The sequence below is a fragment of the Endozoicomonas sp. NE40 genome (assembly GCF_040549045.1).
Taxonomy (GTDB): Bacteria; Pseudomonadota; Gammaproteobacteria; order Pseudomonadales; family Endozoicomonadaceae; genus Endozoicomonas_A; species Endozoicomonas_A lisbonensis.
The window spans coordinates 3,215,514-3,305,000 of record NZ_JBEWTB010000002.1; the positions used below are offsets into that span (position 1 = coordinate 3,215,514).

General features: G+C 47.8%; 75 protein-coding genes (3 of these 75 only partly in view). 41 read left to right on the forward strand and 34 right to left on the reverse strand.

The window, feature by feature from the left end:
* Positions 1-13 (forward strand): IS1 family transposase gene (locus V5J35_RS15405; RefSeq protein ID WP_354007990.1); it begins 691 nt to the left of the window's first position. Within the gene, positions 1-13 belong to an annotated coding region that runs on past the window's edge; the region does not span the whole gene.
* Here V5J35_RS15405 and V5J35_RS15410 read toward each other — a convergent pair.
* Both V5J35_RS15410 and V5J35_RS15415 read right to left on the reverse strand, forming a co-directional pair.
* Positions 1-1,073 carry the 5' portion of a beta-ketoacyl synthase N-terminal-like domain-containing protein gene (locus V5J35_RS15410; RefSeq protein ID WP_354007991.1) on the reverse strand. The gene continues 19 nt to the left of window position 1, outside the view, so only the first 1,073 of its 1,092 coding nucleotides appear in the window; its start codon is at positions 1,071-1,073; the stop codon falls past the left edge of the window. The two genes, V5J35_RS15405 and V5J35_RS15410, sit on opposite strands and share 32 nt — an antisense overlap.
* Before the next feature lie 502 nt (positions 1,074-1,575).
* The gene (locus V5J35_RS15415) at positions 1,576-2,010 is read right to left on the reverse strand and encodes a hypothetical protein (protein WP_354016430.1); all 435 of its coding nucleotides are present in this window, start codon (positions 2,008-2,010) and stop codon (positions 1,576-1,578) included.
* A 49-nt stretch (positions 2,011-2,059) separates the two neighbouring features.
* Between V5J35_RS15415 and V5J35_RS15420 the strand changes: the two genes are divergently transcribed.
* On the forward strand, positions 2,060-3,385 hold the full coding sequence (locus V5J35_RS15420; protein ID WP_354007993.1) for a hypothetical protein: 1,326 nt from the start codon (positions 2,060-2,062) through the stop codon (positions 3,383-3,385).
* A gap of 198 nt (positions 3,386-3,583) precedes the next feature.
* A complete protein-coding gene (locus V5J35_RS15425) occupies positions 3,584-5,173 on the forward strand; it encodes a glycosyltransferase family protein (RefSeq protein WP_354007994.1) in 1,590 nt (529 codons plus the stop codon).
* A gap of 438 nt (positions 5,174-5,611) precedes the next feature.
* Here the strand turns inward: V5J35_RS15425 and parE are convergent, their stop codons facing one another.
* Positions 5,612-7,504 (reverse strand): DNA topoisomerase IV subunit B, encoded by a 1,893-nt coding sequence (parE, locus tag V5J35_RS15430; protein ID WP_354007995.1) that lies wholly within the window; start codon positions 7,502-7,504, stop codon positions 5,612-5,614.
* 250 nt (positions 7,505-7,754) lie between these two features.
* Between parE and V5J35_RS15435 the strand changes: the two genes are divergently transcribed.
* Positions 7,755-9,245: an AMP-binding protein gene (locus V5J35_RS15435; RefSeq protein WP_354007996.1), complete on the forward strand. Its 1,491-nt coding sequence runs from the start codon at positions 7,755-7,757 to the stop codon at positions 9,243-9,245.
* A gap of 46 nt (positions 9,246-9,291) precedes the next feature.
* Here V5J35_RS15435 and V5J35_RS15440 read toward each other — a convergent pair whose 3' ends face one another.
* The 4 genes from V5J35_RS15440 to focA all read right to left on the reverse strand — a co-directional run bounded on the left by V5J35_RS15440 (position 9,292) and on the right by focA (position 13,259).
* Entirely contained in the window at positions 9,292-10,734 is a 1,443-nt protein-coding gene (locus V5J35_RS15440; RefSeq protein ID WP_354016431.1) for an MFS transporter, read from the reverse strand.
* A 311-nt stretch (positions 10,735-11,045) separates the two neighbouring features.
* A complete protein-coding gene (locus V5J35_RS15445) occupies positions 11,046-11,663 on the reverse strand; it encodes a YqiA/YcfP family alpha/beta fold hydrolase (protein WP_354007998.1) in 618 nt (205 codons plus the stop codon).
* 14 nt (positions 11,664-11,677) lie between these two features.
* Positions 11,678-12,223, reverse strand: coding sequence for an LOG family protein (locus tag V5J35_RS15450; RefSeq protein ID WP_354007999.1), 546 nt, complete (start codon positions 12,221-12,223; stop codon positions 11,678-11,680).
* A gap of 184 nt (positions 12,224-12,407) precedes the next feature.
* Positions 12,408-13,259, reverse strand: a complete 852-nt coding sequence (focA, locus tag V5J35_RS15455) for a formate transporter FocA (RefSeq protein WP_354008000.1) — start codon at positions 13,257-13,259, stop codon at positions 12,408-12,410.
* Between the two features lie 378 nt (positions 13,260-13,637).
* On the opposite strand from focA, the gene V5J35_RS15460 reads away from it, so the two are divergent.
* The gene (locus V5J35_RS15460; protein WP_354008001.1) at positions 13,638-14,177 is read left to right on the forward strand and encodes a hypothetical protein; all 540 of its coding nucleotides are present in this window, start codon (positions 13,638-13,640) and stop codon (positions 14,175-14,177) included.
* A 123-nt stretch (positions 14,178-14,300) separates the two neighbouring features.
* On the opposite strand, the gene V5J35_RS15465 is transcribed toward V5J35_RS15460, so the two are convergent.
* The 4 genes from V5J35_RS15465 to V5J35_RS15480 form a co-directional block, all read right to left on the reverse strand.
* Positions 14,301-16,529: a hypothetical protein gene (locus V5J35_RS15465; protein WP_354008002.1), complete on the reverse strand. Its 2,229-nt coding sequence runs from the start codon at positions 16,527-16,529 to the stop codon at positions 14,301-14,303.
* Entirely contained in the window at positions 16,522-18,162 is a 1,641-nt protein-coding gene (locus V5J35_RS15470; protein ID WP_354008003.1) for a hypothetical protein, read from the reverse strand. Before V5J35_RS15470 ends, V5J35_RS15465 begins: the two co-directional genes overlap by 8 nt.
* A 31-nt stretch (positions 18,163-18,193) precedes the next feature.
* The gene (locus V5J35_RS15475) at positions 18,194-19,843 is read right to left on the reverse strand and encodes a hypothetical protein (RefSeq protein WP_354008004.1); all 1,650 of its coding nucleotides are present in this window, start codon (positions 19,841-19,843) and stop codon (positions 18,194-18,196) included.
* Between the two features lie 112 nt (positions 19,844-19,955).
* On the reverse strand, positions 19,956-21,593 hold the full coding sequence (locus V5J35_RS15480; protein ID WP_354008005.1) for a hypothetical protein: 1,638 nt from the start codon (positions 21,591-21,593) through the stop codon (positions 19,956-19,958).
* A 214-nt stretch (positions 21,594-21,807) separates the two neighbouring features.
* Between V5J35_RS15480 and V5J35_RS15485 the strand changes: the two genes are divergently transcribed.
* Positions 21,808-21,978: a hypothetical protein gene (locus tag V5J35_RS15485; protein ID WP_354008006.1), complete on the forward strand. Its 171-nt coding sequence runs from the start codon at positions 21,808-21,810 to the stop codon at positions 21,976-21,978.
* 129 nt (positions 21,979-22,107) lie between these two features.
* Here V5J35_RS15485 and V5J35_RS15490 read toward each other — a convergent pair whose 3' ends face one another.
* From V5J35_RS15490 to fusA, 3 genes are all read right to left on the reverse strand, one after another.
* The gene (locus tag V5J35_RS15490) at positions 22,108-23,547 is read right to left on the reverse strand and encodes a S41 family peptidase (protein ID WP_354008007.1); all 1,440 of its coding nucleotides are present in this window, start codon (positions 23,545-23,547) and stop codon (positions 22,108-22,110) included.
* Positions 23,548-23,695: 148 nt separating this feature from the next.
* Positions 23,696-24,856: a murein hydrolase activator EnvC family protein gene (locus tag V5J35_RS15495; RefSeq protein WP_354008008.1), complete on the reverse strand. Its 1,161-nt coding sequence runs from the start codon at positions 24,854-24,856 to the stop codon at positions 23,696-23,698.
* 183 nt (positions 24,857-25,039) lie between these two features.
* Entirely contained in the window at positions 25,040-27,076 is a 2,037-nt protein-coding gene (fusA, locus tag V5J35_RS15500) for an elongation factor G (RefSeq protein ID WP_354008009.1), read from the reverse strand.
* Between the two features lie 184 nt (positions 27,077-27,260).
* Here fusA and V5J35_RS15505 point away from each other — a divergent pair, with 184 nt between their 5' ends.
* Positions 27,261-28,238: a ribonuclease Z gene (locus V5J35_RS15505; protein ID WP_354016432.1), complete on the forward strand. Its 978-nt coding sequence runs from the start codon at positions 27,261-27,263 to the stop codon at positions 28,236-28,238.
* Between the two features lie 111 nt (positions 28,239-28,349).
* Complete coding sequence (locus tag V5J35_RS15510) at positions 28,350-29,498, forward strand: hypothetical protein (RefSeq protein ID WP_354008012.1); 1,149 nt, start codon at positions 28,350-28,352, stop codon at positions 29,496-29,498.
* Positions 29,499-29,524: 26 nt separating this feature from the next.
* On the opposite strand, the gene V5J35_RS15515 is transcribed toward V5J35_RS15510, so the two are convergent.
* Positions 29,525-30,814, reverse strand: coding sequence for a hypothetical protein (locus V5J35_RS15515; protein ID WP_354008013.1), 1,290 nt, complete (start codon positions 30,812-30,814; stop codon positions 29,525-29,527).
* Between the two features lie 167 nt (positions 30,815-30,981).
* On the opposite strand from V5J35_RS15515, the gene V5J35_RS15520 reads away from it, so the two are divergent.
* Positions 30,982-31,602: a BamJ family beta-barrel-assembly machinery protein gene (locus V5J35_RS15520; protein WP_354008014.1), complete on the forward strand. Its 621-nt coding sequence runs from the start codon at positions 30,982-30,984 to the stop codon at positions 31,600-31,602.
* 208 nt (positions 31,603-31,810) lie between these two features.
* Positions 31,811-32,377 carry a GNAT family N-acetyltransferase gene (locus V5J35_RS15525; RefSeq protein WP_354016433.1) on the forward strand — a complete coding sequence of 189 codons (567 nt, stop codon included), beginning with the start codon at positions 31,811-31,813 and terminating at the stop codon, positions 32,375-32,377.
* 118 nt (positions 32,378-32,495) lie between these two features.
* On the opposite strand, the gene V5J35_RS15530 is transcribed toward V5J35_RS15525, so the two are convergent.
* The 3 genes from V5J35_RS15530 to gpmM all read right to left on the reverse strand — a co-directional run bounded on the left by V5J35_RS15530 (position 32,496) and on the right by gpmM (position 36,042).
* Positions 32,496-33,056, reverse strand: coding sequence for a YfaZ family outer membrane protein (locus tag V5J35_RS15530; RefSeq protein ID WP_354008016.1), 561 nt, complete (start codon positions 33,054-33,056; stop codon positions 32,496-32,498).
* A 131-nt stretch (positions 33,057-33,187) separates the two neighbouring features.
* Complete coding sequence (locus V5J35_RS15535; RefSeq protein ID WP_354008017.1) at positions 33,188-34,378, reverse strand: RING finger protein; 1,191 nt, start codon at positions 34,376-34,378, stop codon at positions 33,188-33,190.
* Between the two features lie 134 nt (positions 34,379-34,512).
* The gene (gpmM, locus tag V5J35_RS15540) at positions 34,513-36,042 is read right to left on the reverse strand and encodes a 2,3-bisphosphoglycerate-independent phosphoglycerate mutase (RefSeq protein WP_354008018.1); all 1,530 of its coding nucleotides are present in this window, start codon (positions 36,040-36,042) and stop codon (positions 34,513-34,515) included.
* A 339-nt stretch (positions 36,043-36,381) separates the two neighbouring features.
* Between gpmM and V5J35_RS15545 the strand changes: the two genes are divergently transcribed.
* From V5J35_RS15545 to V5J35_RS15560, 4 genes are all read left to right on the forward strand, one after another.
* Positions 36,382-36,798 (forward strand): rhodanese-like domain-containing protein, encoded by a 417-nt coding sequence (locus tag V5J35_RS15545; protein ID WP_354008019.1) that lies wholly within the window; start codon positions 36,382-36,384, stop codon positions 36,796-36,798.
* Between the two features lie 24 nt (positions 36,799-36,822).
* Positions 36,823-37,074 carry a glutaredoxin 3 gene (grxC, locus tag V5J35_RS15550; RefSeq protein WP_354008020.1) on the forward strand — a complete coding sequence of 84 codons (252 nt, stop codon included), beginning with the start codon at positions 36,823-36,825 and terminating at the stop codon, positions 37,072-37,074.
* Between the two features lie 117 nt (positions 37,075-37,191).
* On the forward strand, positions 37,192-37,668 hold the full coding sequence (gene secB, locus V5J35_RS15555; protein WP_354008021.1) for a protein-export chaperone SecB: 477 nt from the start codon (positions 37,192-37,194) through the stop codon (positions 37,666-37,668).
* A 176-nt stretch (positions 37,669-37,844) separates the two neighbouring features.
* Complete coding sequence (locus V5J35_RS15560; protein WP_354008022.1) at positions 37,845-38,309, forward strand: tRNA (cytidine(34)-2'-O)-methyltransferase; 465 nt, start codon at positions 37,845-37,847, stop codon at positions 38,307-38,309.
* 160 nt (positions 38,310-38,469) lie between these two features.
* On the opposite strand, the gene V5J35_RS15565 is transcribed toward V5J35_RS15560, so the two are convergent.
* On the reverse strand, positions 38,470-39,990 hold the full coding sequence (locus V5J35_RS15565) for a hypothetical protein (protein ID WP_354008023.1): 1,521 nt from the start codon (positions 39,988-39,990) through the stop codon (positions 38,470-38,472).
* A gap of 130 nt (positions 39,991-40,120) precedes the next feature.
* Between V5J35_RS15565 and V5J35_RS15570 the strand changes: the two genes are divergently transcribed.
* Together V5J35_RS15570 and V5J35_RS15575 are read left to right on the forward strand one after the other, a co-directional pair.
* Positions 40,121-41,188, forward strand: coding sequence for an IS4 family transposase (locus V5J35_RS15570; RefSeq protein WP_354008024.1), 1,068 nt, complete (start codon positions 40,121-40,123; stop codon positions 41,186-41,188).
* A 412-nt stretch (positions 41,189-41,600) separates the two neighbouring features.
* Complete coding sequence (locus V5J35_RS15575; protein ID WP_354008025.1) at positions 41,601-42,887, forward strand: aromatic amino acid transport family protein; 1,287 nt, start codon at positions 41,601-41,603, stop codon at positions 42,885-42,887.
* Positions 42,888-42,984: 97 nt separating this feature from the next.
* Here V5J35_RS15575 and V5J35_RS15580 read toward each other — a convergent pair whose 3' ends face one another.
* Positions 42,985-43,380: a TrmO family methyltransferase domain-containing protein gene (locus V5J35_RS15580; protein WP_354008026.1), complete on the reverse strand. Its 396-nt coding sequence runs from the start codon at positions 43,378-43,380 to the stop codon at positions 42,985-42,987.
* A 329-nt stretch (positions 43,381-43,709) separates the two neighbouring features.
* Between V5J35_RS15580 and V5J35_RS15585 the strand changes: the two genes are divergently transcribed.
* Positions 43,710-44,546: a helix-turn-helix domain-containing protein gene (locus V5J35_RS15585; protein ID WP_354008027.1), complete on the forward strand. Its 837-nt coding sequence runs from the start codon at positions 43,710-43,712 to the stop codon at positions 44,544-44,546.
* 171 nt (positions 44,547-44,717) lie between these two features.
* Here the strand turns inward: V5J35_RS15585 and V5J35_RS15590 are convergent, their stop codons facing one another.
* Positions 44,718-46,457, reverse strand: coding sequence for an SgrR family transcriptional regulator (locus V5J35_RS15590; RefSeq protein WP_354008028.1), 1,740 nt, complete (start codon positions 46,455-46,457; stop codon positions 44,718-44,720).
* A 202-nt stretch (positions 46,458-46,659) separates the two neighbouring features.
* Between V5J35_RS15590 and V5J35_RS15595 the strand changes: the two genes are divergently transcribed.
* The 3 genes from V5J35_RS15595 (at position 46,660) to V5J35_RS15605 (ending at position 49,025) form a co-directional block, all read left to right on the forward strand.
* Positions 46,660-46,863, forward strand: a complete 204-nt coding sequence (locus V5J35_RS15595) for a hypothetical protein (protein ID WP_354008029.1) — start codon at positions 46,660-46,662, stop codon at positions 46,861-46,863.
* A gap of 35 nt (positions 46,864-46,898) precedes the next feature.
* Positions 46,899-47,288 carry a VOC family protein gene (locus V5J35_RS15600; RefSeq protein WP_354016434.1) on the forward strand — a complete coding sequence of 130 codons (390 nt, stop codon included), beginning with the start codon at positions 46,899-46,901 and terminating at the stop codon, positions 47,286-47,288.
* 105 nt (positions 47,289-47,393) lie between these two features.
* Positions 47,394-49,025, forward strand: coding sequence for a cation:proton antiporter (locus V5J35_RS15605; protein ID WP_354008031.1), 1,632 nt, complete (start codon positions 47,394-47,396; stop codon positions 49,023-49,025).
* Positions 49,026-49,127: 102 nt separating this feature from the next.
* On the opposite strand, the gene V5J35_RS15610 is transcribed toward V5J35_RS15605, so the two are convergent.
* On the reverse strand, positions 49,128-50,498 hold the full coding sequence (locus V5J35_RS15610; protein ID WP_354008032.1) for a KamA family radical SAM protein: 1,371 nt from the start codon (positions 50,496-50,498) through the stop codon (positions 49,128-49,130).
* Between the two features lie 303 nt (positions 50,499-50,801).
* Positions 50,802-51,263: a bactofilin family protein gene (locus V5J35_RS15615; protein WP_354008033.1), complete on the reverse strand. Its 462-nt coding sequence runs from the start codon at positions 51,261-51,263 to the stop codon at positions 50,802-50,804.
* Positions 51,264-51,498: 235 nt separating this feature from the next.
* On the opposite strand from V5J35_RS15615, the gene V5J35_RS15620 reads away from it, so the two are divergent.
* Positions 51,499-52,791, forward strand: coding sequence for a cation:proton antiporter (locus V5J35_RS15620; protein WP_354008034.1), 1,293 nt, complete (start codon positions 51,499-51,501; stop codon positions 52,789-52,791).
* A gap of 67 nt (positions 52,792-52,858) precedes the next feature.
* On the opposite strand, the gene uvrA is transcribed toward V5J35_RS15620, so the two are convergent.
* A complete protein-coding gene (uvrA, locus tag V5J35_RS15625; RefSeq protein ID WP_354008035.1) occupies positions 52,859-55,690 on the reverse strand; it encodes an excinuclease ABC subunit UvrA in 2,832 nt (943 codons plus the stop codon).
* A 98-nt stretch (positions 55,691-55,788) separates the two neighbouring features.
* Complete coding sequence (locus tag V5J35_RS15630) at positions 55,789-56,748, reverse strand: hypothetical protein (RefSeq protein WP_354008036.1); 960 nt, start codon at positions 56,746-56,748, stop codon at positions 55,789-55,791.
* Positions 56,749-56,944: 196 nt separating this feature from the next.
* Between V5J35_RS15630 and V5J35_RS15635 the strand changes: the two genes are divergently transcribed.
* On the forward strand, positions 56,945-58,297 hold the full coding sequence (locus V5J35_RS15635) for an MFS transporter (RefSeq protein ID WP_354008037.1): 1,353 nt from the start codon (positions 56,945-56,947) through the stop codon (positions 58,295-58,297).
* A gap of 141 nt (positions 58,298-58,438) precedes the next feature.
* Positions 58,439-59,041 carry a single-stranded DNA-binding protein gene (gene ssb / locus V5J35_RS15640; protein ID WP_354008038.1) on the forward strand — a complete coding sequence of 201 codons (603 nt, stop codon included), beginning with the start codon at positions 58,439-58,441 and terminating at the stop codon, positions 59,039-59,041.
* A 147-nt stretch (positions 59,042-59,188) separates the two neighbouring features.
* Here ssb and V5J35_RS15645 read toward each other — a convergent pair whose 3' ends face one another.
* Positions 59,189-60,373 carry a hypothetical protein gene (locus V5J35_RS15645; RefSeq protein ID WP_354008039.1) on the reverse strand — a complete coding sequence of 395 codons (1,185 nt, stop codon included), beginning with the start codon at positions 60,371-60,373 and terminating at the stop codon, positions 59,189-59,191.
* Positions 60,374-60,603: 230 nt separating this feature from the next.
* Between V5J35_RS15645 and V5J35_RS15650 the strand changes: the two genes are divergently transcribed.
* From V5J35_RS15650 to V5J35_RS15670, 5 genes are all read left to right on the forward strand, one after another.
* Positions 60,604-61,989 (forward strand): L-cystine transporter, encoded by a 1,386-nt coding sequence (locus V5J35_RS15650; protein WP_354008040.1) that lies wholly within the window; start codon positions 60,604-60,606, stop codon positions 61,987-61,989.
* A 66-nt stretch (positions 61,990-62,055) separates the two neighbouring features.
* Positions 62,056-62,466: an NAD(P)/FAD-dependent oxidoreductase gene (locus V5J35_RS15655; RefSeq protein ID WP_354008041.1), complete on the forward strand. Its 411-nt coding sequence runs from the start codon at positions 62,056-62,058 to the stop codon at positions 62,464-62,466.
* Positions 62,467-62,591: 125 nt separating this feature from the next.
* A complete protein-coding gene (locus tag V5J35_RS15660) occupies positions 62,592-63,491 on the forward strand; it encodes a LysR family transcriptional regulator (RefSeq protein ID WP_354008042.1) in 900 nt (299 codons plus the stop codon).
* A gap of 14 nt (positions 63,492-63,505) precedes the next feature.
* The gene (locus tag V5J35_RS15665; RefSeq protein ID WP_354008043.1) at positions 63,506-64,126 is read left to right on the forward strand and encodes a 5-formyltetrahydrofolate cyclo-ligase; all 621 of its coding nucleotides are present in this window, start codon (positions 63,506-63,508) and stop codon (positions 64,124-64,126) included.
* Between the two features lies 1 nt (position 64,127).
* Positions 64,128-64,652: a hypothetical protein gene (locus V5J35_RS15670; protein ID WP_354008044.1), complete on the forward strand. Its 525-nt coding sequence runs from the start codon at positions 64,128-64,130 to the stop codon at positions 64,650-64,652.
* A 615-nt stretch (positions 64,653-65,267) separates the two neighbouring features.
* Here the strand turns inward: V5J35_RS15670 and rep are convergent.
* The gene (rep, locus tag V5J35_RS15675) at positions 65,268-67,280 is read right to left on the reverse strand and encodes a DNA helicase Rep (RefSeq protein ID WP_354008045.1); all 2,013 of its coding nucleotides are present in this window, start codon (positions 67,278-67,280) and stop codon (positions 65,268-65,270) included.
* 81 nt (positions 67,281-67,361) lie between these two features.
* Positions 67,362-68,219: a hypothetical protein gene (locus V5J35_RS15680; protein WP_354008046.1), complete on the reverse strand. Its 858-nt coding sequence runs from the start codon at positions 68,217-68,219 to the stop codon at positions 67,362-67,364.
* 253 nt (positions 68,220-68,472) lie between these two features.
* Here V5J35_RS15680 and V5J35_RS15685 point away from each other — a divergent pair, with 253 nt between their 5' ends.
* The 5 genes from V5J35_RS15685 to V5J35_RS15705 all read left to right on the forward strand — a co-directional run bounded on the left by V5J35_RS15685 (position 68,473) and on the right by V5J35_RS15705 (position 73,030).
* Complete coding sequence (locus V5J35_RS15685; RefSeq protein ID WP_354008047.1) at positions 68,473-69,201, forward strand: redoxin domain-containing protein; 729 nt, start codon at positions 68,473-68,475, stop codon at positions 69,199-69,201.
* 113 nt (positions 69,202-69,314) lie between these two features.
* Positions 69,315-70,730, forward strand: a complete 1,416-nt coding sequence (gene nhaC, locus V5J35_RS15690; RefSeq protein WP_354008048.1) for a Na+/H+ antiporter NhaC — start codon at positions 69,315-69,317, stop codon at positions 70,728-70,730.
* 125 nt (positions 70,731-70,855) lie between these two features.
* Positions 70,856-71,506 carry a hypothetical protein gene (locus V5J35_RS15695; RefSeq protein ID WP_354008049.1) on the forward strand — a complete coding sequence of 217 codons (651 nt, stop codon included), beginning with the start codon at positions 70,856-70,858 and terminating at the stop codon, positions 71,504-71,506.
* Between the two features lie 317 nt (positions 71,507-71,823).
* Positions 71,824-72,174 carry a hypothetical protein gene (locus tag V5J35_RS15700; protein WP_354008050.1) on the forward strand — a complete coding sequence of 117 codons (351 nt, stop codon included), beginning with the start codon at positions 71,824-71,826 and terminating at the stop codon, positions 72,172-72,174.
* A gap of 175 nt (positions 72,175-72,349) precedes the next feature.
* The gene (locus V5J35_RS15705; RefSeq protein ID WP_354008051.1) at positions 72,350-73,030 is read left to right on the forward strand and encodes a hypothetical protein; all 681 of its coding nucleotides are present in this window, start codon (positions 72,350-72,352) and stop codon (positions 73,028-73,030) included.
* Positions 73,031-73,105: 75 nt separating this feature from the next.
* Here the strand turns inward: V5J35_RS15705 and glk are convergent, their stop codons facing one another.
* Positions 73,106-74,053, reverse strand: a complete 948-nt coding sequence (gene glk / locus V5J35_RS15710) for a glucokinase (RefSeq protein WP_354008052.1) — start codon at positions 74,051-74,053, stop codon at positions 73,106-73,108.
* A gap of 250 nt (positions 74,054-74,303) precedes the next feature.
* On the opposite strand from glk, the gene V5J35_RS15715 reads away from it, so the two are divergent.
* Both V5J35_RS15715 and V5J35_RS15720 read left to right on the forward strand, forming a co-directional pair.
* Complete coding sequence (locus V5J35_RS15715) at positions 74,304-75,557, forward strand: outer membrane protein transport protein (RefSeq protein ID WP_354008053.1); 1,254 nt, start codon at positions 74,304-74,306, stop codon at positions 75,555-75,557.
* Between the two features lie 144 nt (positions 75,558-75,701).
* Positions 75,702-76,931 (forward strand): dicarboxylate/amino acid:cation symporter, encoded by a 1,230-nt coding sequence (locus tag V5J35_RS15720; protein ID WP_354008054.1) that lies wholly within the window; start codon positions 75,702-75,704, stop codon positions 76,929-76,931.
* A 232-nt stretch (positions 76,932-77,163) separates the two neighbouring features.
* Here V5J35_RS15720 and syd read toward each other — a convergent pair whose 3' ends face one another.
* On the reverse strand, positions 77,164-77,724 hold the full coding sequence (gene syd / locus V5J35_RS15725; protein WP_354008055.1) for a SecY-interacting protein: 561 nt from the start codon (positions 77,722-77,724) through the stop codon (positions 77,164-77,166).
* A gap of 141 nt (positions 77,725-77,865) precedes the next feature.
* Between syd and V5J35_RS15730 the strand changes: the two genes are divergently transcribed.
* From V5J35_RS15730 to V5J35_RS15755, 6 genes are all read left to right on the forward strand, one after another.
* Positions 77,866-80,703 carry a hypothetical protein gene (locus V5J35_RS15730; protein WP_354008056.1) on the forward strand — a complete coding sequence of 946 codons (2,838 nt, stop codon included), beginning with the start codon at positions 77,866-77,868 and terminating at the stop codon, positions 80,701-80,703.
* 241 nt (positions 80,704-80,944) lie between these two features.
* Complete coding sequence (gene ahpC, locus V5J35_RS15735) at positions 80,945-81,514, forward strand: alkyl hydroperoxide reductase subunit C (protein WP_354008057.1); 570 nt, start codon at positions 80,945-80,947, stop codon at positions 81,512-81,514.
* Positions 81,515-81,594: 80 nt separating this feature from the next.
* Positions 81,595-83,193, forward strand: coding sequence for an alkyl hydroperoxide reductase subunit F (gene ahpF, locus V5J35_RS15740; RefSeq protein WP_354008058.1), 1,599 nt, complete (start codon positions 81,595-81,597; stop codon positions 83,191-83,193).
* Position 83,194: 1 nt separating this feature from the next.
* On the forward strand, positions 83,195-83,971 hold the full coding sequence (locus V5J35_RS15745) for a hypothetical protein (protein ID WP_354016435.1): 777 nt from the start codon (positions 83,195-83,197) through the stop codon (positions 83,969-83,971).
* A 245-nt stretch (positions 83,972-84,216) separates the two neighbouring features.
* Positions 84,217-84,900, forward strand: a complete 684-nt coding sequence (locus V5J35_RS15750; RefSeq protein WP_354008060.1) for a zinc metallopeptidase — start codon at positions 84,217-84,219, stop codon at positions 84,898-84,900.
* A 9-nt stretch (positions 84,901-84,909) separates the two neighbouring features.
* Positions 84,910-85,335 (forward strand): hypothetical protein, encoded by a 426-nt coding sequence (locus tag V5J35_RS15755; RefSeq protein ID WP_354008061.1) that lies wholly within the window; start codon positions 84,910-84,912, stop codon positions 85,333-85,335.
* Here the strand turns inward: V5J35_RS15755 and V5J35_RS15760 are convergent.
* The 4 genes from V5J35_RS15760 to V5J35_RS15775 all read right to left on the reverse strand — a co-directional run.
* A complete protein-coding gene (locus V5J35_RS15760; protein ID WP_354008062.1) occupies positions 85,315-85,584 on the reverse strand; it encodes a hypothetical protein in 270 nt (89 codons plus the stop codon). The two genes, V5J35_RS15755 and V5J35_RS15760, sit on opposite strands and share 21 nt — an antisense overlap.
* Positions 85,585-85,622: 38 nt before the next feature.
* Complete coding sequence (nrdG, locus tag V5J35_RS15765) at positions 85,623-86,114, reverse strand: anaerobic ribonucleoside-triphosphate reductase-activating protein (RefSeq protein ID WP_354008063.1); 492 nt, start codon at positions 86,112-86,114, stop codon at positions 85,623-85,625.
* An 82-nt stretch (positions 86,115-86,196) separates the two neighbouring features.
* Complete coding sequence (gene nrdD, locus V5J35_RS15770; protein ID WP_354008064.1) at positions 86,197-88,314, reverse strand: anaerobic ribonucleoside-triphosphate reductase; 2,118 nt, start codon at positions 88,312-88,314, stop codon at positions 86,197-86,199.
* 244 nt (positions 88,315-88,558) lie between these two features.
* Positions 88,559-89,487 carry the 3' portion of a hypothetical protein gene (locus tag V5J35_RS15775; protein ID WP_354008065.1) on the reverse strand. Its footprint extends 34 nt past the window's final position, so the window shows 929 of its 963 coding nt (coding positions 35-963); its start codon lies beyond the right edge, outside the window; the stop codon is at positions 88,559-88,561.

An 89,487-nucleotide genomic window follows, 5' to 3' on the forward strand; every position in this document is an offset into this window, starting at 1 on the left:
TCAACCTGTTTGAAACTCCACCCATTCATCATATTGATCGTCAGCCAGGATTCCATAGCGCCACCACCACCAAATGCCTGCCCTATATGTCCTTTGCTGCTGGCGACAGGCGTGCTGCTGCCGAACAGACTCCGAATAATGTCAACCTCCTGATAATCACTCTCGGCACCAGAAGCATTGGCGTTGATGTAGCCAATCTGGTTTGCTTTTAAACCCGCAGACTGAAGTGACATTTCTATCACCCTGCGCAAACGGTCAGGGTTTTGCTGAATCAGATGATGACCATCCATGTTGGTGGCAAAACCGGTAATTTCCGCCAGTATGGGAGCGTTTCTCGCCTGAGCGTGTTCCAGGTCTTCGAGTATAAAGGTTGCTCCACCTTCACCAACTACTATACCGCTGCGGTCTTTTGAAAAGGGGCGGGAGGCAGCTTCTGGCCTGTCGTGATCACGACTGGCTGCGTAGAAAGAATCAAAAACCGCGACCTGCATAGGAGACAGTTCTTCAGAACTGCCAGCGATCATGACCGGGTGAATGCCCTGCCTGATGGTCTCCCATGCATAGCCTATTGCCTGACCGGCAGACGCACAGGCTGTGCTGGTAGGAATCAGCCGCCCTTTCGCTCCGGTAAACTGACTGAGGTTGACGGCAGCCGTGTGTCCCATCAGCTTAATGTAACCTGTTGGAGAAATACCGCGAACGACTCTTTCTGACAAAACCCTGCCAAAGGGTACCAGTTGATCAGCAGAACCAAATGAAGAACCGTAAGCGATACCAACATTTTCCTGATCGTATTCAAGCAGGTTCAGTCCACTCATGGACAGCGCTTCTGAAGTGGTCTGGGCAGCTATTCTTGAAACCCGGCTCATTGCCCTGAGCTGTTTGCGGGGCAGGTTCTGGCCTATAGCCTCGGTAACAGGGGCGGCCAGCAGGCTGCTCAAACCCTGAATATCTTCCCATTCATCCATGTAGCGTATGCCACTGTTGCCTGCCCGAAGGTTGCTATGTGCTGTTTGCCAGGTGTTACCAATAGGGGTGGCGGCTGACATGCCTGTCACTACTACACGTTTCAAGAGCGAGATACCAAAGAAGAAGGAGAAATAGCGTATGTGATTGTCGGTGGTCACTGTTTGACTAAAAGGCAAATCACAGCAATGGCAAGAATAATGATCTTCGACTCATGCATCAAGCAATGTTAAAAGACAACTGGCAGTCGGTTCGGATGCTGCTAACCTGAAGACTCAACCCTCAAGGTCACCAGACTTCTTTGTGCTGACCGATTCAAATGCAGGGCCTTGAGGAGGTTGTTTTTCTTAAACAGTTGATGCAGCCGAGCGTTTATGACCGTGACACTGAGTAGACAGTGTGGTTTTTAATCCTTAACAGCGCTAGTCACTTCATTGTGGCTGACTGGCTCAGCTCACTAACGATCTGGAAAGAAGAGTAAAAGAAAAACGACAGAGTTAAACAAAGGCAATATTTTTCTATCAGTCTTATCGCTCCTGATGGGTAGATCATTTTGAACTATCGAAAACTTGCTACAGAACCTTCTCAGTCATTAGACAAACGAGGTCTTCAGCGTATGTTAGTCAAAAAACATTTTACAGCCGCCACGGCGCTTGTATGTGCATTATCTGGTGCTGTTTGTTCAAATTTTTCTGAAGCAGCTTCTGCTGACCCTTCAACGACATCGTCGTCTGCCGTGGGTACCTCTACGCCTCTTTTAACGACTACAACTGCAACAACTACAACCGCTCCAGCAGCTGCAGCTACTGCAACAACACCAGCAGCCACAACTACTCCGACAGTTCCAGCAGTCACAAGTACTCCGACAGTTCCAGCAGTCACAAGTACTCCGACAGTTCCAGCAGTCACAAGTACTCCGACAGTTCCAGCAGTCACAAGTACTCCGACAGTTCCAGCAGCCACAACTACTGCGACAGTTCCAGCAGCCACAACTACTGCGACAGTTCCAGCAGCCACAACTAATGCAACAACTCCAGCAGCCACAACGATTCCAGCACTCCACACTGTCGACAGTCCATCGTCTTCTGGCAATATGACATCGGCGGTAACGTCTACAGCAAGCCCGCCAACGGCTCCGCCAGTCCTTAGTTGCAACGCGATTGCATCGGCATATCCGAAGAAAAGTTCTCAGATAACGAGCGCCCTTGAACGGCTCGAAGCTGAAGGTCATGCCAGGAGGAATTGCGTTTTAATCGATCACAGTGACTACGCAGATGCAGGTGCAATTTTTGACCAGTTGGATGATGAAATAACGATCCTGTTGTCTAGTGCGACAAAGAATGGCGATATTCAGTTACTGACCCCAGTTACGTTGAAAAGCGGTCAGCATTTGATTGGGCTGGCCCCCCGGGGAAAATATGTACAGCTTAAAGCACCGAGATCATTTTCTGGCAGCCACATGGTGGAGGTGGGAGACAAGACGTTCAAGGGAGGGGAAACCGAACGAAAACCGTCTGTAATCAGAGGTATTCATTTTGCACCAGAATGGGATGGTAAAAGAAAGTCGGTGGATTCGATTATTTTTGCTCAATGTTATAACGGAGAGCTGATTGTTAAAGACAACCGTTTCACCCTTGATCGCAGAGCTGCTGTTTTTCTGGACTGTAAGCAGTCTAATGAAGGTGTTTCAGTTCCGGTATCTGTTGTGCTGAACTCGGATGAAATGGAAAAAAGAAGCTTGTTGCGTGGTGGCCCCGGACTGCTATTTGATAACAACAGAGTGGATGGATTAAATTCCAAACATGTTGATGCCTGGCTGTATCCCAATGAAGGTGTGTTTATCAAAATGCCTGAGGTGATAAACCTCCCTAAAAAATATCAACCGCGGATTAAGGATAATCAGTTCATAGGAATTATGAAGGATGCTATTGAATTGGAGTCTGGCAGTGATGCATCGATTTTAAACAACACCGTCAAGCCATCCAGTACAGGAGTCTTTGCGTGGGGAGGGATTTTGCTGATTGGCAGTTCTTCAAAACCGCTATATACAGTCGCCGATAATGTACTGGAAACCAAGTTCTGGGGTATCAAAATTAAAAGTAACTTCCGTTTGTCAATGGCAAAAAACCAGATCACATCCAACGAACCTTTCAAACAGGATAAAGAAAACAGCTTGGTAATTGTGTCTGAAGTGGATGATGGTGATAGCTGCGAGGCCTGCAATACATGGAAAACAAACTCTAACTCTTCCAATGTAGAATCCTGTAAAGGCCTTCATAATATTGACGGTATTATTCACTTTGAAAAAGCAACCTGTGGTAATGTAATCAACCCAGATGGCAACTCTGCCAGCAGGTTGGTACATGCGGCATTTTGGATAGTAATAACAATGTCGACATTAGCAATGAGCTCTATTTAGTAAAGTAGTATCAATATGGGGCATCATGAATTTCAAATGGAATGTTCTGGTGCCTCTTGCTTAATAAAAAAACTAATTATTAGTCTGTTATAAGGCAAATTAATATTAGCTAAAAGAATTACCACAAAAGAAATATATTAATGTGTTATCAAAAAAATAACTAAACGTTACCTGATTCAAACACTTAATGATACTGAAATGCCTATTAATTATTTGTACTCTTATTTAAGAAAGTCTGTATTAGTGGCTTTATTTTTGTGCTTTTCTTTTCAAGGGGTACAGGCTGCACCCGCCCGCGTTACTGAGACTCCCTGCACTGAATTTCAGGAGATTGAACCAAGGTTAGCTAACGACCCGTTTTTGGCAACGGTTGAGCACCCACTGGTTAAGATTGACGTTAACCGGCTGGATGACCCTGATTATGAAGCCCAGCTGATTTCTGACGCATGCAGAATGATTAAGCCGGAAGATGCGTTGGAGATGGTTAAGGGCAATATGGTGCTTTTTCCAAGAGGTGAAAAAGTACCTTTGCCCCACGCCCTGAATCTGGATATCATGAAAAAATCTGAAAAAGTACAGGCTTTGATTACAGGAGCTACTCCCTTTCGAGATCATCATCAACAGGTGTGCCTTAACCATCTGGCTTATGCTGTTGCTCGTGGGATTGACTATTATTATTTTTTTGCTACTTCTGATTTTGAGATAGTTAATGATAAATACCCTCATGCTATGAAGCTGCCTGCTATCATTTCAGCGCTGAAACATGTGGATGATGGTCGCTGGGTACTCTGGGTTGATGATGATATTGTCACCAGTGATTTTGTGCAGTACCACTATTATGCTGATATGCATCGCACACGTTATAGCCACTCCATTACTCCTTTGGCTGACAGAGCAATAGACAAAGCGATTGATCAAAGGAAAGAAGAAAACAGAAAAATTACCAGACAAAGTGATCCTTGCAGCCATCTCAAAGTAAAGCCAGAGCCGGTGATGATCGTTACAGAAGATTCTCAGCGGGCCAGAATGAATACAGGTATGATCTGGATCAGGAATAATAACCAGGCACAAGAGCTACTTCATCACTGGTGGAATGAAATTGAAGCGGATCAGCCAGACGAAATTAAAGAACCTACCTATTACTGTTACAAAACAGATAAAGTTTATGAAAGTCGTGAGGATTGCCTGGGGAATTGTACGATAAGCAAGGCAAGATCACAGCTTTTATGTGGCCCAATTAAAGGATGGGTTTCTGACATAAATTATCGATTTTATAGAGAAAGTAATTCATTATACGATCAGGATGTTTTGAAGAAACTGGATGAAGACACAAACAGAAAAAAGCGCCATTCAGTTATGGATCGGTTAATTATAATTCCACAGAGAACTAATTTTATTAAAGGAGTAGATAATGTCGAAGAAGGGTTGAATGCCTTTTACAGAACAACGGATCATGGTGGTGAAAATGCCAAAAACCCTATGATTGATAAGTGGGTACATTTTTCCGGCATGAGTTGGGAGGATAAGCTAGAAAAGCTGGGTATCTGGATGAATAATATTAAGAATTATCCGATGAAAAAACTAATGAATGGGACTGAAACATTTGTTTACTATGACCCTAAATATGTGATTGTTTATAATGTTCAGGAAAAAGAGCGTGTAGTCGTTCAACAATGTAAAGTGACTTATGATCCATTAGAAAGCCTTCCATCTCTGTATTTTCCCTTCTACATATTTTCTGTAGGTGCTGCTTTTTATGCTGGACTATACGTACGTTTAAAGCGCTAAGAGTCTATCTGGCTGAAGCGCTCTTAGCGAGGGTTGCAAAAACAGGGCTATGGCCCGCTACAGGACAACAGTAGTCTTTCAGGTATTGATCCGGATCAGAAAACTTATATTGCCTGCAGTATTGATGCTTTGAATGATATCGACGTAAAAGCATTCGAGAGCTGAACAGGTATTAGAGTAAGGAATTGTCCGAAAATAACTTCTGTTTCCCTCGTCATCTCCGCGTAGGCGGAGATCCACTGCTTGTTATGGATTCCCATCTTCATGGGAATGACGAGAATGAGGAGCTTATTTCGTGACAGTTCCAAAGCTATACGATTCTGGCGTTCATAGTTGTATAGCTTACTCGATCTCTTCTGGTTTAACGACCTGATATGCATCAGTTTGATAGTCGGAAAGTGTGATGGAAACACCAGCTTATGGTGTTTCCAACAACATCTAATTTATATCAACCAGGTCTCCTTTAGTCTCCAACCACTGTCGTCTTTCTCCTGATTTTTTCTTAGCCAGGAGCATGTCCATTTTTTGGGTTGTTTCGGCAATATCGTCATCCAGGGACAACTGAACCAGACGACGAGTGTCGGCAGACATGGTGGTTTCACGCAGTTGCAACGGGTTCATTTCGCCCAGACCCTTAAAGCGCTGAACGTTTACTTTACCTCGTTTCTTTTCAGCCTTGATCCGTTCGAGAACACCTTCTTTCTCATCCTCATCCAGTGCATAGAACACTTCTTTGGCAACGTCGATACGGTACAGCGGTGGCATGGCAACATAAATATGACCACGCTCTACCAGTGGACGGAAATGCTGAACAAACAGGGCGCACAGCAGGGTAGCAATGTGCAGACCATCGGAGTCCGCATCGGCAAGGATACAGATTTTGCCGTAGCGTAAGCCGTCCAGTTTGTCGGAGCCCGGATCGACACCCAGCGCTACAGAAATATCGTGTATTTCCTGAGAGCCCAGTACTTCACTGGAATCCACTTCCCAAGTGTTCAGAATTTTACCACGCAGGGGCAGTATCGCCTGATACTCCCGGTCACGTGCCTGTTTGGCGGAACCACCTGCTGAGTCACCCTCGACCAGAAACAGTTCAGTGTACTTTAAGTCCTGACTGGCACAATCCGCCAGTTTGCCGGGCAGGGCAGGGCCTTGGGTGACTTTTTTACGTGCCACTTTTTTGGACTTGCGCATGCGCTTCTGGGCATTGTTAATGCACAGTTCAGCCAGCTGTTCGCCTTCTGCGGTGTGCTGGTTCAGCCACAGGCTGAAAGCATCTTTGGCTACACCGGAAACAAAGGCGGCGCATTCGCGGGAAGAGAGGCGCTCTTTGGTCTGACCAGAGAACTGTGGGTCAGACAGTTTGGCAGACAATACAAAGGCACAGTTTTCCCAGATATCGTCAGGCCCCAGTTTTACACCACGGGGCAGCAGGTTACGGAATTCACAGAATTCGCGGATGGCATCCAGCAAACCGGTTCGTAAACCATTAACATGAGTACCTCCCAGAGGCGTTGGGATCAGGTTTACATAACTTTCGGTCAACAGGGTGCCACCTTCCGGCAACCACTGTACGGCCCAGTCAACGGCTTCCTTGTCACCTTTCAGTGAGCCGGTAAAAGGCTCAGAAGGCAGGGTTGGGTATTCGTGCGTGGTACCTCTCAGGTAGTCCTTCAAACCGTCTTCGTAATACCACTCGGTGGTGTCACCACTGTGATGATCGACAAACTCAACCCGCAGCCCCGGACACAATACGGCTTTGGCACGGAGCACGTGCATCAGCCGGGAAACAGAAAACTTTGGCGAGTCAAAGTACTGCGCGTCCGGCCAGAAACGAACGGTTGTACCCGTATTACGACGACCGCAGGTGTCGATGTCATGCAGGTCTTTATCTTTAAAACCGTCTTTGAAGGTGATCTGCGACACTTTGGCATCACGGCGAACAGTGACTTCCAGAACGGTGGAGAGTGCGTTGACGACAGAGACTCCCACGCCATGCAGGCCACCCGAGAACTGGTAGTTCTTGTTGGAGAATTTACCACCGGCGTGCAGGCGGGTCAGAATCAGTTCAATACCTGAAATACCGTGTTCAGGATGAATGTCTGTCGGCATACCCCGGCCGTCGTCGATGACTTCCAGAGAGTTGTCTTTGTGCAAAATGACTTTGATTTTGCTGGCAAAGCCAGCGAGAGCTTCATCGACACTGTTGTCGATAATCTCCTGGGCCAGATGGTTGGGTCGGGTTGTATCGGTGTACATGCCCGGACGTTTACGGACCGGGTCCAGACCACTGAGAACCTCAATGGCTTCTGCGGTGTATTCGTTACGCATGGAATCCTTATCAGATGGAAAGCATGGTCAAAAACGCTGTTAGCCCGATAGTGTATCTTAATTGGCCTTCAATCGTCAGTTCCATCTCCTTGCCACAGCTTTCTTTATAACGGTCAGCCGCCCGGTGTTGTTCTGATTTCTTTAATGAATTAAAAAACGGGTTCAAACAGCTGAAAACTGTAAACCCGCTCTTGTGTGACTATACTTTCGCCACTTATTGAACCACTTATCGAACAAGGTGACGGGTCTGATGCCGTTTCTGTCACAGCTTATTGGCCACCCTGCTGAGAGTGTTGCTGTCATCGATGAAACAGGCGAGCACACCTACGGAGAGTTACTCGAACAGGCCAGAGCCCTTTCTTCAGTATTGAAACAGGAGGTTGATGCAGATCATCCGTTTATTGCATTTCTGGCAGGACGTGATGCTGTGTCGGTGGTTTCATTACTGGCTATCTGGCTGGCAGAGGGCATTGCACTGCCTCTTGATCCCCTTATGCCGGTTCCTGAGTGGGAATGGCGTATTCGGGATGTTGACGCGAGGTATCTGGTTTACGCGCCCGACAGTGAAGGTGATGCCCACTACCTGATGCAGCGCTGTGGAATAAAAATTCTGAAAGCGACCGGACATGAGGCAGCCCCGTCCGGACTTATGGCACTGGATCAGCAGAAAGAAGCGGTTGTTATTTATACCAGTGGTACCAGTCGATATCCTAGAGGTGTCGTTCATACCTTTGGTTCTGTCGAAGCCCAGGTAAAAACATTGTGTCAGGCGTGGCAATGGTCTCCTGAAGACAGGCTGCTACATGTTCTGCCCATTGCCCATATCCATGGGCTGGTTTGTGGATTGTTATGTACGCTGGCAGCAGGAGCCAGTTGCTTGCTTATGCCTGCATTCAAAACTGAAAAGGTGTGGGAGCAACTGGCCAGCCGGAGGTTTACGCTGTTTACCGCCGTTCCTACCATTTACCGGTACATGCTGGATGCCTGGGACAAGTCTTCTGAAGCACAACAGCAGAGCTGGCAGGATGGAGCAAGAACGCTCCGGCTGGCGATTGTGGGATCATCTCCATTGCCTCCTTCCGTTCATAGTCAATGGTTGGAGTTGGCCGATAAACCGCTTTTGACAAGATATGGACTTACGGAAGCGGGCATGGTGTTGTCACAGCAGGAACATGGAGAGCGCCGGCCTGAGTGCCTTGGCAGCCCTTTACCGGGCGTCAGTGTTCGTCTGGTGGACGAAAGCGGCAATGAAGTCAACGATGTTGGTGAACTGGAAGTGCGAAGTCCGCAAATGTTCAAGGGTTATCATGGTAAAACTGACCTGAACCAGCAGGCGTTTAACGACGGCTGGTTTCGAACCGGTGATATGGCGATGCTGGACCATGGACAGTATCGCCTTTTGGGTAAACGCAGTATTGATATCATTAAAACCGGTGGTTACCGGGTCTCTGCCCTTGAAATTGAAGCCAAGCTGGACGCTCACCCTGGTATACGGGAGTGCGCCATTCTTGGAACACCCTGTGACCGGCTTGGTGAAGCGATCTGTGCCTGTGTTGTACCTGTATCAAGACATATTAACCTCAGGGAGATCCGGGAGTGGTTATGTACAGAAGTAGCGTCTTACAAGTTGCCTACCAAAATGACCCTGCTGGAACAGTTGCCCAGAACACCTCTTGGAAAGGTGGATAAGCAGGGCCTTAAGCGAGTACTGAGTTCTCCGACACAACAGTTCATTACCTGACCAATGTCTTCTGTGTCTCTCTCCGGCAGACGTTCCGGGGGAGTGCTTATGATGACTCTGTGTTTCCGGAACCGAATCGACGCAAAGACGTAGCTGACAACAATCTGCGAAATCCTTTCTTATTGTCAGAACTTTTGTCCGCTGTTATTGGAATCGTTGCTGGTTGTGCCTGTTGAGAGAACCGTTCATCGGGGTTGGGGTGCATGTTTTCCCACATCCACAGTAATAACAGGAGTATCAGTGCCAGGGCGCAGGCTGCGGCAAGCAGTTCAAAACAGGCATCCCAGCCATAATTGTCGAGCACTTTTCCCAGCAGCAGGTTGGCTGATGTAGCGCCAAAGATATAGCCGAAAAGGCCAATAAAACCGGCTGCGGTGGCTGCAAACGGGAGGGGTACCAGGTCAATTATATGCACATGCACCAGCATGACAGGGCCATAAACCAGAAACCCTGTAGCAATCATGGACAGCATGGCGTATGTCGTGTTACCCGCCGGGCATTGCCAGTAACACAGGATGGAAATCAGAACCATTGTCGTAAACAGTGCGTTGACGGGGGCTCGTTGTCCCCTGAAGTGTCTGTCGCTCAGATAACCACAGATCAGGGTACCGGGGATAGCAGCGTATTCGAACGCAAAAAATGCCCAGCTGGAGGTGTTGAAACTGAAGCCTTTGGATTCCTGCAGATAAACGGGAGCCCAGTCGATGACGCCGTAGCGAACGAAGTAAATGCAGGCGTTGACGACGGCAAGAATCCAGATCGGCGGAAGCTTCAGGCAATGCTGGCAGAAAAGCCGGAAGGATTGCCTGAAAGATGACCGGTGATGTTTGATTCCATGTTCTTCTGCCAGCTCTGGTGAGTGGGGTGGCAGCCCGCACTGTTCCGGGCTGTCCCTCAACATGAAATAGCAGCCAATGGCTATCACTATGGCAATGGAGGCCGGAAAGTAAAAAAGGCTTTGCCAGTCACAAAACAAGGCGAGAGCCAGTATCGAGAGAGGCCCCAGCAAACCACATCCGGCATTTTGCGACAGGCTCCATATACTCATGGCCGTTCCCCGTTCCTGACGCACAAACCAGTGAGCGATCAGTTTTGCGCTGCACGGCCAGCCAGCCCCCTGCAGGCAGCCATTCAGAGCCATCAGACATACCATGACCATCAGCGGAAATTGCAGGATAGGCATAAAGCCTATAAACAGTGAGATGCACCCCGACAGTATCAGGCACAGTGGCATGAGTTTACGGACATCCAGCCGGTCGGCAAAGGTACCCATAACAAAGTTGCTGATGCCATAGCTCAGCGACAGAGCGCACAGTGCCATTCCCAGTTCGGTTTTACTGTATCCCTGACTGATAAGGTCAGGCATGGCCAGAACAAAGTTTTTTCGTACCAGGTAATAAGCGGAGTAACCCAGGAATGCGCCACCAAGAACTTGCAGGCGTAATTTTGAGTATCGTTGGTGTTGTGTCCTTGAATATCCCTCAGGCACAACTGGGCTCTTGAAAAAAGACTTCATACTGCGTTGATATCCAGATGTGAGATAGAAAAAGACTGCTCGGTACCAGGGCCTTCAGACTTGTGATGCGGTGTTTAAGATCCCCTGACAGAGTGGCCGCGTTGGTCATTGCATTACAGGTGATGTTTCCGTGGCAGGTATATTTGAAATTAAACAACAGTGACCATCTATTGCGCGGTTCCCTGAGAAACCGAACCGGTTAAACTGGTAAACAATGTAGCACTGGTTTGGAATTTTGCCGGATTAATGTTGGCTGGAGGGAGAGGGTACCAGCGCCAGAAGACCTATAGCACTGGTTTTCCTGAAAGAAAGTCGAAGACGGTTGGCAGCATATCATCGTAATGCTCAAAGGAATGGTTGCCGCCTTTCTGGATAATCATCTGGGCATTGGCGTACTTTTCTATGGCTTTCCGATAATCAAGAGTTTCGTCCCCTTCCTGCACCATCAGCAAAATGTCCCGGGCGTTATCGAGCCATAAGGTCTCAAGGGATTGCAGGGTGTCGACGTGATCCGTGGTTAACTCCCATTCATCGCCGGTGTAAAAATTGGTTTGCCTGCCCAGATAATCACGGAACAGTTCGTAGGGACGAACAGCAGGGTTGATCAGAACCAGACGGGTGACAATTTCCGGGTGGAGATAGATCAGGCGCTGCATCAGCCAGGTACCATAATAGCCACCCAGAGAGCTGCCAATAATATAAACGGGCCGTATGCCATACTCGCGACTGATGCGGTCAGACATCAGGCGTCTTGCCTGCTCCGGGTGGCTGGGTAGATCGGGTACCCACAAATCCATATCCAGCTTGTTCTGATGGACATGGCGAATGGTCTGTTGCGCCTTGGTGGACCGGGATGAACTGTTTAATCCGTGTAAATAAATCAGCAGAGGCGTTTTTGTCATTGTCAGTCCCAGGGTTATTCCATCCGCGTTATCAGGGTGTCCAGCAGTAGGTCCGGTTTATCAGCAACCGACAGTATATCGGGCAGAGGCTGAGTGACATAGCCTTCAGAAATGGCATGATCCATAAAATCAAGCAGGTGATCATAATAACCACAGACGTTCAGCAGGCCGGAAGGTTTGTGGTGAAAACCGGTTTGCAGAAGCACAATGTACTCAAACAGTTCGTCCAGGGTACCTGTTCCGCCAGGCAGTGCAATGCAGCCGTCTGAAATATCACACAATGTCTGTTTTCGCTCACTCATGGTGTCAACAATGTGCATTTCGGTCAGCGAGTCGTGAGCTTTTTCCAGATCAACCATCAGTTTTGGAATCACGCCAATCACCCGACCACCCAGTGATAAGGCATGGTTGGCAATACATCCCATCAAACCAATGTTTCCTCCCCCATAAACCAGAGTCATATCACGCCTGACCATGGCTTCAACCAGGTCGAGTGCAGCGGCTTTATATTCCGGACGGTGGCCGGTATTGGCTCCACAGAAAATACTGATGCTGGTCATTCAATCTCCTGACTGTTCGTTGTCGGATGGTTAAAAACACGGAGAAAGATAAATAGTATCAGGAGAATCCGGAGTTTGCTTCCCGGAGAACAAAACCAGACTCTTTCTTATGGACAGAGTTATGGAAAAAAATGGCCGCAAAAAGCGGCCACTTCAGAACAACGATGTGTATTAACGATGGTGATCAGTCGCGCAGGTGTACAAACCAGTTGCTCAGGCCAACCATCACACCACCACCCAGGATGTTACCGATGGTGGCAGGAATCAGGTTCATGAAGATAATGTTGTGCAGGTTGATATTGCTGAAGTATTCAGCGGTGTAACCGGTGTTTGCCCAGAATTCTGGTGTTGCAACAGACTTGATAAAGTAGCCCATTGGCAGCAGGAACATGTTGGCAACCGAGTGTTCGAAACCGGCAGACAGGAAGCAGGCTACTGGCAGCATGCAGGCAAACATTTTACCCATGGCGTCGCGGGAACTCAGTGTCATCCAGTAGGTCAGACAGACGACCAGGTTACACAGTACACCCAACAGCAGCGCCTGTACGAAAGTATGACCCAGTTTACCATTGGCAATATACATGTAGTTAATGCCGATCTCGCCACCTGCGCCTTTAAACTGTCCAACAGCCATCAACATGGCGACCAGTAAGAAAGAACCAGCCATGTTACCGAGGTAAACCAGTGTCCAGTTTTTGGTGATCTGGCCAATCTTGATACGACCGGTCGCACGCCCCATCAGCAGCAGGGTATTACTGGTAAACAGCTCGGCACCGCACAGCACCACCATCATCAGACCCATACTGAACGACAGGCCGCCAACCAGCTTGACCATACCATAAGGCAGGTCGCCGGCACCGGTGGTGACAACCGTATAAAACATACCCGCCAGAGAGACAAAAATACCCGCCAGAATGGCCAGGACAAAAGTCACCTCAGGGTGCTTTTTGGTTTTACCAACGGCTACATCTTCAGCCAGACGTGCAATTTCAGACGGAGCGACAACTCCAAACTGTGGCGATTTACCGGTTTGCATAATGATATTCCATGGGGATTGAGGAATGGGTATGAGTCTGCGTGCTGGCAGTCCTGACTGGATGGTTGCGTCAACACACCGACATCAAAGGTGAAACTTTTCCATCAGGGTTTGTCAGATGTGTTGAAAAATTCCACAGAAAAAAGCGCAAAAAGTTTATCAATGGCTGCATTGCAGAGTCAGAAAGTGGATGTACGCCTTCTCTTGCGGTGTGTACGTATATAGTAGTTGATCTTGGACGGGTTTCAGGAGAGGATAAGTAGATGGCTTCCATCTTTCGTCAACACTGTCTTCAACTTGCGGAAAGCCTTCAGGAATAGCCGTTAAATTCCTGATTATCAGGACCTGTTCGTGTCATAAAGCCCAGGGGGAAGGGTGATGCACCGTAGTCCATTGATTATTTCTGCAATCTGTTTTCTGGTCACTTCTGCTCATGCAGCCGATACCGTATCGCCTGCTCAGGAAGAATCAGACAAAAAAGCACCAGCCAAGACCAGCACCTTTGATGTTCGTGCTTATCCGGATCATTTGTCTGAACTTAAAGTGGTTGAAAAGTATTCCAAAACACACTCTACAGGACTTGTGGTTGATTATTACCCATTTGAACAGAGTGGCTTCAGGGTATCAGCCGGTGCTTACGGCAGTGACCAGGGGAGTGTCACTGACTCCTATTCCGCAGTAGGCAATAAAACCTATCTGGGCGTTGGCTGGAAAAAGTTACTGGACGACGCTAACCGACTGGATGTCAGTGTTGAGGTGGGTGCGTTTTTTGGTGAAGAGAATCGGGTTGAATCTTCTCTGTCCGGAGGTTCCGGAGGAAATGATACCGGCAATCTGCCGGATAGCCTTGACGCTATGGAGTCTGCGGTAAAAACCGTTAAACCAGTGGTGAGTCTGGGTATTCATTATCGCTTTTAATCATGCGTCGCCTCTATTTGTTTTTTGGTCTGGTGTGTCTGTGTCCTGCACTATTGTGTTTAACGAGGTGTCCGGAGTCATCGGATCATTTCATAGTAACTGTCAATATGAGGCTTTATCCTATTACAATTCCCCATCATCTCCTTGGTACACCCTATCAAGGGCGATGTTGTCGTAACTGAAAGAGTGGCTGCGATGACATTTTTTGTAGCAAATAACGGCCATTGCAGTTGCTACAAAAAACAAAAATGCACTTCCTGCAGCTGCTACTCCTATGATTTCTTTCGTGCCGAAGGAGCTTTTATCATCTCTGCTTTGCTGTTTTTGAGTGAAATTTGCCGATGGGATTGTAAGAGACGATGTTGTTGAAACCGTCAGGTCACTTCTGGTTGATTGTGTAATGCGGGGCAAAGCGGTGGTTGTTCTTTTACGTTCTGTTTGCCAAACGGAAGATCTGGACTCTTTCACCAGACTCACTGTAGAAGTGGGTGTACTGCTTTTTTCAGCCCGGTTGCCGACAGAAACACTGCTCTTGATTGAGCGAACTGGCGTAACAGTCACAGAAGAACGGGAGTTGTCCGGTGTTTTCTGTAGTGATACAAAGTGAGAAGAAGCGGTTTCAGTAATACCAGCGGGCAGTGAAGACGTCGGACTGGTGATGATTCTGGCAGGTGTTCTATTCAACTGGCTGGTTGCTCTGGTTAAGAGTGTGGTTGTGTTTTTCAAAAGAGAAACAGTGGCATCGGACGAAAGTGTCGGCGTACTGCCTCCTGATACCAACTCCGTTATTACCTGGCTGAGGGTTGGGTAACTCTGCACAGTCGGTGTTGGTATCAATGTTTGTGTTGGTGCCGATGTTGGTGTCCAGTTGTACTGACAGGAAGTGCCATCTGCAAACCGGATTCTGCCCCGGGTATTGCCCTGGTCAAGATTTCCGCAGGCTGAAGCTCCTGGTAAATACTGGTTGTTGCTGTCCCCGGAAAGTTCCACAGGAAAAGCCTGTAGCCGGTCCAGTTCTACAGCCGCAAATGTGCCGAGAAGCTGGTTTGATTTCAGATGTAAAGACAGCTTGGCATTCAGTGACAGAGATACCCGATACCCTTTCAAATAATTATTATGCAGAACAAACGAAGCGTTCTCTGTCGTCAGTGCGGCCCTGTTCACATCGGTAATGCCTGTAAGAACAATACCGTAAAAGCTCTGGCCAGAGTTTGTCGCTTCCAACCGGTTATCCTTAATGGTTGAGTCGGCTGCAGACGCAATATTCAGGCTGACCGGAAGGTTGCCGTCCGTTAAAAAGTCATTATTCTGCAATAAAAGAGCGTGAACCTTCTGCGGAGTTGCCGATAAGTCCTGATAGTCAATACTCACCTTCAATGCAGGCGCCATTTTTTTTTCTATCCCGGGAGTTTGACAGGAATAAAATTGATTGTTGTGAATCCCGGCCAGTGTGTCGCCTGACAGACGCCCTGATGCTATCTCTTTTTCATCGACTTTGATGGCAATATCAACCACGGATTTTTCATACTGAAAAAACTGATTATTAAAGATATCGATAATACTGGTATCTGGGTTGACGGGCAGAGCCATAGGATTAAACTGCGCTTTAATTACCTCGAAATGGGTTTTTTGGACGTTGAATGTTTTTATCTGGTCAAAAGCATAAAGATTGGTCAACCCGGTAATAGTATTACCTGCTCCACTCAAAGTAATAAGACTATTTCTATTGGCCCTGGTAATACGCTTCTGAATATTCACGTAGTGATTACTGGCCAGTTGTGAATTGCTGCCATTCAGAGGGATAGCCACCAGACTCTGGCCCGGCTCCAAATGAATTGTTTTATCAATCCAGAATGTGTTTTGCCACACGCTCGGCAGAGCATCTCCTGTTGCCTCTTTTGCCTCCCAGTCACAGGGCTTCTGTGCATCAGTACGCTGCGGTCTGATGCCTTTGCCAAACAGTAAAAAAGCGGTGTTATATTTTTTTTCCCAGCTTCGGGCGTCATTAAATCTTTTTATTTCCTGGTCAAGATTGCCGTTCAGAGGAACGCTGACAACGCAACGATGGATGACTTCATTGGGCTTCTGTTTCGCCAGTGTTTCCAGAACTTCGACGGCTGCTGACTTCATGCGGGTCGTCAGACTGATGTCTCCCGTCTCGGGTTCCTGCTGGCCGCACAGTCGGTATAACGCATCATCAGGGGATTCGGTAGTGCTGGCTTTAGTCGTGCTGGCTTTAGTTGTTGCCCCTTCTGTTGGCAGAGGCGGCGCTGCGAGAGAAGAGCCGGATACAGCCCAGAAAACCGCCATTACAATGGCACAGGAGAAACTCAGATTGCCTGATTTATTCATGGGTAGACTGCTGTGTAGGAGTAGATGTGGTTTCGCTACGACTTTCGGGACAGAGGGTTCCATCGCTGAAAGCAATACTGCCTGATACAAACCTGTCTCCGACATTACCGCAGGGGAACCGGATGCCCTGCCGGTAACGGTTATTATTGTTCCCGGAAAGAGCCAGGGGATAAAGTTGCCAGAGCCCTCTTTGAATAGCGCTTTGTGTACCCAGAAGGTCATTGGAGTGTAGTTCCAGGTTCATGCTGCCGTTGAGTAACAGTGAGTTTCGAAATCCGGAAATAACGTTTCTTTCCAATCGAAAAGACTGACTGGGTTGCCCTTCGTCTTTCCCTCCGGTCAGTGAGATGCCGTGAAGGCCACCGTCGGCGGTCATCAGATTATTATTGTCAAGGGTGGCATTGGCTCTGGCAGAAAGCTTCAGGCTTATCGCTTTATTGTTATCCGCAATAAACAAATTATTGCGCAAATCCACTGTATGAATCCTGTCAGGTTTCTGTGCGTAATCCCGATAGGTAAAGTCGGCTGTCAAAGCAGGCTCCAGAAACCCTTTGTCTGCGCCGGAAAGGCAGGAATAAATATGATTGTCATCAATGCGTATCAGGGTTTTGTCTGCAATCCAGCCAGATATGATGGCTGCGATATTATTGTCCGTCTTTTTCAATGCAACGCTGATAGCCGGTTGCCTGATTTGCAGAAACTCATTACCTGAAATATCAATCATTGCAGACTGATTGAAGCTGTACAGTGATGAAGGTGCTATCTCAACCCGGATCAGCTGCGTATGAACCTCGCTGGCCTCTATCTCCCCTACCCGCTCTTTGCCACCAAAGCATTGTTCGTAAATCGTCGTTTTGTCATTCATGCCGTAGGCATTGGTCAGCCCTGAAACAAAAACCCCCCTGCCTTTAACCGTTATAAAGCTGTTTCTGACCGGCTTGTATCCTTTGTAGTACCAGTTATACCGGCCACCACAGATGATGGTTGCTGCTAGTTTGCGCCGCAGACTTACATAATAACCTTCAGCCAGTTCTGAGTTACTGATATCAATAGGGACACCAAACAGCCTTTGCCCCGGGTGGAGAATAATGGAGTTTTTAATGGTAAAACTGTCCCGCCATGAGGAGGGAACGGGTAATAAGGCAGGCTGTTCAGAGGCCGCAACCACCGGCTTAACATCCCGACAGGCCGAGGGGTGGGTGATATCTACAGGGGTTTTGACACCCTTTCCGAATAATAAAAAAGCAGTGTAGGTTTTGTGGTACAAAGATGCACTGTTGTTATAGCGGCTTATTTGTTCATCGACATTACCGCCTTCCGGGGTCAGAACAACACAACGATCTATCTGCTCTGTGGGATGTTTTTTTAAAAAACGTTGTAGTACCACGGCAGCGGCCTTCCTCATGGAGTAGTCAAAGTGCAAATCCCCGTGGGCTTCAACATGCTTACATAAACTCTGTAACTTCTCATGGGGCAGATCCAGCTCATCCTCACATTCAGGATTACCAGGTTGACGACTACCAGACTGGAGGCCATCGGGTAAAACAGTAGGTGCTGCCAGCAAAGGAGCAGAAGGCAGCCAAAAAAAAGCTACCAGCAACACATAGGTTTTGAAGCGGTTTAAGTGACTCATGCAAGACCTCTGTCCGCAACGGGTTTAGTGGTTATTTATCCGGGGAAAATGTTGTGACATCAGGAGCTGACGATGGCAGTTCTGGCGACGGTGGTTCTGATGTAGCAGCCGTATAGCTTTCCGGACAGGGCATATCATCGACAAACAGAAAACCTCCTTCTATCCGGCTGTTCTCAAGGGTTGCACAGGGTTTCGCACCCAGGTATGAATTCTGCCGGTTCCCGGAAAGCTGTACTGCAAAGTCCCGATGCTGTCCGATTCGCTTCAATGCGTGCTCTGTACCCAGCAGCTTGTTTGAATCAAGCTGTATCCGCATTATGCCGTCGAACGCAATGGCGGCTTCAAACCCTTCTACGGCATTACCATCAAACAAAAAGGTCGGCGCAGGTTTCGCCGTATCTTTCATCAATGTAATACCTGAGATCGCAATACCCGATGATCCTGCAGCGGTTTTGCCAGAAATAACACGATTGTCTCTGATGACTGATTCGGACCCCGGAGAGACATTCAGATTTACCGCTGTTTTGTGACGGGTACTAAACCGGTTGCCCTTTAGCTCAAGCGCGTGATTTGTTGTCGGATCAGGCGCGGCATCCCGGTAGCTAAGGTCGATATTGAGCGCAACTTCATTGCTCTTTTTACTGCCCCTGGTAAAACAGGAGTAAATATAATTATTACGGAGGCTGACAAAGGTTCCCCCATTAAGCCACCGAGAAAAAAGACCCTGGTCAAGCAATGAAATATTGACGGCACTATTTTCAAACTGAAAAAGCTCATTATTTGAAAGGCTGACCAGCTGCGAACCTCTGGTTGGATAAAGCGACATCAGATTAAGCTCAATGTTAATCAATTGGGTATAAAGCTCGTCCGCATAAACAGTCGTGCGATGAGTTCGCCAGCTACAACGCCGGCTGTAGCCTTTTCTGTCATAAACCCCGTCGATATTGGTCAGTCCGGAAACCCCCGAACCGGGCTGGCGAATGGTAATCAAAGGCCCCCTGTTCCTGATGGTTCTGCGCAGGTTGCTTCCATTACAGCCAACACTGGCCGTGGTTTGTCGCTTGAGATTGACACGGTAACCTTTTGCCAGTGTGGCACTGCCAATATTCAGGGGGATGCCAATCAGTTTCTGGCCGGCTTCCAGTTCAACAGGGGCGTTTACCAGAAAGCTGTCCTGCCATACTTGTGGCAATACTGATGGAGATTCCTGCTCCTTGCCGTTCTCACCCGCTACCTCAACCGCCGACGTGCCACAGACTTCTCCGTTATTTTCCTGATGCTTTCTTACCCCTCTTCCGGGTAGCAAAAATGCAGTGTAATTTTTTTCAGACCCAAGCTTGTTTTCGTTATATGTTTCGATCTCATTATCCAGCTCAGTACCGTCTGGTACTTTGATGACACAGCGGTCAATCCGGCTGAACGGATGTTCTTTCCTGAACCGGTCAAGACCATTAGCAACACTGGCAATAAGTGCGTCATCAAGAGAGGCGGCATCCCCATACTCTACGTTGTGGTTGCACAGTTTGCTTAACCGGGTAAAACCTGGCCCGGGGGTTGGAGTCGTAACGGGAAGAACGGCTACCGTTGTATTGTTTACTGGTGTCGGGGAAGCCGTCGTTGAGTTAGTCGGTGCCGCTGTGGTTGCTACAGAAAAAAAACATAAGAGGAATGCAAAAATCAAGTTTGTCGCAGGCCTGACATTTGTGGAATTCACAGGGAACCTCACCATTTAACTCAGAAAATGACTGGACTCATTCAACTCACAATAAATACAGAACCGGTGCTGATATCTGTCAGGGAGGGGGTGTAGCTGCGGAGTAATCCGATGGACAGGGTGTCCCGTCAACAAACAGAAAACCCCCTTTGATATTGGATAATTCAAGCCCCTCACAGGGTGACGCCACTTTCTTCAGATAACGATTTCCACGATCACCTGATAGTGTGACAGGGTCAGTCAGTTGTCCCGGAACTCTGGCAACAGCACTTTTATTCCCGTTCAACTGGTTGGAATTAAGCTCCAGCCTGAGCGCTCCATCCAATAACAATGCATCCTGAAAACCGGCCACATGGTTGTCTTTAAGACTGAAACCGGGCCTTGGCCGTGATGTATCTTTCAGGTGATTAGTGCCTGTGAGAATGACGCCTCTGGAATCACTGATGGATCGCCCCGAAGTGATAAAGCTGTTCTTTTTAATAATTGTCTCGGTATTCGGAGCCGCTAACAGCTTCACAGCAGTCCGCCCCTTCGTCATCAGTTGATTTTCGGCTAATGTCAGGGCATGAATCGTTTCCGGGTTCTGTGCATCATCCTGATAGTAGGTATTGATGTTCATGACTGGAGACATAAGCGAACCGCTTATCCGGGGGTGACATGAGTAGAGCCGGTTATTGCTTATCTGAACAAAGGTCATATTGTCCATCCGGTTTGAATGGATACTGTCACTTCCCTGTTTGAAGGCTATATCAATCGCTGGCTCTTTCACCTGAAAAAATTCGTTACCTGAAATAACGTAGAAGAGAGCATCTCCGGGGGTTACCAGTTTCGGGTCTATTTCTGCCTTTATCAGCCCACTATAGCCAAGGTAGGCATCAACCTCGCCTTCGTGGGACTTGCTAAAAATATACCCGCGCCTCCCTTTTCTGGTACAAGTACCTTTGAGAGTGGCTTTTTCATTCATATCGATAATGTTGGTAAAACCGGAAACCACAACACCCGGGTACAACAATCGGATAAGATAATCCCGGTCGACATCAAAGCCGGTAAAATCTGTACTGTATTTTTTGCACCGGATCTGCCCAGTGATAGTACGCTTGAGGTTTACGTAATAGCTCCCGGCCAGAGCTGAAGTATTAATATTAAGCGGCACTGCGATCAGCTTCTGCCCTGCTGCCAGAGGGATAGACTCCCTCACCTGGTAAGAATCCTCCCATCCATCCTGAATCGCAGAGAGCTGGCTCTGCGGGTTGCCGGCAAAACGATAGGCCCGCAAATGACAGGATTCAACCTTACCCTCACCGGATGTCCTGACACCTTTTCCAAGCAGCAAAAAAGCAGTGCCATAGACTTCACTCGGCAACTTTCCTTCATTAAAAGATAAGATTGCTTCATCCAGTGCGCTATTGTCAGGAATTTTAATAACACACTGGGAAATTTTTTCTTCCGGATGCTTTGTCCTGAAATTTTCTACTGCCGTGACCACAGACGATATTACGGTGTCGTCTAAATTTAAATCGCCATAATGAACAGTACCGTTACAGTAGCCGGATAGTTTATCCCTGAATGCTGAATGCCCACCTCCGGCAGTCGTTGTTGCTGTAGTGGTTGATGGGGGAGTCTGGGTTGTAGAGTTGAAAGGAGCTGCCAGACTGCCGTCAACAGTCAGCAATACCAGAAATATTGGGATCAAAGTGTACAAAGAAACAGGTAACATCTTCTCCGGGCATAAAGCTCCCAAAAAAGCCACCCCGGGGCTATCTTTTGACTCAGGTAAATAGACGAACCAAGGCAAATATTTTTTCAGTAGACGACCTGCGACCTGCTTCATCCGATACCTCACAAAGCGATAACACCACTGGCTGAAGAGTTATAGTCATATAGCCCTTTAGATGAAAACTAATTACGAATGATTATTATCAGTGTTTAGATTGGACTTTATAGTACAGCGCCAGTCTTCCGACAAGAAAAAAGTTGAAATTTATCAGCATGCTGACAGCACTAACCACCACCTTAAACAGTTTGCGTTGGTGTTGGTGAATGTTCGTTCACCGGGCGGTAATGTCGGTGCGATAGAGTTTATTGAGGAAAGTGGTGTCTAAAATTCTGCGGATGATTATCAAATGATTGTCATTGATAAGAGTGGTCAGTGGAGGATGGCAGTTGCCATCCTCCTTTAGCGCGGTCTTTATGGCGATAAAAACAGGCTGTTCATCAACAGCGGCTTAAGGCTATTTAGCATCAGCCTGCTGTGGCTGTTTGCTGGCTTTCTTCGCTGTCTCCTCTTTCTTCCAGGCACCAATATGCATACCTTTGAGAACATTCAGGGCCTGACTTAACTGGTAATCTTCTTCAGCCAGACTTTTCTCGGGCTTGGTTTCTTTTTTGTCGGTGGCTTTGGCTTTTTTGCCGTTGCCGTTGCTCAGGTGTCCCTGCAGATTAGCTTCCTTGTACTGTTCAACGGATTCAATCGGAGTGACTTTAGCACGGGGCAGAACAATATCTGGCTTGATGCCTTCCGCCTGAATAGACCGGCCACTTGGGGTGTAATACAACGCAGTGGTCAGCTTCAGTCCCCGTTCAGAATCAACGCTCAGTGGCAGTACGGTTTGAACGGAACCTTTTCCGAAGGTCTGTGTACCCAGCAATACCGCACGATGGTGATCCTGCAGTGCGCCCGCCACAATCTCGGAAGCAGAGGCTGAACCGCCGTTAATCAGAACCACCAGTGGAACACCGTTGGATGGGTCCACACTGGACGCATTAAACTTCAGGTCTGAGTTAGGAATACGGCCTTTGGTGTAGACAATCAGCCCTTCTTTAATAAAGCTGTCCACCACACCAACAGCGGCCTGCAGAACCCCGCCAGGGTTGTTACGCAGGTCCAGTACCAGACCTTTCAGCTTTTCATCTTTCTGGGCTTTTTTCAGCTTGCCCAGGTGAGCCAGCAGCTCTTTGTCTGAGTCGGACTGAAACTGGCTCAGGCGAATATAGCCGTAACCGTCTTCCAGAGTTTTGGAGCGAACACTCTGTACCTTGATAATGTCGCGTTTAACCGTAATTTCCAGCGGTTTAGGTTCGCCTTCACGGACAATGGTCAGTTTGATCGGTTCACCGGGTTTGCCGCGCATACGGTCGACCGAATCCATCAGGGTCATGCCTTTCACACTGGTGTCGTCCAGCTTGATGATCAGGTCGCCGGGCTGGATGCCTGCTTTCTGGGCGGGCGTGTCATCAATAGGGGAGATGACTTTAATGAAGCCATCTTCCATACCCACTTCAATACCCAGGCCACCGAACTGACCTGAGGTATTGATTTCCAGCTCCTTAAAGTCATCAGGCTTCAGATAGTCGGAGTGAGGATCAAGACCCGACAACATGCCTTTGATCGCGTTTTCGAGCAGCGTTTTATCATCCACTTCCTCGACATAGGCGGTCTTGATGCGTTGCATGACTTCGGTAAACGTTCGCAGCTCTTCCAGTGGCAAACGGCCTTTCTCACTGGCTGCTTTGGCATTCTCTGAAGAGGAACTGTCAGTAGACTTGCTGGCTTCTTTAACAGGTTGTTCTTTTTCACCAACAGGTGCCGTCAAGCCAATGGGTGAGTAACCGGTTGATAAGGCCAGAATACTGGCTAATAACAGCCGGTTAAAGCGAAAAGTCGTTGTCATGGATGCTCCTGCAAACTGTTATGAGAGTTCAAGTATAGGAGGCTGTAGTGAATACATGGCAAGGCCATCGCTCTGTACTCTTGCATCCCGAAAAGTAGGGTGTTCATTCTATAGTCTATCGGTTGTCTGTGGTGCATCTTCAACAGCACTAACGGGTCTGCAGCCATCGTGAAGGATTTTGAGGTTTGCCCTGGTGGCGTATTTCAAAGTAGAGCCCGGGTTCTTCCAGTCCGCCACTCTGTCCTGCCAGTGCCAGCGGTTCTCCGGCCAGAACGGTTTCGCCTTCGGCTTTCAACAGCCACTGGTTGTGGGCGTAAAGGGTCAGGTAGTCATCACCATGATCCAGAATAATCAGTTGACCAAAGCCTCTTAACCAGTTTGAGAAAATAACGGTGCCATCATGTACTGCGTTAACCCGTGTGCCGGAGTCAACGGAAATCAATACCCCTTCCCAGCTCATACCGGTACCCGGACGTTTTTGCTGGTAGCCATACCGGACTTCACCCTCTACCGGCCATTGCAGTTCACCCTGGTTGCTGGTGATCGGACGCTGCAAAGCGGCTTTGGCCGCCAGCTGTGACAGAATGGTTTCCAGCTGGTCCCGCTGCCGGTCAAGATCCTGCAGGCGTCGGTTACTGCTGCCCTGACGCTGACGAATCTGGCTGATCAGGCGCTGACGTTGTTCCTGTACTTTGTTGAGGTCATCACGTTGCTTTTGCAGACTGTTTCTTTGCCGGGTAAGGTTAGTGTTGACCTGCTGCTGCTCCCGGGTGTTGTCATCAATTTCCCGGAGCGTGTTCTCGAAAGCAGTAATCGCATCCAGCTGCGCCTGCTGCAGATGTTTTAAATACGTTAAATGACGTGAAATATCTTCCGGACTTTCCTGATTCAGCAACAGCTTAAGCCGGTTTTCCCGGCTGGCAAGGTAGGCTGAGTGTACACTGCTGGCGATGTGTTTTTTTTCTTTATTTTTTCTCGCCGCCAGTTCCTGCTGACGGCGCTGGAGCTTTTTTACCTGTTTACTCCCTTCCTCCAGCTGACTTTCAAGACTACGAATCGACTGGCGCAACTCACTCATTTCCTGTTCAGATCGTTGCAACTTTCGTTCTGTTGAAGATCGCTCCCGGTTGAGTTTGGAGAGCAGACCTTTCAGGTGCTCAATGTCGCTGTTAATCGTTTCCAGCTGGGCTTCTGTGGTCGCCTTGGTTGCTGCATCCTCTGCGGCGCTGGCAAAGCTGCCAGGGCTGCTCATGGACAACAGTCCAACCAGCGACAGCGCAAGCACTGGCGGCGTTGCTGTTGGTTTCATTATCAAACGTCACAGGTTGTGTATTTAGTACCTCAGTATGCCTTTAATTAAACCTGTAAAACAATGACAAACGGTCATGAGCGGAAAAAGCAGCTCACCCCGAAACGTGAAAGTGGCTACAGAGTTAAAAGAGAGCCTGCGTAAAAGCAGGCCCAAGAGGTTTGCCAGATCATTGAATGAATATTATGCCTGCCAGGCTTTCACCAATGCTTTCTGAATGGGTACCGGCACGCAGTCATAATGCGAGAATTGCATACTGTACTCACCATCACCGCCGGTCATGGATTTCAGCGTATTGCTGTAACCGGAAACATTGGCTAATGGTGCCTGAGCATGCACGGTGACTTTCATATCTTTGCCTGCATCCGTACCGGTGACCATGCCTCGTTCACTGGCAAGGTGTCCTGTGACATCGCCCATTGCCTGATTGGGAACCGTAATGTCCATTTCAACAAACGGTTCCAGCACAACCGGGTCGGCTTGCTGGATCGCATCCTGAAATGCTTTTTTACCCGCAGCAACAAAAGCAATTTCCTTGGAGTCGACACTGTGGTGTTTGCCGTCGTAGACCACAACACGAATATCCTGCATGGGATAACCGGCAATGGCACCGGACTGCATGACTTCACGAACACCCTTTTCGACGGCTGGAATGTACTGGGATGGAATAACGCCGCCCACTACTTCACTGGCAAACTCAAAACCATCGCCTCTGGGCAAAGGTTCGATGCGCAGGAATACTTCACCAAACTGACCGGAGCCGCCATTTTGTTTCTTGTGTCGATGATGCCCTTCGGCCTTGTTACGAATAGTTTCGCGGTATGGAATGCTGGGTACTGAAGTCGCGACTTCCAGACCATACACCTTAGCCATCTTTTCAATGGACAGTTGCAGGTGGGTTTCTCCCAGCCCTAACAGAACGGTTTCATTTTCCCGTTCCCGATGTTCAATGGTCAGGCTGGGGTCTTCTGCGACCAGACGATGCAGAACTTCTGAAAGCTTCTGCTCATCACCCCGGTGCGCCGGAGCGATGGCCAGACTGGCCATGGAGGGTGGGAATTGCAGGTCGCGCAGATGGTGATGGTCTTCATCGTGGGAGTCGTGCAAAACCCCGTTAAAATGCAGGCTGTCGATCTTGGCCACTGCGCAGATATCCCCGGGGCTGGCCTCGATGACTTCTGTCGTTTTACTGCCCTGAAGCTTTAACAGATGCGCGATGCGAACCGGTTTCCGGGCGTCGCCAAGGAAAAGCTGGTCACCGCTGCGAATTGTCCCCTGATGCACACGGAACACACCCATCCGCCCAATGTAAGGGTCCATGGACACCTTAAAAACATGGGCAATGGCGTGTAACTCCGGGTCTGGAACGACAGAGACAGGGGTTGCATTTTCTCCTTCTCCTTTTAAGAAAAGAGGTGGGTTGCCTTCAGAAGGCGTTGGCATCAGCTCACACAGAGTATGCAATAGCTGTTCAATACCTGCCCCGGTTTCTGCTGAAGTGAAGCATACGGGAATCAGGTGGTCTTCGCGCAGTGCCTGTTCAAAAGGATCGTGAAGCTGATCTGGCTGCAGGCTTTCTTCCTGTTCCAGATACAGTTCCATCAACGCTTCATCCACTTCTACGACCTGATCAATGAGCTGGTCGTGGGCTTCGTTAACGGAGCTGAAAGCGGTTGGAGTGTCGTATTCCGGTGCAAAATAACAGTCAACCATCCGGCTGCCGTCTTCTGATGGCAGGTTAATGGGCAGGCACTGGCTGCCCAGCTGATCCTGGATATCCATTAACAGGGATTCCAGTCCAATCTCAGGAAGGTCGCACTGGTTGATGATAATCAGGCCGCATTTTTTACGTTCATGCATCTGCTCAAATGCCCGGCGGGTCACCGGTTCGATACCGTGTCGGGCATTAATGACCAGTGCCACAGATTCAACCGCAGGCAGAATGCTCATGGCACGGCCAAAGAAGTCAGGATATCCGGGAGTGTCGAGAAGGTTTACGTGGGTGTTAAAGTGATCAAACTGAAGAATGCTGGTTTCGAGAGAGTGTCCGGCGGCTTTTTCCTGGTCAGTAAAGTCTGATACGGTGTTTCCCCTGCTGACATCGCCTTTCTGTTTGATGGCGCCGGAGGCATGCAGCAGGGTCTCCGCAAGTGCCGTTTTCCCGCTGCCAGCGTGACCCAACAGAGCTATGTTACGAATATGGTCGTTGAATGCGGCCATCTTGTCACCTCCCGGTCTCGATTAAGAATTGTTGTTCTTGCCTTTGAGTATATGTATGTGTGATGTCGTTTATTTTGTCCCTGATCAATGCTGGGTGTTTGAACGTGTTATGCTTTGATTATACGTATTGAAATTATGTATCGGATTTGTGTATTGAATGTGTGTGAAAGGGAGTGGCTGATCAATGAGACTGACCTTTTTAGGCACTTCTGCTGGCGTCCCCACCCTGGAACGAAATGTGACAGCACTGGCGCTGGCGCTGGATGAACAGAGAGAATGGTATCTGGTGGACTGCGGGGAAGGTACGCAGCACCGCTTGATGCGCAGTCGTTATACCCTCTCCGGTTTAAAAACGATCTTTATTACCCATGTTCACGGTGATCACATGTTTGGCCTGCCCGGACTGATCACAACAGCGAGTATGCAGGGGCGCAAAGACCCGCTGACCATTTGCGCCCCAGCCGGGGTTGAGAGTTTTGTGCGGCACGCCTTGCAATGTGCCGCTGTCACAGAGCTGCCCTTTACACTGACATTCAGGGCAACCGATGTGGAAAGTTTTGAATACCGTGATAACCACTTTTCAGTGACTTCCCACGAGCTGTCCCACCGGGTACCCAGCTTTGCGTATCGTTTTGCGGAATGCTGTCATCCGGGTGCATTGGATCAGGATCGGCTCAATGCCCTGGGTGTTCCCAGGGGGCCGCTATGGGGAAAATTGCAGAGCGGCCAGCCGGTGACTCTCGAAGATGGTCGGGTGATTGAGCCTGAGCAGGTTCGCCAGCCTCCCCCGCCTGCCAGAGTCGCTGTTATCGGTGGCGACAATGACCAGCCCGGCTTGCTTCATACGGCATTGCAGGGGGCGCAGTTAATGGTTCACGAAGCGACCTTTACGGAAGACGTTTTTTGTAAAGTCGGGCCGAAGTATATGCACAGTACGGCAAAAAGGGTGGCAGAAGCAGCAGAGCAGGCGCAGGTTGACCATGTCATTCTTACGCATTTCAGCGGTCGTTATCGTCGTTCTCCCAAACCGGGAGAATATGGGGTAGAAATGTTGCGGCAAGAAGCGAAGCATTACTTTCATGGGACAGTCAGTCTGGCTGAAGACTGGGGGTGTTGGCAGTTAGGTAGAGACGGAAGGCTGGAGCGGTTGAAAGATCATTGACTGGCACTGGCGACATGTCGTGACAGATTTGTTGAAGCAGAAACTTTACCTTTACGGTGGGATCAACTTAACTGCTTGCCACTTGTTCGACACAAGAAGATGTATATTGCTATGTCCCCATTCATAAAGTGGTTTATTGCTGCTGTCTTGACGACAGTTCTTTTTCCCTATTATCTGAGTGCAACTACTTTGGTTGAAGAACTGTACGAAAAGGCCAAGCCTAATAAAGTTTATATTATCGTTCAAAAAAACTTATTCCCTTATTTAGATAAAAAAATTTTTGAGAGGTGGACTAAACAACTGGAATCAGAGGGTTGGAGTCCAATTGTTCGAAAACCTGAATCTTACGAAATAAAATCTGCTAACAGATTAAAAGAATATTTGATCGAGCAGGGTGCTTACACTGTATTGTCATTGTTTCACAGGAAGCCAGGAGTCATTTTGGTAGGGTCATTTCCTCATACCTATGTTTCCCTGAATTCGGATACGGGGTATCTGAAATCCGATCTCTGGCTAATGGATGTCAGCGATAATTTACATCTTAAGGCCAAACGGTTTGGATATCAGTCAGAAATACTGGTGAAGCCAGATAAAGAGCTTGATGTTTTGGATATGTGGGTGAGCCGTATTGAATATAATAGAAGCGTATCAATTCAGGAGTTAAGCGTTTTTATCAATCAATACCTTGAGAGAAACACTGTTTGCCGAATCTCGGGTTTTAGCTCTGATGATTGTCAATTAAAGGTACAGGTTTCTGGCAATCAATTCTTGGACTTGAAGGCTCTGATTGGCACTTCAGACCATACTGGAAATTTTTCTGAGAGATTCTCACTTTCAAATGAACCAGCAGGTGAGGTTTTTCTCAATTTATTTGAGAAATCACAGAGAAACTGGAAACAGTGGCAGGACTATTTTTTTGCTGAGGGCTGGGAACATTGTTACAGCTTTTTGGAGGACATGTACCGAACTCATAACAGAACTCATTCCCGGATTGGTACCAGCGCAGCTCCCGCAGGCATTCCACCGGTAGACAAAATAATGCTATACCTGTTCAAGCTTCCTGTGTTGTTTATTACAGCATCTTCCAGTGCGATATATGGATGGAAGAACCCATCTTCGCGGAAATATTTAGGTGCTTTCTGGGCGTTGGGGCTGGCTGCGTCTTTAGTTCCTCAGTACGAATGCCCTAATCGTCAATACACACCAAAAAGACATTACCTGCCCGTGCTACTTGGCGACGGTACCCTGCGTCAATTTTGATTGATTGGGTAAGGTTTTTTACCCAATTAATTTGTCGCCAGTCTGGTAGTCAGGTGAACCAATGCATCGGCAGCGTGCTGTTTAGTGGTATCTTCAGGCACTCTCTTGAGCTGGAAGTTGTATATTGTCCCTTCAGTGGTCACGAAAGTGTTCAAAGCAGGAACGGTCTCATAAATGTCTTCGTGGGAACCAATCACATGAATATCAGTGATGCCTGAAGTTTCATCGTCACTCTGAAATTCGTGCAGCAGCTTATGCAAAAGCGGAAGCTGGTGGGTAATTTCCCTGACCAGTTGTTTTGCGCCATCATTGATCAGAGCCTTGTCCACAACATGCAACCAGTTGGCTTGTTGCTTGTTTTTATACAAACTCAGGGTATTGTCCCCAAGTTCATTATTCCGTTTGAGTCCCTGATAACGCCCGGTAATTTCTTCATCGGTCATATTTGGGAATAAAGGCTTCATATCCTGTCTGAATTCCTCAGCTTCTGCCCGTTCCCGTTCTTTACGGCTGCATTCATGACCAAAGCAGGGGGCTGGCGTTTTCGAAACAGCTCTTTTGGAGTAGAAACGGTTACCCACTATAAAGCCAAGCCCAAAAGAGCTGCCTGAAGGCAGGCTTTTGTTTTTTCTCTGGTACTGATCATTCGTGTACGGGTATTTATGGACTGACTCCCATTTGCTAACAGGTTCAAAAGAGGAAGGTTGAGTCAGTAAGAGAATATCGTAAGTGGCCTTGAACAGGGTCAGGTGTGGTTTGTGATCAATTTCGCTGGCAAGCTGCAGCACGAAGTCCTGATCACCACAGCCATAAATAGAGTCTGCAGCAATGGATAGCCCATTGTCCGCAAAGACGCTGACAATGTTGGTTTTCGCTTTCTCTTCACGTTCACGGGTTTTTTGAGGAGGAAACAGAAGTGGGTGAGTGCCGTGAATAGTTTCATAACCTGCTACCGCCATCACCATTGAAAACTCTGAGTCTGGTGCCTTGAGTGCCGTTTCTTTTTTTAACGTGGATTGTACAGCCATCATTCTCTCGGTCAGCTTTTCTGCCATTCCGGGAAACTCCAGCTCGGGATGACCTTTTTTAGTGACTGCAATATTACCCGCATAGCTTTTGAACGCCTGATCTTTAGAAAACTCAACGGCTACAGAAGCGAGGGTCTTGTGGCGGCCATCTTCTATGACTTTTACCAGCACCATAGAAGCACTGGCGTTTTCGCTATAAAGCAGATATTCGTATTTCTGGCCAGCTATGGTCAGGGGACTGGCCAGTAGCAGAAATATGTACGAAAGTACTATTTTTTTGAACATCATAGGGCAACCCGGCTTCAGAGCGACAAAGAGTAAAAAATAGTCCATTCGCACATAACTGCCGGAAAAGTTTTGATAACCCGGTCAGTATTCATCACCAGACACTATCTGTGGCAGTCGTGCTACAATTGCCAGCTTTTGTGACAATCTCACTTCGAAGTGGAAATTTAATGTCTGAATACACAAGCGTTGAAGCTCGCGTAAGCTACGGTATTGGCCGCCAGATGGGTGACCAGCTGTCCAGCAACCCAATTGAAGGCCTGTCCATTGATGCCGTTCTGGCTGGTCTGGCTGATTCCCTGAATGGTGCGCCAAGCGTTGTAGAGCATTCTGCCCTGCAGGAAGCGTTCAACGAAATGCACAAGCGCATTCAGGCGAAAGAAGCTGAACAGGCTAAAGAGCTGTCTGCTGAAGGTGAGAAGTTCCTGGCTGAAAACGCCATGCGTGATGAAGTCACCGTAACCGATTCCGGCCTGCAGTACGAAGTGCTGGTTGCTGGTGATGCGAATGCTGAAAAGCCTGGCCCGACATCTACGGTTAAAACTCACTACCACGGCATGCTGCTGGACGGTACTGTGTTTGACAGCTCTGTTGATCGTGGAGAGCCAATCGAGTTCCCGGTTAATGGTGTGATTGCTGGCTGGACCGAAGCTCTGCAGCTGATGACCGTAGGTTCCAAGTGGAAGCTGTTTATTCCTTACAACCTGGCTTACGGTGCTCAGGGTGCGGGTGGTGCTATTGGCCCATACGCGACTCTGGTCTTTGAAGTAGAGCTGCTGGCCGTTTCCTGATCAGGAATCCGTTGCCGATAAAAAAAAGCCATTGTGTTGTGAAACACAATGGCTTTTTTTGTTTGCCCAGCGAAGCGGGCAAACCCGTCAGGCTGAAAGAAGCCTGAACCGCTCAGACTGAGGGGGAAGGTAATGAAAAATAGCGGTTCACTGGTCTCCTACTGGTTTAAGCTGTGATCTGACAACTAAAATCCGAGATGTAAAAACCATGCCATTTGATCATATTAAGTTTCCGGAGGATTCCAGGTTTAGTCATATTCCATCACGTAAGTTTTTTATATTAAAAAGAAATATTGATGGGAATTACCTGACTTTGACTCTTCACAAAAGAGCCTTTGGTACATACCAGCCGGAAGCCGGGAGTGTAAAAATAACCAGTAATTTTAAGAGTCTCTCAAGTTTAAGTTCGGAAGGCGAAAGACATTATGCAGTTAAAGATATATGGGTGTTGGACGCTTATCGAAATATTTCAATAGGTGTTTTGTTGATGTATCTTGCAGTCAGTGAGGTTTGGCTAAATGGTGGTGCGTACCTCTATTTAATGTTTCCTATATTCAAGGCTCAGGGGTTTTATATTCAGTTTGGCTTTCACCCAGCCCCGGAAGAGGCATCGGAAAGGCATTTGCTATACGAAGAATGGGATACCAAGGTTCCACTTGAAAAAAAACTAAAAGAAAGTCGGAGTTATCTGTTTTGGAGAGGCTCTGTCTGTATTGCGTCAGAACTCCTTATGAAAAAGCTAAATGGCGTTTTCATTTTTAAGCATATGAATTGAGACTGACTCTCCCCGCCCGTCGCTTCGCTTCGCTTTGGGAAAGGTCCGTACGCACGGTTCTGTAGGAAAGACGGGGTAATAGCCCCGCCCTTACCTAATTGCAGGTGCCGAAAATGGATCAGAACTTAAAGTTGATTCCAAGATAACCACCGTCGTGCAGGGTGCGGCTACCACGATTAGACATTTTGGTCTGAACGTTGCGATAGCCCAGAGACAACTCAGCATTTGGCATCGGTGCAAATACAAAGCGGGAGTCAAACTGCTTCATGTTTTTTGTTCGGTTAAAGCTCAGGATGCTGGGCGCATAGTAGTACTCAGCTTCAATACGCATGCTCTGGGTGAAATTAACCCCCAGTGAACCCCCGGGTGCAAAACCCCAACCAATATGAGAGTCGCCACGATGGTCAACGGCAAAGGCTTTCATGCCTACAGAGTAACGAAAACCGCCTGACTGATTCATGACTTTAAAGCCACCGTTAACCATGCCGCCTTTGTTTTCATGGTAAAGGCCGGAAAAGCTGGTGGCTGTTGTATAACTGAGCATCTGGTCAATACCAAAGCCGACGCTGTGTTCGCTCAGGCTCAGGTTAAAACCGGTTGCCATAGCGGTACTGCTCATCATCAGGCCGCAGAGTGCCATAGCTGCCCTGTTGGCTGCGTTACTGCTAACTGTTTTCATTCTGTTCCTTGGTGTTGTGTTTTCACTGCAGAACAGTATAAAAAGGCAGGTTGGTTGTTATTATTCGGTAAATCCGTAGTGAGGGCTGATTTTACAAGCCCTATAGATAGAGAATCAGTGATCAAAACGAGTCAGTTCCGGCACATGGGACATGCACTATTGATCTGTTTGGTATGCAATGCCCAGCAGTTAGCACAGAACCAGTGCCTGCCACATTTAGCGACCTCTATCCATATTGACAAGTGATTCAGACAGATAGGACATTCTCCGGTAAAAACGTATTGAGAAGTGATTGCCAGTGCCTGCTGCGACAGGTAATGCTCAGCCTGTCTGAAAAGGACCATGGATACATAGGCTATCCAGCCGGTTTCTGTTTTAGCTGACCTGACCATGGCTTCTTCAATCAGTGAGTCATTACTGTTATTAAACTTTTTTGTTAATACGTCCACGAATCTGGAGTGTTTCAGGCAAATAGCAAACGTATTGTCACCGTTCACATCGTTCACTTCCAGTCGCCGGGCTGCCATCTCTGTACCGGCAGAATAGTGTTTCCCAGTGATAAATGAAGGTTCATGACCCGGTTCATTAATAGATGTTGTCATATTTGAAAAAATCTGGCGTATCACTTCCTCAGAAAAAATGCTTAGCAGCAGGGTGTTGCCTTTTACGTCTTCTGTTCCGGACAGGCAGTCAGGTTCGAGAAACTGAATGCCCGATAATGACTCATTAAATACTAAATTGACCGTACTATGGTGTATCGTGCGGTGTTTCTGGTATTTGACAATGGCATGGTATTGGTCATCAACATTTATGATGGCAAGTTGTAACAAGGTTATACCGGATTGTTTTGACAGGCTGTGATAGGCGTGTTGCTCTGACAATAAATCCGGATTGACTTCAAAAAAAAGTAAACCATCACTATTATGCCACTTTAAATTGCCAGTGTATTTGCCGTCGTTCCAGCCATTGTATAAATCGTACAGCAGCAAGATGACGAAAGACTTTGCAATGATTAATTCCATTGCAGCGGATTTCATTGAATGAATATTAAGATGAAGTCTGTGGAGGCTATATTCCCTGATCACAACGGTCAGTAGAGGCAGGGATTTTAAATAGTAAGGTTGACGGTAGTAGTAATCAGACACCGAATAGAGAGCATCTTGCAAACTTTTTGTAATAGAAAGAAAAACCTCAGGTACATTTGAATAGTAACGACTACTTTCATCCTTAAATGCCTGATCATCTGCCCTAGAGATTAACGCAACGATTAACAGGAAAAATGAAACCAGAAACAGTCGTGCTTTGTTGTTTATTAATAACACTGAAAGGTGCCCCTCGTAGCATCTGCTTTTTTTCAGATGCTGAGGCAATATAGCATGTCTCAACTTATGGGTTTTACTGAGCGTGTTAAACAGGGGAATCAAAACAATTCCCCTGTCGTGTGCAGCCTGACGCCTTAAGCCAGCAGAGACTTACCAGTCATCTCTTCAGGCTGAGGGATTTCCATCAGATCCAGCAGGGTAGGTGCCAGGTCAGAAAGAATACCGTTGTTCAGCTTGATGTCTTTGGAACCGAAGTAGATCAGAGGCACTTCTTCACAGGTGTGAGCGGTGTGGATACCGCCGGTTTTAGGATCAACCATCTGCTCAGCGTTGCCGTGGTCGGCAGTGATCAGGCACTGACCGTCGACTTCTTTCAGGGCTTCCATGACTTTGCCAACGGACTCATCAACCGCTTCAACCGCTTTAACGGCTGCTTCATAAACGCCGGTATGGCCGACCATGTCGCAGTTAGCAAAGTTGCAGACAATCAGGTCGTGCTTGCCGCTCTTGATTTCAGCCACCAGTTTTTCAGTGACTTCCGGCGCTGACATTTCTGGCTGCAGGTCGTAGGTTGCTACCTTTGGAGAGTCAACCAGAACGCGGGTTTCGCCTTCGTATGGGTTTTCACGACCACCAGAGAAGAAGAACGTCACGTGAGCGTACTTTTCAGTTTCAGCGATACGCAGCTGGGTTTTGCCCAGTTTTTCCATGTATTCGCCCAGAGTGTTAGGCAGAGAAGACGGTGGGTACGCACAGATGGTGTCGATATCGGCAGCGTACTGGGTCAGCATCACGAAACCAGCCATTTCAGGCGCTTTCTCACGCTGGAAACCTTCGAAGCCGCTTTCAACAAACGCTCGGGTGATTTCACGGGCGCGGTCTGCACGGAAATTCATGAACATCAGGGCATCGCCATCGTTCACAGTGGCAGCGGTTTCACCGATAACAGTGGCTTTAACAAATTCGTCGTTTTCATCACGCTCGTAAGCCGCTTTCAGTCCTTCAACGGCATCTTTAGCGGTGATCTCAGCTTTGCCCAGGGTCATCAGGTCGTAAGCTTCCTGAACACGTTCCCAGCGGTTGTCACGGTCCATGGCGTAGTAACGGCCGATCAGGGAGGCGACACGACCAATGCCTTTGTCTTTCAGCAGGGCATCGGTTTTTGCCAGGGAATTTTCAGCGCTGCGGGGTGGAGTGTCACGGCCATCGAGGAAGGCGTGAACGTAAACTTCTTTAGCACCACGTTTTTCAGCCAGTTCGATCATGGCATTGATGTGGTCTTCGTGGCTGTGTACGCCGCCCGGAGACATCAGGCCCATGATATGAACGGCCTTGCCACCCGCTACTGCCTTGTCGATGGTGCTGACAAACGCTTCGTTTTCGAAGAAGTCACCGTCCATGATGGACTTGGTGATGCGGGTAAAGTCCTGGTAAACCACCCGACCAGCACCCAGGTTCATGTGACCGACTTCCGAGTTACCCATCTGGCCTTCTGGCAGACCAACATCCATACCGGAACCGGAGATCAGGCTGTTTGGGAATTCAGCCATCAGCTGATCCATTACCGGCGTTTTAGCAGCATGGATTGCATTGAATTCGGTCGCTTCACGATGGCCGTAGCCATCAAGAATGATCAGGGCTGTGGTTTTACGCTTGTCAGTCATCAGTTCTGAACCTTGGCAGATGAAGTAATGCGACGCATTCTACCTGCTTTTATGGTGGATTCCAGTGTGCAGTGCCTATTCCTATGATAGCTGTTACTTACGGTGCAGTGGCAGTATTAATGCGAGTGTCATGGTTTGATGAAGTTTGGTTGAGGCTTGTTTTGAACCGCCTCTTTTTTATGAGCTTTGCAACAATAATTATCATTACTGAACAGTCCGGGAGGCCGGTATGACTAAAAAACATGGAAAAATCTCAGGGGTAATTTATGTATGTATCCACAAAAATCCACCGTAGCGTTATACTCCCGCCTTTTCCGATTCAGAAAGACTGGTTAATTCATGGCTCAGCTACTCGAATTTATAGGCAATCACCCACTGCTGGTGGGTTCTCTGGTGGCACTGATTACGGCGCTGGTGTTCACTGAAATGCGCAAGGGTGGTCAAAACATCAGTTCTCAGCAACTGACTCAGCTGGTCAACCAGCAGGGTGCAATTGTCGTGGACGTTCGTGAAAAGGCCGACTACAACAAAGGTCACATTGTTGATTCTGTCAGCATGCCGTTCGCCAAGGTTAAAGAGCGTGTGGCAGAACTGAACAAGCACAAAGACAAGCCGATAGTCATTATTGATGCTCAGGGGCAGCACGCTGGCATGGTCGGCAAACAGTTCAAGGAAGCCGGTCTGCAACAGGTTCTGCGCCTGCGTGGTGGTCTGAGCACATGGACTGCCGATGGCTTGCCGCTGGTCAAAAAATAATAGTGCTATTTGAGGTATAAAGGCATGAAGCCTGTCACCATTTATATTTCAGCAACCTGCCCGTTTTGCCACAGAGCAATGCGCCTGCTGGACAGTAAGGGGGTTAACTACCAGACTGTCAGCGTTGATGGCCGCCCTGACGTTCGTCAGGAAATGACTCAGAAAGCCGGACGACACACGGTTCCCCAAGTCTGGATCGGAGACACCCATGTGGGTGGTTGCGACGATCTGTTTGCACTGGAATCCGCTGATAAACTAAATGATTTGCTTGCCTGAGGCTTGAATTATTTTATGCCGTCCCCATTGATGGTGGGTAAGCGATTTTTAACGACTGTTTGCCAGCACTCATAATCAGGCTGCGCAGGCATTCCAACTTATAGTAAGGAATTTATAATGGCTGAGAACCAGCAAGAGCAGCAGCCTCAGTTTGCACTGCAGCGTATCTACGTTAAGGACCTGTCCTTTGAATCCCCAAAATCTCCTGAGATGTTTCAGGCTCAGTGGCAGCCAGAAGTTAAGCTGGACCTGAACACCAGCAACCGTCAGCTGCAGGAAGACATGTTTGAAGTGGTTCTGTCCCTGACCATCACCGTTGAAAACGGTCCGGAAGGCAACCGTGAAACCGCATTCCTGGCTGAAGTTCAGCAGGCGGGCGTATTCCTGGTGAAAGGTCTGGCGGCTGACGAACTGCACCGTACTCTGGGTGCGTTCTGCCCGAACATCCTGTTCCCTTACGCTCGTGAAGCTATCGACAACATGGTTCTGCGTGGCAGCTTCCCTCCGCTGATGCTGGCACCTGTAAACTTCGACGCTCTGTACCTGCAGGCGCGCGAGCAGGCTGAACAGAAAGAAACCGCTACGGTTAACTGATTCTGTTCAGTCCGGCAGGTTTACACAGACCTGCTGTACAGATGCTGAATGCAAAAAGAACGGCTGACTTTCGGGTTAGCCGTTTTTTTTACCGTGAAATTTTTCATCTGTTCAGGGCTGCTTATAGCGGCGTTATCATTTAAGCTTCCCTCTTCAGTCAGTGACACACTATCCACATGTTCCATATAGCACTCTTTGAACCCCGAATAGCCCAGAATACCGGCAATATCATCCGGCTGGTGTCGAATAATGGTTGCCAGCTGCATCTGATTGAACCACTGGGGTTCGATCTTGAAGAGAAAAAGCTCAGGCGTGCCGGACTGGATTATCGTGATATGGAACGCATTACCCTTCATAAGGACTTTGATGCATTTGCTGAAGCGATGGGCGAGCGCCGTATACTGGCGATCACCACAAAAGGAAAGCGACACTACCATCAGGTTGACTACCAGCCCGGTGACGTATTGCTGTTTGGTGCAGAAACCCACGGCCTGACCGATGATGTAAGAGCCCGATTGCAGCAGGAAAACATGCTGCGTATTCCCATGTGTCCGGAAAACCGCAGTTTAAACCTTTCCAATTCAGTGGCGATTGTCAGTTATGAAGCCTGGCGGCAGCAGGGGTTTGATGGTGGTTTGTGAATGCCTGAGTTGCTGACATTTCCATTGATGGTATGAGGAGTCAATGGTGGAGGCATACCCACCCGGAATAAAAGTTCAGGAATACCAGAGAATAGATTTGATTCATGACTGGCTCTGGCTGGAGGCATGAATGCATGCCTCCATGATCCTGTAGGTAGTATTATTCTGCTGTAAGGGACTGTTGACTTAGCGATTCAGCATTATTAAATCTTTTTGGTCCTGACATGCCTGTTATCCTGTTTATTTTCCTTTGCATATAAACATACATTCCACCCACCCCCATCATTAAACCTGTAGTCCATCCTCCAAAGAATGACCCAGCAACTGCGCCATTTGAATGACCACCACCAGAGCTACTTGCATCTGACTGGGGCTGGGTACTTGGAGTCGCTTTACAAATAGAGAACCATTCATTAGTGTGAGTGGCTTTATCTGGTAAAAACTGATCATAAGGTTTTGGAACATCGGTGTGCCAGCTGTCTTTTGGGCATCCTACTGCTGTGCTGTAAACAAACGAAGGACATCGTGAGTAAGCTAATGCCTGATGGTGATTAAATTGCAAGGTGAAAAAATCCTTACCAATGATTTTAGCGTTATCCAGTAGAATTATGCCATGAGATCGAACAGCATTATCCTCATATAAGTATCCATTTTCAATGTCATCAATATTATTACAAATACTGTCTTTAAAGGTTAATTGTGCATTGCCACTTGCAACGTAAACAACATCTAATTCATGGACTTCATCGTGAGGGTGGCTGGTAGACAGTGGAGTTGTTATGGAAGCTGTGGTGGGGTAAGTGACAGTAGAATTAAGGGACGTAGGTGTTGGCTGTAAACCCTTGTAGTTAATAGTAAACGTATTGTTCATCAAGATATTGTGAAAAGTATGGACATTTTTTTTACATCCAACAGATATGGCTGCCATATCAAAGCCATCCATATCAAATTCGGTTGAGTAAATACCAATGTCTGTAGAGCCATTGCCAAAACCGCAGTCTATATCAAGTAATTCATGATGTGCATTGGGAGATCTTAAAATACTATTTTTGAAGTAAACACCCTTTGCTGCGTTAATTCGAATTAATCCTGAATGTTCCTTATTTGTTGATCGACTTCTACCGTATATAGTTTCTACATCAATAAAATCCATGTAGAAAACGGCGGTTCTGTTATCAAATGTAAATAATGGATAAGCATTGCTGTCCGGATTTGCTTGATGCACTCTTAATTTTACAGGCTCATCTGAATCTTTATATGTGTTAAGACCTACCATGCTGAAAGAATTATTCAAGCTTATCGTGCCGTTTATATTATATTTATCACCTTCTAATAAAAGAATCATACCATTTGTATTGGATTTATGCTCATTTATGATATCGTTTAAGGTAGCTCTGGCACCTTCTGGTCCATCAGGCTTCTCAGAGAATATCCAAAATAATTTAGGTCGTTTGCCAGGCATAGATGAAATAGCCTGTACAATTGCTTGCCGGTCTTCAACGCGCAGTTCTTTCTTAATAATATCACGGACATTTTTATCAAGATAATCTAGTACGTCTGTACTTTTATCTGTTGCATTTTTTCCATCACCTTCAGGGGGATTGGGGCTTGCATGGATGTCTCCAATCATTCCAGCAAGAATACACGTTGCAAAAGAAGCAGCAAAAAATTTTGTTCTCATGTGGACGTCTCCAAAATTTATAAAACAAAAGATTTATTGCTGACTACGGGACATTTTTTGAGGAGAGTGCTGGCAAGGTCAGCAGCATGAGCTAAGAGAGTAGTTCTCACACAAACTTTCTTTGATGCCAATGAACCCTGTCACAGCACTCCAGAACAAGCTTAGTGTTCATCTCGATTGGAACAAGGCTCGTTGTGAATTTATTGCTCAATTTATCCTTGGTCTGATCAAACTCAGAACCAGCTCTCTATACAGACTCCGTGTCGCCTTTGTCAGAGAGGCCTCCCCCGACTCAAGCTACAAACGGATTCAACGTTTTTTCAGAAGCTACTCACTGGACTACTCCGCTATTGCTCGCTTGATTGTCACGTTAGTGCCTCTTGAGCCTAAGTGGACTCTCTGTCTCGACAGAACCAACTGGAAACTCGGAAGTCAGGACATTAACCATCTGGTTCTGGCTGTTTGTTGTCAGGGTGTTGCCATTCCTTTGTTCTGGAGCAACCTTGATAAAGCTGGTTGCTCCGAGTCGAATCAGAGAATTGCCCTCATGAAACGCTTTTTGGCAACTTTTCCGGATCAGCCAGTTGCCTGCCTGTCTGCAGACCGGGAGTTTCATGGACATGGCTGGCTAAGCTGGCTCATGGAGCAAGGAATACTGTTCAGAGTACGCATCAAGAAGAATACACAAGTGGCGAAGCCCGGAAGCTCTGCCATCTCCGTGCGGTTGCAGTTTCGTTCACTGAAGGCTGGCACTTGGGACGCAATTTCGAAGCCTTGCAAAATCTGGGGCTTGAAGCTTTATGTTGCAGGGAGTTTGTCCCATAAAGGCTACTGCTTTGTTGTCAGCCAGGATAAGCCTGATACGATTATTCCCGACTACCATTGCCGCTGGGAAATCGAGTCTCTGTTCAGTTGCCTTAAAACCAGAGGGTTTGACATGGAAGCTTGCAGGCTGACCGCACCAGAGAGGACGGACAAGCTGACGGCTTTGCTGGCTTTGGCATTCTGCTGGAGCTACACCGAAGGGTTGAAGAGGCAAGCAATTTCTCCATCAAGAATTGCGAAAACGCGCTTTGGTGCATCATGGCCAGCAGAAAGCATTTTCCATCAAGGCTTGGAGTACCTGCAGGAACTACTTCTGAATCCTGATAAATTGAAACGTGGATTTAAACAGGCTTTGAACTTTTTTGTCCCGTAGTCAGGATTTATTGTTAAAAAAGGTGCATCGTATATTTTTAATATGGCGTACAAGCAAGAGTAAAAAATCAAAAAAACTGACTCAGTGCTCAAATATGTTAATTGCAGTGACGATATTTTTATAGCTGATTATTTTAAAATGGTGGAGTTTTTTTAAAAAAAGACTTACATAGATTTATCTCTCTAAAGTGAAAGCTATATATATTTATTTTGATGCCCCCTGCTTATATGTTGATTTTTGCCCTGATCGCCATCAGGAACGTTATTAAATAAATATGGTTGAGGTGATTAGTTAATGGAATCCGGCATAGATCTTATTGGCAGACATTGGCTTTACCATTTTTTCAATAACCATTCATTCATCAGGACTGTCTATACTGTTCCGATATTTGTCGATAAGTGCTGGGAGGCCTATGTCTGATCAAAGTCTTGAATCGTCCATTGGCGAGCCGGATGTCCACCTGCGCTGGACAGCAAAAGATACTGGCTGGATGTTCAGCCATATTGGCACTGGCATTGGCGCCGGTCTGCTGTACCTTCCCATTAATGCAGGCATTGGTGGCTTCTGGCCCCTGTTGCTGATGGCTCTGATCAGTGGGCCAATGGTGTATTTCACTCATCGCACCCTGACCCGGTTCTGTCTGGCTTCCAGACATCCCGGCAATGACTTTTCAGCTCATGTTGAAGACACTTTTGGTTCATCCGTCTCGAAATGGCTGATGCTGGTTTGTTTCTTGTCGATGTTCCCGGTTTTGCTGCTCTATACCATCGGTATCAGCAATGTGACGGTCAGTTTTCTGGTCAACCAGCTGGACTGGGCTGAACCCTCACGCTCCCTGATTGTGTTTCTTCTGGTGGTTGCCATGGTGGGAGCCTTTCTGGGGACTGAGCAGAGACTGTTGAGCCTGTTCCGGCGTATGGTATTTCCATTGACCATTGTGCTGCTTGGTATTGCGGTTTATCTCATTCCACAATGGCAAATGGATTATCTGATGCAGCCGGTTTCTCTGCAAAAAGGAGCAGAAACCTTCCTGCTGACACTACCGGTGCTGGTGTTCTCTTTTTATCACGCCCCGGTGTGTTCTACTTTTGCCCGGTCTTACCGACAGGAAAATCCAGACCTTCATGCCTGTATTCGCAAGACCGACAGCATTCATATGCGCAGTGCATCGATACTCCTGGTCATTACCATGTTCTTTGTTTTTTCCTGTGTAATGGCATTGACGCCAGAACAGCTGGCACAGGCGAAGGCTGAAAATCTTCCAACCCTTTCTGTTCTGGCTAACCAGCCGGGTAATCGTTTCTTTTCAACGATCACACCACTGATTGCCTTTGTTGCGATTATGACCTCGTTCTTCGGCTTTTTTCTGGGTGTGATAGAGCTTATGAATGGCTTGTTAAGCCAGGGGTTCCGGTCTTTCCGTCCCGGCAAGGTGGTATCGGCAGGTCATGTTCACAGGGTCAGTCTGTTTATCATTGCCTTAAGCTGCTGGGTGGCTGGCGTGGGGAACTGGAGCGTTCTGGGTATCATGGAAGCTGTTGTTGCTCCGATGATGGCCATTATTATCTTCTTCCTGCCTATAGCGGGCCTGTACCGGGTTAAGCAGCTTCAGCGGTATCGAAAGCCCTTCTGGGACCTGTTTGCTCTCGGGGTTGGTACTCTGGTCGTTATTGGTTTTGTTATTTCACAGCTGCTTTAGCTCATGGTGAATCGTACGGCCTGAGTCACCGGAAAGAGACTCAGGTTACTGGTTCTATCAGCTACATTTCTTTCCGGTGACAGTCTGGTTCGCTCTACTATCCGTTTATTGAAGGCTTAATATCAACAATCTGAGTGCCATTCAGGCAGTCCAGTCCCCTGACCATAATCTTGCCCTCTGCAATAACCACAATGGTCAGCTTTGCCAGACCAATCGGGTTTGGTCGATGAGGCGAGCGCAATGCAAAGGTTCCCGGCAGCTTTTCGCCATCATGACGGAAATGCGGCTTTTCCTGCATAACGGTTCTGTCGGAATCGTGAAGCCAGTAAAGAATGTCGATACTCTCTCCCGGTTTCAAACCTCTGATGCCTGCCTTATATTGATCGTCAAGATGCAGCTCACACAAAGGGCCTGAAGTGTTATCAATATTGTTTGGGCATTCTGCCAGAGTGTTGTATGGGGTAGTAATTGTGCCAATACTAACGATATTCATTTTCTTTACCAGACAAAGAGTTGCTAACAGGAGTATTAAAAGGTTTGCTGCCAGTCAGACGTATACCAGTGTTTTGCATTCGACATGATGCTTTCCTGCCAGTTTTGTGATGGTATAGAAGCTGGTTCCTGGAGCAGTCGAGTTACATTGTCTGATAAAGACCTGCGCTGCGGAACAGGACAATATTCCCCAGGTGTTGCACTATCTTCCGATTCTGCTTCCGGCCATGGGAACAAACAGTCATAGACAGAAAGCAAAAAATATCGTTTGCAATCCCAGTTAAATTACCTTCCACTCTGAACGATTTTATTGGTCAAAGATGTACGCACATGCTTGAGGTAAAAAAGCTGCCGACTGGAACCCTTCTTGATATAGAGAATGTGAAAAAAACGGACGGGATAGAGTCCATTGAGCCGCACCGGCATCAGTATTTTGAAATCTTCTGGGTAATATCAGGGGAAGGAAGCCACAGCATAGATTTTATGAATTATCCGCTTTGTAGCGGATTGATCTATTTCATCACTCCGGGTCAGGTGCATCATGTTCATGACTTGCCTGATGGCCTGTATGCGATCTCCTTTTGCTCAAGTCTGATCAGTTCCGATTTTCGTAGCCAGAAAATACTGGAGCAAATTTTTTTCAACAACCGTTCCTATCATCCGTCTATCTCCGTCGACAGCCGTGGCAAACAGGCTCTGAAAAAGTTACTGGAAATTTTGAGTACAGAGTTGGGCAGCCCGGACTGTGATAATGAGCTGATCAATATGTTGTTCACAGGCTTTTTACGCTACCTGATGCGCTATCAGCCGGTAAGGGATGATATTCCAAAAGCCAACGACGAAAGAATGACCTTCCTTTTGTCATTAATAGACAGTCACTACACAGATAGGAGGAATGCGGATTTTTATGCCGACAAACTGTCGTTAGGCAGTAAGCGGGTGAACGAACTAAGCCAGAAATATTTCAGCAAAACGGTTACTCAGCTCATTCATGAAAAAATCCTGGTCGAAGCCAGACGACAGTTAGCTTTTACTACCAGGACGGTAAAAGCTATCTCCTATGATCTTGGTTATCAGGATGTAGCCTATTTCAGTCGTTTTTATAAGAAAGCCACTGGCGAATCACCCCAGGACTTCAGGCACAACTGGTTCAGGAGTTCTGGGTAAGCGACTATTGTTTAACGGGTGATGAGCCAGATGCGTTGATCTCGCATATTTCATAACCGCACTTCAGTGGTAGTCTGTACATCGGAGAGTTCATCTCAAGAATGTGGTATCAACCTGTTTGAAACGCCACCATTTTCTTCACTCTTCATTCATCTTCTGATTTTTCGGGCTTCAATGCTGCTGTTTTGTCATCCACACTTCCCGAATGTCGGGCCAGCCCCATTCCGTCATGGTGACATCCTGCAAAATATCCTGAAAATGGAGGCTCTGCCACTGATGGTAAAAAGGCATCAGCCAGCACTCGGAAATCATGGTAACTGCCAGATATTCCAGTTTTTTCAGGTAGTCGCTTAATGGTGTCGTCTGTCGTATAGCCAGTAACTGCTGTTTCAGCCAGTTATGGGCGTCTGTACTGATCATACTGTTGAGCAGCGGATCGGATAAAAACCATCGAAAGGCTGACGACGGTCGGTTGTCGTCCAGATTGGTGCTGCAAATAACCAGACTCTCTTTCAGGCTCGACACTTTATCCTTACATTGCAACGTCGCCAGAGAATAAGTGCGTATGGAACACTGGATGCCGGACTGATCTAGCAGCTGCTTGACAGAGGTTGCTGTTTTTCTGACGTCGTACTGGTCATAAACGGCAATGTCCAGCCGTTCAGGAAGAGGAACTTTTGTCGGTTGTGGTTTTCTGACTGGCCCCCAGAATGGCAGCAGGTTGAGCGCGATCTGTATACCAGTGCTGGTTTCAGGTGTTGCCAGCTGCAGAAGCTGTTCGGGGTGCAGGCAGGCGGTTAACCAGCGGCGCTGCTCCAGGCTTAATGGTTGGGGACTGTTCTGATTGAATAAAAGGTAGATACAGCCGTACTCCAGCTGTCTTTGTTCAGCACTGCCAGACACTGAATCAGTCTGATGGCTTTCCAGTGAGTACTGGCAGCGGGTAAAAGCAGTGCCGGTCAGCTCCATCAGCTCCCTGCCTTCATGAGGAACATTCCAGATAGTGACCTCATCGGGCAGCGCCCGGCAATGGTAGTAATCAGAAAAGGCTGCCAGCTGCAGCCGCTGATTGTGTTCGGTGACCTGAAAAGCCCCGCTTCCAGTGACCTGGCGCAGTGACGATTGTTGTATCTGTTCCGGTGGCTGAATGGCATATCGGGTATCGGCCAGCAGGCCGTGGAAACCAAAGTCTGGTGTATTCAGGGTAAATTCAAGACACAGGCTCTGTTTGGCGACTACGCTGTGGAGGTGTGCAAGTTCGGCCTGATAAAGAGGCAGAGCCTGAAGGTTTTCGAACAGACTGACCAGACAGTGAGCGTCAATTTTGTCGCCATTGTGAAAACTGAGGTTGGGCCTGAGATAAAACGTCCAGACACTGGCTGATTCGTTATGTTGCCAATGGTGCGCCAGCCCCGGAGAAATCGTGCCTTCCGGAGAACAGTACACCAGGTTGGCAAACACTTGTCGTAGAAAAAAGCGTTCGCTGTTGCGCTGTGGCAGATGTGGCAGAAGAGGGCCAAAGGCTCTGGGGTACGTCAGCTGCAGGTGTAACTGACCGGAACGGTTGCTGGCACCGGAGGTTTCCCTTAGCAGCTTACCGAAGACACTGTGATCATTATCCAGAAACTCCAGAGCCTGATTGTAATGGCTCTGTTCAATCAGTTTGTGGGCAACCCGTTGTTGCAGTTCGTCCACTGTGTAGTTCAGATGGAGTAACGAGCGTTGGTTGCGCCCAGCATTTGGTTGCCAGTAGAGCCACTGAAGTGTCTGCATTTCTCTGAGCAGGTTTCTTGCATGGCGTTTACTGGTGATGAAACAGCTGGCGACTTCGTCCAGACTGACCCGGCAATCCTGACCAGTCCCCAGCTTTGCCAGCCTTCGGTAGTATTGAAAGCGCTTTAATTCGACCAAAACAGGAACTCCTTAATCCATGTTTTTCCCTGTTTTTGCCTTTTTTGGGTCTTTCAGGGAAGTGTGAGTGGATTTTAGCGGAAATGAGGAAAAGTAAAACAAAGAATGAGCTGTTTTTTGCTTCCTTATATAGTCTGATAATGGCCACATCTTGAAGCAAAAGCCTGAATCAATAGCTGGAGCAATAGCGAGGAGCTGACAGATGTTGAAAACACTTAACTCTATCAAAAAGCGTTTTCCTGACCTTGGTGGTCAACCATTAGTGCATTTCTATCAGCAGGCTCTGGTCAATACCCGTTCAACTGTGCTGCAGGAACTGCTTAAGCAGTTGTTTGAAGTCAATCAGTGGGAATTGCCGGAACCGTTCCAGGAGAAAAAAGTCAGGGAAACCCTTGATGATGTTTAACGCTTTTATGGAAAAGCTATGTTTGTGGGAACACTATGAAAATTGAACATGTTGCCGTCTGGTCGCAGGATATAGAGCGTCTTAAAACCTTTTATGAACGGTATTTTTCAGCCCGTTCCAATGAAAAATACCATAACGCGAAGAAAGGATTTTCTTCTTACTTCCTCAGTTTTGATACCGGAGCTCGCCTGGAAATCATGGAAATGAAGGCGGTCCCGGGTTCGAAGGATGATCCGTACCAGCAGTTTACCGGTCTGATCCATCTGGCAATGTCTGTAGGGTCTGAAGCGGAGGTTGACCGTTTGACAGCAAAGCTGGCTGAAGAGGGCTACGAGGTACTGGACGGGCCAAGACGAACCGGTGATGGTTATTACGAGAGTGTGGTGTTTGACCCGGATAAGAACAGAATTGAGATAACGGCTTAATGGGTTGCGTCAGGTCAACCCCTTCCCCAGCGGTTTCCCTTATCTTGTGGGCATCATAACAACACTTTAGAACGAACCAGAGGTTTGCAGGGGAAGAAGTCACCAATGTTCGACAGCGTGTTCCTTCAGATTGGCCTTATTGTCGGGTTAGCGTCGCTGGGAGGCGTTCTGGCCCTTTATTTGAAACAACCATTGATCGTTGCATTTATTGTACTTGGGGTTGTGCTGGGACCTTCGGGTATTTCTCTGGTGGAAGCCAGCAGTGAAATCGAGCTGTTTGCCCGGCTGGGCATTTCGCTGTTGCTGTTTGTGGTCGGATTGAAACTGGATATCAAGGTTATCCGGACGGTAGGGCCAGTGGCGCTGGCGTCTGGCCTTGGGCAGGTCTTTTTTACTTCGGCGATCGGTTTCCTTATTGCCATTGCTCTGGGCATGCCAGTGGTTTCTGCGGTGTATGTTGCACTGGCCCTGACCTTTTCCAGCACCATTATTATTGTCAAAATCCTGTCCGACAAACGCGAAGTCAATACACTCCATGGACGCATTGCGGTCGGCTTTCTGATTGTTCAGGATATCGTGGTCGTGCTGGTGATGATCGGCCTGATGGCGGTGGGTCAGGCAACTGGCGAGATCAGTCTGGGGCAGGAAGCCGTCAATATTCTGCTGAAAGGCATTTTGATGCTGGTGGCTGTCGCGTTACTGATGCGATTTGTTCTGCCCGGTTCCCTGAAACATATTGCCCGTTCTTCTGAACTGCTGGTTCTTTTTTCTATTGGCTGGGCTGTGCTGGGCGCCTCTGTGGGGCATGCCCTTGGTTTCAGTAAAGAGGTCGGGGCGTTTCTGGCGGGTATCTCCATTGCCTCTACACCTTACCGGGAACAGATTGCCGCCCGGCTGGTGAGCCTGCGGGACTTCCTGCTGCTGTTTTTCTTTATTGAACTGGGTAGTGGCCTGGATATGAGCCTTTTATCCACCCAGGTACCTGCAGCGTTGCTGTTTTCAGCCTTTGTTTTGCTGGGCAACCCTTTGATTGTAATGACCATCATGGGCTTTATGGGCTATCGCAAACGAACCGGTTTTCTTGCGGGTTTGACGGTGGCACAGATTTCAGAGTTTTCCCTGATTCTTGCAGCACTGGGGTTAAGCCTTGGGCATATTTCTGAAAGTACCGTGGGGCTGATTACCCTGGTGGGTTTGATCACCATCAGCGTTTCAACTTACATGATGCTGTACTCACAACCGCTGTTTGAGCGACTGTCGCCGTATTTATCCCGGTTTGAGAAAACAGTCGCTAACCGGGAAACTGGCCACGATGAAGACGACGAACCTGTCGATATGATCATGATCGGCATAGGGCGTTTCGGGGCGGTGCTGGCAGAGAACCTTCAACAACAGGGCAAAAGGGTGCTGGCGATCGACTATGACCCGCGTACGGTCGAACAGTTCGCTCAGGCAGGCTTTTCCATGCATTACGGCGATATAGAAGACCCTGAGCTGATTGCCGGAACGTCACTGGATTCTGTCCAGTGTATTATCAGCACCATCAGGGATCGCTCCCTGAACAAGGCTCTGCTGGAGAACCTTAATGCCCTGGGGTATCAGGGGCGGACAGTTATCTGTGTGGACAGTACCGAAGATGTGCAACGCTTCCGGGATTACGGATCGGACTATGTATTAAGCCCTTATGCAGATTCTGCCCATCAGGCGGCTGATAAAATAATGGCACTTGAGGCCTGATTAAAAGTAGTCTTGTGGCTCCATAGGTATTTCGGAACTGGTTTATACAAGTCGGGTTATCAATTATTTTTAAATTGATAACCCTTAACTTCTACGACTTAATTAAGCGCCGCGAGCCTTACACATTGCTTTGTACTCATCTTCGAAGAAGAATTTCTCTTCACCGAAGGCTGGCTTCAGATCGTCCAGCCAGGTCGCTTCTTCGTCGTATTTAGCAAAGAACGGACGGTAGCACCAGTCCGGATTACGACCCTGCAGGAAGCGCAGAACGAACACTTTCTCGCCGTTAACTTCAGTGATGCCAGTGATCTCTACTTTACCAGGGCCCGCGCTCATGGATGGCCCACGAACAGTACGACCCAGGCCAGACATGCGGATGATGGCTGCCTGATAGATTTCGTACGCTTTGTACAGCGGGATTTCGAAGTAGTGCTTGGCACCGGTGTCACGGGCTACAAAGAAGTAGTAAGGAACGATGCCCATGGACAGCTGAGTCTGCCAGTTCTTCACCCATACATCCGGGTTGTCGTTGATGTGGCGGGTCAGGGGAGCCTGAGCGCGAATGTTGACGCCAGTGGCACGGATGCGTTTAACGGCTTCTTTACATACGTCAGTTTTCAGCTCCGCGTAGTGGTCGAAGTGGGCCATAAACGCCAGGTGCTTGCCGCCGTCTACCATTTTCTTGAACAGTTCCAGCAACTCTTGTGCATCGTCGTCAGCGGTAAAGCGGTATGGCCAGAAGGTCAGGGTCTTGGAGCCGATACGGATATTTTTGATGTGATCGAATTCTGGCTGCAGCAGAGGCTCCAGATATTCTTTTACCAGCTTGGTCTTCATAACCAGCGGATCACCACCGGTGAAGAGCAGGTCGGTAACTTCTTTGTGCTCTTTCAGGTAAGCGTGCATGGTGGACGCTTCGGTCGCTGCCATTTTCAGGTCGCTGTCACCAATGAACTGCGCCCAGCGGAAACAGAAAGTACAGTAGCTGTGGCAGGTCTGACCCTGGCTTGGGAAGTACAGCGCGGTTTCACGGTATTTGTGCTGCATGCCCTGAACCGGCTTGCCGTCAACCATAGGGGCATTCATTGCCAGCTGACCGGCAGGATGCGGGTTCATGCTCAGCTGAATTTCGTGGGCTGCTTTTTTGATGGTCTCGCGGCTTGCTTCTGCAGCGTGCAGCTCTGCCATCAGATCAAAATCGCCTGCTTTCAGCATTTCCTTTTGCGGGAACATCAGGCGGAAAACCGGATCGTTAGGGATATCGTTCCAGTCGATCAGTTCGTTCACAACATATTCGTTTACGCGGAAGGGCATAACACTTGCCACAACCTTGATCTCGAACTGCATGGCTTCAGGCAGCTGACGGAACTGCTCGATCATGTCAATGTTACGTTCGGTGTAAACGGTATACGGACGTGCTGCGTCGGTGTTGGAAGACGCAATTAACTGTTCAGCCTGAGTATAAGCGTTCAAATCAGCTCCTCTGTTTTTGTGTGAGGTATGAAGGGTGGCTGGATTTTTCCATAGTTGGAGCAAAACTGATATGCGATAAATCCATTATTGTAACTGGGGTTTTATTCGTATGAGGACGTATGTTTGAAGGTGTTAATTAGTGGATGTGTATAGTGTTTGTAGCGAATTCCGAGAGGGAGATTCTACTGGTCAGAGCCATCAGCCTGTTGAGAGCCATCAGCCTATTGAGAGTCAACTTTTTGGATGGGGCTCTCAGTGAATCATCAGAGACGATTCTGAAAGAGAGCATCACCCGTTGTGAAATCAGGCAGTTTTCAGCTGCTTGACTTTCTCTTTGCCGATTTTTTTAGTGTCTTCTTTTTCTGCCTCATCGCCTTTAGGCAGCAGTTCACCGGTTTTGTGCATGCGCTCCATGCGGCCGTTAATGGCTGCACCGGCCACCATTTCCATCACGTCGTAATAAATGTTGCCATTGATTTCGGCGTTGCGGGACAGTTCCAGACGATCGGACGCATAAACATCGCCGTTTACCAGACCGTCGATACGAACATCCGTTGCACGAATATTGCCGGTTACAGAGCTACCCTTTACCAGCTGCAACATGCCGCTGTCGGAGGTGATATTGCCCTTGATGGTCCCTTCAACATGAACATTGCCGCGAAAGCGAATATCACCTTCTATTTCTGTGCCACCGGAAATCAGGGTTGTGATATCGCTGTGATCATTGCCAGATGCTTTGGATTCGGAACTGTTTTTGCCCCACATGGACGAAGAAACCTATGTAGTTAATGTCAGTAAAACTACGCAAAAAGACGCAGAGGGATTGATACCATTCCGATTTCTAACGCAGGTTGAAAATCGGCAATGGCATCAGGCTGGCATTTTCAACGATCGTGGGCTTGACTGCAATTAGTAACAGCCTGAAGTCGTGTACTTTGACGAGACTCAGGCTGCTTAAGGGCAGAGCAGTCTGCTTTCTCCTTTTTTGCGAGGTTCTCGTATGCAGGAAACCAGTTTAGCTGATCCGGTTCTGATGCTGGCCGGTTTATTACTACTTGCTACCAGTTCGGCGATTCTTCTAAAGCGGATTAGATTTCCTTATACCATTGGCCTGGTCATTATCGGAATGATTCTTGCCAGCCTGGCACAATACTCCAATCAACTTGAACTGTTGCACCGGGTAGAGCTGTCTCACGACCTTATTATGTATGTGTTATTGCCAGTACTGATTTTTGGCGCTGCCCTGCACATTAAAATTCCGCATATGTTCCGGGAGATGAAAACGGTTATGACACTGGCAGTCCCCGGCGTGGTTCTGTCAATGCTGATTATAGGGTACCTGCTGAATGTCCTGACCCCCCTGACTCTGGCTGGAGCCATGTTGTTCGGGGCATTAATTTCAGCCACTGACCCGGTAGCGGTAATCGCGTTGTTCAAAGAGGTCGGGGCTCCTGACCGTATGTTAATGCTGATGGATGTGGAGAGCCTGTTTAATGATGCGACAGCCATTGTCGTCTTTGGCATTGTTCTTTCTGTCGTTCAGTCTGGCTCAGGCTTCACCGGCTGGATGCTGTTGGAAGGGATAGGGTCATTTATAGAAGTGTTTTTTGGTGGCATTCTGGTGGGCGGTGTCCTTGGCCTGAGTATGTGCTGGTTATTGAAGCTGGGTCGTGGCAGTCCTTTTGTACAGATTGCAAATTCAACGATTCTCGCTTACGGAAGCTTTATTATTGCGGATCATATCTTTGGCTTTTCCGGAGTGATGTCAACAATTGCAGCGGGGCTTGTGATTCGTTCTTCTATCGGTGAACTGCTTTCTAACCAGGTTCGGCAGTTAATTGAACCGTACTGGGACTTTATTGTCTTTATTGCCAACAGCCTGGTTTTTCTGCTGCTGGGATTCAAGGAAAGCCTGCTGATCAAGAGTCCTGAGCGGTTGCTGGATGCCTTCCCCTGGCTGCTTATCGCGATAGTGGTTGTATTACTCGCCCGTTTTTTGGTGGTCTACCTGTTGCTTCCTGCCTCTGATGTTTTTTTAAGAGGCAGGGAAGTCGATATGAAAGTGAAGGCTATTATATTCTGGGGCGGCCTCAGGGGTGTGGTACCCGTGGCCCTGATGGTGTCTATTCCTTCTGATATGGAATACCAGAACCTGATTATTGATATGACATTAGCGGTGATTCTGTTCTCTCTGCTGGTTCAGGGAACGACGGTTAACTGGTTGATGTGCAGGCTGAGAGTGAATCAGAAGTATCATATAGTCAGGGCTGCCATGAAAAAACTCGGCGGCTGAATATTACGAATTTCTTTGAATGACGAATAAAGTGAGGCTGAAAAACAGCCTCACGGTTTTTGCCTGCCTATTTTTGCAGGCAGAGCATGGGTTTAAGGAAACGGCCTGTATGGGACATATCCATATCTGCAACGGTTTCGGGCGTGCCTGTGGCAATGATTTCACCACCGCCATCGCCGCCTTCCGGCCCAAGATCCACAATCCAGTCTGCGGTTTTAATGACATCCAGATTGTGTTCTATCACGACAACCGTATTGCCGTGATCCCGCAGGCGGTGCAGAACATTAAGCAGCTGTTGTATATCGTGGAAGTGCAGGCCGGTCGTTGGTTCGTCCAGAATATACATGGTTTTGCCAGTATCCCGCTTGGACAGTTCTTTGGCCAGCTTGACCCGCTGGGCTTCACCGCCAGAAAGAGTTGTCGCATTCTGTCCCAGATGAATATACGACAGACCAACGTCCATCAGTGTCTGTAGTTTGCGGTTGATAGCGGGAATGGCTTCGAAAAATTCAAGCGCTTCTTCCACGGTCATATCCAGCACTTCATCAATGCCTTTACCCTTGTATTTAACGTCAAGGGTTTCACGGTTGTAACGCTTACCTTTGCAGACATCACAGGGAACGTAGATATCTGGCAGAAAATGCATCTCTACCTTGATCACACCATCACCCTGACAGGCTTCACAGCGTCCGCCTTTGACGTTGAAGCTGAAACGGCCAGGCTTATACCCCCGGGAGCGGGCTTCCTGAGTACCGGCAAACAGTTCACGAATAGCGGTGAAGATGCCTGTATAGGTGGCGGGGTTGGAGCGTGGTGTGCGGCCAATCGGGCTCTGGTCAATATCAATGCATTTGTCAAAATGACTCATGCCGGTGATTTTTTTGTACGACGCCGAGCTGAGGGTTGTCGCTTTATTCAGTTCAGTCGCACAAATCGGGTAAAGAGTGCTGTTGATCAGGGTTGATTTACCGGAGCCGGAAACACCGGTGACACAGATCATTAATCCGACAGGAATTTCCAGAGTGACGTTTTTGAGGTTGTTGCCGGAACAGCCGGAGAGTTTCAGCGTTTTCTTCTTGTCCCTTGGTGTTCGGTTTTCCGGAATCGCTATGGCTTTAGCCCCTGACAGGTACTGACCAGTCAAAGACTGTTCATTATCCATGACTTGTTGGGGAGAACCCTGGGCGATAATTTCTCCCCCGTGAATGCCCGCCCCCGGACCAATATCAATCACATGGTCTGCCATACGAATAGCATCTTCATCATGCTCTACGACAATGACCGTATTGCCAAGGTTACGCAGGCGGGTCAGGGTGCTAAGTAAGCGCTCATTATCTCGCTGATGCAGTCCAATGCTGGGTTCGTCAAGAATATACATAACACCTACCAGTCCGGCACCAATCTGGCTGGCAAGGCGGATACGCTGGGCTTCACCACCCGACAGGGTATCGGCGCTGCGATCCAGGGTCAGGTAGTTCAAACCAACGTTGACCAGAAAGCTTAAGCGCTCACAAATTTCCTTCAGGATTTTTTCAGCAATTTCCCCCCGGTTGCCCGGCAGTTTCAATTCATTGAAATACGTCAGTGCTCGTTCAACAGGCAGCTTAACCAGTTCTGGCAGAGTTTCTTCCTGCACAAAGACATTGCGGGATTCCAGACGCAGGCGCGACCCTTTACAGCCCGGACAGCTCTGGGTACTCAGGTATTTTGACAGCTCATCCCGCACAGCCTGTGACTCAGTATCCCGGAAGCGTCGTTCAAAGTTCGGAATAATGCCTTCAAAGCGATGACGTTTTTTATAGATATCGCCACGATCATTCACGTAACTGAAATCAATCTGGTCTTCACCGGAGCCGTACAGGATGGTTTCCTGCTGTTTGGCGGTCAGGTCATCAAAGGCCGTATCAATATTAAATCCGTAATGTTTTGCCAGAGACTTCAGCATGTGGAAGTAATAAACACTGCGTCTGTCCCAGCCCCGGATCGCACCTTCTGCCAGTGTTAACTCGGGGTGCTGGACAATACGATCCTGGTCGAAGAACTGTTTAACGCCCAGGCCATCACAGGTAGGGCAGGCCCCCGCCGGGTTGTTAAAGGAGAACATGCGGGGTTCCAGCTCATTGATGCTGTAACCACACTCCGGACAGGCAAAACGGGCGGAATAAACGACGTCGTCCTGCTCACCGTCCATATAGCTCACCGACACCAGTCCATCGGTCAGCTCCAGCGCGGTTTCAATGGACTCAGCCAGACGCAGTTGCAGATCGTCGCGTACCTTGAAACGGTCAACCACCACTTCAATGGTGTGCTTCTTTTTCTTGTCCAGAGCCGGAGGGTTATCCAGATCGGTGACAATGCCATTGATACGGGCGCGGATAAAACCCTGAGTTTTCAGCTCATTGAATACATGCAGGTGCTCACCTTTTCGATCCCTGACCACCGGAGCCAGAAGCATCAGCTTAGTACCTTCCGGTATCGCAAGAATCTGGTCGACCATCTGGCTGACCGTCTGGGCTTCCAGAGGCTGGTGGTGTTTTGGGCAGCGAGGAATACCGGTGCGGGCGAAGAGAAGGCGCAGGTAGTCGTATATTTCGGTAATGGTACCCACTGTTGAGCGTGGATTGTGACTGGTGGACTTTTGTTCGATGGAAATGGCCGGTGACAGACCTTCTATATGGTCGACATCCGGCTTTTCCATCATTGACAGAAACTGGCGGGCATAGGCTGACAGGGATTCAACGTAACGGCGCTGGCCTTCAGCGTACAGGGTATCAAACGCCAGTGAAGACTTGCCTGAGCCGGACAGACCCGTTATCACGATCAGGCTGTCTCTTGGCATTTCCAGATCAATGTTCTTCAGGTTATGCGTTCTTGCGCCCTGTACCGTAATTTTGTCCACTGCCTGCTCCTCTGCGTGGGCATTAAACCAACAGAGGAGTATAAAACAAACATTGCGTTAAACAGTATTGAATTTTATCGAGTCAGGTCTGTCGATATTTATAGAGGTTGCGACGGATCGATGTATTTGGTTTTAGCGAACTTCAGAGATTGATAACCGTTTGGCCAGGGGGCATCAATGACCCAGTAATACCCCCAGTTTCCTGATAGTTTGGAATACTGGGTAACAATGAAAAATTCATGGCTGGTTTTATGAAGGTGTGAAATGCCAGGAACGGGAAAATCGTAATAGTACTGGTGATCAGCACTTTCCAGAGGGTGTTGCATTTTCGACAGTTCCGGAGCGTGATGGCAGATATGCAGTTCTTTCTTCTCCCCTGAAGGCAGATTGTTCAGTTCCGGGAATGACGGCGATAATCGTTGCCAGTTTTGTTCACTTCTGGTTATGGCGGAATTTACACTGGAAGGGCTGCCATCCTGTTTAACGTAAGAAACCGGAGTGGCGACAAGAGCCAGCTTTTTTGTGTTGACGTTGTAAACCAGCTTGGGCAGTAAAAGAGTATCGAGTTGGTCTGCTTTTACTCCCAGCGCCTGATGAGGGAAGGTCATTGTATGGTCATTGAACCATTTCCGGCACTGTCTGTTAAGGTCATTCAGGTCAATCGACGTGCCTTTGGTTTTTATAATTGGTGAGCAGACGGCACGTTCTACAAATTGCATAACGGTTCGCTCATGACGTGTCGGACTAATGTACTGACCGCGGATAATCTTAGGAGTGAGTACTACTTCAGAGCCACCGTGTTTATGACTGTTGGTGGTATCAACCTCATAGGTGATTTTCGGGAGCAGGGTCATGCTCTCTTCAAAGCTATTGCCATAACCGGGGCTGTATTGTACCAGGAGGTATATTCCTGCAATTGCAAAGGTAAGTACTGCAGGAATAATAAGGTTTTTATTGGCCTGTGCCTGTTGAGTGGGAGTCACTGTGACCAGACAGAGCAGAATAATGAGCAGGCTTTTTCTGAACTGAAAAAAAGGCGCTGTTTTTGGGTACGTCATAAATACTTATTCCCTTCTGTTTTGATATTAACCAAGGAGAAAAGTAGTTGAGGCAGAGGGAAGTGTTGGAAAAAATTGCTCTACAGGAGTAGTGAATGTACCTGCATGGCATCGATTATTTTGCTATTTGTGAACTTGTTTCCGGTATTTCCTGATAAACTTGGCGTTACTGGAAAATAGTTATAAGAAGTCAGTAATGTCTGGTCAGGAAATCAAAGCATCTCTCTCTTTGTCTCTGGTATTTATGTTCCGCATGTTCGGACTGTTTATGGTACTGCCTGTGATGGCGCTGTATGCCGATCAGCTCGAAGGTGCGACGCCCTTGCTGGTGGGGCTGGCGATTGGGGCTTATGGCTTCAGTCAGGCATTATTGCAGATACCGTTTGGCTGGCTGTCGGACCGGGTGGGACGTAAAAAAGTCATTATTGCCGGTTTGTTACTGTTTGTGGCGGGGAGCCTGGTGGCTGCTTATGCCGAGTCGATTCAGGGGGTGATTCTGGGGCGGGTTCTGCAGGGTTGTGGCGCCATCGCCGGGGCGGTCACTGCGCTGCTGGCAGACCTGACCCGAGAACAGTACCGTACCCGTTCCATGGCGATTTTTGGCATGGGAATCGGTTTGTCCTTTTGTCTCGCCATGATGCTGGGGCCTGCTATTGCTGCGAGCTGGGGGTTGTCAGGTTTGTTTCTCAGTAATGTCTGGCTGGCCGGTGCAGGCATTTTGATTGTGTTGCTGATCGTACCTTCAGCGGCGACACGACGGCAGGATCTGAATTCATTCGTCAGTAAAAAAAGCGTCTGGCAAGTTCTGCATAACGTTGAATTGCTGCGTTTGATGTTTGGTATTTTTACCCTGCATTTCATCGTCATGGGGCTATTTGTGTTTCTGCCCCGTGAACTCGAAAGCACCATGAACATCCCCCGTGCATCACATGGCTGGGTGTATCTGGTGGGGTTGCTGGGTTCTTTTCTGGTGATTATTCCCTTCATTATCTACAGCGAAAAGCAACGGCGGTTAAAGCAGTGTTTTGTAGCGGCGGTTACGCTGCTGTTAGTGTCGATGGTGTTTATGGCGCAGGCAGGGGAACATCGCTGGTTGCTGATTTCCGGATTACTGGTATTCTTCGCCGGTTTTAATTTTCTGGAAGCATCCCTGCCTTCACTGGCCAGCAAGTTGTCACCCGCAGGCACCCGTGGTACGACCATGGGGCTGTACTCAACCTGCCAGTTTGCCGGGGCAGCCCTTGGTGGGGTTCTGTCGGGTCTGGGTTATGAGTATCTGGGACTGAACGGGGTGTTGATGGTCTGTGCAATTCCCACTGCACTCTGGTGGCTATTGTCTGTTACCATGAAGCATCCCCCCTACGTCAGCAGTATGGTGATGGCACTGAATCCTGCCAATGGTCAGGATGCCGGTTCAATGAGCCGGACGCTTGCTGTTATCCCCGGGGTTGAAGAAGTCACGGTTCTGGGCAGGGAACGAACTGCCTATTTAAAAGTGAACCGCAGGACACTCGATATGTCAGCGCTGCGACAGTATGGAGAGTGTTGACAAAAACCGGCACCTGCTGACACATTGATGAAACCGCCATGAGTAAATGTTGTCTACTGATACAGCCATGAGCGGCTTTTGGTAGGTTGCTTTCGATAGAAAGCACAATGTTTACCGGATATATAATATTGGAGAATTTAGATGGCACGTGGTGTTAACAAGGTCATTCTGATCGGTAATCTGGGCGGCGATCCGGATGTCCGGTTTACCCCTAATGGCAGTGCGGTAGCCAATCTTAACGTGGCTACCAGCGAATCCTGGACGGACAAAAATACCGGTCAGCGTCAGGATCGCACCGAATGGCACCGTGTTGTGGTGTTCGGCAAGCTGGCTGAGATTTGTCAACAGTATCTGCGCAAGGGTTCCAAGGTTTACCTCGAAGGTAAATTGCAAACCCGTAAATGGCAGGACCAGCAGGGTCAGGATCGTTACACCACAGAAGTGGTGGTAGACGGTTTCAGTGGGCAGATGCAAATGCTGGACGGCCGTCAGGACGGCGGCATGGGTGCTGCACCAAACCAGATGGGTGGTGGCTACCAGCAGCCTCAGGCGGCTCCTCAGCAACAGGCACCACAGCAGCGTCCACCGCAGCAGCAATATGCGGCTCCGCAGCAACAGGCTCAGCCACAGGCGCAGCAGCGTCCGACTCCAGCGCCTCAGCAGGCAGCACCACAACAGCAGGCAGCTCCTCAGCCAGCGGCTGCAGCTGGGTTTGATGATTTTGACGATGATATTCCGTTCTAGACCAAGACAAATTTAAAAATGTAGAAAACTTGATAGAAAAGCCGCTTTATAGCGGCTTTTCTAGTCGGCTATGCCCCATGAAGTTCTTCGCAGAGCTATTGCATCAATCCCAAACGCCAGAGTAGCGCAGCATACTCAGCTGATAGTTCAAAACCCCGCTGAGCCTGAAGGATTAAAATGAGCTCGAATCAAGTCATTCAGATCACTGTTCAGGAGCGAGCCCCCGTTTTGCTGAGAGGCGGCGGCAGGCAGCCGGGAGCGAAAGTCCTCATGGACAAACTGGAAGTGATAATCCCCCTCGTGAATGTCAGCATGTGACACAATAAGGTAGTTCGACGCTTGCCGCCAGGGACGAACAATCAGGCAGATATAAAAATTCGGGCCTGAATCCGAACCCCGGGTTGAAATGATGTGAACCCTGTAGGCTGCTTGTTCTCCCGGCACCCTTTCGAGCGTTATTTCCACTGGCGTTGGTTGCTCGTAAAAGCCGGATACAACAATGCGTTCCTGCCAGGTTAACACTGAACGCGACTGTGACCCTGAACCACGAATAACTTTCAACGGAATGCTCTGCTTATATTCAGCGTTGATCTTATTGAGCGAGCAACAGCGAGGCGAGCATGGACAGCCACCATGGGGGGGCTTATACCAGGCTTTAGTAGTGGCAGGACCTGACTCCAGTTCACGAATATGACTCATCAGCCACTGTTGCGCTTCAGGTTCTCCGAGTGAAAGCCTGAGAACCACTGTTTCCGGTAGAATCTCGACAGCATCAGAACTGCCTGCCGGAGTATGAGCCAGATTGATTAATTCAAATTCATCTCGTAATCGGTTATGGAAATGGTTAAAGCAAGAAATCGACCGACGTCCCCATATGTCATACCATGGGCCCGAACGTTCTTTACTTGAACGTTTACTTGAACTAAAGCACCAAAGATCAAAAATGAGCTCTCCCAAATCCCTTGCCGCCATGTGTCTGTAGGTATACCGAATTAAACTCTCAGCATTTGAAAAGTTAAAAAAAGTGCACGCCATGTTTTCCCTATGGTGGTATGCCTCCTGACCATCATGCCAGTAGGCGCTTCTGTTGATACGGACTTCAGTGTTCCGTATGAACACAAATTGTTTCTTTGTGTCTTCAAAAAATGGAAGAGTGGCCTCGAAGTGTTCCTTGTAGCTTCCACTGGCAAGGATTACCTCGTTATGCGTGTCGTTATGCGTGCGAAGGGTCCATTGATAAAGCGCGTCAGGAAGCCCTGCACAGGTACTGGTCGCCAATGAACCAACAAAAAGAGTGATTAGAATAAGCCTGACGAATGGTAGAAACGACATGTCAGCAGTCATCTTTTTTTGATAGTGCGCTTCAGAGTAGTCAAAAAGTGACGGTTAGCCTCTAAAATGCTCGTCATGCCGTTTTATTCGAGTCACTTCGTACCTCCGTAAGCCACTGGCTCCAGCTGGCATCACCAATGAATCAGTCGCTCCCCGGACGAGCCTTAACTATCTTGTGAAAGTTGCCACGACTGCGTGTGTTCATCTGTTTTGATCTTCAGGAGTACTCCATGAATCTGTATGTAATGCTTAACCTCGGCATAATGTTAGTGATGATTTATTGTCTGTACCGCCTGCAAAGCCAGCATATGAAGTTTACTCGTCGTGTCTTTATAGCACTGGGACTGGGTGCGGCGTATGGCCTGATATTGCACCTTATTTACGGCCCGGGTTCGCAGACGGTAATGTCGTCTGTCGAGTACATTGATATTATTGGCCGTGGTTATGTCCAGCTGTTGCGAATGATCGTGACTCCTCTGGTGATGGTGTCGATCATTACCGCTATTCTGAAGCTCAAAGGCGCCCAGTCACTGGGTAAAATCAGCAGTATAAACCTTGGGGTTCTGCTGTTAACAGTGGCCATTGCCGGTTTGATTGGGGTTGCCGTTTCACTATTATTTGGCCTGTCAGCAGAAGGGTTGACAGCGGGTACCCGAGAACTGGCCCGTGCTGAAGTGCTGACTCATCGCCTGGGTACTACAGAACAACTGTCCGTTGCTTCCCTGTTGATTGATATGATTCCCGCTAACCCGTTTCAGGATATGGCCGGTCTGCGCCCGACCTCTATTATCTCTGTGGTTATTTTCTCAGCCTTTATTGGACTGGCAGGCCTTGGTATTCATAAGACAAAACCGAAACAGGGTGAACGATTCGACAAAGCGATGGCTGTCGTACACTCCATTGTGATGCATGTGGTGACGGTCGTACTGCAACTGGCGCCTTATGGCATTCTGGCATTGATGACAAAGGTGTTAGCGACCAGCAATTTTGAAGACATTCTGAATCTGGTCAATTTTGTCCTGGCTTCTTACATCGCTATTCTGTTGATGTTTGTGGTGCATTTACTGCTGGTGGGCCTGATGGGTGGAAACCCTCTGACCTTTTTGAAGAAAGTGATTCCTGTCCTGACCTTTGCGTTTACTTCACGCAGTAGTGCAGGCAGTATTCCACTCACCATTCAGACCCAGACTCAAAGCCTGGGAGTGCCGGAAGGCATTGCCAATTTTGCAGCATCCTTTGGTGCCACCATTGGTCAGAACGGTTGTGCGGGCATTTACCCCGCCATGCTGGCGGTGATGATTGCACCGACAGTTGGGATCAATCCGATGGACATCACCTTTATCTTTACTCTCATTGCTACCATTGTCGTCGGTTCATTCGGCGTTGCGGGTGTCGGTGGCGGAGCCACTTTTGCGGCACTGATTGTACTGTCTTCCCTTAACCTGCCGGTGGCCCTGGCGGGTTTGCTGATTTCTATCGAGCCACTGATTGATATGGGGCGCACTGCACTGAATGTGAATGGTGCTATTACTTCAGGATTTGTCACCAGTCGTTTATTGGGTGACGCGGATATGGACATCTATAACTCATCTCAGGAGCTGGAAAGGGTATCCTGATACGAATATCGTCATTATTGGAGCAGAAGCGGCTGGCATGCGACCACGGCTAACAAACTGGGGCGGATGCTGGGTGAAAACCTGATGGGTGCGGAGAAAACATTTTGGGGAACCCTTGGGTCTGCGGCGGTTAAGGTGCTGGATATTGAAGCAGGTCGTACCGGTATTTCCGAGGCAGACGCTAAAGCGGCCGGTATGGATTACAAGACCGTTGTTATTAACGACAAAAGCCATACCAACTATTATCCGGATCAGTCAGATATCCGTGTCAAACTGATCTATGAGCGTGGGAGTAAAAAAATTCTGGGTGGGCAACTGGTTGGCAGGCGTGGTGCTGTACTGCGTGTCGACACACTGGCGGCAGCTGTTTATTCCGGAATGACCACCGAAGAACTGGGCATGCTGGATCTCTGTTATGCTCCGCCGTTTGCCCGCACCTGGGATGCGCTGAATGTGGCGGGGAATGTTGCTAAATAGCGATCCCGGTCAGTCATTGACAGTTATCAATAGCTGACTGGATTCAGGTTGCTGGCAATAGCCTGAAGCAGGCAGAATACGCTTGTGTCATACAAGTCACCTGCTGAATAACAATCTGAATAACAATGTCTAAAGTTACACTGGAACAGTGGCGTATGCTTCACGCTGTTGTTGAAAATGGAGGTTTTGCCCAGGCTTCCAGCGCCCTGCATAAAAGTCAGTCGACGATCAGCTATGCCGTCAATAAGCTACAGGATCAGCTGGGTGTGCGGATTCTTGAAGTGCGTGGGCGCAAGGCAGAACTGACAGAGGCGGGCCGGGTCATGCTGCGCCGTTCTCAGGTTTTACTGAAGGAATCTGATGCCCTGGAAAAAATTGCAGGCAGTCTGTCTATGGGATGGGAAGGCGAGCTGACGCTGGCGGTTGAGGTGTTATTTCCCTATACGATCCTGATGGATATTCTGGAAGATTTTTCGCAGGTATCACGCAGCACCCGTCTGGAGTTGGTGGAATCGGTGTTGTCAGGAACCACTGAACGGGTGGTTTCTGGTCAGGCTGATCTGGTGATTACCGGCGTGCTGCCTTCCGGCTTTCTGGGTGAGAAACTGCTTTCTATAAGGTTTTTGCCTGTTGCCCGTTTTGATCATTCCCTGCTTCAATCTGGCAGAACCATTACTGAAAAGGACTTAAAACAACAGCGACAGATTGTTGTTCGCGATTCCGGAATTAAACGCAGTAGCAGTGCTGGCTGGCTGGGTACTGAAGAACGCTGGACTGTTAGTAATATGACGACAGTGGTTCGGTTACTGGAGCAGGGGCTGGGTTTTGCCTGGCTGCCCGAACACTATATTGAAGCTCAGCTGGAAGCTGGAACCATTAAAGTATTGCCAATGGATTCAAAAGGATTAAGGGTAGTGCCTCTGTATATGGTATTTCCTGATGATGACAACACCGGTCCTGCCACTCAGGCGCTGGCAGAAATTGTCAGAAAACATTGTCGTCAATTTGATAGGTCGTCAATTTGAGGAAGAGGTTAATCATGGATCGTAAGGCACTGAGATCAGCGTTAAGAGATCGTCGTCGAGCGTTATCGGAGCTTCAGCAGGAACAGGCAGCGGCTGGCGTGCTGCAACAGTTAAAACAGTTACCTGAATTCAGCAGAAGCCGGAAGCTTGCTGTGTATCTTGCCAATGACGGCGAAATCAGTCCTGAATGCATTGTTCGACATGCCTGGGCTGAAGGCAAAAGCTGTTATCTGCCAGTACTGAATAATAACGATAAGACGAAAATGCATTTTCAGCGATATACCCCGGAGACGGTTCTTTTGCCTAATCGTTTTAATATTCCGGAACCCGTACTGGATTTGTCGTTGTGTATTCCGGCCACTGAACTGGATCTGGTATTGATGCCTCTTACCGGTTTTGATGAGTCTGGTGGGCGCCTGGGAATGGGCGGAGGCTTTTACGACCGAACCTTTGCCTTTGTCAAAACGGCCGACAAGCCGGTTTTAGTCGGGCTGGCTCATGAATGTCAGAAAGTCGAGTCGATTCCAGTGGCAGAATGGGATGTATTGATGTCATGGGTGGTCACAGGGGACAAAGCCTATAAGACGTCGAAGAAGTTGCCGGACGATAAGCGGGGAGCAACGCGGAGATTTTAAAGTGTCAGTAATACATGGCAGCTTGTTTGATGGCATCGTCCAGTTTCATGATCCTGATAATCAGGCAAATACTGCTGTAATTGTCATCGACGAAAATGATGACCCGTGTATCTCTGAAACATTTAGAAATTGTGTAGCCAGACAGAAAAGCCAGCAGGATGTGCTACGTTTCTGTAATGATTTAGGGTGCCTGATCATTGTTGTATATGCACATAGAGTGCTCAGAGCCAGACATATCTTTAGCATTATTGGAAGACCTGATTTTTCATGTGTAAAAGAGTCTGATGGCGTGCTTGCTTTAGGCACTACCCCACCTCTGATGGGCTATCTGGAACGCAATAAAATAACCAGCCTTGTATTAATGGGGTCGTATACTCGCTTCTGTGTTAAAGAGTCATTGATAGGCGGTTGGGAAGAGGATCAGTACTATGCAGGTTTACTGAACAGAAAAATGACGGTGCTTTCGTCTCCGGCATTGTTAGGTCCCTACTTGCCTGAAGCCTATGTGTTGAAGCCTATGTGTTGAAGCCAAAATTCAGATCATCAGCGACTTCGTTTGAACTCTTAAAGCCTTTCGCTAACCGAAGTTTGAACTGGCCTGTCTTTACTTTGCATCCAGGAATGAGGTTCTATACAACAATCAGATAATATCCACTCTGTTGCCATCCCTGCACATAAGCATGCCGTTCCCTGGCAGCCTTGCATATCAATGCCTAAATCAGTGAAGCAGTTGCAGCGGTGGTCGCTACAGCCAGAACAAACACTGTCAGCAATACAGAGATAGGGTCGCGGGTTTTTCTTACCATTATTGTTCTCTCCGGTTTTTGTCAGGCAACTCCTATGTGAATAGTGAATGTAGCCCGATAGTCAGCAAAGGATAGTCAGCAACGATCAGCGGCAGGCAAAATATGATTTTGTCCGTGCTTTTTTGTTGCTTTACATTAAATTTTCAGTGAATTTGTCATAAAACAGAAACCTCTGCAAGTAAGCACCCTGTGTCGTGCAAAACTAATTGACTTAATTGTGAGTTCAGTCAATTTTTAAAGCATAATCCTGAAAAGAAAATGGGCAGATATTCACAAAGGTCTCTGTTTTATCAGGTTTTCTCGCAGACACCATTAGTCTGCGAGGATCGCTCATATCAGTTGCTAAGACTTTGACGAAGTGCCGCAAGGGCATTGTTGCCGGTCAGTTTTTTCTGTTCTTCAGTGGCTTTTTCACCAAACCCTGAATAAGTCAGGTCTTCCTGGGGCAGTTCATCAAGGAAGCGGCTGGGGGTTGTATCAATGACCTCGCCGAACTGCTTGCGCTGCCCTGCCAGGGTCATGGTCAGTGATTTTCTGGCGCGGGTAATGCCAACGTAAGTCAGACGACGTTCTTCCTCGATATTGTCTTCTTCAATACTGGTTCGGTGTGGCAGCAGGTCTTCTTCCATGCCCATCATAAAGACATGGGGGTATTCAAGACCTTTGGAGGCGTGCAGGGTGAGCAGTTGCACACGGTCTGCGTCGTCTTCTTCTTCCTGGCGCTCCATCATATCCCGAAGAATCAGGCGACTGATGGCGTCTTCCAGGGTAGCGTCTTCATCACCCCGCTCAAGAGATTGCTGCAAAGAGTCGATCAGGAACCAGACATTGGCCATACGCTTCTCGGCACCGGTCGGGGTCGCTGTTGTCTGCATCAGCCAGTTTTCATAGCCACAGTCATCGATCATTTCCCGAACGGCTTTAAGTGGATCTTCCTCTGTCTGTGACAGTCTCGAAATAGTATCCATCCACTCAGTGAAGTCCCTGAGTTTTTTCACATACTTGGGTGAAAGCGCTTCCTGCAAACCCATTTCCTGACAGGCCGCGTACATGCTTAACTGGTGTTCACTGGCATAATTACCCAGTTTTTCCAGCGTTGATGGGCCAATCTCACGGCGGGGAACATTGACGATGCGCAGGAAGGCGTTGTCATCGTCCTGATTCACCAGAAGGCGCAGGTAAGCCATGATGTCCTTGACTTCTGCCCGGGAGAAAAACGACGTGCCGCCATTAATATGGTAAGGAATCTGGTGCTGTTGCAGTTTCATTTCCAGCAGGCGGGACTGAAAGTTACCCCGGTACAGCACCGCATAGTCACGATAGTGGGTATCGTGCCTGAGCTTCTGGGTAAGGATCTCTGTGGCAATGCGTTCGCACTCGGCATCGTCACTTTTACAGCGGATCACCCGGATAATGTCGCCCATACCGAGTTCACTCCACAGGGTTTTGTCAAACACGTGTGGGTTGTTGGCTATCAGGGTGTTGGCGGCTTTAAGAATACGGCTGGTGGACCGGTAATTCTGTTCCAGCTTGATGACTCTCAGGCTTGGGTAGTCATCTTTCAAGAGCGCCAGATTTTCCGGACGGGCGCCCCGCCAGGCGTAGATTGACTGGTCATCGTCGCCTACTACGGTGAGCTTGCCACGAGTGCCAACCAGCTTGCTGATCAGTTCATACTGGGCTCCGTTGGTATCCTGATATTCGTCCACCAGAACGTAGTGTACTTTGTTCTGCCAGCGCTCAAGAATCTCCGGATGATGTCGGAACAGCATAACGGGCTGCAGAATCAGGTCATCGAAATCAACGGCGTTGTAGGCTTTGAGGGTTCGGTTGTAGTGTTCATAAACCCGCGCTGCCAGTTGTTCATGGGGCTGCCGGGCGGTTTGCATCGCTTCTGCTGGCAGTACCAGATCGTTTTTCCAGTTGGAAATCGTGTGCTGCACACTGTCGACACTGTCTTCATCGGCACCCATTTCCCGCTGCATCAGTTCGCCAATCAGTGCGTGGGCATCCTGGGCATCAAAAATGGAAAAGCCGGGTTTGTACCCCAGCGCCCTGTATTCACGACGAATCAGGTTCAGTCCCAGGTTGTGGAAGGTTGAAACAGTCAGGCCGTGTGATTTGCGTCCCTGAACCAGTTTTCCAACACGCTCTTTCATCTCCCGTGCCGCCTTGTTGGTAAAGGTGACGGCGATAATATTACGGGCATTGAGGCCACAGGTCTGGATCAGGTAGGCAATTTTGGTGGTAATAACACTGGTTTTACCACTGCCTGCGCCTGCCAGAACCAGTAAGGGGGTATCAATGTATTTGACGGCTTCGGCTTGTCGGTCGTTAAGTTTATGCACTGGCGGAACAATTAATGTGGGTGAAATGATCGATTATACCAGTTATATCGCAGGTAGATGGCATTCAGAACACCCCTGATATTAATTCAGAAGCAGCATGAAGTTTTTTCTTAACCTTGTTACTTTTTCCTTGTTACTCGCAATCCAGCCCAAAGCTTTTCCAAAATCACCCAGATCGTTTAGCCAGCAAGATAACTGGCCTGATCTGTCGGGGTTGATCAGCGCCTTTAATTTATCTGAATTGTTGATACTCATGCTATAAGCAACCTGGAGCAGCCTGGCATCATCCAGATGGGCAATCAGGGTTTTCCAGTCCGGTGCGACGATCATGGTTCCATCTAAATTGGCATCTTCCCTGTCGTCGTCGCCATGAAAGTGGAAAGCACTGCCGTCGACTAATTTACCAAGCATTACGCAAAAAAAGTGTCCGTAAGTACGTCCATCAGGCAGTTCGTAGACATCGGCTGTAGGCAGGGAGTAGCCAATAAGCTTTTTGATTTCACGGCAGTCTGTTGAGTAGAGCTTTCCATCCTGAATAGTGCCAATAACATCATTACCTGCGTAACCTCTGGCGAACTCATGATAGGCATCGTGACGGTAGCGAATTGAGCGTTCAGGAATGGATGGCGAAAGTAAATTATCCGGTTCTAAAATCATTTCATAACATTCCCGTTCGATTTCCCGGAAACGGTATTCATCAGGAACTGTGGTTGGAAATGGCAGCGACCTGGAGATTAAGGCAGAGGGGTTCCATTCAGGCTCATCAGCATGACTGTAGTAATCAGTGCCGTATGAGGGCTGTGGGCTGACCGGAATAGCTTTTTCAGGTTCCTGAGTTGTCACTTTTCTATGGCCAAATGATGAATCCTGACTCTCAGTATCTGACTCTTGATGATCGCCTTCCAGGGTGGGAGGCGTTGCGAAGTGACGGTCAATCATAATAATTACGCTTCCGTATAACAGCTGGGAAAGCCCCACAATCTCATGGTTTTCGAGGACGACTGGTGATTTTTGCTCCTTCTCTTAAGACAATAGCCCTGCTGTCTGGTTCCTTTCTATGGCTACTTTTATAACTAATTTTTTATCGCTTCTTGTTATATGCCTTCTCCTGACGGGGCTGGTGTACGTGACTTTACCTCCATCAATCTGATTTTCTGCTAAAACTGATTCGTACTTTGTACCCGAGGTTGTTATGAAAATCAGAGCGTTTACTGCTATTTCTGGTGCGTTGGTTTCTCTGTCCCTGGCTGCGCCTTCTGCAGAAGCCTTTCCCATTCCCGGCAGCTATGCCCCTTTGTTTGAAGCTCCTGCGGTGGTGCCGCAAAAGGGTAACCCTGCTGGCAAGCTGGTGGAAAAGTTCAGCCTCTCCAGCTTAATTGGCAAGAGTCGGATTATGTTGCTGACCTATCCGAAAAACTGCACCTTTATCTGCCCCACTGAACTGATTGCCCTGAAAAACCGTATTGATGACTTTCACGAGCTAGGTTACGAGGTGCTGGTGCTGTCTACGGATGAAGCCTACCTGGATAAAGATAAAGAGGCTTCACATCAGGCGTGGCGCATGAAGTCGGACAAGCCGGCGGCAGGTGACAGGAATACGCCGATTGGTATTGGCGACGCGGACTTCATCATGGTGTCTGATGCCGATCATAAGATTATTCGAAACTATGGTGTCGAAGGCGAGGACGGACTGGCACTGCGGGCTACATTCTTTATCGACAAACAGGGTAAGGTTCAGATTTCAGAAGTGCAGATGAACAGCATAGGGCGGGATGTCGACGAGCTTTACCGGAAAGCGGCGGCACTGAAATTTGTAGAAGAAAACGAAGGAATGCTGGTGCCACAGGGCTGGCAACCCGGTGATGCAGGTATGGAACGCAGTCACAAAGGCGTTCGGAAACAGATTAAGAAGCAAAATTAACGCCCCTGTCCGGGCTGTTGAGTGACATTCAATAGCCCTTGCCTTCCTGCTTTGTTAATCTTGCAGGCCATAGAAAAATCAATAACTTAACCAAACCCAAGGAGGGTGGGAAGTTGGCTGTACACTCCAGACAACCGGGATTTCTTCATGCGTTGCTGACCTTTGGTCTTATTGTTATTACGATTGGCATTGGTCTTTTTATATTACAGACCAGCCTGCACAGTCTTATGCTGTTGTGCCTGCTAATCGCAGGCGTGAGCGCCCGGGGGTTGGGCGCAGATTATCACACCATAAAAAATGCCATGAATGATGGTATCCACAGTGCATTATCTGCCATTTATATTTTCATTCTGATCGGTGTCATTATTGCTGCCTTTATTGAGAGCGGCACGCTGGCTACCCTGCTTTATTACGGTATTCGTCTGATTGAGCCTGCCATCTTTCTACCGGCAGGGCTGTTGTTTTGCACTATCATGTCTCTGGCGACTGGTACCAGCTGGGGAACTGTTGGCACGGCAGGTGTAGTGTTGATGAGCATTGGTGAGTCCATGGGCTTTCCGGTTGCGGTTGTGGCAGGCATGGTCATTTCCGGTGCCAGTTTTGGTGATAAGATGTCGCCGGTTTCAGACACCACGAACCTCTCAGCTATGACATCCAGAACCGATCTGTATGCTCATATAAAAAGCATGAGTTATACGAGTGGACCTGTCTATTTAATCGTGCTGGCACTGTTTACGTTTTATGGGTTGAACTACAGCGACAGTGTATTGCCTGCTGAACACCTGAACTCTTTATCCGACGGTCTGCGTTCAACGTTCAATATCAGCCTGTGGGCCTTATTGCCATTGTTAGCCATGCTGGTACTTAGTACACGTCGAGTGTCTGCTGAACTGGCCATGGCTGCATCTGCCCTGGTGGCGGTTCTGCTGGCCCTGGTTCTGCAGGGGCAGGAATTTGGCGTGGTTCTTAACAGTTTGTTCTATGGCGGCAGTATCCGTTCCGAAGTGGCGGAGCTGGATTCACTGCTGGGGCGCGGTGGTATCTCATCCATGATGTGGACGCTGTCGCTATCCCTGATGGCGCTGGCATTAGGCGGTATTCTGGATCGATTTGGTTTTCTCAGGGTATTGATTGTCGGCATTCTGTCCAGGGTAAAGCGGGCTGCCACACTGGTAGCAACTACCATTATCACCAGCCTGTTTGGCAACATGGGGATGGGTGAAGCGTACATGACGATTATTCTGGGTGGGCAGCTGTTTGGCGATGCTTACGATGAGAAAGGTTTAGACCGTTGTGTGATGAGTCGCTCACTGGAAGAGGGCGCAACGCTGACGACCGCATTAATTCCCTGGACGACAGGTGGAGCCTTCTTTGCCTCAACACTGGGTGTATCGGTTCTGGAGTATGCGCCCTGGGCATTGCTTAACTGGATGAACCCTTTGTTTTCCATTGCACTGGCTTACAGTGGTTTTGCGCTGTTTCGAACCGGGAAGGTAGCAGTGGCAGGGTCTGAGGGCAGGCTGGTATAGAGCACCTTGTCCCTTAACTGATATCCGGTAGGGTGTGGCTTTTCTTGAGCTATATTCCGGGAGCCTGCCGGACTTAAGTTCGACAGACTCACCGGAGTTCAGAAGGCAAGCTGGTAACGTGACTAATGATAGATTTAGCCTTCCTCAGACTGCGCCCATTTGATGCGGTGCGGACAACAGGCTTCATTGTGGAGGTCAGCGATGAAGAGCACTTCCAGTCAGGCAGGTGCCATGTTACCGGTATGCCATTCTTTAACAATCACCGTATTGTGATGCTTAATGTACGCTTAACGGATGAAGGCAAGGACTGGTACTGTGGATACGAAAAAAATGATGCAAACTCGCTATTCGTTCCTTTTGGACAGCCTGACGGTACACTTATTCTGACTTACCCTTTGAACGGTTGCGCTCTTGAGGTAAGGCGTGAGGAAGAGGGGAACCGCATTTACCATGACGATAATGGTAGGTGTATGCCATCATCTGTATCTGGAACAAAAGTATTACGGCTGGCTGCCTGTCATTATATGGACTGGCACAACAGGCATCTTGCACGTATGGAACGGATAGCCTACAGAACAGTAGTGGCCAGCGGGCCTGGTGGTTTCGATTTTCAACACACAATCATCTGCGTTAAAGAAGGGCATTATTGGAAAGTTTATAACAATGCTGTCAGTTATTTTTATGAATCAGACCCCTGGACATTAGACAAAATGAACCAGGAATATTGTCAGGCAAAAGACTATATACAGTATGAGTTAGGATATTTTCCTGATTGATCTGTTTATTGAGTGTTAGCTTTCAGTACCAACTAAAAAAGTATAATAATAACGGAGGAATGATGGTTAAAAATACTCTAATTATCCGTTTGGTGATTATTTCATATGGTTGAGTACTTAACAGTTACAAGTAGACAAAAGCCGGATTTTTCAGCTATGACAGCAGGTAAAGCTACATTTGGATTATTGGGTGCAGCTGCAATGATTTTCGAGGGTAACTCAATCATTCAAAAAATGATGCTTCTGATCCAGCAACGTTTATAGCCAGTGAGTTAATTAGAAAATTAAGTGGAAAATATAATCTAAAAGTTATTGGTTTGGGAAAAGTAATAACTGATTCTTCAGATGTTAATACAGTGTCATCCTTATATAATAATTCAGATTATATTCTTGATATACAGAAAGTAAACTGGAGTTTCGTTTATTTTCCAACTGACTGGAATAATTATCGAGTAATATATACTTCAAAGCTTAGATTAATAGATTCAAGAAGAAGTAAGGTTATTGCTGAAGGTTTTTGCTCTAGAATTCCTGTAGAAAGTGACTCTGCCCCAAGTTATGATGAATTGCTTAAGAATAAGGCAGAAGGGCTTAAAAAAGAGCTTGAGTTAGCAGCCAGATATTGTATACAAGAATTTAAGACTAATGTCTTTGAAATAGAAAACTAACAAATGGTTCCAGTTCGTTCCGGGCTTTGTCCCACAATCCGACCACCTTTGGTGGTGGCTGAACCAGGCGTTATGTGCAAACACTACAAATAAATTGCTCATTATGTGAAATTAATAATACACAAGAATATGGAATGGCTACATTACTTTGTTTAGATAATAAGCGACTTAGAAAATGAAAACATTTTTTGCGATTATTTTTACATTGTACTCAAATTTAGCCTTAGCGATGGTTTTTATAGTCAGCTTTGAAAATGGGGACTTGGTTATCCAGGGAGCTAATGCCCACTCATCAACAAAAAGCATCACTATTACAGCGAGCCAGCTAGGTGTAGATAATATTCAAGATTGCTTTTATAACGAAAGCGGTTGGTTAGCCGTCATTACAAACGAAGGACTGTTTGAGATTAGAGATATTCATACGGATCATGGTGGTATAGAAGTAACCCTATATAATCAAAACAATAATCCCATTCTTTCATGGAATGAAAACTCAATTGATATAATTAGCTGTCAAGAAGGATTTAGTGATGGCGAGTCTGTCTTGGCTGTACAGAGCTGTATAAGCCACCTTTCTTTATCTGACCCCCTTAATAAAGCTAGGCTGACAGCAGCTTTAGAGAATAGATGTAGCGGTAGTGTCAAGTTAAGTACAGTATTATTCAATACAGAAAAACATTATGATATAGGTAACTTGAGTTTCAGGACGCAGGAAAAATTAAAAGAACTGTTTTCCTATTTTGATAAAAAATCTTTGATCGCTTTTTTAAATTTTATTTACCCAGGTAGAATAATTTCTGAACATGGAATTAAATTACTGCAGTCATGGTATGAAGAGTGGTTCAAAACAAAATAATCTTATCTGTGACTGGCATGCTGAAGCATGCGTTACATCAGGCTGGGTCGGTTACCGACCCAGCGGATAAAGCGATTAAACCAGAGGGTTATGCAGAGCAGCGCTGGCACCGATCAGTCCGGGGTTGTCAGCCACCACCAGATACGTTGGTATCTGTTGCAGGTAATCCACCATTTTAACGTTGGTTTCAAACGCTTCCCGGAATTTTGATTCAGCAAAGAACTCCGGGAAACGGGGAATAATGCCACCGGCGATATAAACGCCACCACGAGCCCCCAGTGTCAGGGCTGCATTGCTGGCAGCCCGACCGAGCAGTTCGCAGAAATGTTCAAGGGTCTGTTCTGCTACCTTTTCGCCTGCCAGTGCCTGTTGAGTGATTTCAAAATCTTTGAGGCGGGTGTTTTCGCCTGCCAGCGCACTGTGAGCACGGAACAGGTTCTCCAGGCCAGAGCCGCAGAGGATAGATTCCCAGTAAATAAAGTCTGATGTTTTGCGCAATTCTTTAAGAACCGCAATATCCAGATCACTCACCGCAGACAGGGCTGCATGCCCCCCTTCTCCCGGCAGCGGCAGCCAGTGTTCACCGACTTCTTTCAGTCCTGCTACTCCCAGGCCGGTGCCTGGCCCGATAATCAGGCGGGTAGCATGTTCCAGGCTTTCGCCCCGACCTACCTTGATCAGTTCACTGTCTTTAAGGGCAGGCAATGCAAGCGCCTGTGCCGTGAAATCGTTAATAACCTTGAATGACTCAAGCCCCAGTTTGTCCTGCATGGACTTGCAGTTAAACGCCCAGTGGTTGTTGGTCATGCTGATGTCTTCACTGATCGGACAGGCCATTGCCAGACAGGCTTCGTCTACCGTTGTATTTTGTGCATCAAGGTAGGCATTAAAGGCGGCATCAAGATTTTCATAATCGTCACAGGCCAGAACCTGTACACTTTTTGAATCCAGCACATCGTTATGGCTGAGGGCAAACCGTGCATTAGTGCCGCCAATATCTGCGACCAGGGCAGAGTTTTTCATAATTACTTCACTTATCGAGATAAGAAATTAGTGGTGATAAATGCGAAGGGCAAGTTTATGTGAAATTCCGAATGAATTGCAGTTGCTATTTGGAAAATCGGCTAAAAAGAATGGAATAGTCGTATATTTTGTGGAGATTGTACTTATAATGGCTGTGCTTCGGGAGCTGGATCTTTTGCTCCCGGCGACACCTGACTGAAACACAGACAGGTCAGGTACAAATAATAATTCTAAGAGACAGGAAGCAGTTATGAATAATAAATGTCTACTTAAGAAAACCCTGCTTGCGACCACTATTGCCTTAGCTTCACAACACGCAGCGGCTGCTGGTTTTCAGCTGGTTGAACATTCTGCCACCGGTCTGGGGCGTGCCTTTGCGGGGGAAGGAGCGATTGCCGATAACGCCGCAGTAGGGGCAAGAAACCCTGCGGCTATGGCGATGTTTGATACGGCTGCCTTTTCAGCGGGTCTCTCCTATATAAATCCTGATGTGGATGCAGAAGTAACCAGCTCTGCTGCTATAAATCCGGGTGATAGCGGTAAGGCTAAGGATATCGCCCCGGATGCGTGGGTTCCGAACATTCATTACATACACCCTGTTAATGACAGGTTCGCAGTGGGAACATCTGTTTTCTCTAACTTTGGGTTGTCTACAGAGTACCCAAAAAATGTTGGCTCTCTGGGAGGGGGAAATACAGAGCTGATGACCGTTAACTGGGCAATAAATGGCTCTTATCGTATTAATGAGCAGTTCAGTGTGGGTGCTGGTGTGAATGTTCTATATGCTGATGCTGAGATGAATCGATACCTTCCCCCAAGCTTTGGGGGGAATCGTGCCGTGAAAATGGAAGGCGATGGTTATGGCTATGGCTGGAACCTGGGAGCGCTCTGGGAAATAAATCCTGATCACAGGCTGGCACTGACATACCGTTCCAGTATTGAAACAACCCTCAAAGGAAAAGGTGATTTTTTAGCCCACGGCCAGACCAACCTGTCGGCTGAACTGGATATTGAATTTCCTGACCTGTGGGAGCTGTCTGGTTATCATAAAGTCGCTCCGCAATGGGCGTTGTCTTACAGTGTTCTGCGTACCGGCTGGAGCAGTTTCAAAGAGCTGAAGGCGACCAGTTCACAGTGCCTTGATAACACTTGTTTCCAGAAAACTGAAAACTGGAAAGACGCCTGGCGCTACTCTGTGGGTGTTACCCATTATCTGAATAATCAGTGGACACTGCGTGCCGGGGTTGCACTGGATAAGAGCCCGGTACCCAGCGAGCATCGAACCCTCAGTATCCCTGACAGCGACCGGTACTGGTATTCCATTGGCGCGACCTATGCGATTCAGAACAATATGACGGTCGATGCCGGGTTTGCCTATCTGAATGGCAGTAAGAAGAAAGGGCGAGAAGTGGAAACGGTTCGAGGTGTTGGCGATGTCACATACGATTTTGAAGCCGGTGGTGATGCCTATATCTTTGCTGTTCAATACAGCTACTGGTTCTAAACTCAGCCGTTAGCCCATTCACTTTTGTAAAGCGCCCTTCGGGGCGTTTTTTTGTGCGCTGTTCCAGAGGATAAGCAGGAAGGTCCCGACGGTTGTCGCTAAGCTTCAGCTACGTCGATATTGTCTGTTCTGGAGCCGGATACAATGGATAATCACCTTGCCTCTCATATTCTAATTGCGCTGATCATCGGCCTTGTTTTTGGCGGTGTTGTGCAGGCGTTTGCAGCTCCGGACGGCTTCCTGCAGACAGTAGTGATTACAAACACCTTTGGAACCGGTGGCACCCTGTTTGTTGCCATGATCAAGCTAGTGGTGATGCCGCTGATCTTCATTTCTATTGTCAATGCGGTCTGCACACTGGAAGACATCGGTCAGTTTGGTCGTCTGGGGGTATTAACCTTTGGGCTTTATCTGGTGAATACCATTATTGCAATTGTGGCTGCACTCTTTGTCGCTACCCTGTGGCAGCCCGGATTGGGAGCAGATCTGGGGCTGGCTGATCCTTCAGTCAGATTGAGCCTTGAAGAGCCGCCCTCGTTGCTGGCTATGGTCGTTAATATTGTTCCTGTGAATCCTTTTCAGGCGTTTGCAGAAGGAAAGATTCTACAAATTCTGTTTATGGCCCTGATTACAGGTGCCGCCATCAAAAAGCTGGATAAGTCGGACTCCCTCAAAGCCAGTAAAGCGTTTGCTGTCGCTAATAATGTGATGATGAAGCTGGTTAGCATGGTCATGTCCCTGGCCCCCTGGGGAGTCTTTTTCCTGACCGCTAAACTGGCTGCTACCCTGGATATGAAAAGCATTCTGAGCGTGATGTCTTATGTGGGAACCATTCTGCTGGTGATTGTGGTCTGGCTGTTTGTATTTTATCCGCTGGTGGTTTTTGTCACTACCCGCCGCAATCCACTGGATTTTATCCGCAAAACCCGTGAACAGATGATATTTGCCCTGTCTACTGCCAGCTCTAATGCCACGATTCCGGTGACTCTGCGCACACTGACTGACAAACTTAACGTCTCCAGTCGTATTGCCGGATTCTCTGTGCCGCTGGGTGCCACCATGAATATGTCGGGTGCGGCTATCTATATGGTGGTGGCTTCCATCTTTGTTGCTGATGCTTACGGGCTGACCCTGAACAGGGTTGAACTGATTGACCTGGGGTTTACTACTCTACTGCTGGCTATTGCTACGGGTGGAATTCCCGGAGGAGCGATTGTGACCATTGGTGTACTGCTGCACACTTTGGGGCTGCCTCTGGAAGCAATGGGTATCATTATTGCTGTTGACCGGATTCTGGATCCCGCCTGTACTGTGGTCAATGTCACAGGAGACACGGTGGTCTGCACTATTGTTTCTCACGGAAGCACGCTATGAAGGAGGCAGTACCTCAAGCGTGCTTGTGCGACGTTAATTCAATATCAGTCCATTGAGTTCGCAGATTACCGGGTTGATCAGAATTCTTCGTGTAAATGTTTGAACTCTGACAGCTTGCACTCAGAATTTTCAGCGCAGCCAATGATCGTTTGCAGGGTTTTGTTCTGGTCTGGATAAGACCCACTCATATGACAGGGCTATGAACCCTGCCATAGCCCTGTCATGTTGACGATCAGACAACCGGTTCCAGACTGGTGATAAATTCAGTCATTGAGCCGGCTATCTTCCGGTGAGGCTTTTTGCCCACCTTTTCAGCCCAGATTTCACCAGTGCTGTTGACCATCGACAGAATGACATCATCAATATCCGTCACAGCAAAAAACACCGTTTCCTGCTGCCTGAGTTTGCGCTTCATCCAGATATGCCCCAGCATATTTTCCTGCAGACGTTCAAAGTCTTTCTGGCTCCAGGGAAACAGCAGCTCCAGCTTCCCGTCTGAAGCTTCTGCCGCAAGGTTGGCACAGAAGAAACTGCCAAAGTACGTTTTGATATCCGGGTGAAGTTCCAGTTCAAGAGCCTGTTCAATATTGGCAAAGTCTAATGGGGGGGCGCAGGGAACCGGATGCCAATGCACTGTTTCGCCATTACTGGCTCCGCCCTGCTCACAGGGGGAAGGCCAGTCGCTGTCGTACTCCACAGTGGGTGGTTGATGATGTTGCTGCTGGTACGATTGAAAATATCGATGATGAAACTGCTGTAAAACATTGATCAGGTTGGATTGGCTCGCGTTCATTGGCACTGAGAACCTTTAAATAAAAATAGCAATAAAAACGGAACAGGTGAGGAAACCTTGACGACATTGGTCTGTAGTGTCCAGCTGTTTTTATGTGTATTTGCTAAGCTTAACTGCCGCTATCAAGCCATTTTTCAATGAGTGAATTATGCAATACCTAAAGATGTCAGTTGGAATTTTTTTTTAATATTCCTGCTTTCCCTGACCAGATCAGCAGTTTCTGACAATACTGTCTGCGACAGGTTGTCTGGTAACGATCAGCAAACCTGTCTGGATTTCATCAAAAAATATCCGGGAGACTACCAGACAGAGGATCTGGAAAAGGATAGCGAAATTTACCTTTACAATAAGAGCAATACTATTTTCTTTCTTGATGAAGACAGTGTTTTACCCTATCCAATCACCATTGTCAGTTCTGATCGTATCGCTCTGTTTGGCGTAAAAAAAAGTGATAATACAAAACCACAGCTAACTATCTCAGAACAGCAGGAAGGTATACCAGAATCAATAAAGGCAAAAGGCATTAAAGCCATTTATAAGTACTATTTAACTCATCCAAGTTATTACAGACGGGAGATAATTGGTAGCATTGATCAGTGTGACAGCTGCTTAATCTCGGGTTTTTCTGTCAACAGGAATGTTCAAAGTAATAATGAAAAAATAAAGAAGATATTTTCTATAAAAGGTAGCCGTTCGGTCGTACATTTGAATGATATAGAGGCAGCAGGAAATACTCACAATGAATCTGGATATTTTTTGGCTAAAGATATTCGTTTATTAACGATATCAAACTTTACAGCTAGTAGTATTGATAGTAATAACTTAATTAAGCCTGCTATCGAAATAGAAAATACGCCTGAGATCAAACTCAAAAATATTACAATAGACGAAGTTGATGTTATGGGTTTTACAAAGCCGACCAGACCTAAGAAAATAATAAGTATTATTAATCCTGTTAGTTTTACAGTATCAAATACAGGCATTACATCCAGTTCTTATGGACAATTAACAAATCCTGTTTTTATAGGGCTTTCGATTTCATTTACTAATCCTGAGAAATATAAAACCACCCTGGTTAATGGTGTGATTGACCAATTTGAATTTAGTGGTTTTGGGTTAATCACCAACAGGGCGGAGGCCATACGTTTTGATGGTACGCCCGGCTACTGGGCAGGGCTGGTAACGGAAGCTTATAGGCAGGTTAAAGGTTCAGTGACAGTCAAAGACTTAACGGTAGAGGACGGCAGTATAAAAGCCAATAAAATCAACCTTCCAAACCTTCTGATAAAAGGGCTGGAAGAGCAGTCTGCTTCAGTCAGCACCTTTAACAACGTAACGTCTACCCTCCCTGCATTGCTGATACCAACCCTGTCTGGGCAGTACTCATCTGTTAATCACAGCCATTCTCACTCATCACCTTCCATAGCCCTGGCACCGACAAGACAGGTCAGTCTAACCCAAGCGGTAACACCCACACCTGTTGACAGGGGGGCAGAAAACAGAAAAGTTTGTAATCGTCTTGCCAGGATGGACAGGCGGTTATGCCGTAAGTTTCTTGAAAAAAATCCCGGTGAATTTGACGTTCAGTCGTTAGCAGGGAACACATCAATTTCTATTGTTAATCAGAGTAATAAACTATTTCTTATCAGCGGCACTCAGCTCTTACCTCACCCGATTACGATCGCAAATAGTGAAAATATTGCTATTTTCGGTGTTAACGACTCTGAGGGAAAGCAGCCCATATTGAGACCAGGTAAAAAATATAAGACGGCTTCTTATATAAAGGAAGATGTTATAGGAACTGTTTTTGACTGCATTAATTGTATTATCTCCGGCTTCAGCTTTAAAACATGGATTTCATCAAAAAGTAAAAATACAGACAGACTGTTTAATGTTTCAGGTAAAAATACAATTATTCATTTTAATAATTTGAATGTAAATAGAGAGTATGTTCCCAGGTATTTCGATATTAATAGCGTTAGTTCTGTTAAAATAACTAACATGGCTGTCAAGTATCGGGATTCTAAAAGTAATCAGATTGCCAGTCCGGCTATTAATGTGGTAAATGCTGGTAGTTTAGACATTAATAATGTTTCCATTGTTAACTTTGACCCTTATTTGACTGAAGATGCCGAAGGGCTGATCACTCTGGTCAACCCTGTCAGATTTAAAATCAGAAATACAACGTTTAAAGGATCTCGTTTCAGCGATGATAAGGGTTACGGCTCAATAATGACTCCCATCTATGTGAAATTTAATGATTTCAATAAATATAAACATACGCGTGTAGATGGACACTTTAATAATCTCTCGATGACCCGTGTTGACGGCTGGCCCTCTCACTGGGCTGGCATTACGCTGGACGGCAGACCTGAAAGCCTTGCAAGCCTTTTAGCTGGGCAGTATAAGAACATATCGGGAACGGTCAGCATAAGAAATACATCACTGCCAAACTCTGGTGGCAAAGTGAAAAAAAAGTTTCTGCCAAGTCTGTGGGTTGATGATGGTACCTCTCTGCCTCCTGCCACAATTCCCACTCTTAAAAGCTTCTCCTCCGCAGCAACGATTGAAACAGCCGCAACACCTCAAACAGACACAACACCTGTAAAGCAAACACAGGCTTTATCAACGTACAGTCAAACAATACCCCTGTCCCTGACGACATCATTGATAAGCCAACCGCTGCCAACAACTTCCCGTGCTTCTCAAACAGGTATTTCCTTTAAAGACGGTAAGATTAAACCTTCCGGGTTGATCCCTGCTGTTTCAGTTCAACCGTCATCGCCACTCGTTGGAAGAGTTGACACGCCCCGTTTGTCGTCAAACCGTGGTGATGGGCTATCCACAGCTGCAATAACAGGTATCAGCGTAGGTGCTACAGTCTTTTCAATATTTGTGGTTGTGGGAATCGCTATTTGCTATTACCAAAAGCACAGAGTTCACGGGGGGGAAGCCAGTATCGAGATGATGCCACAGTAGCTTCTTCTCTCAGATCGAATGACTACAGCCCGACACCTCTCAGGGGGATCGGGTTTCTCATGACTCAGCAGGTGCATCGGTAGCACATCTCAGGCATGAATAGAAAAAAACTATCACACCGATTCTACCAATCAATTGTACGTTTTTTCCTGCGCTTCTTAGTATTAAACCCATCAACGGGACGCAACAACAAAGCTTCGCTCCCGAACGATAAACACTGAGAAGATAAAGGTACGGAACCATGACTCAATCCCTGATCAACACCAAAATCAAGCCATTCAACGCGACTGCTTTTCACAATGGCGAGTTTGTCGACGTAACCGAAGAAAGCCTGCTGGGCAAGTGGTCAGTTGTGTTCTTCTACCCTGCAGATTTCACCTTTGTCTGCCCAACCGAACTGGGTGATGTTGCAGACCACTATGCGAAGCTGCAGGAGCTGGGCGTAGAAGTTTACTCTGTGTCTACCGACACGCATTTCACCCACAAAGCGTGGCATGACAGCTCTGAAACTATCAACAAGATCAAGTTCCCAATGGTGGGCGACCCAACCGGCACCATTACCCGCAACTTCGGTGTGATGATTGAAGAAGAAGGCCTGGCACTGCGCGGTACCTTCATCATTAATCCGGAAGGTGAAATCAAGGCGATTGAAACCAATGACCTGGGTATTGGCCGCTCTGCTAAAGATCTGCTTCGTCGTGTACAGGCCGCCCAGTATGTAGCGACTCACGACGGTGAAGTTTGCCCGGCCGCATGGCAGCCAGGTGAAGAAACTCTGGCGCCTTCCCTGGATCTGGTTGGCAAGATCTAAATAATAAGTTTGTTGTACATCAGGGGGAATGTGGAGAAGTACATTGCCCCTGATGATTTATTAAAAGGATTAGAATCATCATGTTAGATGCAAACATTAAAGCTCAATTGAACACTTACCTGCAGAATCTCAAGAGACCCGTTGAGCTGGTTGCGTCTCTGGCAGGTGATGAAAAATCCAGAGAAATGTCCGGATTGATTGACGATATCGTGGAGCAATCCAGTCTGGTAACACGAGTGGAAGGCAATAGCAGCCGCAAGCCGTCTATGTTGATTCGCTCATCAGACTCTTCAGACTCTTCAGGTAAGAGAAGCAGCAGCCAGATTGAGTTTGCAGGTTTGCCCATGGGGCATGAGTTCACTTCTCTGGTGCTGGCTTTGCTGCACAGTGGTGGACATGACACAAAATTATCAGACGAAGTGATTAAGCAGATTCGTTCACTGCCCGGTGAATATCACTTCGAAACCTATGTATCCCTCAGCTGTCAGAATTGCCCGGATGTAGTTCAGGCGCTGAACAAAATGGCAGCTATTAATCCAAATATTACCCATGTCATGATTGACGGGGCGTTGTATCAGGAAGAAGTCGACAGCCGCAAGGTAATGGCAGTGCCTTCTGTTTTCCTGAACGGTGAATCCTTTGCCCAGGGACGTATTTCCCTTGAAGAAATCCTGAACAAAATCGACACCAGTGCCGGTAAACGACAGGCAGAAGCTATTAACGAAAAAGAAGCCTTTGATTTGCTGGTTGTTGGTGGTGGCCCGGCGGGAGCGTCTGCGGCTATTTACGCAGCCCGTAAAGGCATCCGTACTGGTGTGGTGGCTGACCGGTTTGGTGGACAGGTGCTTGATACCGTTGGTATCGAAAACTTTATCTCTGTTAAAGCGACGGAAGGCCCTAAGCTGGTGGGTAGCCTGGAAGAACACGTTCGTGATTACGATGTGGACATCATTACCAACCAGAAAGCCAGCAAGGTTATTGCGGCAGAACAGGTTGGCGATCTGATCGAAGTGGAACTGGAAAGCGGTGCAAAACTGAAAAGCCGTTCTCTGGTTCTCGCAACCGGTGCGCGCTGGAGAGAGATGAATGTGCCGGGTGAACAAGAATACCGGGGGGCTGGTGTCGCCTACTGCCCACACTGTGATGGTCCGCTGTTCAAAGGCAAAAAAGTCGCCGTTATCGGTGGCGGTAACTCTGGCATAGAGGCGGCGATTGATCTGGCAGGCATTGTTGAACACGTGACCGTTCTGGAATTTGACAGCAAGCTGCGGGCGGATGATGTATTGCAGAGAAAAGCTCAGTCAATGGACAACATTGATATCATTACCGAAGCACTGACTACTAAAGTGCTGGGCGACGGTGAACGGGTAACGGGTCTGAATTACACGGATCGCAGTACTGGTGAAAGCAAAAGCATTGAGCTGGCAGGTATCTTTGTTCAGATCGGCCTGGTGCCAAATACTGAATTCCTGAAGGGCGATGTTGAACTGACCCCCAGGGGTGAAATCATTACGTCAGCTCAAGGTGAAACATCTATCCCCGGAGTGTTTGCCGCCGGTGATGTGACTGATTCACCCTACAAGCAGATTATTATTGCTATGGGTAGTGGTGCAACCGCGTCTTTGGGAGCTTTTGATTACCTGATTCGAACGCCGGTTGCGGCTGATCTGGCTGCATAAGTTGTCGCTACTACATATCGATATCGTGACAAAAAAAGACCTCGGCAATAATACTTTAAGTGTTGTTGACGAGGTCTTTTTACGCATTTACTGTTTCCCGGGCTTTCTGGATAAGCATCCTGCACTTCCGATATTTATAGGTGGTAAAAGACCTGATGCGATGAGATATAAAGTTTTCTCAATGAACAACCTTCATTCAACATCTGCCACCTGGCGTCAGGTAACGACGGAAGAAGGTACTCGAACGGTAGCCATTTCCCTTGAGAGCCGTGCTGGTCTATGTGCGGCTATGACCGTGACGTGGATAAAAAAAAGTATTGCCTCACAAGGAGTGGGGGTTCTCAGTGATATTGAGATGGGTTCCCATCACTGGATGGCTATCGTACAGGCTGCCTATGAGAAGGGGTCTATGCCCAACACCCAAGGATTAAGTCGGGTTGACAAGATCTTTCCCTTGCTTGTCAGCCAGAACCTGAAACCCTGTGAATGTTCCAGGGGGACAGGTTTTTTTCCCCCCGAGCAAGTTGTTAACTGGGCAATAAGCAAGTCCGGCCACTCGTTGTATGCTTTTGAAAAGTCTGGTCCTGGAGGTCATATGAGTCATATGATCGGCATGCGATGTGAAGGCAGAATCCTGCAAATGTTTAATCCAAGTGAAGGCTTATACCAATACTCGGACGTTTCCAGTTTTAAACAGCACATGCGGAGCTATCTGGTTAGAGATGGTTCGAAGTTTTGCGGGGAGTGGGGGCTGATTTCTGTGAGTTCGTACCTTTAAGTAAAACAGCCTCACTATCGCGATCACATTACCCCTCAGGGCAAGGTTGAGCGTCCAGTTTGCCTGCAAACTGTGCTACTCTGGCTCAGGTGCATGGGGGGGGTAATGATGTTAATTAAACGCTTTATTAAAGACATAAAAGAGATGCACTGGGCACCCAGGCTGATATTGCTGCTGGTGGTTCTGAAAACCCTGGCTGTGATGATGCGCGAAGCCGCTATTTAACAGGGGAAGGGAGACAGGGAGTGATTTATGTTCTGTTTGGGGTGCTGATACTGGCACTGATATTTGGTCCGCAGTACTGGATAAAGACAACCCTTAAACGCTATGGCAAGTGGCGTAAAGACCTTCAGGGAACAGGTGGCGAACTGGCTGAACATCTGGTTGAACGGTTTCAGCTGGAAGGGGTGACGGTCGTTCGAGGCGCTCCCGGGGCAGATTATTACGACCCGGAAGAGAAGATTATTTCACTGTCGCCCCAGCATTACGACGGTCAGTCTGTGGCTGCCGTAGCCGTTGCGACCCATGAGACCGGTCATGCCATTCAGCATAAAGAGCAGAACCCTGATTTTATGCAGAGGCAAAAGCGTATCCGCACGGCGATGGCAATAGAGCGCTTCAGTGTCATGGCGCTGCTGGTCTCTCCCGTTATTTTTGCCCTGACCCGTGTTCCCCACAGTATGATTCTGACGGTATTAATTGGTATTTCCGGCATGCTGGCCAATGTATGGGTACAGTTTAAAAACCTGCCGGTTGAAATGGATGCCAGCTTTGGCAAGGCGATGCCGATTCTGGAAGAAGGGTATCTGGCGGGCAACGATTTGCTGGGCGCACGTGCGGTTCTGAAAGCTGCCGCTTACACTTATGTTGCAGCGGCATTGGCCAGTTTACTGAACCTTGGTCGCTGGCTGATGATACTAAGACGATAGGTGGTCGGGATGTCGTTTAGCAGTACTTCTATCTGTCATGTGCTACCTGCTGCACTTCTCTCATTGTTGTTTGAAGCGACAGAAGCGAATGCTGTGCAGACGAATGAAATGATTTATCGCGGTTACTACGTCTGGGGTGCCGAGGTTCATACATTTTCTCCCTGTGCATCGGGTAAAACCTACTGGGTCAGTTTTGACTGGGCTGGCAGGGCAATGAACGACTATTACAAGTCCCATGTTCCACAACCTTATGAACCCATGTTTATTGTTTTCCGGGGACGGCTGCTTGATGAACAGGTAGATGGTTTTGCACTGGAATACGATGGGCTGATTCGCATCAGCGACGTTGAAAGCTTTGGTTTTTATAAGGACAATCAGTGCGACGCCGATCAGCGTCGCACTGATGATAAAGTATCAGAACGTTGGCGGCTGTAGCAGGGACAGTTTGTTCTCGCTGACGGCTCTGGAGCGTTCATGCTCTGTAATTTCGGTTTTGAGCTGACCAATTTCTTCTTTGTAATCCTGAATTTCTCTCAGGAGCTTCAGGCGTTCGTCGGCGGTGCTGCTATCGCTGATGACACGAGATTCTTTTTTAGCAATGTCCTTTTCCAGCCTGTCAATTTTTCTGTTGGCAGAGCTGATTGGTATAACCCGTTGTACACCGCGCTTGTGTTTTCCCTGCAATGCGCGGTTCCACCCTTTGCAGTTACTCGATTGCTAAGTCATACAATATAAGAATCCGGCTTGCCATTGGCCAGTCGCATAACCCTCTGGTTGCTACTGCCTCGCCAGGGCAGGGTCAGGTCTCGTTTGTTTTCTTCGAACTTACCGTCAATCAGCACATCAATATATTGGATGATCTCTTTCTGTCCGGGACTAAGATTTTCCAGGGCATAACCTGTCCATAGCCAGATATCTTTTTCCGGCAATTCCGTTTTCACCCTTTTAACCAGTCGTTCAACCATTTTCAGGTTGCCCGGAAACAGTGGGTCACCACCCGACAGGGACAAACCGTCACGCTTTACCCGCTCGTCGGCAAGATCATCCAGAATCTTCTGCTCAAATTCTTCAGTGTACGGGATACCGGAATCCGGGTCCCAGGTTGTGGAATTGTGGCAACCTTTGCAGAAGTGTTCACAACCACTGACAAACAGGGAGGCCCGGGTTCCTTCTCCATTGACGACATCAATCGGATAGTAGCGCTGGTATCTCATGGTTCCAGAAAAATTCCTTTCAACAGCAGGATACCCGGCACAAGCCGGGTATCGCATCGTTTAATCAAACCAAAGGCAAGGGTTACAGGTGTTTAACGCGGCGTACCACTTCTTCCTGTTTGCCTTTAATGAATGGACGACTGTTAGGCTGCCCCAGGTAACCACAGACACGACGGGTTACAGACATTTTTTCGGAGTCGCGGTTTTTGCATTGCGGACATTCGAAACCACGGCTGGTGGCGTTGAACTCACCTTCGTAACCACAGCTATAGCAGGTATCGATGGGTGTGTTGGTGCCATAGTATGGAACCTTGTCGTAGGTGTAGTCCCAGACGTTTTCCAGGGCCTTGATGTTGTTCAGCATGTTAGGGAATTCACCATAGCAGATGAAACCACCACTGGCATGCATCGGGTAATCCATCTCGAAGTCGACCTTGTCGTAAGGTGTGACTTTCTTTTCAACATCCAGATGGAAAGAGTTGGTGTAGTAACCTTTGTCGGTCACACCTTCAATAACACCGTACTCTTTCTGGTCCAGTCGGCAGAAACGGTCGCACAGACTTTCACTGGGAGTGGAGTAAAGGCTGAATCCGTAGCCGGTTTCTGCTTTCCATTCGTTTACACGACCACGCATGTATTCAATCAGCGACAGGGCTTTCTGGCGCAGTTCTTCACTGTCGTAGATATGTCCGTCGTCATACAAGGCGTTAATGGTTTCGTGAATACCAATGTAACCCAGGGAGATGGAAGCTCGGCCATGCTTGAAGATTTCGCTGATTTTGTCTTCAGGCTTCAGGCGAACACCGCAGGCACCTTCAACATAAAGAATAGGAGCCACCTTTGCCTGAACATTATCCAGACGTTTGATGCGTGTCATCAGGGCGGCTTTTGCCAGCTCCATACGCTCATCAAGACGCTTATAGAAGTCGCTTTCACTCTCGCTTTCTATAGCGATACGAGGCAGGTTCAGGGAGACAACACCCAGGTTGTTACGGCCGTCGTGTACCAGCTGACCATTTTCTTCATAGGTACTCAGGAATGAACGACAACCCATGGGGGTTTTAAAACTGCCGGTTACTTCAATCAGCTTGTCGTAGTTCAGGATATCCGGGTACATACGCTTGCTGGAACATTCAAGAGCCAGTTGTTTGATATCGTAGTTTGGGTCGTCCTTGCTGAAATTGACCCCCTTACGAATAGCGAACACCAGCTTAGGGAAGACAGGTGTCTTATTGTTACGGCCCAGTCCGCGAATACGGTTCTTCAGAATCGACTTCTGTACCAGTCGCTCTTCCCAGCTGGTTCCCAGGCCAAAGCCAAAGGTGACAAACGGTGTCTGGCCGTTGGCGGTGTGCAGAGTGTTTACTTCGTATTCCAGTGCCTGATAGGCGTCGTAACAGTCTTTCTCGGTACGTTCCATGGCGTATTCACGGGCTTTGGCTTCATCGCCAATCCAGCGAATACCTTCTTTCAGGTGTTTTTCAAACGTTTTCGTGACGTAAGGTGCATGAATCCGGTCGATTTCATTGATGCTGGTACCGCCATAAATATGGCTGGATACCTGGGCAATGATCTGAGCGGTGATCGCAGTGGCGGTGGTGATGGATCTTGGGGTCTCAATTTCCGCATTACCCATGCGGAACCCCTTGGTCATCATGCCTTCAATGTCGATCAGCATGCAGTTGAACATAGGGAAGAAAGGCGCATAGTCCAGATCGTGGTAATGAATTTCACCGCGTTCATGAGCCGCTGAAATTTCTTTTGGCAGAATGTGCTGCTTTGCGTAGTGTTTGGCTACAACGCCTGCCAGCAGGTCACGCTGGGTTGGGATAATCTTGCTATCCTTGTTCGCGTTTTCATTCAGCAGTTCATCGTTATCCTGATTAATAATGCTCAGAATATCTTTGCTCAGGGCGTTGCGTGATTCGCGGGCAATATCACGGGCATGACGATACTCGATGTATTTGCGGGCAGCATCATGGTAAGGACTGCTCATCAGCAGGTCTTCTACCTGGTCCTGGATATCATAGATATCGACCTGTTCCTGACCTTCACAGGTGCTGGCTACTTTAGACGCTACAAATCGGGAAAAAGTGTCGTCTTTAACATGAGCATCATTCAACGCGCGTACGACAGCTTTGAATATACGTTCTGCGTCGAATGGTTGGCGTGAGCCATCGCGTTTGATGATCTCGGTCATTGAGAACTTCTCCGGAATATCAGGTTGAGATGATGAAGGGAATCATCTGGTTGTGGTGTGTGGGTTGTGGAGGCACAAGATGTTGTGTTTTCCGTCCGCTTATTATCCGGAAAGATAATCAATCTTCAATATTGACAAGTAGAAAAAGCGTAGAAATTTTTTTCTGTGGCTAAAAAAGTCAGTGTCCACTATTCCCAGAGTTTCGGTCAGCATTGGGCTGATTTGGAAGTGACGAATATTACTTTTATTGGGAAGCATAGGATGCGGGTGGTTCTGGACAAATGACTTCATTACAGTGTTGTCTGTGTCGAAAATTAAGCTGAAAAAAATGATTGTCTGTCGTAAATATCCTGGCCTGGTGACGGCCTGCTGCGATTTCCATACTTAACGTAGCCTCACAGGCTGTGAGGGAAGGGGCATTGGGTGCAGATGGCGGGGCGTTAGCTACAGCAGGTGACTCTGTACTAGAGGTATCAGTACCTGCCTGACCGAAAGTTATCTCGCTGGTTTCAGTATTCGTGGATATATCACCGTCGTACCCGGATGTTGATATAGGATTTGTTGGTGACAACCCACTGGGTACAACCTGAGGTGAACTGGCGGCATTGAACTGGTCAAAAAGGTTGCGTCTGGGTGTGTGCTGCAAGTTCTGTTCATCGCTCCCGGTTCTACTGGTGCTGGAACTACTTTCTGTTGATAAAGGAGATTCACGGGATAAGGAGGACTCAAAGCTTGCACAAGATGTAGAGGACTCAGAGCTTGAAGGAGTAAGCAGGTTTATAGGGGTATTATTGTGTGTAACGGGCGGGCCAGTGTGATGTTGCGTGTAAATGTAGTAAGTACTCGCTCTAAGATATCGCTCTAAAAACAATTGCAGGTTTTTTTCTTCTGGTGGCTTTGTCCAGTCTATTTGGCCAAATTTATCGACAGTCACAAGATACTCTTCTCCTGAGTTGCCGTTAATAGTCACAACCCATTTTTCTGCCGCAGCGAAAGGTGCCGAAGCTAAAAGATATAACAGTAATATTGATGCTTTCAGGTTCGTAAAGGCGATCTTTGAGAGAGTAACGTAGCGACTGTTGTTCATAAGCCTTCCAATATCGATTGGAATTGTGAATGAGTGGCAAATAAAAGATTTCGAAATAATAGGTGTAAACTCTTGTTCATGTATTT

Excerpts from the sequence above, each read along its gene's own strand:
- V5J35_RS15420 (WP_354007993.1), top strand. The coding sequence starts at position 2,060 with ATGACATCGGCGGTAACGTCTACAGCAAGCCCGCCAACGGCTCCGCCA.
- V5J35_RS15425 (WP_354007994.1), top strand. The coding sequence starts at position 3,584 with ATGCCTATTAATTATTTGTACTCTTATTTAAGAAAGTCTGTATTAGTG.
- parE (WP_354007995.1), bottom strand. The coding sequence starts at position 7,504 with ATGCGTAACGAATACACCGCAGAAGCCATTGAGGTTCTCAGTGGTCTG.
- V5J35_RS15435 (WP_354007996.1), top strand. The coding sequence starts at position 7,755 with ATGCCGTTTCTGTCACAGCTTATTGGCCACCCTGCTGAGAGTGTTGCT.
- V5J35_RS15445 (WP_354007998.1), bottom strand. The coding sequence starts at position 11,663 with ATGACAAAAACGCCTCTGCTGATTTATTTACACGGATTAAACAGTTCA.
- V5J35_RS15450 (WP_354007999.1), bottom strand. The coding sequence starts at position 12,223 with ATGACCAGCATCAGTATTTTCTGTGGAGCCAATACCGGCCACCGTCCG.
- focA (WP_354008000.1), bottom strand. The coding sequence starts at position 13,259 with ATGCAAACCGGTAAATCGCCACAGTTTGGAGTTGTCGCTCCGTCTGAA.
- V5J35_RS15460 (WP_354008001.1), top strand. The coding sequence starts at position 13,638 with ATGCACCGTAGTCCATTGATTATTTCTGCAATCTGTTTTCTGGTCACT.
- V5J35_RS15465 (WP_354008002.1), bottom strand. The coding sequence starts at position 16,529 with ATGAATAAATCAGGCAATCTGAGTTTCTCCTGTGCCATTGTAATGGCG.
- V5J35_RS15470 (WP_354008003.1), bottom strand. The coding sequence starts at position 18,162 with ATGAGTCACTTAAACCGCTTCAAAACCTATGTGTTGCTGGTAGCTTTT.
- V5J35_RS15480 (WP_354008005.1), bottom strand. The coding sequence starts at position 21,593 with ATGTTACCTGTTTCTTTGTACACTTTGATCCCAATATTTCTGGTATTG.
- V5J35_RS15490 (WP_354008007.1), bottom strand. The coding sequence starts at position 23,547 with ATGACAACGACTTTTCGCTTTAACCGGCTGTTATTAGCCAGTATTCTG.
- V5J35_RS15495 (WP_354008008.1), bottom strand. The coding sequence starts at position 24,856 with ATGAAACCAACAGCAACGCCGCCAGTGCTTGCGCTGTCGCTGGTTGGA.
- fusA (WP_354008009.1), bottom strand. The coding sequence starts at position 27,076 with ATGGCCGCATTCAACGACCATATTCGTAACATAGCTCTGTTGGGTCAC.
- V5J35_RS15505 (WP_354016432.1), top strand. The coding sequence starts at position 27,261 with ATGAGACTGACCTTTTTAGGCACTTCTGCTGGCGTCCCCACCCTGGAA.
- V5J35_RS15510 (WP_354008012.1), top strand. The coding sequence starts at position 28,350 with ATGTCCCCATTCATAAAGTGGTTTATTGCTGCTGTCTTGACGACAGTT.
- V5J35_RS15515 (WP_354008013.1), bottom strand. The coding sequence starts at position 30,814 with ATGATGTTCAAAAAAATAGTACTTTCGTACATATTTCTGCTACTGGCC.
- V5J35_RS15520 (WP_354008014.1), top strand. The coding sequence starts at position 30,982 with ATGTCTGAATACACAAGCGTTGAAGCTCGCGTAAGCTACGGTATTGGC.
- V5J35_RS15525 (WP_354016433.1), top strand. The coding sequence starts at position 31,811 with ATGCCATTTGATCATATTAAGTTTCCGGAGGATTCCAGGTTTAGTCAT.
- V5J35_RS15530 (WP_354008016.1), bottom strand. The coding sequence starts at position 33,056 with ATGAAAACAGTTAGCAGTAACGCAGCCAACAGGGCAGCTATGGCACTC.
- gpmM (WP_354008018.1), bottom strand. The coding sequence starts at position 36,042 with ATGACTGACAAGCGTAAAACCACAGCCCTGATCATTCTTGATGGCTAC.
- V5J35_RS15545 (WP_354008019.1), top strand. The coding sequence starts at position 36,382 with ATGGCTCAGCTACTCGAATTTATAGGCAATCACCCACTGCTGGTGGGT.
- grxC (WP_354008020.1), top strand. The coding sequence starts at position 36,823 with ATGAAGCCTGTCACCATTTATATTTCAGCAACCTGCCCGTTTTGCCAC.
- secB (WP_354008021.1), top strand. The coding sequence starts at position 37,192 with ATGGCTGAGAACCAGCAAGAGCAGCAGCCTCAGTTTGCACTGCAGCGT.
- V5J35_RS15560 (WP_354008022.1), top strand. The coding sequence starts at position 37,845 with ATGTTCCATATAGCACTCTTTGAACCCCGAATAGCCCAGAATACCGGC.
- V5J35_RS15565 (WP_354008023.1), bottom strand. The coding sequence starts at position 39,990 with ATGAGAACAAAATTTTTTGCTGCTTCTTTTGCAACGTGTATTCTTGCT.
- V5J35_RS15570 (WP_354008024.1), top strand. The coding sequence starts at position 40,121 with ATGAACCCTGTCACAGCACTCCAGAACAAGCTTAGTGTTCATCTCGAT.
- V5J35_RS15575 (WP_354008025.1), top strand. The coding sequence starts at position 41,601 with ATGTCTGATCAAAGTCTTGAATCGTCCATTGGCGAGCCGGATGTCCAC.
- V5J35_RS15580 (WP_354008026.1), bottom strand. The coding sequence starts at position 43,380 with ATGAATATCGTTAGTATTGGCACAATTACTACCCCATACAACACTCTG.
- V5J35_RS15585 (WP_354008027.1), top strand. The coding sequence starts at position 43,710 with ATGCTTGAGGTAAAAAAGCTGCCGACTGGAACCCTTCTTGATATAGAG.
- V5J35_RS15595 (WP_354008029.1), top strand. The coding sequence starts at position 46,660 with ATGTTGAAAACACTTAACTCTATCAAAAAGCGTTTTCCTGACCTTGGT.
- V5J35_RS15600 (WP_354016434.1), top strand. The coding sequence starts at position 46,899 with ATGAAAATTGAACATGTTGCCGTCTGGTCGCAGGATATAGAGCGTCTT.
- V5J35_RS15605 (WP_354008031.1), top strand. The coding sequence starts at position 47,394 with ATGTTCGACAGCGTGTTCCTTCAGATTGGCCTTATTGTCGGGTTAGCG.
- V5J35_RS15615 (WP_354008033.1), bottom strand. The coding sequence starts at position 51,263 with ATGTGGGGCAAAAACAGTTCCGAATCCAAAGCATCTGGCAATGATCAC.
- V5J35_RS15620 (WP_354008034.1), top strand. The coding sequence starts at position 51,499 with ATGCAGGAAACCAGTTTAGCTGATCCGGTTCTGATGCTGGCCGGTTTA.
- V5J35_RS15630 (WP_354008036.1), bottom strand. The coding sequence starts at position 56,748 with ATGACGTACCCAAAAACAGCGCCTTTTTTTCAGTTCAGAAAAAGCCTG.
- V5J35_RS15635 (WP_354008037.1), top strand. The coding sequence starts at position 56,945 with ATGTCTGGTCAGGAAATCAAAGCATCTCTCTCTTTGTCTCTGGTATTT.
- ssb (WP_354008038.1), top strand. The coding sequence starts at position 58,439 with ATGGCACGTGGTGTTAACAAGGTCATTCTGATCGGTAATCTGGGCGGC.
- V5J35_RS15645 (WP_354008039.1), bottom strand. The coding sequence starts at position 60,373 with ATGTCGTTTCTACCATTCGTCAGGCTTATTCTAATCACTCTTTTTGTT.
- V5J35_RS15650 (WP_354008040.1), top strand. The coding sequence starts at position 60,604 with ATGAATCTGTATGTAATGCTTAACCTCGGCATAATGTTAGTGATGATT.
- V5J35_RS15655 (WP_354008041.1), top strand. The coding sequence starts at position 62,056 with ATGCTGGGTGAAAACCTGATGGGTGCGGAGAAAACATTTTGGGGAACC.
- V5J35_RS15660 (WP_354008042.1), top strand. The coding sequence starts at position 62,592 with ATGTCTAAAGTTACACTGGAACAGTGGCGTATGCTTCACGCTGTTGTT.
- V5J35_RS15665 (WP_354008043.1), top strand. The coding sequence starts at position 63,506 with ATGGATCGTAAGGCACTGAGATCAGCGTTAAGAGATCGTCGTCGAGCG.
- V5J35_RS15680 (WP_354008046.1), bottom strand. The coding sequence starts at position 68,219 with ATGATTGACCGTCACTTCGCAACGCCTCCCACCCTGGAAGGCGATCAT.
- V5J35_RS15685 (WP_354008047.1), top strand. The coding sequence starts at position 68,473 with ATGAAAATCAGAGCGTTTACTGCTATTTCTGGTGCGTTGGTTTCTCTG.
- V5J35_RS15695 (WP_354008049.1), top strand. The coding sequence starts at position 70,856 with ATGATAGATTTAGCCTTCCTCAGACTGCGCCCATTTGATGCGGTGCGG.
- V5J35_RS15705 (WP_354008051.1), top strand. The coding sequence starts at position 72,350 with ATGAAAACATTTTTTGCGATTATTTTTACATTGTACTCAAATTTAGCC.
- glk (WP_354008052.1), bottom strand. The coding sequence starts at position 74,053 with ATGAAAAACTCTGCCCTGGTCGCAGATATTGGCGGCACTAATGCACGG.
- V5J35_RS15715 (WP_354008053.1), top strand. The coding sequence starts at position 74,304 with ATGAATAATAAATGTCTACTTAAGAAAACCCTGCTTGCGACCACTATT.
- V5J35_RS15720 (WP_354008054.1), top strand. The coding sequence starts at position 75,702 with ATGGATAATCACCTTGCCTCTCATATTCTAATTGCGCTGATCATCGGC.
- syd (WP_354008055.1), bottom strand. The coding sequence starts at position 77,724 with ATGAACGCGAGCCAATCCAACCTGATCAATGTTTTACAGCAGTTTCAT.
- ahpC (WP_354008057.1), top strand. The coding sequence starts at position 80,945 with ATGACTCAATCCCTGATCAACACCAAAATCAAGCCATTCAACGCGACT.
- ahpF (WP_354008058.1), top strand. The coding sequence starts at position 81,595 with ATGTTAGATGCAAACATTAAAGCTCAATTGAACACTTACCTGCAGAAT.
- V5J35_RS15755 (WP_354008061.1), top strand. The coding sequence starts at position 84,910 with ATGTCGTTTAGCAGTACTTCTATCTGTCATGTGCTACCTGCTGCACTT.
- nrdG (WP_354008063.1), bottom strand. The coding sequence starts at position 86,114 with ATGAGATACCAGCGCTACTATCCGATTGATGTCGTCAATGGAGAAGGA.
- nrdD (WP_354008064.1), bottom strand. The coding sequence starts at position 88,314 with ATGACCGAGATCATCAAACGCGATGGCTCACGCCAACCATTCGACGCA.